The organism is Actinocrinis sp. (assembly GCF_035605935.1).
Taxonomy (GTDB): domain Bacteria; phylum Actinomycetota; class Actinomycetes; order Streptomycetales; family Catenulisporaceae; genus Actinocrinis.
The window spans coordinates 1-96,640 of record NZ_DATNGK010000051.1; the positions used below are offsets into that span (position 1 = coordinate 1).

Below are 96,640 nucleotides of genomic sequence, written 5' to 3' on the forward strand. Positions count from 1 at the left end.
CAGCGCCACGGCCGCTGTGGCGGCCAGCGCCGCCACCCGCGTGAGTCGAGACAATACCCTCATAATTTGAATCAGTTCCCCTCGTCCGCCCATGCCACAAGATGGCGATCCGTTACTGGATGAGCACGGAGGGGTAACAAAGTGCTTCCCCCGTCAGGCATCGCACGGTACTGTCATCGGGTCCGCCAGGGGGCCTCCGGTCTCACCCTGCAATAGGCATCGACCGGTCCGGCGGACTGCATCGACTTTCCGGGGGTTTGGCTGTGGGGACGACAGATGGGGACATTTCCGCCGAGTTCACTGAGTACGCACTCAAGGCGAGATCGCGACTGCAGCGGACCGCCTACCTGATGTGCGGGGACTGGCACCTCGCGGACGACCTGACGCAGGAAACGCTGATCACGCTTTACCGGCGGTGGGGAGCGCTCGACCCTGACATCGGCCCGGCCGCCTACGCGACACGGATCTTGGTCAACAAAGTGCGCAGATCCGCTAAGCGCGCGTGGCGGTCACGCGAGATCATGACGCCCCCACCCGACCTACCCGCACCGACATCGCAGGGCACCGAGAACCGTCAGGTGATCGTCAAGGCACTCTCCCGCCTCGGGCCCCGGCAACGCGCGATCGTCGTCCTGCGGTACTGGGAGGACATGAGCGTCGAGGAGACTGCGCGGTTGGTCGGGTGCACACGCGGCACGGTCACAAGTCAATCGCATCGAGCGCTGGCTACACTGCGGGCGCTTCTCGGCCCTATCGTGGGCTGACGGAACGATGACCATTCCATCCAACGCGGAAGGAGCCAGCGGTGGACGAGGAAGTTCGCCGGCTGCTCCGCCTGGTGGCAGAGGACGATACCCTTCCGCCCTCGGCCGTCAGCGACGCCGAACTGACCGGCAAGTGTCAAGCGGCACGCCGTCCCAGCCGTCGCGCACGCTCTTGGCGCACGGGCACCGCCGCGCTGCGGACCGCGATCACCGCCGTCAGAGCCGCGCGTCACCGCATCCTGTCCCAGGGCACCGGTCGTAGCAGCCAACGATAGATCGGGACACTCGCAATCTGCTTCCGACAGCAGCCGTTTCCCGAGTTGGTGGCTGCACCGGCATCGCCGATGTCGTTCGCCCGATACATGTCAGCCGGTGGATCAGGGTCTGGGCGACGTCGCGCACGAGGGCGAGCGTGGGAGACTCACGCCGCCAGGGCCTACCCCGCTCTCAGCGCTGAGTAAGCGCCCGGCTGCTGACCCAACTTTGGCCCGAACGGCTTGTTTTCGTCACGTCGACACGAACCATTGACGGGCACGGTCGTTACGATTCGACTAGGGCTTGCATCAAGTCTCTCGACAGGACGACTGGGTCTAGCCCACCATCAAACCCGAGGGATCTACCCCGGGGGGTGAAGGCGACCATGAGTACTGACGACCTGAGCATTCACGCCGTTGGCGCCTCTGTCGACGACGGCGCATTGTCGCTCGCCGAGCTCGCTCGCATCGCCGGCGGCATCCAGGCCGCCCTCGACAGAATCGCGATCGCCATGGGCGGCCGCACCGTCAGGCCCGGGCCGCGGTCAGCCGAGCTCGTAGGAGCAGTCCAGCTGGCCATCACCGGGCTGCGCAGCGGATCCGTCACCTTGGACCTGGCCAGGACTGGGCAGGCGACGATAGAAGGTGACCGCATCCTCGACGACGCGCTCGACGCGCTGGGCGACGGAGTGCGGCGCATCTCCACGAACACACCGGTCATGCCGGACCACTTCACCATGCCCCTGGTCAACGGTCTGAGAGATTTGGCCGGAGGGATCGCCCCGGGCAAGCTAAAGCGCATCGACCTGGTGCGGTCCGGCAAAGTGCTGTTCTCGATCGACGAACGCTTCCGTCGCGCCGTCCGCGAATTCGCGCAGGACGTGACCACCGAACCCGCGACCGTGGTCGGGCGCCTGCACATGGGCGACTTCTCTCCCGCCTCTCTACGCTGCCGCATCGACACCTACGCGGGCAGCATCCTGTGCGACTTCGACGACGAACTGAAAAACGCAGTCCTGGGCGGCATGGACGACATGGTGATGGCATCGGGAATGGCACAGCTGCAGCCGGACGGTTCTACGATCCGCACGCTGCACCTGACCAAGCTCGAAACTCTGCCCAGCGCGACGCCCAAGACGCTGGAACAACTGGCCCGCGAACAGGGGATCGGCCCGGTGCATTCTCTCGACGAACTCTCCGGCGAGCCGATCCCGCCGGATGAGTTCGAAGCGTTCCTAGCCGCCCTCGGCCGGAGCCGGGAGGGGTGACCAGTGACCAACGAGGTCGTGGTCGACACCGATGCATTCTCGAACCTCTGGCAGAAGACGGGCAATCATCAGGCGTACGCGCAGGCGATCGTCGGCCACATCCCCGTGCTCAGTTTCGCCACAGTCGCAGAAGCACGGTTCGGCGCCGCGAAAAAGGGCTGGGGTGCGCGCCGAGTCGCCGATTTAGGGGAAGCGATCCGACGCTACGTCATCGCGCCATACGACGCGTCGATGCCCGTCCTCTGGGGGACACTGCGCGCGCAGGCCCAGACGCTTGGGCATCCCCTGGGACAGGACAGCCAGATCAACGACCTGTGGATCGCGGCCACAGCGATCTACTATCAAGCGCCGCTACTGACCGGAAACCGGCGCCACTTCGAGAACTTCCCAGGCCTAAGCCTGCTCACGCCCTAGCCGCCCTACGCCGCGATGACGAGCGTCGTACACCGGGCAACTGCGATGCACCCTGGGTTCCGTCGGCGGCTGAAGGCTTGATCCACCTAGACCGACGCTTTCGCTGGGCCTGGTTCTGGATGTTCACCATCGGCCAGATCGGAGCACTGCTCTACTTGTGGAGCGAGCCCGAGCCCCTGTTCATGCCGCTCGGCCGCTCACCCGCGCGCGTGCGCGCTCATCGACCCACCGCCGGGGGCACGGGCTGCCTGTTCTCGATCGCCTCGACGCTCCTCGCCAGCGTGGCCGGCCCGCTGATACTGCACCTCATGAACTGAAGCCCAGACCGGGACCCTGAGGGTGCCGGGAATGTCGTCCGGGCAGGTCGGAGATGGTTCTTTCCGCTGCGCACTGAACCGTGGCGGTGCCGCGATTCTCTGCGTGCCGCGGTCATCACTGCGGCAGGATGACCGTTCGTGCTGGTGCGCCTGGCCTATCTCGCGGTGAGCAACGCCTTCTCGGCCCTTCGGCTGCTGCCAAAGGGCGACCGCGAGAAGGACATCGAGATCCTGTCATTGCGCCAGCAGATCACGGTCCTACAGCGCCAGCTCGCCGGTACCAGACCAGCGCTCGATCCGGCTGACCGAGCATTTCTTGCCGCGCTGCTGGCACCACTGCCACGCGAGTCGCTGCGACGCCTTCGGCTGATCGTGCACCCGGATACCGTGCTGCGCTGGCACCGTGATCTGGTCAGGCGGCGCCATGCCGAGCGAAGCAGGCCAAAACGTCCCGGCCGGCCGCGCACCGTTGCCTCGATCCGGCGGCTGGTGCTGCGCTTGGTGCACGAGAACCCCGCCTGGGGCTACAGGCGCGTTCACGGCGAGCTGGCGATGCTGGGCATCAAGATAGCGGCCTCGACGGTGTGGCAGATCCTCAAGGACGCCGGGATCGATCCGGCACCCGAACGAGCGGCCACCACCTGGGGCGCGTTCCTGCGCAGCCAAGCCGAAGGCATCCTTGCCTGCGACTTCCTCGAGACCTTCACACTCAGTGGGCAGCGCCAGTGCGTGCTGGCCGTGATCGAGCACGCCACCCGGCGCGTTCGCATCCTGGGCGCGACCGCGCACCCCACCGCCGCGTGGGTCACCCAGGCCGCGCGCAATCTGGTGATGGACCTACAGGATGCGGGCATCACAGTCAGGTATCTGATCCGCGATCACGACGCGAAGTTCCCCGCCCGCTTCGACGAAGTCCTCGCCGACGCGGGCATCGCGGTCGTGCTCACCGGGATCCGGATGCCGCGGATGAACGCCGTGATGGAGCGCTGGGTGCGCACCTGCCGACGCGAACTGGTGGACCGCACGTTGATCTGGAACCAGGCTCACCTATTGCGCGCCCTGCGCGAGTTCGAGAGTCATTACAACGAGCATCGTCCGCACCGAACGCTGCGTCAGTCCGCGCCGCTGCATACCGCGCCCGAACCGATCACCGACCAGGCTCGGATCATCGAACTCGACGTCCGAAGACACGACCGTGTTGGCGGAGTACTCCACGAGTACGAACATGCCGCCTGACCAGCACGGACGAATAGTCGGCACCTACAGGGGCTCACTGCCCGGCAGGCGGCTGATCAGCTCGGTCATGCGAAGGTGCCGATGACCCAAGATCGCTATTTCGGTCGGGGCGTGGCCAAGACCGGGGCAGCAGGGGTCTTGGAGGGCTTCGGCACGCCGAAACTAGTCGCGACCAAAACTGGGGGAAAACTGGGGGCGGCGGCCGGTTGCCGTAGGGCTTTAGGCCGATGACCTGGGGCTATGGTGGGGCGCGTGGGACTCGAACCCACAACCTACGGATTAAAAGTCCGCTACTCTGCCATTGAGCTAGCGCCCCTTGCCGCCAAGCGTAGCCAACTCGGCGGGTCGTTGGGTAACGAGTTGCGGACGGCGCGGCAACGTCGTAAGGGTGACGTAAGGCGTCACACAGGTCACGCCTGCGGGAGGCGCGGGCATCGCAACGGCAGTCAGCGCACCCCGCCGCGAGAGAGCGGTGGGCGCACGCCGGGCGTGGTCCGCCCAGGTGGTCACCGTGCGATCCCAGTCGCGCAATCGTTTTGCCGAGGCTGCCACCCGTCCCGTATGCTCTACGAGTCCCCAACGGACGGACGTCCGGGGGAAACCGGGTCTCCTTCGAGGACTCGGCCCCATCGTCTAGCGGCCTAGGACACCGCCCTTTCAAGGCGGCGGCGCGGGTTCGAATCCCGTTGGGGCTACGACCGGAGACGGTTGGATCGGCAGATCATGGCAGCCGCAGGTGGCGTGCTAGGATCGCCGGGCCGAACAAGCAAGGTCCTGTGGAGCAGCTAGGAGTGCTCGTCACCCTGTCAAGGTGAAGGTCGCGGGTTCGAATCCCGTCAGGACCGCTCGGAGCAGCCGGGCGTTGCGGATGATTTCCGTGGCGCCCGTCGGCATCCGGGGCCAGGTAGCTCAGTTGGTACGAGCGACCGCCTGAAAAGCGGTAGGTCGGCGGTTCGACCCCGCCCCTGGCCACAACAGCGCACAGCAACGCAAGTCACTCGTTTCGAGCGGTTGCGCCGCGTGTGACGCAACACAGGAGTCCGGGACAGGTACCCGGGCTCCTTTCGTATTTCTTGGGCTGGAGTGCCGTGGCGGCGAGTGCTGCGCGGTCCGTGCGCGTTGGCCGGACGCGGTCGCGTCGGTGTCGTTCGGTGCGCTCGATCTCGGCCGCAGAGTGTTGGTCTCTGTCTCAGGATCTTGAGTGCTAGTCAGACTTGTTAGTACACATGGGTTGCATTGCGTGACGTGGCGACGCCTCGGCGGTTGCTCAGTGCGAGTCCGGTCGCGTCTTCCGAATCGCGGGGACCGGGCCCGTTCACACCGTTCATTCTGGAGGAACCCCCATGCGCAAGCTGTTCGCGTTCGCGACGATCACCGGGGTCGCGCTCGCCACCCCGCTGATGGCCTCTGCCCCGGCGATGGCCGACGACGACGGTCCGCTCATCACCGTTGGCGAGGGCGCGTGCGTGGCCCCGTGGCACTGGGACGGCCCCCTCAACGTCCTGACCCACGACACCGACTACTCGGCGTGCAACGCCCAGTCCGTCCACGAGCACAAGGCCGGCCAGATCGCCGGCGTGCTGGACGACTCGTGCATCGCGCCGTGGTACTGGACCGGCCCGGGCGATGTCCTGACCGGCTTTTTCGACGGGCCGGACGCGGGCCAGTACACCGCTTGCAACGGCAGCAACATGCCGTAAGGCAGGCGGAACCAGGGCACACGCCCACCCGACGACCTTGGATTGCGGCCCGGCCGTTAATCCAAGGTCGTTTCCGTTTTGGGCACCTATGCTTGACGGGTTATGGCAAGCGCGCGTTCCCTCCCTTCTCTTCCCTCCTCCGTCGCCGACGTGCAGACAGCGGGTCACGCTCCCGGCTCGGGCTCGGGCTCTGGCTCTGGCTCGGGATCCGGCTCAGCCCCACGCCGAGGTGCCAATGCGTCGGCGGCGCTGGACGATCTGCGTGCGCGGCTCGGCGAGGTCTCGCTGCGGGACGAGGCACGGCTGCGACGTCGCCTTGACGGGGCACGCAAGGCCAGGCGGCCCGAGGCGATAGCCGCGATCCGGACGCAGGTCACAGAGCAGATCGACGCGGCCGCGGCCCGGGTTGAGGCCCGGCGGGCGAACGTGCCGGCGATCAGCTATCCGGAGCAGTTGCCGGTCAGCCAGAAGCGCGATGAGATCCTGGCCGCGATCCGTGACCACCAGGTCGTGATCATCGCGGGAGAGACCGGCTCCGGCAAGACCACTCAGCTGCCGAAGATCTGTCTCGAGCTGGGACGCGGCGTGCGCGGCGTCATCGGACACACTCAGCCGCGGCGACTGGCGGCGCGCACTGTCGCCGAGCGGATCGCCGAGGAGCTAAAGACGCCGCTGGGGTCGGCGGTGGGCTACAAGGTCCGGTTCACGGATCACAGCAGCGACCAGACCAACGTCAAGCTGATGACGGACGGCATTCTGCTGGCCGAGCTGCAACACGACCGCGAGCTGCTGCAGTACGACACGCTGATCATCGACGAGGCGCACGAGCGAAGTCTGAACATTGACTTCATCCTCGGCTACCTCAAGCAACTGCTGCCCCGGCGCCCGGATCTGAAGGTGATCATCACCTCCGCGACGATCGATCCGGCGCGGTTCGCAGAGCACTTCGCCACTACACAGCAAGGTCAGACTGTCAGGGCACCGATCGTCGAGGTATCGGGTCGGACGTACCCGGTCGAGGTTCGATACCGGCCAATCGTGGATCTCGAGGATCCAGACGGGGACGCCGACCGAGACCAGGTCCAGGCGATCTGCGACGCCGTCGACGAGCTGGAGCGCGAGGCGCCGGGAGACGTGCTGGTCTTCCTCAGCGGGGAGCGGGAGATCCGCGATACCGCGGACGCGCTGGGGCGGATGAACTTGAGGAACACCGAGGTGCTGCCGCTGTTCGCGCGGCTCTCCACGGCGGAGCAGCACCGAGTCTTTCAGCCGCACACCGGTCGGCGGATCGTGTTGGCGACGAACGTGGCGGAGACGTCGCTAACCGTCCCAGGCATCAAATACGTCGTTGACCCGGGCACGGCGCGCATCTCCCGCTACAGTCATCGGCTCAAGGTCCAGCGACTGCCGATCGAACCCGTCTCGCAGGCTTCTGCGAACCAGCGTGCCGGGCGATGCGGCCGGACGTCGGATGGCGTGTGTATCCGGCTCTACTCGGAGACGGATTTCGCGGGGCGTCCGCAGTTCACTGAACCCGAGATCCTGCGCACGAACCTGGCTTCCGTGATCCTGCAGATGACCTCGATCGGGCTGGGGGACATCGCGGCGTTCCCCTTCGTCGAGGCACCGGACCGCCGCAATGTGCGCGATGGCATGGATCTGCTGCACGAGCTCGGCGCGATCGAGGCGCCAGAGCCGGGCGGGCAGCCGAAGCTCACGGACGTCGGGCGCAAGCTCGCCCGGCTGCCGGTCGACCCGCGCCTGGCCCGCATGGTGATCGAGGCCGCGAACACCGGCTGCGTCAACGAGGTGCTGGTGATCGCGGCGGCGCTGTCCATTCAGGATCCGCGGGAGCGGCCCGCGGAGAAGCAGCAGGCTGCGACGCAGTCGCACGCCCGCTTCGTGGACAAGGAACAGCAGTCTGACTTCCTGACCTACCTGCGGCTGTGGGATTATCTGCGCGAGAAGCAGCGCGAGCTTTCCTCCAACCAGTTCCGCAAGCTGTGCAAGAACGAGTTCCTGCATTACCTGCGCGTGCGCGAGTGGCAGGACCTGCATTCGCAACTGCGGCAGGTAGCGAAGGATCTCGGGGCCACGACGAACTCGGCGGCAGCCGATGCGGAGCTGGTGCACAAGGCTGTACTAAGCGGCTTGCTCTCACACATCGGGACGTATGAGCCGGAGAAGCGAGAGTACGTCGGGGCGCGTAACGCACACTTCGCGGTCTTTCCCGGCTCCTCGCTGTTCAAGAAGTCGCCGCGCTGGCTCATGGCGGCCGAACTCGTCGAGACCTCGCGGCTGTGGGCCCGCGTCGCCGCCCGCATCGAACCGGAGTGGGCCGAAGACCTGGCCGCGCACCTGGTCAAGCGCAGCTACAGCGAGCCGCACTGGTCACGCGATCAAGGCGCGGTGCTCGCCTACGAGAAGGTCACGCTGTACGGCCTGCCGATCGTCGCTCAACGCCGCGTCAACTACGGCCGCATCGATCCGGAGCTGAGCCGCGAGCTGTTCATCCGGCACGCCCTCGTGCAGGGCGAGTGGCGTACCCACCACGAGTTCTTCGCGCGCAACCGCAAGCTGCTCGAAGAAGTCGAGGAGCTGGAGAACCGGGCGCGACGCCGCGACATCGCCGTGCACGACGACACCATCTTCGCGTTCTACGACCAGCGGGTCGGTGAGGACGTGGTCTCGGCCGCGCACTTCGACCGCTGGTGGAAGGAGATCAAGCGGGAGAAGCCGGAACTGCTCAACTTCGACCGGGCAATGCTGGTCAACCAGAACGCCGGGGCGGTGCTCGAGGACGACTACCCGGACCACTGGCGGCAGGGACGGCTGCGGTTCCAGCTGACCTATCAGTTCGAGCCGGGCGCGGACGCGGACGGCGTTACCGTGCACATCCCGCTCACTGTGCTCAATCAGGTCGAGCCGGACGGCTTCGACTGGCAGATTCCAGGTCTGCGCGAGGAGCTGGTCACCGAGCTGATCCGCTCCCTGCCCAAACCGATCAGGCGCAGTTTCGTGCCGGCGCCGAACTATGCGAAGGCGCTGCTCGAGCGGCTGCCGGCGCGTGAGGGCTCGCTACTGGACGGCCTTGAGCGGGAGATGCGCCGGATGGGCGCGCCGGGTCTGGAGCGTTCGGACTGGGATCTGGACCGGGTACCGGACCATCTGAAGATGACCTTCCGGATTCTGGACGAGCGCGGGAAGAGGCTCGCCGAGGACAAGGACCTGGAAGCGCTCAAGTTGCGGCTGAAGGCGAAGGTGCGCGAGTCGATCTCGGCCGCCGCCGACGACCTCGAGCGCACCGGCCTGCGGACCTGGGAGTTCGGCACACTCGCGCGCACCTTCGAGGAGCGGCGCCATGGTGTGTCGATGAAGGCGTATCCGGCGCTGGTCGACGAAGGTGGCTCGGTCGGCGTGAAGCTGCTGGACACGCCCGAGGAGCAGGAGGCGGCGATGCGGCTCGGGACGCGTCGGCTGCTCCTGCTGAACGTCGTCTCGCCGACCCGCTCGATGCTCGCGGTGCTGGACAACCGGGAGAAGCTGGCGCTGGGCACGAACCCGTATGGCCCGGTACCGAAGCTGTTTGAGGATTGCGTCGCATGCGCGGCCGACTACCTGATCGATCGTCACGGCGGACCGGCCTGGGACACCGAGTCCTTCGCACAGCTGCGCGACAAGGTGCGTGCGGAGCTGGCGGAGACCGCGGAGAGGGTCGTGAAGCTCGTCGCGGAGATCCTGGCCGCGGCCCACGAGCTGGACCGACGGTTGCGCGGTACGGCGAGCCTGTCGTTGCTTCAGTCGCTCAACGATGCCCGTATGCAGCTGGGGCGATTGGTGCAGCCGGGATTCATCTCGGACACCGGTTACGAACAGCTCGCGCAGTTACCGCGCTACTTGCGTGCCCTGGGCTATCGGCTCGACAAGATGATCGACGATCCATACCGCGATCAAGCCAATCTGGCGAAGATCCAGCAACTGGACGAGGAGTACGAAGCGGCACTGGCGCGGGTACCGCGTGGACGCCGTCCAGACCCTCAGTTGCGGCAGGCGCGCTGGATGCTTGAGGAGCTACGGGTCAGCCTGTTCGCACAACAGTTGGGGACGGCTTACCCCGTGTCAGAAAAGCGCGTGCGCAAGGCGCTTGGCTCCTGACCGGAGGCAGCACGAAGCCGATCCGCGCGGGGCTTCCCACGCGGACCGGCTCAGTGTGACTCCGTGTGTTGCCGGTGTTCCCGTTGTGGCGGTTAGGCCTCGGTGCGCTGTGCCGGAATCCCGGCCAGCAGCGCCCGCACCTCAGCCTCGCGGTATCGGCGGTGCCCGCCGAGGGTGCGAATCGAGGTGAGCTTGCCGGCCTTGGCCCAGCGGGTCACCGTCTTCGGGTCCACCCGGAACATCGTCGCGACCTCAGCCGGGGTCAGCAGCGGCTCCGCCTCAGGCGTACGCGCGGTCATGAACGGCCTCCTCCAAGTGAACGGGACGCCCCGCGCCCCGATTCGGTTGGATCCTCCCCGATGGCCCGTCATGCCCGTGCTGTCTGCTTTTGGGCGTGTCGGTGATCGGACGAACGTCTTGTCGTTCAAGAACTAGAACTACACCATCCGGAGCGGTTTGGCGGCGAAGTCTATGAAATCGATACACAGGACCCACAACTTCGCCGAAACACCCGAGCCCGTCATTTGCGGACAGTAGCGACACGGTGACGGCTCGTCACGCGCAGTACTCCCCGCAGGAATCCCGGTAGCGAACCGGACAAGTCGTGACAGGATATGGATCCGCACTGGCTGGGGGAAGCCCCGGTGCGCGCTGAACGGCTCGGGCGGTTCTACGCTGGGCGCAGGCTTGACTGCGCACTCGAAAAGGAGTCCCGAGCAGTGACCAACACCGTCGCCACAAGCGCCCCGGTACCCACGCCTTCCCCGTCCCCCTTCCAGACCGACGGTCCCGAACAGGTTGTCTACTGCCACGACGAACCGAGCGGGCTGCGGGCGATCATCGCGATCCACTCGACCGCGCTCGGCCCGGCTCTCGGCGGAACCCGCTTCTATCCCTACCCGAACGAGGCCGAGGCCCTGGCCGACGTGCTGAACCTGGCCCGCGGCATGGCGTACAAGAACGCCCTGGCCGGGCTCGATCTCGGCGGCGGCAAGGCGGTGATCATCGGCGACCCCGCCACCGACAAGAGCGAGGCGCTGCTGCGCGCCTACGGCCGGTTCGTGCAGTCCCTGGGCGGCCGCTACTACACCGCCTGCGACGTGGGCACCTACGTTCCGGACATGGACATGGTGGCCCGCGAGTGCGAGTTCGTTACCGGCCGCTCGCCGGAGAACGGCGGGGCCGGCGACTCGTCGATCCTGACCGCGGCCGGAGTCTTCCACGGCATGCGCGCCTGCGCCCAGGCCACCTGGGGCGAGCCGACCCTGGCTGACCGCCGGGTCGGAATCGCCGGAGTGGGCAAGGTCGGACGACACCTGATCACTCATCTGCTCGAGGACGGTGCACGGATCACGGTCACCGACGTGAACTCGGCCGCGCTCGACTGGGTGCGCCGCAACCACCCCGAGGTCAAGATCGCCGACTCGACCGAGGCGCTGATCACGTCCGGGCTCGATGTCTACGCGCCGTGCGCGCTCGGCGGAGCGCTGGACGACGAGACGGTCGCCACCTTGTCTGCCTCGATCGTCTGCGGCGCAGCCAACAACCAGCTCGCGCACCCCGGCATCGACAAGGCACTGGCCGATCGCGGCGTGCTGTACGCCCCTGACTACCTGGTGAACGCCGGGGGCGTCATCCAGGTCGGCGACGAGGCGGCGCACTTGCACCGCGGCGGCTTCTCCTTCGAGCGGGCACGCAAGCGGGCCGAGGGGATCTTCGACACGATGCTGAGCATCCTGAAGCTCTCCGGCGAGGAGGGTGTGCCGCCGGCGGCGGCCGCGGACCGGCTCGCGGAGAACCGGATGCGGAACGTGTCACGGCTGCGCGGCATCCTCCTGCCGGACGCCACACACGCCCGCGGAAACTAGCCAGAACTAGCGGAATACAGCTGGAACTAGCCGGAATGGGCGGTTTCCACGCGGCAGCCTGCGACACACGTCCCGCAGACCTTCCGACCGCTGTGTTACCGCTAAGGCACTGACTGTGGCTGGCGTCGGACCGGGCGATCCTCGGAACCGGCGCCGCCACGGCCGTCCGGATCGTTCTTCGACGCCGCCGTGTCCGTGTGCCAAATCGACCTGGTACGCCGCCGCACTGTATCCTCGTGCGAGGTGTCCCTATCCCCGCTGAATCAAATCGCGCCTCGCGTGGCGTACCGATCCGGCGGGGAACCAGGTACCTTTAACTTTGTGACCGGTCCCGCGATCCCCACCGAGGCGCCGGTCGCAGAAGTGACTGCTGTCATTGATCATGTGTCGAGACCCGGGGCCGATAGCGCCCCGTCGTTGAGGGGGTCGAGCCAATGGGGCGCGGCCGGGCCAAGGCCAAGCAGACGAGGGTCGCCCGCCAGCTGAAGTACAGCGGCGGTGCGACTGATCTAGATCGTCTGCGGTCTGAACTGGGCGTCGGGGATTCGCGGACGAACGGCGCCGAGGACCACGACCTCGACGAGCGCTACGCGACCTGGGCGGACCAGGACGACGAAGACGACGACGAGGAAGAAGAAGAGGACGAGGAGGACGAAAGTCCTTATCGGCCACATCAGGGGAGCAACGGCAGCCGTCATCGCGCCGGGTAGTTCTCAAGGGCGCTCGACTCCGAGTCGAGCGCCTGCTTTTTGTTCGGACTTCGGCGGACGTTGTGCTGCCGGAGTCTGGTTACCGCGGCGAGAGTCGGCGTTACAGCGCCGTCGGCGCGTCGCGCTACTGCGTTAGATCAGTCACACCGCGAACGGATCTGAGCCGGGCTCAGCTCGGGTACACACCGTCTAGGGTGGCGGCGCCTGGCGCGTCGGCACCAGCTCCCCGCTCTATAGCACCCAGCAGCCAGGCGTCCTGCTCCAGCTCGCGCAGCGCCGCGAGCGTCGCGTCCACAGCGTCGGCCGGCACGACCGCCACCATGCCGACACCCATGTTCAAGGTGCGCTCCAGTTCCACCCCGGCCACCTGCCCGACCGCGCCGACCAGTTCGAACACCGGCGCTGGGCGCCAGGTCGAACGGTCGAGCCGGGCGTGCAGGCCGGTCGGGATCACCCGGGCCAGGTTGGCGGCCAGGCCGCCGCCGGTGATGTGCGCGTAGGCGTGCACATCGACCCGCCGGGCCAGCTCCAGGCACGTCAGCGCGTAGATCCGGGTGGGTTCCAGCAGTTCTTCGCCGAGGGTGCGGCCGAGGTCCGGGACCTGACGATCCAGCGACCAGCCAGCCTGGTTCAGCAGCACGTGCCGGACCAGCGAGTACCCGTTCGAGTGCAGTCCGGAGGAGGCCAGCGCGATCACCGCGTCGCCCTCCCGGATGCGGTCCGGGCCAAGCAGGGCGTCCGCCTCGACGACGCCGGTCGCGGCGCCCGCGACGTCGTACTCGTCGGGGTCGAGCAGACCGGGGTGTTCCGCCGTCTCGCCGCCGATCAGCGCGCAACCTGCCTGCACGCACGCCTCCGCGATGCCACGCACGATGGCCGCGATCCGCTCGGGCACGACCTTGCCGGTAGCCACGTAGTCGGTCATGAACAGCGGCTCGGCGCCACACACGACCAGGTCGTCTACGACCATGCCGACCAGATCGAAGCCGATGGTGTGGTGTACGTCCATGCGCTGCGCGATGGCCACCTTGGTGCCGACGCCGTCGGTGGACGTGGCCAGCAGCGGCCGCCGGTACGCGGTCAGCTTCGAGGCGTCGAACAGGCCGGCGAAGCCGCCGAGCCCGCCGAGGACCTCGGGCCGGGTAGCCTTGGCGACCCACTGCTTCATCAGCTCGACCGCGCGGTCGCCGGCCTCGATGTCGACGCCGGCCGCCGCGTAGGTCGCGCCGCCGGGACGGGGGGTGTCGGTCACAGTCGTTCCTTCGTCGGCCGCGAGCGGCGGGGTGACGGTCAGGGCCGGGCGAGGGCGGAGGCCGCGGCGGCGGGCACTTCCAGCAGGTGTTTGCCGCGCTGTTCCGCATCCGGCAGCTGGACCGGGTAGACCCCGTCGAAGCAGGCACGGCACAGCCGATCGGCCGGGATCGTGGTGGACTCGATCATGCCATCGAGGGAGATGTAGCCGAGCGAGTCGGCGCCCAGGGAGGCGGCGATCTCCTCGGTGCTCAGGCCGTTGGCGATCAGCTCGGCGCGGGTGGCGAAGTCGATGCCGTAGAAGCACGGCCACTTCACCGGCGGAGAGGAGATCCGGATGTGCACCTCTAGTGCGCCCGCCTCACGCAGCATCCGTACGAGAGCGCGCTGCGTGTTACCGCGCACGATCGAGTCATCTACCACGACGAGCCGTTTGCCCTCGATGACCTCACGCAGCGGGTTGAGCTTGAGGCGGATGCCGAGCTGACGGATCGTCTGACTCGGCTGGATGAAGGTGCGGCCGACGTAGGCGTTCTTGACCAGGCCTTGGCCGTAAGGGATGCCGGATTGCTCGGCGTATCCGATCGCGGCAGGAGTCCCGGATTCGGGGGTCGGGATGACCAGGTCGGCCTCGACCGGGTACTCCCGGGCCAGCCGTCGGCCCATCTCGACGCGCGAGGCGTTGACGGAGCGTCCGGCGATGGTCGTGTCGGGGCGGGCGAGGTAGACGTACTCGAAAACGCAGCCCTTGGGCTCGGGCACGGCAAAGCGGCGGCTGCGCAGGCCGTTTTCGTCGACGGCGATCAGCTCACCGGGCTCGACTTCACGGACATACGAGGCGCCGACGATGTCGAGCGCAGCGGTCTCGCTGGCCACGACATAGCCGCGTTCCAGCCGGCCGAGCACCAGCGGTCGGATGCCCTGCGGGTCGCGGGCGGCGTAGAGGGTGCTCTCATCCATGAAGACCAGCGAGAACGCGCCGCGCACGCGGGGCAGGATGTCCGCGGCGGCGTCCTCGATCGACTGGCCGGTCTGGCTGGCCAGCAGTTCGGTCATCAGGTCGCTGTCCGAGGTGGCGCCGCGGTCCTTGCCGATCAGCTCGCCGTTGGCCCGGGCCGCGGAGACCAGGCGGGCCAGTTCGGCGGTGTTGGTCAGGTTGCCGTTGTGGCCGAGCGCCAGCGCGCCGTGCTCGGTGGCGCGGAAGGTCGGCTGGGCGTTCTCCCAGACCGAGGAGCCGGTGGTGGAGTAGCGGGTGTGGCCGATCGCCAGGTGGCCCTGCAGCGAGCCGAGCGTGGCCTCGTCGAAGACCTGGGAGACCAGGCCCATGTCCTTGTAGACCAGGATCTGGGTGCCGTTGGACACGGCGATGCCAGCCGACTCCTGGCCGCGGTGCTGGAGGGCGTAGAGACCGAAGTACGAGAGCTTGGCGACTTCCTCTCCCGGTGCCCACACTCCGAAGACTCCGCAGGCGTCCTGCGGGCCTTTTTCGTCGGGGAAGATTTCGTGAGAGAGACGTCCATCAGGGCGAGTCACGCTTCCAGCTTACGTGATCGTCGGACGCTTTCGGACCGTCGGTTTGTATCGCCGCCAGATCGTCGGTTGATATCACCGCGTCAACCAGATGTGACACCCAGCGAGACGGGACCTGCTCTCATCCGATCGTGTCGGACTGTGTTCGGCCGTTCACGGGAACGGTAGGTACGCGGACAGGTCACTGCGCGGCCCGCTGGCGTTGATCCGGCCGGTGGCCACGCCCTGCGTCCAGTCGAGCTCGCCGAGCGCGAGATCGAGCCAGGCGGTCGCGTCGAGTTCGACCACGTTCGGCGGCGTGCCGCGAGTGTGCCGCGGTCCCTCGACACACTGCACGGCGACAAACGGGGGCACCCGCAACTCGACGCTGTGCCCCGGCGTCTGCTCCGCGAAGGCCCGGACGCTGGCCTTGATCAGCGCACCGAGCGCCGCCCGGTCACCAGGGGTGAGCCCGGCGCGGGCGGCGCTCAATTCCTCACGGTTCATCGGCTTCTGATCGTGGCTCAGCCGAAGAGGGCCGGGAATGTGCGGGTGTGCGCGCGGCGCAGTTCGTCCAGGGGGAGGGAGAAGTGGCCCTGCACTTCGACCGCGTCGCCGTCGACCACGCCGATCCGCGCGACCGGCAGCCCGCGGAACCGGCACATGTCGGTGAACCGCAATTCCTCGCTGCGCGGCACAGCGACGATGGCCCGGCCCGCCGATTCGGAGAAGAGGGCGACGAACGGATCGCCATTCACCTGATCGAGCACTGTTTCCGGCAACACGACGCGGGCGCCGCGTCCGCCCCGGAGCGCTGACTCGACGATCGCCTGGATCAGTCCGCCGTCGGACAGGTCGTGCGCGGCCGAGAGCATCCCGTCGCGGGAACCCGCGATCAGCACTTCGGCGAGCAGCCGCTCCCGTTCCAGGTCGACCTTGGGCGGCAAGCCACCGAGGTGACCGTGCACGACGTGCGCCCACTCCGAGCCGCCGAACTCGTCGCGGGTGTCACCGAGCAGCAGCAGGATGTCGCCGTCCTGCTCGAAGGCGAGGCGGATGCGTCGGGTGACGTCGTCGATCACGCCGAGGACGCCGACGATCGGCGTCGGGTGGATCGCTTGCGATCCAGGCCCGCCGGCGCTTGAGGCAGAACGCTGTGTCTGGTTGTAGAACGAGACATTGCCGCCGGTGACCGGGGTGCCGAGCACCAGGCAAGCGTCGGCCAGGCCGCGGGTCGCCTCGGCGAACTGCCACATGACCTCGGGGTCCTCGGGGGAGCCGAAGTTGAGGCAGTCGGTGACGGCGAGCGGGCGGGCACCGGTGGCGGCGACGTTGCGGTACGCCTCGGCGAGCGCAAGCTGGGCGCCGGTATACGGGTCGAGCTTGGTGTAGCGGCCGTTTCCATCGGTGGCCAGCGCGATGCCGAGGTTGGATTCCTCGTCGAGGCGCAGCATCCCGGAGTCCTCGCCGTGCGCTAGGACCGTGTTACCGCGCACTCGGTGGTCGTACTGTTCGAGCACCCAGCGCTTGTCCGCGAGGTTCGGGCTGGCTAGCAGCCGCAGCACCGTCTCGCGCAGCTCTTCGCCGGTCTTCGGCCGGCTGAGCGAGTCGGGTGTGTCGGCTTGGAGCCCGTCCTGCCAGTCCGGCCGGTGATACGGGCGGTGGTAGACCGGGCCCTGGTGCGCGAGGGTCCGTGGGTCGACGTCGACGATCGTCGCGCCATGCCAGGTCATCCGCAGCCGACCGGTGTCGGTGACTGTGCCGATGACGGTCGCGGTGACGTCCCACTTCTCGCAGAGTTCGAAGAAGCGCTCGACGTTGGCGGGGGTGACCACCGCCATCATCCGCTCCTGCGACTCGCTCATCAGGATCTCTTCGGGCACCAGCGTCGCGTCTCGCAGCGGGGCGAGGTCGAGTTGGACGTCCATGCCGCCCACGCCCGCGCTCACCATGCCCGCGGCCGCGAGTTCAGTGGTCGCGCAAGACAGGCCGGCCGCGCCGAGGTCCTGGATGCCGACCACCAGGTCCTCGGCGAAGATCTCCAGGCAGCACTCGATCAGCACCTTCTCCATGAAGGGGTCGCCGACCTGGACCGAGGGGCGCTTGGAGGGGCGGCCGTCGTCGAAGGTGGCCGAGGCGAGCACCGAGGCGCCGCCGATCCCGTCGCCGCCGGTGCGAGCGCCGAACAGCACCACCTTGTTGCCGGGGCCGTGCGCCTGGGCGAGCTTGATCTCGCTCTTCTTCATCACGCCGACCGCGAGCGCGTTCACCAGCGGATTGCCCGCGTAGCAGGGGTCGAAGACGACTTCGCCGCCGATATTGGGCAGGCCGAGCGAGTTGCCGTACCCGCCGATGCCGCGCACCACGCCCGGAAGCACGCGATGCGTGTCCGGGGCGTCGGCCGCGCCGAATCGCAACGGGTCCATGACCGCGATCGGCCGGGCGCCCATGGTCAGGATGTCGCGGACGATGCCGCCGACGCCGGTGGCCGCACCCTGATACGGCTCGACGTAGGACGGGTGGTTGTGCGACTCGATCTTGAAGGTGACGGCGAGGTCGCCGCCGACATCCACGACTCCGGCGTTCTCCCCCGGTCCGACGAGCAGGAAGTCGACCTCGGGGGCCTTCTCGCCGAACTGCTTGAGGTGCACCTTCGAGGATTTGTAGGAGCAGTGCTCGGACCACATGACCGAGTACATCGCCAGCTCGGAAGAGGTGGGCCGGCGGCCGAGGATCTCCCGGATGCGGTCATACTCGTCGGGCTTTACGCCAAGTGCCGCGTAAGGCTGCTCGGTCTCTGGCGTCGCGGCGGCGTTCTCGACGGTGTCCGCCGTGTACTGGTGCGCGGTCGAGGTGTTCTGCGCAGGACTGGGCTGAGTAGTCATCAGGCGGCCACCAGCTGCTTGAGGATCGAGGTGAAGAAGGGCAGCCCGTCGGTCGCGGGGCCGGGATAGGGACCGGTCAGTTCTTCAACCGCGTGCTCCGGATGCGGCATGAGGCCGACGACGTTGCCTGCCGCGTTGGCGATCCCGGCGATGTCCCGAGCCGAACCGTTCGGATTGTCCAGATACCGCGCGACGATCCGGCCCTCGGCGGCCAGCTCGTCGAGCGTGTGCTCGTCGGCGGTGAAGCGGCCTTCGCCGTTCTTGATTGGGATCAGGATCTCTTGACCGACCGCGTAGTCGGCTGTCCACGCAGTGGTCGTGGATTCGATGCGCAGTCGCTCATCGCGGTTGATGAAGAGCAGCCCGCCATTGCGGATCAGCGCACCGGGCAGCAGGTGTGACTCGCAGAGCACTTGGAAGCCGTTGCAGATGCCGAGCACGGGCAGACCTTCCCGCGCCCCGGTGATGACCGCTTCCATCACCGGCGAGAAGCGGGCGATGGCTCCGGCCCGCAGGTAGTCGCCGTAGGAGAAGCCGCCCGGAAGGATGACCGCGTCGACCTGGTGCAGGTCGGCGTCGCGGTGCCAGAGTGCGACCGGCTCTGCGCCGACGAGGGCGACGGCCCGCAGCGCGTCCTGATCGTCCTGGCTACCTGGGAAGGTAACCACACCGATGCGCGCGGACATCAGCTGGCCGCCTGCTCGGTCACGGCTGCAGAGGGCGCGGTGCCATGTGCCGTAGCGGCGGAAGCCGGGGAGGCGGCTGACGCCGAGTCCAAAGCGGTGTCGAACCGCACGTCGAACTGCTCGATGACCGTGTTCGCGAGCAGCCTTTCGGCGATCTCGCGAGCCCGAGCCAGCGCGGCGTCGTCCGCCGGGCCGGCCAGTTCGATCTCGAAGCGCTTGCCTTGGCGCACGTCCACGATGCCGTCGAAGCCCAGCCGGGGCAGTGCCCGCTGCACGGCCTGTCCTTGAGGATCGAGGATTTCCGGCTTAAGCATGACGTCGACCACGACACGTGCCATGTGCACTCCCACTTGTGTCTGCAACGGCTCTCGGCAGCCCACGGCCGCGGGCTGTCCTGCTGTTGGCGGTAGGACAAAGCCTACCTGGGCGCGACCAATGGACCTGCCGCGCTGATCCCGGTCGGCTGCGTACAGCCGACCGGGGGCTCAACCGCGCCAGCCCGCTGTGGCCCGCGGCTACTGGAAGCGGCGGCCGGTGAGCCGCTCGTACGCCTCCACGTACCGATCGCGGGTCCGCTCCACCACCTGATCAGGCAACGGAGGCGGCGGCTGATCGGATTTCGGGTCCCAACCAGACTCGGGCGAGGTCAGCCAATCGCGGACGAACTGCTTGTCGAACGACTGCTGCGAGCGTCCGGGCTGCCACCGGTCGGCGGGCCAGAACCGGGACGAGTCCGGAGTGAGCACCTCGTCGGCGAGCACGATCGTGCCGTCTGGCCGCCTGCCGAACTCGAACTTCGTGTCCGCCAGGATGATGCCGCGGTCCAGCGCGATGTCCCGAGCCGCCGCGTACACACTCAGGGTGAGACGGCGCAGTTCCTCGGCGACGGCCGCGCCCGTGCGGCTGGCGACCTCACCGAAGGAGATGTTCTCGTCATGCTCGCCAAGCTCGGCTTTGGCCGCAGGGGTGAACACTGGCTCGTCCAGGCGCGAGCCGTCCACCAGCCCTTCGGGGAGCGGGAGTCCGCACACGGTGCCGGACACCCGGTACTCGGCGAGCCCCGAACCGGTCAGGTAACCGCGGGCCACGCACTCGATCAGCAGCATGTCGAGCCGTTCGCAGAGCATCGAGCGTCCGCGTAGCGCCTCGACGTCGCCGGCCAGTTCTGCCGGGTACTGCTCGGGATCAGCCGAGATCACGTGATTGGGAACCAGATCCGCCAGCCGCTCGAACCACCAGAGCGAGAGCTGGGTCAGGATCCGGCCCTTGTCCGGGATCGGGGTGTCCAGGACGTGATCGAAGGCTGAGATCCGGTCGGAGGCGACCAGGAGCAGCCGGTCGCCGACGGCGTAGAGTTCGCGGATCTTCCCGGATCCCAGGTGCACCGCGCCGGTGACCGGCGCGCCACTGCTCGCCGGACCGCCGCTCAGCGCGCCACCAGTCGCCGCGTTGGTAGTCGCCGCGTTGCTAGTAACCGTGCTGCTGGTTGTTTCCTGGGTCGTTGTCGCTTGCGTCGTCTGCCCTGACGCCGGATCGGACGCTGCGGAGTGCGGAGTCGCCGTCATCTCAGGTCAGCTCCGCCAGCCGGTCGAACATGCCGGAGAGATTCGCCACGAAGCGCTCCGGGCGGCACGCTTCGTCGAGCCGGGCCTCGTCGATCTTCAGGCCCGCCGTCGCCGCTTCTTCGCGCAGCGTTTCCCGGAACGGGCGCCCGGTCTCCCAGGTCTTCATCGCGGCACGCTGGGTGAGCGGGTACGCCTCGGTGTCGCGGGCCAGCCCCATCTCGATCAGCTCCAGCAGCACGGTGGAGGTGTAGATCAGGCCGCCGGTCGATTCGAGGTTCACCTTCATCCGGTCGGCGTCCACGACCAGTCCGCTCATCAGGCGGATCGTCAGATTGAGCATGTAATCCAAGCCGGCGGCGGCGTCCGGCAGCGCCACTCGCTCGGTGGAGGAGTGCGAGATGTCCCGCTCGTGCCACAGCGGGATGCCCTCCATGACCGGCACGACCTGGGCGCGCACGATGCGCGCGAGGCCGGCCAGCCGCTCCGACATGATCGGGTTCTTCTTGTGCGGCATCGCGGAGGAGCCCTTCTGGCCCTTACCAAAGGGTTCCCAAAGCTCCCGCACTTCGGTGCGCTGCCCGTGCCGCACTTCCAGGGCGATGGCCTCGAGCACGGTGGCCATCACGGCCAGCGCGCAGACCCACTCGGAGATCCCGTCCCGGATGACCACCTGGGTCGAGACCTCCGCCGCCTTGAGCCCGAGCTTTTCCGCTACGTAGCGCTCCACGGCCGGATCGATATTCGAGTACGTACCGACCGCTCCGGAGATCGCCATGACGCCTACCGCTGCGCGCGCGGTGCGGATCCGGTCGCGCGACCGCGCGACCGCATAGGCGAAGTCCGCTACCCGATGGCCCCACACGTCCGGCTCGCCGTGGATGCCGTGCGTACGCCCGACGCGCAGCGTGCCGCGGTGCGCGAGGGCATGGTCCCGGAGCACCGCCACGAGCCGATCCGACTTAGCCAGGATCAGATCGGTCGCCTCCACCAGCTGGAGCGCGAGGGCCGTGTCGAGCAGGTCCGAGGAAGTCATCCCGAAGTGCACGTAGGCGGCGGCCTCGCGCGGTTCGGTGTTGTCTGCCCAGGCGGACAGGAACGCGATCACGTCGTGCTGGGTGACCGCCTCGATCTCGGCGACCGCCTCCGGCGTCGGGGCGGGTGCTTTGCGCACGGCTTCCAGCGCGTCGGCCGGCACCGTTCCGGCGGCGGCGTGCGCTTCCATGACCAGGGTCTCGACCTGGCACCACAGCTCGTATTTGTGGGCCTCGCTCCACACGCGGCCCATTTCCGGGAGGGTGTACCGTCCGATCACGGCGGACTGCTCCTTATCAACAGGTTCAGCGGGACAGACCTGGCCCGCCGAACTCCATTCTCCATGAGCGCAAGTGGCCGCGCGGATTTCATCGTGAACCTGTGCATAAAGGCTGTGGATAACTGGTGCCCTAAGCAGATTTCCGCAGGTCGAGATGATCGCCGCCGCAAAGGATAGTTCAGGCCCGCAATCCACCGGCGTGTGCGATCCAGTCCCGCAGCGCGGCGAAATCGGCATTGTCCAACAGGCCATGGACAAGCTCGTCGACCGGCACGACGTGCCCGGCACGGTCGCGCAGGATGACCCCGTCCAGCCAGTCCACATCCCAGCAGGCGAGTCTGAGGTCCACCAAGCCGCACTGCACCACGGCACGCAGGCCGGCGGCCAGTTCGCCGGAGCCGTGCGGCCTGGCGTCGGCTTCGAGCAGCGCGCGGACCTTGGCGATCAAGGGATGATCCGGAGCGTCCGCGGCCTCCGCTCGCAGCGCCGGCTCGGCGACGGTGGCCACATAGCGCGACCACGGCAGTTGTTGATCGATCCGCTGTCCCTCGTAGACGAGCGGCGCGAGCGCCGAGACTGCGCGGTCCACATCACCCGGCTCGTCGAGCAGGTCGCAGGCCGGGCGCTCGGTCAGCCGGTCCGCGAGCCCGACCCCGACCCGGTCGCGCTGGCCGAGTTCGGTGAGCGCGGCCACGAGCGCGGCATTCAACGTCTCCGGCGCTTGCCCACGGCGCCAGGCCGGCATGGCGAGCCTGGTCAGCAGGCGATCCCAGCCGACGGCGACCAACCCGGCCTGTTCGTGCGCGTACACACGGCTCGCCGGCTCGACGATGCGGGCCCGTTCCGCCGCCGCGGCACCGATCGCTCGCTCCATGGCCTCGGCGCGAATCCGGCAGGCCTCGGCGACCGCGACGATGACGGTACGCGGCCAAGGCGGGAAGCCGTGCACTTCGGCGATATCGAGTCTGCGCACGAGCTTGCGGGCTCGGCCTATGAGGGTGTCGTGCGCGGCGTCCATACCGGCGAGCACTGGAGCGAGCAACCCGCGCAACTCACTGACGCGCAGCCACCACAGGAACGGCGCACCGATGACCAGAACTGGGCCCTCCGGTCGCGGCTCGAGCCAGGCGTCGCAGTCTGGAGACAGCTCAAGGCCGACCGGTTCGCTCACACCGAGAGCCGCGGTCACTTGACGTACCGCAAGCATCAGTTCGCCGTAGCCGCCCTCCGTCGGAGCGACCGTGGGTGAAAGCGGCGGCACGATGCGATGGAAGCGAAGCAGTGGCCAAACGCAGAGCGCAGCTATCAGCACCGTGACGGTTAGGCCGATCGGGAGGGGCAGCACGGCAAGAGCGGCGGCCGACGCGGCTCCGGCGGCAGCGATCCAGCAACCCACGGCCAGCCGGCAGATCCGCGTGATGGCGCGGGCCTGGCGGACGGCGCTGGTCGAGGCCGCAGTCAAGCGTGCTCACCCCGAATCCTGAACGCAGGATCGCCGGACCGCCGGGCGTGCCTCCGCGGCCCGACCGACAGGTCCTGGCTGCTCAGTTCGCCGGTCGCGCCGCCGATCGGCCATCGCGATCCGCGGTGGCCGAGCGTGTGAAACGCTTCCTTCCTTCGCAGCGTAGCGCCGGGCGGGAACTGTGGGCATGCGGGCCGCCGGCTTTTCCGCTCGTTCGGGTGAGGTTCTTAATCCGGGTGAACCGCGTGGTCAGAGCCTTAACCGTGCCATATCTACGGACGGTCGCAGATCCGTCACGGAACGCTGATCAGCCCCGAGATCGCCTTAGCCGCGATGTCCGTGCGGTGGTGTCCACCGGGCAGCTCGATTCGGCCAAGTGCCGCGTAGGCCAGGTCACGCGCGCTCGCCAGATCGGCGGCCCGACCCGTCACCGCGAGCACACGGCCGCCGGATGCGACGAGTTCTCCCGCGTCGTTCGTTGCGGTGCCGGCTTGGTACACCGTTACCGCATCGGTCATCTCTGCTTCGTCGATGCCGGTGATCCGATCGCCACCGCGCGGCGTGCCCGGGTAGCCGGATGCGGCGAGCACGACGGTGACCGCGGCACCGTCGTGCCACTGAAGCGGTTCTACTGCGCCGAGCGTTCCAGTGGCCGCGTGGAGCAGCAGTTGCGCTAGCGGACTCTTCAACAGCGGCAGGACCACCTGAGTCTCAGGATCGCCGAATCGAGCGTTGAACTCGATGACTCGCACACCACGCTTGGTGAGCGCGAGTCCGGCGTACAGCAGGCCGACGAACGGGGTGCCCTGGCGACGCAGTTCGTCGACGGTCGGCTGAAGCACGCGCTCTAGAACGTCAGCGACCAGATTCTCGGGCGCCCAAGGCAGCGGCGAGTAGGCCCCCATGCCGCCGGTGTTCGGACCGGCATCCTCGTCGCCGACCCGCTTGAAGTCCTGCGCGGGTTGCAGCGGCAGGACAGTGGTGCCGTCGCTCAACGCGAAGAGCGAGACCTCCGGCCCGTCGAGGTACTCCTCGATCACGACGCGGCCACACGCGTTCGCGTGGGCGAGCGCATCGTCCCGATCCTCGGTCACCACAACGCCCTTACCGGCCGCGAGCGCATCGTCCTTGACGACGTAGGGCGGACCGAAGGCGTCCAACGCACGCGCGGCTTCCTCAGGCGTCGAACACACGAAAGCTTCGGCGGTAGGCACGCCGGCTGCGGCCATAACGTCCTTCGCGAACGCTTTTGACCCCTCTAGGCGCGCGGCCGCCTTTGACGGGCCGAACACCGCGATACCCGCCGCACGTACGGCATCTGCGACCCCCGCGACAAGCGGCGCTTCCGGACCGACGATGACGAGGTCCGCGCCCAGTTCAGCGGCGAGTTTCGCGACCGCGTCGGGATCGAGCGCGTCCACTGCGCGTAGTTCGGCCACCCCGGCGATGCCGGGATTGCCGGGCGCGCAATAGAGCGCGGTCACGGACTCGTCGAGACTAAGCGCGTGGCAGATGGCGTGCTCGCGCCCGCCGCCGCCGATGACCAGGATCTTCACGCGCACTACCCTATAAGCCACCGGGCTTGACGCGGGCCGTCCGGGCGCGCATAAGGTCAACGGCATGGAGCTTCAGGACGCGATCCGCAAGCGAAGGATGGTCCGCACCTTCGACACCAGTCGCCCGGTGCCCGAGGAGTCGCTGGAGCGAATCCTGCGCAACGGAACGCATGCGCCCTCAGCGGGTTTCTCACAGGGACAGGCGTGGTTGGTACTGCGTGACGCGGACCTGGAAAAGTTCTGGCAGTTCGGCTCGGACGCAGTGGGCGACACGGTACGTACTGCGCCGCTAGTGATCGTGCCGTTCTCATGCAAGCGCGTATACCTTGACCGCTACGCACAGCCGGATAAGGGTTGGACGGACCGCGACGAGTCGCGGTGGCCGGTTCCGTTCTGGCATATCGACACTGGAATGGCGGCAATGCTGCAACTGCTCACCGCGGTCGACGAAGGTCTGGGTGCGCTCTATTTCGGGATCGTGCCCGAGCAGGTCCAGCCGTTCCGCGACGCGTTCGGGGTACCGGACGACTACGAGCCGATCGGCGCCATCGCAATCGGCTACGACGCGGAAACCGAGAAACGCGATCTACGCGCGCGGCGCAAGCCGATCGAGAGCGTCGTGCACTACGGGACGTGGTCGCGATGAGTGGCGCGGCGTCCAAGACGACGGCACCCAAATTCGCGTTCTTCGACCTCGACAACACGCTGGTCGACCAGAGCGGCGCGCTGCGCGAATGGGCCGAGCACTTCGTCGCGGATCGAGGACTGGACCCGGCCGCGGTGGACTTCCTGGCGGTCAAAAGCTCGAATGCGGTCACGTGGACGGAGTACGCAGCGGACTTCAAGCGTCACTTCCAACTGGCCGACAGCGTCGAGCAACTGGTCCGGGACGTGACCGACACGTACCCGCGGTACTTCGTACTGGATGATGCGGTAGCGGACGGGCTGCGGCTTCTGCGTGCGGAAGGCTGGCGGCTCGGCATCGTCACCAACGGCGCGACGACGATGCAGAGCGCGAAGATCGATCAGGTGGGGCTGCGTGACCTGGTCGATGGCGTGTACATCTCCGAGGCGGAAGGCTCCCGCAAGCCAGAGCGGCGGATTTTCGAGCAGGCCGCAGCGAAGTTGGGTGTTCAGCTTGGGCAACGCAACGGTTGGATGGTGGGCGACACGTTGGATGCCGATATCGCGGGAGGGCTGAGCGCCGGCCTACGCACGGTGTGGCTGCAAGGCGACTACGCGTTATCCGCGGTGGATCCCGAACCGCACCACATCTGTACGTCCATCGCCGACGCACTCAAGCTCCTCGCTGACGCCTAGTCGGTCGGCAGTGCCGACGCTGCCACCAGCGATCCGAGCCCAATCAGCCTCAACCGGCATCGCGACCGCAATCGCGACCGCCCGGATGTCGGTACCACAGGCGAGACTGTCTACATGGCTACCTGGGAGCAGTTCGCGCAGGCGGAACCGGAATTCGCGGCGGCCGTGTTGGCGCGTTTCGCCGCGACGAAGCACCATGTCCTGGCCACGGTGCGCCGCGACGGCTCGCCGCGAGTCAGCGGCACGGAGGTACGCGTTGTCGGTCCGAACCTCACGATCGGATCGATGCTCAACGCGATGAAGGCCGTCGATCTGCGCCGCGACAGCCGCTTCGCCCTGCACGCCAACCCGGGCGACGGCTCGATGGCCGGCGGCGACGCGAAGCTCGCGGGGACGGCAACGGAGATCACCGATCCGCAACTCAAGACAGCCATGGTTGACGACATGGAGGGCGACCCCGGGCCGTTCCACCTCTTCCATCTCGACATCACCGAGGCCGTACTCACCTCGCTCGCCCCGACGAACGACTACCTGCGCATCCAGACCTGGCGCCCTGGCGAAGCGATCCGCGAGCAGCGCCGCTGAAACCTGCAGGTCGCTCTTCGCCCCGCATCGCGCCATCCGCACAGAAGCGCAGCGAAACCCGTAGGCCGCGAACACCGGTTCCGCATCAGAGTTCTGCCGGACTGCAGAATTCCGGACAGTCAGTGTTGATCCGACCCTTCGGTGGGTAACCAGGGCAAGAAGGAGGAGCCCTGGCTCATCGAGCCATGTCAGCACTGCGCGATGCGGCCGGCGCCTCACCGTCGAGACGCGACTCCTTCCACATCTTCGGCGCAACGATGCCGCCGAGTGGTGCGCATCCGCTTAACCACCGCGTATGGGGGCGCGGCCTGGCGACGAAGGGGTTGGGTGTGGTAGCCGAACGGCTGCGACCGGAGTCGTCCAGCGCGACGCAACCGTCATTGCACGACACCGTGATCTGCGTGAGGGCTCCGCTCATGGCGGTGTCCGCCCGCGACGGCCAAATCCGAAGCAGCGGCGCCCAGGGCTATTACCTCGGAGATCACCGTTCGTTGAGCCGGTTGGTGCTCACCATCGACGGACACGAACCGGTGATGCTGTCCGGATTGCTGCGGAACGCGAACAGAGCCTTGTTCGTGGGCCATTGGGCGCCGGACGGTTCCTCGGGCACCACAGAGCCGCAGTTCGTCGTGCGCCGCAGCCGCGAACTCACCGACGAGATCCGCGAGCAGATCGAGATCAAGAATTGCGACCGCGATACCTGGCAGTTGCGCGTGTCCGTCGAGATCGCCTGCGAATACGCCGACATCGCCGAGGTGAAGGCTGGCACTCGCGGCTTGCCAGGGACGGTGCACGAGGTACACGACGACGTGCTCGGCTGGTATTCCTATCGAGAAGCGATCGACAGGGACGAACACGAGACCCCGCGCACGCTCGTGCACACAATGCCGAGGGCGGACAGCGTTTCCGTCGACGGGCAAGCCGACGGCGCGGCCGCCGTAGTCGGGCGCTTCACGTGGAACGTCCAGCTGAAACCAGCGGAATCGTGGACGGCGATTCTCACCACGCAGCAGCCGGAGCCGCCGAAGCAGTTCCCTTTCCAGCGCCCACGCGGAGCAGCCTCCTGGCTTCGCGCGCCACTTGTTCCCCGGGGTGACTCCAGCGCGCTGGATCGGCTCGTCGAGAACAGCTTGGCGGACCTGGACGCGCTCAGACTGACCACGTCACGCCGCGAGGAACCGGCCGTTCCCGGACTCAGCGAGGGAGAGTTCGCCGCGGCAGGAGCACCGTGGTTCCTCACCCTCTTCGGACGCGACAGTCTGTGGACAGCGCGCATGCTGCTTCCGATCGACCGCGGCCTCGCGCTCGGGACGCTCGCGACGCTCAGCCGCTACCAGGGCGACAAGCACGATGGACACAATGAGGAACGCCCAGGCAAGATCCCACACGAGCTTCGCGCGGGAGAGACGAACCACGGCGACACCCTGAGCCTGCCGCCGGTCTACTACGGCTCGGTCGACTCGACCTTGCTGTTCATCATCTTGATGGTCGAGTCCTGGCGGCAGGACAAGGACGATGAGGCGATCAAAGCACTGTTGCCGGCCTTGCACAGCGCGCTCAATTGGCTGGAATGGCAGTCCGCCGATCATGAACTCGGCTTTGTGACGTACCAGCCGAAACCCGGCCAGCTCTCGCATCAGGGCTGGAAGGATTCGCCCGAGGCGGTCACCTTCGCCTCTGGCCAGCCCGCCGACGGGCCAATCGCACTGTGCGAAGTCCAGGCCTACGCTTATGAGGCCGCGATGGGCGCGGCGGACTTGCTTGAGTACGTCGAGGGTCCGGCCGCCGCGGCGCGCGCGAGCGGCTGGAGGGAGTGGGCCGCGCGGCTAAAGAGCCGCTTCCGAGAGGCCTTCTGGGTCGAGGATGCTTACGGTCACTATCCGGCGATCGCGCTCGATCGGGATTCGATCAAGGTCGACGGCCCGTCGTCCAACATCGGGCACCTGTTGTCCGGAGGTCTGCTCGACGACGACGAAGCACAGGAAGTGATCGAGCTGCTGTTCGCGGACGGGCTGAATTCGCAGTGGGGCGTGCGTACCCGCAGCGAGGAACTGGTCAGCTACAACCCGTTCGGCTACCACTGTGGGTCGGTCTGGCCGCACGACACGGCGATCACCATTTCTGGCTTGCTCGGGCGGGATCGGCAGCGGGCTGAGACGCTCGCGCGCGGCCTGCTTGACGCGTCCGCGGCGTTCGGCTTCCGGCTGCCGGAACTCTTCGCCGGCATCAGTCGCAAGGAATCTCCCCAACCGGTGCCCGTGCGCGCGGCCTGCATGCCGCAGGCTTGGGCTAGCGCGTCGGCGATCGTTATCGCACAGGCGCTCGGTGCACTCGACGATAACAACTCGCGAGGGGGCATGCGGGAGCGTGGCTGACGCGGCGGTCCTCGGTCAGGCGACCGCAAGCTGTCTTATCTGCGCGGCTCTGGCACGCAGGGTGTTAGCGGTTACGCGATCATCGTGTGCCTGGGAGATCTCCGCTAGGGACTGGAGAATCCAGACCAGCGCAGGATGGTCGCAGCCATAACGCTCTTCCAGAATGCGCTGCGCCTGCAGGAGTGCCCCCATCGCCTTTTCCTCTTCCCCCAGTGCCATATAGACCGGCGCTAGTCGGCTCAGAGCCTTCGCCAGGTACGGGTGTCCGTCAGGGTACTTCTCGCGATAGATCCGATATGCCCGCTCTAGGGTTTCCTTCGCTCTGGCCTTCTCGCCGAGCGCCAGCTGGATGGACCCGAGTTTGGCCAGGCACGAGGCCAGTTTGTGTTCCTCGTCGCGCTGCCGCGCCTCGTGGATCTCAGTAACCTGCGTGAGCAACCGGTGCGCCGCCGCGAGTTCACCGGTTCGGCGGTAGATGTCTCCCAGATACTTTCGAGCCTGGGCGACTTCGAGATGGCCGGCTGGCAAGGCGGGCTCCATGATGGCGATCGCGGTCTCCAGCTCATCCCTGGCTTCGTCCCACTGGCCGAGATCGCGGTGGACGACTCCGATGTTGACATGGTTCACCGCGGCCTCGATGGCGGACGGCCCCTTGGCGCGCACGCGCTCGTTCAATGCGAGGGCTTGCCGCTGAGCGCGCAGCGCCTCGCCGAGCCGTCCGGCATTGCGCAGGATGGTGCCCCGGATCAGCAGCGCGTCCGCGATCCCGTCCTCATTAGCGCCGACCTCGCGCAGGATGCGCTCTGCCCGCCGCGTGCAGGCCACTGCCTCTTCGTTCCGATCGGCGAACTCCCGCAGGATCTCGGCGAGGCGAATCAGCGCTCTGGCGATCAGCGGATGCATCGGATCAAGCAACCGCTCCCTGATGGCGAGGGCCCGCTCGGCGCTGTCCCGCGCCTGCTGCAGCTGAGCGAGCGGGAACTGGGACTGCCCCAGGTGGTACAGACACTCAGCCACGCGCAGGTCGTTGGCGCCATACAGCTCCTCACGAATAGTCAGCGCCCCACGCAGGTAATCCTGAGCCTGCCGCCACTCGCAGCGACCATGCAGATAGATCCCGGCCAACAGCAGCAGGCGGGCGGTTTGCTCGTCTTTGATCCGGAGCCGATGCAGGACATCCGTCGCTTCCTGCACGTGCGGCATGAGGAACGCGCAGGCACTCCACGCGCTGGGCTCCTCGGGATGCCGCGGGAAGGCTCGCAGCAGCAGCCGGATCGCGGTTGCTCGCCAGAGTTGCTGTTCCTCTGGGCTCAGCGCATTGCGCACGGCGGACTGAACCTGGGAGTGCACGTCGAACCGGTCGGACATCGCCTCGATCAGCGAGAACCTGCGCAATTGACTGATCATCTGACCCCAGGCGCGCTCGTCCGTCATCACCGCGCTCAGCTGCGCGGGCAGGACGTCGGCATGGTCCGTGATGATCTGCCGCGGGATGTTCTCCGAATCGAACATGCTCAGGAAGGCAAGCATCTCCCGGGCCGCGGGCGCGCCCTGCCGCGCATGCATGATGAGCAGCAGCGAATAGCCGCCGGCGACCTCGCTGCTGTTGAGCTGACTTGCCGCAATGACCTCGTCAGGATGGTCGCGTAGCCGCTCGCAGAACGCGCTGAGCGTGGTCCCGGTCTCTCGGATGAGCGTCGTCACTTGGACAAGACTGATTGGCAGCCGCCCGAGCCGCTCAACCAGCCATCTGAGCGTCTGCGGATCCCCGGCCGCTTCGGGAATCCGCTGGGTGACGAACTCCTCGGCCTCCTCGGCGGTGAGCGGATCGAGGCGCAGCGTGTGCGAGGCGCGGCTGTCCCAGCCGGTGGCGACCCGCGAGGTGATAAGCACATGACCGCGCTTCGTCGCCGGCCAGTAGGAAGACGCTCGGATCGACTTGGGATCGTCGACATCGTCGAAGACGAGCAGCCATCTGTCCCGCTGGCGCAACGTGGACCAGAGATGGTTGACCGTCTCGTCGTGGTTGGCCTTTTCCTCGAGACCGAGCGCTTTCGCCAACTCGATCAAGTCGTTAATCGCACTGACCGGGGTGCTCGCGCCGACCCACCAAACGAGGTCGTACTCGCTCGCGTAATCCCACGCATACTGCAGAGCGAGCTTGCTCTTGCCGACCCCGCCGAGTCCGTGGATCACGACCGCGTTCAGTTCCGCGGACCGAGTCGCCCGCAAGTCCTGAGCGGGATGCAGAAGCCGGTGGAGCTCGTCGATCTGTCCGCGCCTGCCGACGAAGTCGGCGTCCGCGGCGCGCAGCTTGGCGATCGCGGGACCGCGGCTCGGCAGCGGAGAACCGACCGCGATCGCGTTCGGGCGCGGCGCGGGAAGTTGCTCCCTGCGCAAGCGATCAAGCAATGCCTCCCGCCACTCCTCGGCATCGGGATTGGTCAGGTTGATGGCGACGAGACTGCGAGTGTCGGCATCCATATCGAATGACTCGACGAGCACGGGCAGTATGACGGGCAGTGAATCGTCCGCGGCCAGCTCGTTCGCGAGTTGCGGAAGGGCGGTCTGCCACGAATGGCCCTCCCGTCTCGCGGCCACGTAGGCGCGGGAAATCAGCACGAGAACGCAGTCGATTCCCCGCAACTGTTCTTTCGCCACACGCGTCAAATCGTCATCAGAGTCCTCTGACGCCGCGTCAGGCAACCCGTAACTCTCGGCCGCGGTGGATCGTTCCTCCCATCGGCCCCGATGCGCCAGGTAGCCCCAAGCGTCGAGCTGATCAACGATCCAACGAGCCCAGTCCCGGTTGCTGGGATGGAAGCTGACCAGAACCGAGGGCGGCGTTTTGACGTGTGGTGGGAGGAGCTGGCCGGCGCCCAGAAGCCCAGCCCTGGTGGCGTCATCAGATCTCGACGAGTCGACCTGGAACACGGTGCTGAAACCGATCAAGAAAACGGCGATCACGCTGACCGTGATCAAAACCGGCCGTGATCCCACGCGGCCGGCCAATATGGCAGCCAGCGTGCCGATACCGCTGATCATGCCGATGACGTTCGGCCAACTGCGCCAGCGCCGCTTCGTCTCCCCCTCAGCCATACTCCTTCGCCTTGACCTCAGCCACCCACCCCCAGTCACTCTCATGGAAGCGCTACTCAGGGTGCTGCGCAAGCGAGCGTCGAGGCACCTTTTAGTCCGTAGGACGCCAATTGCCGCAGCGAATTTCGGGAAAACACCTCGCGCGGCCGCCAGGGGTGGTAATCCATGAGTGTCACTCCCACCCCACCGGGCGGCTCGGCGAACCCAGCGCGACACGCTGCACCAGGCAGGCGCCTACCGGCCCACCTTGCCCCGAAAATGATCGCGGGCAATCAGGCCAAATACCGGCAAACCGCGCCGGTGACCGCAGTCCATCCAGAGGAACGGTGCAGGGATGTGGAAGTTTCGAGCCGCGGGCGGCGGGCTCACGGTCGGCCTGGTTCATTGGGCGCTGCCACCGACCATCGGCGGCGTGGAATCACATCTCGCGGACTACATCCGGCTGCTCACCCAGCGCGGCGTCAAGGTCGTGGTGTTGACCGGCGAGCGCAAGCCGCTCCAGCAGCTGGCTGATCTTGCGGAAATCCACAGCAATCCGCTGCTTCGCCTCGCCGGCGGCGGCGAGGTGCCGGATGACGGCCCGGAATGCATCGACGAGCTGACGACTTGGTTCGGACAGGTGCTGGCCGGCAGCGGGGTGGACGTCGTGCACGCTCACAACCTGCACTACTTCTCCTCTGCCCCGGCGACCGCGCTCAACGAGGTGTGTTGGAAGCTGGACATCGCCCGTCATCACACCTTCCACAATTACTGGGCGGACGGCGCCCAGTTGGCTGGCTTGATCGAGAACTGGGAGGGCCGGTGGGCGAACTCCGAGTTCGTGGCGGGACTCTGCGACGACGGCTACCTCGGATCGCGCCCACGGACCCGCTATATGGGCATCGACCCAGACCGTTTCATTCGGCGGCGTAAGCCCTTTGAGGGGCGCGACCCGACTACAGACAATCCGGCTCTCGCCCCGCTGATCCTGCAACCGGCCCGGCTGCTGCGCTGGAAGGGCCCGATGACCTCGGTGCGGATGCTCCGCCTTCTGCACGACAACGACTATCGCGCGCGACTTCTCATCACCGACACCAGCCAGTTCATCGACTGGGACGACGAGCGCAAGGCACTCAGGGCCGAGCTCAACGACCAGATCGATGAACTCAAGCTGTCGCGTTGGGTCGAATTCAGCGATGACGTCTTCTACGCGGGGATGCCAGAGCTGTACGACGAGGCTGACATCGTGATCAATCCGTCTCACGGCGAACCGCTCGGGCTGGTCGCGCTGGAAGCGATGGCCGCGGCACGCCCTGTCGTCGTCACGGACTCCGGCGGCATGACCGAGACCTTCGACCAACGGACGGGCGCCGTCGTCGCCGACGACAGGAGCCTGGCGGAAAACCTCTTCGAGGCTGTGCGCGGCTTCCTCGATGACCCGCGCAGCGCGGTCAGGTCGGGACGCCGCGGGCGCAGGCATGTGGTCAAGAACTTCCACATGAACGTGTATGTGGACGCGATGCTCGATGCGTATCGAGCCACCCTGAAGCCGCAGAAGGCTCGGCTCGCGGCGGAAAGCGTCAGCACATCGGCGCCCCATGAGGAGGCATCCATGTCACCTGTCGGCGCGTCAAGCGGTGCCCAATAGGCGATCTCAAGTAAGAGGCCAGGCGGTCGCGGTCCGATAGTGGACCTGCCTGGCCTCTTGCTGTGGAGCGGGTGACGGGAATCGAACCCGCGCTGTCAGCTTGGGAAGCTGATGTTCTACCATTGAACTACACCCGCAGGATGCCTGCTGCGGCCTGTCCTTTGGGGGGCGGGCCGAGGGTTAGGTTACCAGACGGCGACGCGGGGTGGCGGCGTGGCGGGCTCGGGGTGGCGCGGGGGGATGGGACCTGTTGGTCGCGCCGTGGGTGGCGCGATACGGTCGGTGGGTGTTGCTCTCAGACAAGGATCTGCGCTCGGAGATCGGCGCAGGGCGGGTGCGGGTCGAGCCGTTCGATGACTCGATGGTGCAGCCGTCGTCCATCGACGTGCGGTTGGACCGGTACTTCCGGGTATTCGAGAACCACCGGTACCCGCACATCGACCCGGCGGAGGAGCAGCCGGATCTGACGCGGCTGGTCGAGCCCGAGGGCGATGAGCCGTTCATCCTGCACCCGGGGGAGTTCGTGCTGGGGTCGACCTACGAGGTGATCTCGCTGCCGGACGACATCGCCTCGCGGCTTGAGGGCAAGTCGAGCTTGGGGCGGCTGGGGCTGCTGACGCATTCGACGGCCGGGTTCATCGACCCGGGGTTCTCGGGGCACGTGACCTTGGAGCTGTCGAACGTCGCCACGCTGCCGATCAAGTTGTGGCCGGGCATGAAGATCGGGCAACTGTGTATGTTCCGGCTCTCCTCCCCTGCCGAGCACCCATACGGGTCGGCGGTCTACGGCTCGCGGTACCAGGGCCAGCGGGGGCCGACGCCGTCGCGGTCGTACATGAACTTTCATCGCACGAAGGTGTCTGACTGACCGTGCCGGGCGGCGCTGAGACTGAGCGTGTGACAGGGATGCGGGGGTGGCAGCGATGCGCTGGCCGATGGGGACTGCTGACGCGGACGTAGTGACGGTGTACGCGCAGCGGCTTGCGGATCCGGACAAGGTGTTGGCCGCGGTGAGTGCTCTAGGCACTGGCGATACGTTTTGCGCGACCGTGCCTGACGGCGCCGACGGGCTTGATGCCGGTACGCCGGGGTACAGCGCGACGATTTCGGACACCGTGGCGACGTTCGTCGTCGAGGTGACGCAGGATCCGTTGTTCGGGGAGGCGCCTGCCGCGCTGTCGGATTCCGGGTGGGAGCCTTCGTCGCTGACGAGCTATCAGATCTCGGTCGCCTCGCTTGGACCCGGGTCGGATCGGCTGCGCTACCGGCTGGCGAAATCGCTGCTAGAGGCGACCGGCGGCGTGCTGATCGGATCGGATGGCGCGCGGATGGGCGTGGAGTCTTTGGCGGATGCGACCTGGGGCTCGCTCTGGTAGCGCAACAGGTGAGCCGATACGGGTGATTTATCGGCCTGCGCTCCGCGTTCCCACTCGTGCCGCTGCGAAAGTGTGGCCATGGAGCGTTGGAGCCAGAGCCTGTCCCGCGTCACCGGGCCGCTACACGTGCGCACGGTTCCGGGTCTGCGGCGGCACGAGGAGCGCTGGGCCGACCCGGAGCGGCTGCTGAGCGACAATCCGGTTTTACTGCTGGCCGGGCCGCGCACTGCCGCGTCGATCGAGGCGTTGGTGCGTACGTGGAACCCGACGCCTACGCGCGATGAGCATGGCGTGTTGCATGTCGCGGACGGCGTGCGGTGGCATGGGCCGTTCCATCTGGATCCGACGCTGGCCGCGCAGGCCGACCTGCCCGGCGGTTGGTCGACGGCGTACGTGGCGGAGGCTCCGCGTCGCCGGGTGCGTATCCCGGACGGCCGCAACGCGGAGGCATTGCGCCGGCGTTATCCGCGCGACATTCCGACCGGGCCGGAGGCACTGGCCTGGTCACTGGTGACCGGGCTCGCTCGGCTGCTTGGGGGCGCGGCACGTCTGCCCGGTTGTCCAACTTACGTCGCGGAGCCGAGCGAGACGGTGTTCTGCGTATACGGGCACGAAGCGCTGCCCTGGCAGGTGCTGCGTTCGGTACTCGGTCTAGCGATTCCGGACCTGGGACGCAATGGCGCGTTGGCGGCTAACGACTACTGCCTTGACCGGCCCGGAGTACTCGAGATCCGCGTGCAGCCGTTCGGCGCTGACGAGTTCCTGCCCTACGCACTGCGCTCGCGATCGGACGATGGATGGCCGCACACGGTATACCGCTTCAGCTTGGTAAAGCAGGCGACTGCGGCGGAAACGGCTTCACTGATCGAGCGGGTGCGTAACACGGCGGTGCTGCTGGCCGAGGTGATCGGCGGGGTGCTGCTGGATGAGGATGGGTTTCCGGTGAGTACCTGACCACGTGACTGCGTGACCGCCGACGGACGACAGCTAACGCGGGACCTGGACGATACAAACGGCTGGGACACCGCACGTGAGCGACCCGGCGATCATGCCGGTGACGAGCGAACTGGAGTTCTTGATGGTGACGTTCGCCGGCCAAGCCGACAGATCGACCGGTCCGGTCAGGTTGCTGACTTCGACGGTGGCCTTACCGAGTCGCAACGCGTTACCGACTCGTATGTTGAGCCGCGTGTCAGGGGGCGTGCTTAACGAAAGGTTCGCTGTGCACAGCGAGTCCGGACAACGTACAGACACGAACAACGTTCCTGCGATCACACTCACCGCGCGTTGCGGATGGTCGAAGATGGTTGACCTGTCGGTCTCGTCCAATGCCACTTCGCGTTGAGCGCTCGGCGATCCCGTCACAGCCACGGATCCGTCGCCGTCGACCACAACATCGACCTCGTATATGTGCGCGTACATGGCGTTTGAACTGCTGGTGTGCGTGACTCGATGCAGCGCGACGTCGGCGGCGTAGCCGAGTGCGGCGAGGACCGCGAGCGTCAGCACGATGATGAACAGGGCACGGAAGAGCGCTGCGAACCACAGCCGTACGCCGCCACGCTCGGTGGCCGCTTCAGGCGCCACGGACTCGGGCGCTTGCGACTCAACCGACATGACCGGACCTCCGCACACGGGAACTCACAAGGCAACTGCGGAGCCTAGCGAATCTGACGCCTTATGACAGCGGGACCGCAAGGAAGTGCGGTCGCGTTGACGACCGGGATGCGTGTGTGAGAGCTCTGGATTAGGCGGAGTCGTCCCCGGAGGAGGCGCCGACCGAGGCAAAAGCGACGGCACCGGCGCTGGCGTCGTCCGCGGTCGGCTGCTTGACCGAGCGCAGCAGCAGTTGCGAGACGTCGACCACTTCCATGGACTCGGGCACCTCGCCGGACTGCTTGCGTGCCGTGATCGAGTCGCCGAGCATCACCAGGCAGTACGGACAGGCGGTGGAGATCACGTCCGGGTTAGTGGATAGCGCCTCGTCCACCCGCTCGGTGTTGATCCGCTTGCCGATCCGCTCCTCCATCCACATCCGCGCGCCGCCCGCGCCGCAGCAGAAGCCCCGCTCCTTGCAGCGGTGCATCTCGGTGTTGCGCAGGCCGGGCACCTTGGCGATGATCTCGCGCGGCGGGGTGTAGACCTTGTTGTGCCGGCCGAGGTAGCAGGGATCGTGGTAGGTGATGTTCTGGTCGACGGGGGTGACCGGAGTCAGCCGGCCCTCGGTGACCAGGTGGTCGAGCAGCTGCGTGTGGTGAATGACCTCGAACTCGCCGCCGAGTTGCGGGTACTCGTTGGCCAGCGAGTTGAAGCAGTGCGGGCAGGTGGCCACGATCTTCTTCGCCGGGCCGTCTTTTCCGGTCGCCACAGCACCGAAGGCCTCGTTCAGCACCTCGACGTTCTGCTGCGCGAGCATCTGGAACAGGAACTCATTGCCCAGGCGCCGGGCCGGATCCCCGGTGCAGCTTTCGCCGCTGCCGAGCACGGCGAACTTCACCCCGGCGATGTGCAGCAGTTCGGCGAACGCCTTGGTGGTCTTCTTGGCGCGGTCCTCCAGGGCGCCCGCGCAGCCCACCCAGTACAGGTACTCGGTCTCGGCCAGGTCCTCGATCGTCTCACCGAGGACCGGGACCTCGAAGTCGACCTCGGAGATCCAGTCGAGCCGCTTCTTCGCGGGCATGCCCCACGGGTTGCCCTTGTTCTCCAGGTTCTTGAGCATCGTGCCCGCTTCGGACGGGAATGCGGATTCGATCATCACCTGGTAGCGGCGCATGTCGACGATATGGTCCACGTGCTCGATGTCGACAGGGCACTGTTCGACGCACGCGCCACAGGTCGTGCAGGACCACAAGGCTTCGGCAGCAATGACTGCGTTGTCCTCGGGCGATCCGACGAAAGGCCGCTCGGCCTCTGCGAGAGCGGAGGCAGGTACCGCAGCGAGCTGATCGGCGCTCGCCTTCTCGATGCCCTCTGCATCCTTACCTCCGCCGGCCAGCAGATAAGGCGCCTTGGCGTGTGCGTTATCGCGCAACGAGAGCACGACTAGCTTCGGTGAGAGGGGCTTGCCGGTGTTCCACGCGGGGCACTGATCCTGGCAGCGGCCGCATTCGGTACAGGTGGAGAAGTCCAGCAGGCCCTTCCACGTGAAGTCCTCGACCTTGCCGACGCCGAAAATGTCGTCATCCTGCGGGTCCTCGAAGTCGATCGGCAGCCCGTTGGAGAGCATGGGATTCAGCGCGCCGAGCGCGGTGCCGCCGTCCGCCTTCTTCTTGAACCAGATGTTGGGGAAGGCCAGGAAGCGGTGCCAGGCCACGCCCATGTTCGCGTTGAGCGCAATGGTAATCATCCAGGCGAAGGAGATCACGATCTTGAGCATGGCGAACAGATAGACCAGGTTCTCCAGCGTGCCAGCCGACATCTCAGCGAACAGCCGGGAGAGCGGGTAGGAGAAGAAGAAGTGGATCGAGAACCGGCCGCCGTCCTCCAGCACGTTTTCCACGCCGCGCAGCGCGAAGATGCACAGCAGCACGCCGAGGATCGTGTATTCGACGTAGTACGCCTGCCACATCACCGAGCCGTAGAACCGTGACGTGCGCGCGTCGACCTTGCGGCTCGGCCGGATGGCCAGCCGGACGATCATCAGCGCCACGATGCCGGCCAGCCCGAGGAAGCTGAACAGCTCGGTGACGAACTCGTACGGCCACCAGCGGCCCACCAGGGGGAGCTGGAAGCGGGCGTCGAAGAGCTGGCCGAACGCGGTCACCAGCGTGAAGAACAGCAGCCCGAAGGAGACCATCACGGCCCAGTGCGCCGCACCGATCCACCGCTTGCCGCGCCGGGCCAGCCTGGTGTGGCCCAGGAACTCGCGCACCAGGTTCTTCGTGCGGGCGACCGGATCGCCGGTGCGGCCGGGGGCTGGCTGCCCAGCCGTGATCAGCCGATACATCCGGGAGATCACCCGCGCGAACAGCGCGAAGCCGACCATGGCTATGCCCAGGGAGATGATGATCGCGGCGATGTGCATAGTTGAGCCGAGCTCCTGTTTCGGTGCCGGGTGGTGCTTAGGCGCAGTCCTGAGCGCGCGAGGCGTCGCTCGGAGATCGTCTGCAACTCTACTCGCCAGTAACTTATGGCGTGAACCCGGCCGTACGTGCCGTTGGTCACCTTCGAGCGCCTAGGCGCTAGCGATAGAAACCGTGCGACTCACTGAGCGATTCGTGCGCTTCGAGGCGGGCCTGGGTGCGCTCGGGTGCCGCGTCTGCTATCGCCTGGACCAGCAGTGATGCGAGCACCATCGGCGCGGCGTGCGAGTCGAAGACCAGGCGGGAGCCCACACCGGCCGGCAGTAGCACATCGGCCGAACCGGCGAAGGGCACCAGGGGGTTGTCCGTGACCAGCGCGACCTTGAGTCCGAGTTCGCGCGCGTGGTCGATCGCGGTCAGCGCTTCCTGCGCGTAGCGCGGCAGCAGGAAGGCGACCATCCACGTGGCGCCTGCCTGGCGGGCCTGAAGCAGCGCATCGTCCGCGGTCGTGCCCGCGGAGGAGATCAGCCGTACGTCCGGGTGGATTCGTTGCGCGCTGTATGCGAAGTAGTGCGCGACCGAGAGGGAGAGGCGCAGACCGAGGACCACGAGCGGATTCGAGGCGGCGAGCAGCCGGCCCGTCTCGATCAGGCGGTCGGGCGTCGTGGCGAGGCGTTGCAGGGCTTCCAGGTTGGCCTGTTCGGCTGCGATCGCGGCCTGGAACTCGTTGCGGCGCACCTCTTCCGGAGACTCGCCGACCGATCCGAGCACAATGCCCTTGAGCGCGTCACGCAGCGCTGGATAGCCGGAGAAGCCGAGCGCGGTGGCGAAGCGGGTAACCGAGGGCTGACTCACGCCGACCCGGTCGGCCAGATCGACGCTCGACATGAACACGACCTCGGCCAGATGGTCAATCAGGAACTGGCCGATCCGGCGCTGGGCAGGGGAGAGGCGACGGCCGTCGAGCAGCCCGAGTACCTGCTCGGTCGAGCTGCCAGCGGCACCTACCGCCGCGTCGGGAAAACCGGCCTGATCGGGCATCACCGCTGCCACGTCCGTCACCTCCGTTCGCGACCGCCTTGGCTATTGGGTGCTTTTCCTGGTGCGCGGCACGAGTCTTGCGCCGAACTATGGATTGGCCGACCAGGATAAGCCAGCCGTCGCTGTGCAGGCGCTGGGTTTATCCCTGCGTCGTATGCCTCGGTTCTATCGCAGAGCACCGACAGCTTCTTCGACCGCTGCGAGCACGGCGCCGTCGCGTACCGCATCCTCGGCGGCCCGCAGCTCGATGGAGAGGTACCGGTCCGGCCCTGGACCGCTGACACCGCGCTGCCTGAGCAGGGCGATCGCGGCTGCGGTAGCCGGCGCCGGCTTGAGTGGTGCCCGCAGGTCTAGCGCCCGGGCCGCGGTAACCAGCTCGATCGTGAGGATGCGGGTGAGGTTGTCCAGCGCGGTGCGCAACTTGCGGGCCGCGGACCAGCCCATCGATACGTGATCCTCCTGCATCGCAGAGGACGGGATCGAGTCGACGCTGGCCGGGTTGGCGAGGCGCTTGTTCTCGGAGACCAGGGCGGCCTGGGTGTACTGAGCGATCATCAGACCGGAGTCAACGCCGGGGTCGTCGGCCAGGAACGGCGGCAGACCATGCGAGCGCGCCACGTCGAGCATCCGATCCGTGCGCCGCTCGGCGATCGAGCCGACCTCCGCGGCGGCGATGGCAAGGAAGTCCAGGACAAAGGCCACTGGGGCGCCGTGGAAATTCCCGTTGGACTCCACCCTGCCCTCGCCGAGCAGTACGACCGGGTTGTCGATGATCGAGGCAAGTTCGCGTTCGGCGACGAGGGTCGCGTGCGCGAGCGTGTCACGGGCGGCGCCAGCTACCTGAGGAGCGCAGCGCAGCGAATACGCGTCCTGCACACGGTTACAGTCGGGGCCGCGGTGCGATGCGACGACGCCTGAATCCTTAAGCAGCATCAGCAGATTCGCGGCCGACGCTGCCTGACCGGGATGCGGACGAATCGCGTGCAGTTCGGGCAGGAAGACGCGGTCGGTGCCGAGTTGCGCCTCGACGCTCATGGCGGCGGTGATGTCGGCGAGCTTGAGCAGCCGGCCGAAGTCGTGCAGGGCGAGGACGAGCATGCCGAGCATCCCGTCGGTGCCGTTGATCAGCGCCAGACCTTCCTTCGGCTCCAGCACGAGCGGCGCGATGTCGTGTTCGGCGAGTACGGGAGCGGCGTCTGTCGGCTTACCGTCCTCGCCGATGACTTCCCCCTCGCCCATCAGTACCAACGCGACATGCGCGAGGGGAGCGAGGTCGCCAGAACAGCCGAGCGAGCCGTATTCACGTACCGCGGGCGTGACGCCGTTGTTCAGCAGCGCGGCCATGGTCTCGGCGACGACAGGGCGCACTCCGGTGTGTCCGGTGACAAGCGTCTTGAGGCGCAGCAGCATCAGCGCACGCACGACCTCAGGCTCGACGAGAGCGCCCATGCCGGCGGCGTGCGAGCGGATCAGCGAGCGCTGGAGCGCGGCACGTGACTCCGGGTCGATGTGGCGGGTGGCCAACGCGCCGAACCCGGTCGAGATTCCGTACGCGGGCGTGGGCGCGGCGGCGAGCTTGTCCACGGTGGCGCGGCCTTGGCCGAGGGCGGCCAGGGCGGCGGGCGACAACTCGACCCGCGCCCCGCGCCGGGCTACCGCCTCGATCTCGGCGAAGGACAGGTCGGTGTGGCCGATGGCGCCCGGGCCGAGCTGGACCGTCGTGGTCATGGGCTACTCCTGCGACTGTGGCTCTGATTGGGGCTGTGGCTGTGAAGTTGAACGCTGCGCCGGTTGAACGCTGTGGCAGCGGTGACACTCCACCACAGTGAATGAAGTCATACGGTTGACCGCAGCTATGAATGATTGCATAACATACCTCGGGGTTCACCGGCGGCAGCGGCGGGCACGAGTACTGCGTGACGCCTCGGCGACGCCCCGGCCGGCTCCGCTACCCGACCTGATCCACTTCACCGCAAGAGAGGGAGCTCGCGCATGACCGGTCCGCGTACGGTGCGCGCCCCGCACGGCACCAGCCTGAACACGCTCGGCTGGCCGCAGGAGGCCGCCTACCGGATGCTCCAGAACAACCTCGACCCCGAGGTCGCCGAGCACCCGGAAGAGCTGGTCGTCTACGGCGGCACCGGCAAGGCGGCGCGCAACTGGGCTTCCTTCGATGCATTGCTGCGCACCCTGACCACGCTGCGCGATGACGAGACGATGCTGGTGCAGTCCGGCAAGCCGGTCGGCGTCATGCGCACGCACGAGTGGGCGCCGCGCGTCCTGCTCGCCAACTCCAACCTGGTCGGCGACTGGGCGAACTGGGATGAGTTCCGCCGCCTCGACGCGCTCGGCCTGATGATGTACGGCCAGATGACCGCGGGCTCCTGGATCTACATCGGCACTCAGGGCATTCTCCAAGGCACCTACGAGACCTTTGCGGCAGTGGCGGAGAGCCGGTTCGGCGGTTCGCTCGCGGGAACCATCACGCTCACGGCCGGGCTCGGCGGGATGGGCGGCGCGCAGCCATTGGCCGTGACCATGAACGACGGTGTCGTGATCTGCATCGATTGCGACCCTCGCGCCATCACCCGCCGGATTGAGCACCGGTACCTCGACGTTAAGGCGGACTCGCTCGACCACGCGCTTCAGTTGGCGGTCGACGCCCGTGACGCGCGCCGTCCGCTGTCCATCGGTGTGTTGGGCAACGCGGCGGAGTTGGTACCGGAACTGCTGGCGCGTAACGCACCAATCGATATCGTCACGGACCAGACCTCAGCGCATGACCCGCTTGCGTACCTGCCGCTCGGTATCGACTTCGACGACATGAGGTCTTTCGCGGCGGATAAACCAGACGACTTCGTGCAGCGGGCGCGAGAGTCGATGGCCAAGCACGTCGAGGCGATGGTCGGCTTCCAGGACGCCGGGGCCGAGGTGTTCGACTACGGCAACTCGATCCGCGGCGAGGCGAAGCTGGCCGGATACCAGCGCGCCTTCGACTTCGCCGGCTTCGTGCCGAAGTACATCAGGCCGCTGTTCTGCGAGGGCAAGGGTCCGTTCCGCTGGGCGGCGCTCTCGGGCGACCCGGCCGACATCGCGGTGACCGACCGCGCGGTGCTGGATCTGTTCCCGCAGAACGATTCGCTGGCGCGCTGGATCCGGTTGGCCGGGGAGCGGGTGCACTACCAGGGCTTGCCCGCGCGGATCTGCTGGCTGGGCTATGGCGAGCGGCACCAGGCGGGACTGCGCTTCAACGAACTGGTCGCCTCTGGTGAGATCAAGGCGCCAATCGTGATCGGCCGCGACCACCTCGACTGCGGCTCGGTCGCGTCGCCATACCGAGAGACCGAGGCGATGCTGGACGGTTCGGACGCGATCGCGGACTGGCCGCTGCTCAACGCGATGGTGAACGTAGCCTCAGGCGCCTCCTGGGTATCGATCCACCACGGCGGCGGGGTCGGCATGGGCCGCTCGATCCATGCGGGTCAGGTCTCTGTCGCCGATGGCACACCGCTGGCCGCCGCGAAGCTGGAGCGGGTCCTGACCAACGATCCGGGCATGGGCGTGATCCGGCACGTGGACGCCGGGTACGACCGCGCGGTCGAGGTCGCCGAGGAGCGGTCTGTACGCATCCCAATGCGTGAGGGCAGCTCGGATAACAAGGACACCTCCGGGGACGGCGCGTGAACGAGGTCGCGGACGCGACCCGCTTCGCAGAACTCTGGTCCTCGCTGGCGGACGTCGGCCGCGACCGCGTCACCGGCGGTTATCGGCGCTTCGCCTGGACAAGCGCGGATCTGGCCTGCCGGGACTGGTTTGCGTCGCAGGCGGCTGATCGAGGGCTGACAGTCGAGATCGACCGCAACGGCAATCAGTGGGCTTGGTGGCTGCCGGAATCCGGAGCATTAGGCGCAGCCGCGAACGCAGACGAACGACGTAACGCACTCGCGATCGGCTCGCATCTGGACTCGGTGCCGGACGGCGGCGCGTTCGACGGTCCACTCGGCGTCATTAGCGCGCTCGCAGCCATCGACCTGCTGCGGGCGCGCGACTGGCGGCCGCAGCGGCCGATCGTGATCGCGAACTTCGCCGATGAGGAGGGGGCACGCTTCGGCATCGCCTGCGCCGGTTCCAGGCTGCTGACCGGGCAGCTGGACGCGGCAAAGGCCCGCGCCTTGCGGGATGGCGACGGTGTGCGGCTCGCCGACGCGATGGAGTCCGCGGGCCAGGACCCTGACGCGCTCGGCCGCGACGACGAGTGGCTGGCGAGCATTTCAGAGTTCGTGGAACTGCACATCGAGCAAGGTCGAGGACTGATCGACCAGGACGCGCCAGTCGGCGTCGCCTCGTCGATCTGGCCGCACGGCCGCTGGCGCTTCGACTTCGCCGGTGAGGCCAACCACGCCGGAACCACCGCTCTCGACGACCGCCGCGACCCCATGCTCACCTACGCGAACACCGTACTTTCCGCGCGCAAGAAGGCCAGGCTCGGCGGCGCACTGGCAACTTTCGGCAAAGTCAGCGTCGAACCGAACGGCACCAACGCCATCCCGTCGCGGGTCAGCGCCTGGCTGGACAGCCGCGCCCCAGATGAGGCGGCACTGGACGCAGTCGTCGAGCAGATCTCAGAGGCTGCGCGGGAACGCGGCGCGCGCGACGGAACCGCAGTAGAGGTTGTCAACGAGTCACGCACGGCTATCGTCGAGTTCGACCACGGATTGCGCGACAAGATCCGCAAGACGCTTACGGACGTCTTCGGCCCGGTTCCACAGCTGCCCACGGGCGCCGGGCATGACGCGGGAATCCTGGCCGCCGAGCTGCCGACCGCGATGCTCTTCGTGCGCAACCCCAGCGGGCTGTCCCACACCCCTGCCGAGCACGCGGAGGCCGCGGACTGTCTGACCGGCGTCGCCGCGCTGGCCGAGGTGGTCGCGCAGCTCGCCGGAGCGCAACCTGGGAAAAACCGGGGATCAGGGGCTTGAGGCGGTGACTGCGGGATGACCACGGCGGCAACGCAGAACAGGAACACCCAGGGCGCTGATAAGCAGCGCTGGCACGCTGAGGCCGCATACGTGGCCGGCATGGTGGAAACCGACGTGCTCATTGAGACAGATGGCGACCGCATCACGGCTGTCACGCCTGGCGCCAAGGCACCCACCGATGCGGTACGCCTTCCAGGATTGACTCTTCCGGGCCTCGCGAACGCGCACTCGCACGCATTCCACCGAGCGCTGCGCGGCCGTACACAGGTAGGCGAGGGCACGTTCTGGACCTGGCGCGAGCAGATGTACGAGGCCGTTGCCGGGCTGAATCCGGACACGTACTTCGAGCTCGCGGTCGGAGTGTTCGCGGAGATGGCACTAGCCGGGATCACGTCCGTCGGCGAGTTTCACTACGCGCACCACGACCGCGGCGGCGCTCAGTACTCTGACCCGAATGCCATGGGGCACGCCCTGATCCGAGCCGCACGCACCGCCGGTATCCGGATCACGCTGCTGGACACCTGCTACCTGACCGGTGGCCTGCACGCGACCGTGAACAGGACAGCGCTCAACAGCACTCAAAAGCGCTTCTCGGACGGTGACGCCGAGAAGTGGGCCGCGCGCGTAGATAGCTTGCGCGCCGCGTATGCAAGCGAATCAGACGTCATCATCGGCGCGGCGATCCACTCGGTGCGCGCGGTACCCAAGGAACAGCTCGGTACCGTCGCGGCGGCGGCTGCCAAGCATGACGCGCCGCTACACGTGCACCTGTCCGAGCAGCGCGCCGAGAACGATGCCTGCCTTGCGCGTTACCGACTGACTCCCGCGCAGCTGCTCGAATCCTCCGGCGCGCTAGGCCCGAAGACGACCGCCGTGCACGCGACACACCTGTCTCAAGCCGACATAGAGGTGCTCGGCGATTCAGAGACCTGTGTCTGCATGTGTCCGACGACGGAACGGGATCTTGCCGACGGCGTCGGCACGGCGCGGACCCTGTTCGAGGCCGGCTCGCCGATCTCACTCGGCTCGGACAGCCAGGCCGTCATCGACCTCTTCGAAGAGGCGCGGGCGATGGAGCTCGACGAGCGGCTGCGCACCGAGCGGCGCGGACACTGGCCGAGCACCGATCTGATCGACGCGGCGACCGCGGCCGGCCAGGAATCCCTCGGCTGGAGCTCAGCGGGGCGGCTGCATTCCGGCGAACTCGCCGACTTCACCACCGTCGGGCTCGACTCGATTCGGTTGACTGGGACGGCGCTTGACGTGGCCGCCGAATCGGTGATCTACGCGGCGACGGCGGCGGATGTCCGGCATGTCGTCGTCGGCGGCCAGGTGATCGTGCGGGACGGTATCCACAGGCTCGTGGATGAGCCCGCACGCCGGTTAGGCGCCGCTATCAGTGCTCTGTACCGGAGAAACGCTCGTGTCTGATTCGACCCTTGTCACGGGAATCGTCGAGTTAGCCACAGGCCATCCACAGCCTGTGGAAAACAGTTCCCTGAAAGAGGGAGCGCAAGACGGCTCGCTGTCGGTGACGCGTAACGCGGCGTTCATCGTGGAAAGCGGACGGATCGCGTGGATGGGATCAGCGCAGCAGGCTCCGGCCGCGGACGCGCGCGTCGACCTCGGTGACCGGGCGGTCATCCCGGGGTTCGTCGACAGCCACGCACACTTGGTCTTCGCGGGCGACCGCGCGACCGAGTTCGAGGCACGGATGACCGGAACGCCGTACAGCGCAGGAGGAATCCGCACGACGGTCGCCGCAACGCGCGCCGCCGATGACGAGTTGCTTCGTGGCAACGTGCGCAGGCTCGTGGATGAGATGGCGCGGCAGGGAACGACGACCGTCGAGTGCAAGACAGGGTACGGACTCACTGTCGCGGATGAAGCGCGCGCCATCCGCATCGCACGCGAGGAGTGCGATACCGCAACGTTCCTTGGCGCACATGTCGTGCCAGCGGAGTTCGCCGAGCGGCGCGACGAGTACGTGGACCTAGTACGCGGCCCGATGCTTGAAGCATGTGCGCCATATGCCGATTATGTGGACGTCTTCTGCGAACGCGGCGCATTCGACGAGACAGAGACGCGCCTGATTCTCGACGCGGCGAAGGGGCACGGACTCGCAGTCCGACTGCACGCGAACCAACTCGGGCACGGACCTGGCGTTCAGCTCGCGGTCGAGTACGGCGCCGCGTCCGCCGATCACTGCACCTACCTCGCCGACGCGGACATCGACGCGCTCTCCGGATCGTCGACGGTCGCGACGCTGCTTCCCGGGGTCGAGTTCTCGACCCGCTCGCCTTACCCGGGCGCACGACGCCTGATCGACGCGGGTGCGACCGTAGCCATCGCGACCGACTGCAATCCGGGCTCCTGTTACACGTCCTCGATGCCGTTCTGCATCGCGCTCGCTGTCCGTGAGATGCGCATGTCACCGGCCGAGGGCTTGCTCGCGGCCACACTCGGCGGTGCTCGCGCGCTCGGCCGAACCGACATCGGGTACCTCGCCGTCGGTGCCCGCGCCGACTTCGCGGTTCTCGACGCGCCGTCGTATCTGCACCTGGCCTACCGACCCGGTGTACCGCTCGTGAGCAGCACCTTTAAAGCCGGAATACGGCAATAGTGCAGCGAAGTTGAGTCCAGTAGCCTCAACCCTTATCGTTGAGTCGGCTGGACTCAAGCGGGCCGTGGCGTTGATCGCGCGGCTGCCGGGCCCGGCCCAGGCAGAAGCAGCGACGAGCTAACCCTAAGGAAGCCACGATGGCACGTCCGGTCGGCATCGACCTTGGAACGACCAACTCGGTCGTCTCCGTCCTCGAAGGTGGCGAGCCCACCGTCATCACCAACGCCGAGGGCGCCCGGACCACCCCGTCGGTGGTCGCGTTCGCCCGCAACGCCGAGGTGCTGGTCGGCGAGGTGGCCAAGCGGCAGGCGGTGACCAACGTCGACCGCACCATCCGCTCGGTCAAGCGGCACATGGGCACCGACTGGAAGATCCAGATCGACGACAAGTCCTTCACCGCCCAGCAGATCAGCGCGTTCATCCTGCAGAAGCTCAAGCGCGACGCCGAGGCCTACCTGGGCGAGAAGGTGACCGACGCGGTCATCACCGTCCCGGCCTACTTCTCCGACGCCGAGCGGCAGGCCACCAAGGAGGCCGGTGAGATCGCCGGCTTCAACGTGCTGCGCATCATCAACGAGCCCACCTCCGCGGCGCTGGCCTACGGCCTCGACAAGGGCGAGGGCGACCAGATGATCCTGGTCTTCGACCTCGGCGGCGGCACCTTCGACGTCTCCCTGCTCGAGGTGGGCAAGGACGAGGACGGCTTCTCCACCATCGAGGTGAAGGCCACCAACGGCGACAACCACCTCGGCGGCGACGACTGGGACCAGTCGGTGGTCAACTACCTGGTCAACCAGTTCAAGAACGCGCACGGGGTGGACCTGTCCAAGGACAAGATGGCCATGCAGCGCCTGCGCGAGGCGGGCGAGAAGGCCAAGATCGAGCTGTCCTCCTCCACCGAGACCACGGTCAACCTGCCCTACATCACCGCCTCCGCCGAAGGCCCGCTGCACCTGGACGAGCGCCTGACCCGCGCCCAGTTCCAGCAGCTGACCGCGGACCTGCTCGAGCGGTGCAAGGCCCCGTTCCACAACGTGATCAAGGATGCGGGCATTTCGGTGCGCGACATCGACCACGTGGTGCTGGTCGGCGGCTCCACCCGGATGCCGGCCGTGGCCGAGCTGGTGCGCGAGCTGACCGGCGGCAAGGAGCCGAACAAGGGCGTCAACCCGGACGAGGTCGTCGCGATCGGCGCCTCGCTGCAGGCGGGTGTCCTGAAGGGTGAGGTCAAGGACGTCCTGCTGCTCGACGTCACCCCGCTGTCCCTGGGCATCGAGACCAAGGGCGGCATCATGACCAAGCTGATCGAGCGCAACACCACGATCCCGACCAAGCGCTCGGAGATCTTCACCACCGCCGAGGACAACCAGCCCTCCGTGCAGATCCAGGTCTACCAGGGCGAGCGGGAGATCGCGGCGTACAACAAGCGCCTGGGCATGTTCGAGCTGACCGGCCTGCCGCCGGCCCCGCGCGGCCTGCCGCAGATCGAGGTCACCTTCGACATCGACGCCAACGGCATCGTGAACGTCTCGGCGAAGGACCTGGGCACCGGTAAGGAGCAGTCGATGGTCATCACCGGCGGCTCGGCGCTGCCCAAGGACGACATCGACCGGATGATGCGCGAGGCCGAGGAATACGCGGCGGAGGACCACCGCCGCCGCGAGGAGGCCGAGACGCGCAACCAGGCCGAGGGTCTGGTCTACCAGACCGAGAAGTTCATGCGGGACAACGCGGACAAGGTTCCGGCCGACGTCAAGGGCGAGGTCGAGACGGCGATCGCGGACACCAAGAGCGCGCTCGAAGGCACCGACGTCGAGGCGATCAAGAACGCCGCGGAGAAGCTGGCCACCACCAGCCAGAAGCTGGGCACCGCGCTCTACGAGCAGGCGCAGGCTTCGCAGGCCGCGAGCGGCGCGGCGGGCGGTCCTGAAGAGGGCGGCGCGCAGCAGGAGTCGGACGACGTGGTCGACGCCGAGATCGTCGACGAGGGCAAGAACGGCTGAACGGCGCCGGCTGATTGAACCCGGTGCGCCGCGTGGCACGTGGCGGCGCCCGACGACGTTCGACAGTTTGACGGTTGGACAGCTTGAGCGTTCGACGGCAGCGGGTCGCGGGCCGGGGCCGGGGCGAGAGCCTCACCCGACCCGGACCCGCGCCCGGCCCCGATCGATCCACTCCAGGAGAAGAGAAGAAGTGAGCGACGACCTCTACCGCCCCGGCCGGGACGCCGCAGAGGAGGCCCGGCAGTACGGCGACGACGAGGGCTTCGAGGCCGCCCCTGACGCCCAGCAGGACGAGCAGGAGTTCGCCGGGCGGGTGAACGAGGCGATCGGCGGGGAGCACGGCGACCCGTCCGCGAACCTCGCCGTCGCCGAACTGCTGGCCAAGCTGGCCGAGCGCACCAACGAACTGCAGAGCGCGCAGGCCGAGCTCGGTGAGCGCACCACGGATCTGCAGCGGCTCCAAGCCGAGTACGTCAACTATCGGCGCAGGGTCGAGCGGGACCGGATCGCGATGGCCGAGATGGCCCTCGGCAAGGTGCTGACCGGGCTGCTGCCGGTGCTCGACGACATCGGACGGGCCCGCGATCACGGCGAGCTCGAGGGCGGATTTCGCCAGGTGGCCGAATCGCTGGAGAACTCGCTGGCCAAGCTGGGTCTCGAGCAGTTCGGCACGGCCGGCGAGCTGTTCGACCCGAACGTGCACGAGGCGCTGATGCACACGGTCTCCCCGGATGTCGAGGAGGACACCTGCGTGGAGATCCTGCAGCCCGGGTACCGCCTCGGTGACAGGATCCTGCGGGTCGCCCGGGTCACCGTGGCCCAGCCCGGAGAGCCCGACGAGTAGCCGGACGGCGGCCCGCGCCGCCCGGCAGCCAAGCGATCTTCGAGCACCGCAAGGAGCAGAGGCGAACCCGAGATGAGCACCAAGGACTACTTGGAGAAGGACTACTACAAGGTGCTCGGCGTCCCCAAGGACGCTGCCGCGGCCGACATCAAGAAGGCGTACCGCAAGCTGGCCCGGCAGTACCACCCGGACGCCAACAAGGGGGACGCCGCCGCGGAGGAGAAGTTCAAGGAGATCTCAGAAGCCTACGACGTCTTGTCCGACGACAAGCGGCGCAAGGAGTACGACGAGGCCAGGTCGCTGTTCGGCGGCGGGTTCCGCGGCGCCGGGGCGGGCAACGGCTTCCCGTTCGACCTCGGCGACCTGCTCGGCAACGCCGGCGGCGGCACCGCGGGCGGCGGACTCGGCGACATCCTGGGCGGGATCTTCAACCGCGGCCGTACCGGCGGCACCACGACGCAGACCGCCCCCGGGCGGCGCGGCGCGGACGTCGAGACCGAGGCCACGATCACCTTCATGCAGTCCATCGACGGCGTGACCATCCCGCTGCGGATGACCAGCGAGCACCCGTGCCGGGCCTGTTCCGGCACCGGCGCGAAGGCCGGCACCACGCCGCGGGTATGCCCGACCTGCGCCGGGACCGGCCAGGTGAGCCGGAATCAGGGTGGCTTCGCGTTCTCGGAGCCGTGCCGGGACTGCAAGGGCCGCGGCCTGGTGGTCGACGAACCGTGCCCGGTCTGCCACGGCTCCGGTCGCGCCGCCTCGACGCGCACTCTTCAGGCACGCATCCCCTCAGGCGTGCGCGACGGGATGCGGATCAGGCTTAAGGGCAAGGGCGCTCCGGGTGAGCGCGGCGGACCGGCGGGAGATCTGTACGTGGTGGTGCATGTGAAGCCGCACAAGGTCTTCGGGCGGGACGGCGACAACCTGACGGTGACCGTGCCGGTGACGTACCCGGAAGCGGTGCTCGGCTCTGACATCAAGGTGCCGGTGCTCGGCGGCGTGCCGGTCACCGTCAAGTTGCCGGCCGGCAGCGCGAACGGCAGGACCCTGCGGGTGCGCGGTAAGGGCGCCCCGCGCAAGGACGGCAGCCGCGGCGACCTGCTGGTCACCTTCGAGGTGGCCGTGCCGACCAAGCTAAGCGAGACCGCGAACGCGGCGCTGGAGAAGTACCGCGACGCCACCGCGGACCACGATGTGCGAGCCGAACTGCTCGACGCGGCGAAGGGAGAGGACTGAGATGGTGCCGGAGAACGGTAACCCGGGCGGACGCAGGTCTGCCGAGGAGGCGGCGATGTACGTGATCTCCGTCGCCGCGGAGCTTTCCGGCCTGCACCCGCAGACCCTGCGGCAGTACGACCGGCTCGGCCTGGTGAGCCCGGATCGGGCGCCCGGGCGCGGCCGCCGCTACTCCCTCCGCGATATCGAGCTGCTGCGCGAAGTGCAACGGCTCTCGCAGGACGAGGGCGTGAATCTGGCTGGGATCAAGCGGATCCGCGAGCTTCAGGACCAGGTCGAGCTGCTCAGCGCCCGGGTGGCCGAGCTGGAGGAGAGCCTGGCGATGGCGCGGGCGACCACAATCCCGCTGGCCGTTCCGGCCCAGCAGGCCGACTATCCGGTGGCGAGCGCACAGGCGCAGATCGCAGCGAACCCCTTGTACCGCCCGGACCTGCTTCCCGCGGTGCCGGCGTTCGGCACGTCGACCGCGCTGGTGGTCTGGAAGCCGCAGCAACACTAGGGCGTGTTTTGAAACTAGCGGCGGATAGGGCCGCGGTGTCTGGCGCGTGCGATCGCAAGGCGGAAGGGCGTCCTCGAACCGGGTCGTCTGTGGACGCGCCTCCAACGCAGCGAGCGTGCGTGGCAGGCGTCGCGGCCCCGGCGATCGTTTCAAAACATGCCCCAGATCGGTCGACGGCACTTGAGTGGCCAAGTGAATACAGCGCACTGAGTTCCGTCGGCAAGGCAACAGAGGATAACGGGACGAGGAGCACCTGATGGAGCCTTACAAGCTGACGACGCGGTCGCAGGAGGCGCTGTCCGTGGCGGTGCGGTCGGCTGCCGCGGCGGGCAATCCGCATGTGGAGACCGCGCACCTGCTCCTCGCCCTCCTCGCGCAGCAGGACGGCACATCCAGGCCGCTGCTGGAGGCGGTCGGCGTCGACCGGGCCGATCTGACCGCGCGGACCCAGCGGCTCGTCGACTCGCTGCCCAAGGCCGCCGGTTCGACCGTCGCGGCGCCCGAACTCGCGCGCACCACGATCACCGCGATGAACCAGGCCGCCGAGGAAGCGCGCAGGCTCGACGACGATTACGTCTCGACCGAACACATCCTGGTGGGTCTTGCAGCCGGAAACGACCGGACCGCGGACATCCTCAAGGGCACGGGCGCGACGCAGAAGGCGTTGCGTGAGGCGTTCACCAAGGTGCGTGGCAACACCCGGGTCACCTCCCCCGATCCCGAGGCGACGTTCCAGGCGTTGGAGAAGTACAGCCTCGACCTGACCGCGGCCGCCCGCGAAGGCAAGCTCGACCCGGTTATCGGCCGGGACACCGAGATCCGGCGCGTGGTGCAGGTTCTCTCCCGGCGTACGAAGAACAACCCGGTGCTGATCGGCGAACCCGGCGTCGGCAAGACCGCCGTGGTCGAAGGGCTGGCGCAGCGGATCGTGGCCGGCGACGTGCCCGAGTCACTGCGCGGCAAGCGGCTGGTCTCGCTCGATCTCGGCGCGATGGTGGCCGGCGCGAAGTACCGCGGCGAGTTCGAGGAGCGGCTGAAGGCCGTGCTCGGCGAGATTCGCGAGTCAGGCGGCCAGGTGATCACCTTCATCGACGAGCTGCACACCGTGGTCGGGGCCGGCGCGACCGGCGAATCGGCGATGGACGCCGGCAATATGCTCAAGCCGATGCTCGCGCGCGGCGAGCTGCGGATGGTCGGCGCGACGACGCTCGACGAGTACCGCGAGCACATCGAGAAGGATCCCGCGTTGGAGCGCCGCTTCCAGCAGGTGCTGGTCGGCGAGCCCTCCGCCGAGGACACGGTGGCGATCTTGCGCGGACTCAAGGGCCGCTACGAGGCCCACCACCAGGTGCAGATCTCCGATGCCGCGCTGGTCGCCGCGGCGACGCTGTCAGAGCGTTACATCACCGCGCGATTCCTGCCGGACAAGGCGATCGACCTGATCGACGAGGCCGCGTCCCGGCTGCGCATGGAGATCGACTCGCGACCGGTCGAGATCGACCAGCTTCAGCGCGCGGTGGACCGGCTGCGCATGGAGGAACTGGCCCTCGCCAAAGACAGTCACAACGGAGCGCGCCTCCGGCACGACGACCCTGCTTCGAAGGAACGCCTCGAGCGCATCCGCCGCGAACTGGCGGACCGTCAGGAGCAGTTGAATGCCCTCAACGCGCGCTGGGAGCAGGAGAAGAACGGGCTGAACCGGGTCGGTGAGCTGAAGAAGCGGCTCGACGACCTGCGCGGCCAGGCGGACCGGGCGCAGCGCGACGGCGACTTCGAGGCCGCCTCTCGGCTGATGTACGCCGAAATCCCGGCCGCCGAGCGCGAGTTGGCCGAGGCGTCGCAGGCGGCGAATACCCGCGAGACCATGGTCAAGGAGGAGGTCGGGCCGGACGACGTGGCTGAGGTAGTGGCCGCGTGGACCGGGATCCCTGCTGGCCGGCTGTTGGAAGGTGAGACCGCGAAGCTGCTGCGTATGGAGCAGGAGCTGGGCAAGCGGCTGATCGGACAGCTCGATGCGGTACGCGCGGTATCAGATGCGGTACGCCGTGCCCGCGCCGGTATCTCCGACCCGGACCGGCCGACTGGCTCCTTCCTCTTCCTCGGCCCGACCGGCGTCGGCAAGACCGAATTGGCCAAGGCGCTCGCCGATTTCCTCTTCGACGACGAGCATGCGATGGTCCGCATCGACATGTCCGAGTACGGCGAGAAGCACTCGGTCGCGCGGCTGGTCGGCGCTCCGCCCGGATACGTGGGCTACGAGGAGGGCGGCCAGCTGACCGAGGCGGTGCGGCGACGTCCGTACACGGTCGTGCTGCTTGACGAGGTGGAGAAGGCGCACCCCGAGGTCTTCGACATTCTGCTTCAGGTGCTCGATGACGGTCGGCTCACCGATGGTCAGGGCCGCACGGTGGACTTCCGCAACACGATCCTGATCCTGACCTCGAACCTGGGCTCGCAGTTCCTGGTGGACCCGGCGCTGCCGGACGACAAGAAGCGCGACCTGGTGCTGAACCTGGTGCGCGCTACGTTCAAGCCGGAGTTCCTGAACCGGCTCGACGACATCGTGCTGTTCGACGCGCTGGGCACCGAGGAGCTGGGCCTGATCGTCGAGCAGCAGGTCGCTCGGCTCCAGCGGCGGCTTGCCGACCGGCGGCTCACGCTGGACGTCACCGCGGCGGCGCGGGACTGGCTGGTGCTCACGGGTTACGACCCGGCGTACGGCGCGCGCCCACTGCGCCGGCTGGTGCAGTCGGCCATCGGCGACGAGTTGGCGAAGGCGATCCTGGCCGGCCGGGTGCGCGACGGTGCGACGGTGCGCGTCGAGGTGGCGGACACGGATGACGGGCTCGCGATCACGACCGTCTGAGGCTGAGTGACCGTCGCTAGGTCGGATCGGCTGCGCTGTTCCTCTCGCGCTCGCCGGGGCGCGAGGGGATAGTGGTGTCATGTCCAGAATCCGAGTTCGAACCGGAAAAGACCGGCCGGCGGCCCGTGCCGGTGCCCTCGGGCTGGTCCTGGTGCTGCTCGCGGGAACCTTTGCGGTCCGGTTGGAACTCGCCGCGCTTTCACGCGACGTGCGCGTTCCCTGACATCCCGGACGTCCAGTCAGCCCGTCACTGCGGTTTTGCCAGCGCCGCCAGGCGATCCAGCGCCGCGCTCAGCACTTGTGGCTTCTTGCAGAAGGTGAATCGGACAAACGGCGCGCCCGCCTGCTTGTCGTCGTAGAAGACTGCGTTGGGGATGGCCACCACACCGCAACGTTCCGGCAGCGCGCGGCAGAACGCCAGGCCGTCTTCTTCGCCGAGCGGCCGGATGTCCGTGGTGATGAAGTACGTGCCCTCGGTCGCCGACACGCCGAATCCGAGGTCTGCCAAGCCGGCCGCGAGCAGATCGCGTCGCGCACGCAGGCTCGCGCTCATCTCTGTGTAGTAATCGCGCGGCAGGCGCAGCGCCTCGGCGATCGCGTACTGAAACGGTCCGCCGCTGACATAGGTGAGGAACTGCTTCGTGGTACGCACCGCGGTGACCAGTTCCGCAGTGCCGGTAACCCAGCCGATCTTCCAGCCGGTGAAGGAGAAAGTCTTGCCAGAGGAGGAGATCGTGATCGTGCGGTCGCGCATGCCAGGCAGCGTGGCCATCGGTACGTGCGCGCCCTCGAACACCAGGTGCTCGTAGACCTCGTCGGTGATGACGATCAGGTCGTGCGTGATCGCGAGCTGCGCAAGCGTTCGCAACTCCGCCTCGGTGAGCACCATCCCGGTCGGGTTGTGTGGTGTGTTGAGCAACAGGACCCTGGTGCGCTCGGTAATCGAAGCGGCGAGCGCGTCGAGATCGGGATGCCAGCGCGGCTGCTGTTCGGTCGGCGGTCGCAGCGTAGCGGGTACGCGCACGCCGCCGGCCATGGCGATGCACGCCGCGTATGAGTCGTAGTAGGGCTCGAACGCGATCACCTCGTCGCCCGGGTTAATCACGGCGAGCAGCGCCGCGGCGATCGCCTCGGTGGCTCCGGCGGTGATCAGCACCTCGGTGTCGGGGTCGTATTCGAGGCCGTACCAGTCGGACTGGTGGTCGGCGACGGCGCGACGCAGTTCGGGGATGCCCAAGCCGGGCGGGTACTGGTTACCGCGGCCCTCGAGGATCGCGCGCGCGGCGGACTCGGCGATCGCGGCCGGGCCGTCGGTGTCCGGAAAACCCTGGCCGAGGTTGATCGACCCGGTGGCCACGGCGAGCGCGGACATCTCGGCGAAGATCGTGGTACCGAGTCCATGCAACCGCGAGGCCAGCACCGGGCGCCGCGAACCCGATAAGTCTTTCGGGTGATCTGCCTCGGGCGTGGCGTGATGACTCACGCGTCCTCCAGTCGTTGACCCAGGGCGAGCCGTTTGTCAGACAGAAAGCCTTTTGGCAGTACGGCCCCCACCGGAGAAGCCTACGGCCTGGGACGGTGCCCACCGATGTTCGTCGAGTTGACCGCGGCCTACTGCGATACCAGCGCCGGAGAGCTGGGCTGGTCGATTGACCTCGAACCACAGCCCGCGCTGGCGAGCCGGCGGCTCGACCTCGCGCCGTTCCACGCGGAGCTGCGGCTGCTCGGCGCCTCGCACCAGATCTGCGTGTGGCTGGGCAGCGGTCCTCGGGGAGGGCCCGAACCGCTCTGTCTGGAAACGGTGGCGTGCATGCCGGAGAGCACAGTGCCGCTGCCCCGGACGGCGGAATGCGAACTGCGCGGTTGGCGGTACACGATCGAGTCCGATGTCCGGACCTGCTCCGAGGCGGAGTTCGGGGTGCGGGTCGCCGGGATCGAGCGGTGTGCGGCGCATGGGCTGGCCGGCCGATACCCCGGATTGCCTGGCGCGCTCACAGCTATCGTGATGCGGCCGTGGCAGGCCGGGCTCTGGTGGACGACCTGGCACACGTATCCGCAGGATCGGCAGATCGCTACGACACTCAGCTTTCTGCGGTTGGAGTGACCTAAGACTGGTTTTCGCTGCAAAACGTCTGATAGCGACCCATGCGATGCTCACGGCCGCGCGGCGGCGTACGCTGGCCTGCGAGCACGGCGGTCCGTCGCCGTTGCGCGGCTGAGCAGTGAGGGTGTCGATGCCGTACGAGGCCACGGTCCCGGTCCACCGACGACTGCTCTGGCCCGCTGTCACCGATGCCGAGCGGCTGATCGGCGCGCTGCCCAACGCCTCGATCGACGCCTCCGGCGCTCAGGGCGTGGCCGGGCGGCTGCGCGTACGCACCCGCGAGCAGACCGTCACCTTTCGCGGCGTCGCGCGCATAGTCAATGTCGTACCCAGTTCGCTGCGCGTTTCGATTGAGGTCGAGGCGGTCTTCGGCCGGACCGGTGGCACCGTGGAAGGTGTCGTGGAGATCTCGTTGCGGCAGTCCGGCTCCGGCACCCGCGTGGTCGTCGGCGGGCAGCTCGACATCGCGCCTGGCGCCGCGCCCCTCTCCGCCGAAGCGCTGGACAGCGCGTTCCAGCGGGTCGTGCAGCGCTGGTTCACCGCGCTGGCGGAGACCTCACCGGCCGCGAAGCCAGCCGCCGCGCAAGAGCATGCCGAGCGACGGGAACTGCCTGACTCGCCCTCGGAACCGCCTGCGACAGAGCCGCGATCCGGATCCGAGACCGACCTTCCGCGGCGGCGCAAATCCGACCGAGCGCCGCTGGCTGTCGTACGCGATGTGCGCGATGTGGCTGCGGATCAGGAGGAGCAGGGCAACGGCAAGGCCGCGCCGGTCCAGGTTCCGCAGCCTGCCGCGCCCGAGGCGCAGGGACCGAACGGCTGGTCCAAGCCGATGCCACACCAGGCTGACGACGACGCGGCAGCTGAGGAGCAGAGCGCTGAATCGGACTCAGCCGCGCCACTTCCGCCTGCGCCGCATTCGCCCGCACCGCTGCGCCTCGTGACGCCTGAGCCGCAGGCCGCGCCGGTCGTGGATGAAGTGGCTGAGCCGGAAGCCGCCGAAACCGACGGCGCGCCTGCGGCTGTGGTGGCCGAGGAGCGGAACGAACCGGTCGAACCGGAGCCGGAGCCGGACGACATCTGGAGCCGGCTGCGCGACCGCAGCCTGCCGCCGTGGATTCCGTTCCTGATCGGCGCCGGTACGGCGACGCTGGCGGCGTTGGCTTTCGTGCTCGGCGCGCTACGCCGCCGCTACCGCCGCTGAATCCGCGCACTTGCCGATTACCTAGGAACACGCCCTAGATTCGCGCTGCGGAGACGCCGCAAAGGCGGCTTCTCCAGAGAGTGAGTCTTGTCATCGGATCGAGTGGTTGTCGGCTGAATCGGCGGCATCACCTCCCCCCGACTCCTACTGTGTGCATCACGTTCTGTGCGCGACCGGACGCGCACTGCAAGTCAGGAGCCGAAGCGTATGTACGTCGAAGGGTGGAACGTCCACCGGGTCGTCCGGCCCAGCCGCCTGGCCAACGCCGTGATCGAACGGCTCCTGCTGCGGATACTGGACGGCGAGTTTCAGCCCGGCGGCGACCTGCCGCCCGAGGCCGCGCTGGCTCAGGAGTTCGCGGTCAGCCGCACCATCCTGCGTGAAGCGCTCAAAGCGCTGGAGGAGAAGCGGGTCCTGCGGATCCGGCACGGCCGCGGCACCACCGTGCGGTCCAAGGCGGATTGGAACATCCTGGACCCGCTAGTCCTCTCGGTGCTGCTGGAGTACGGCGGCTCCGCCACCCTCGCCACTGAGTTGGATGAGGTGCGCACCGCGCTGCACCTGCTCATGGCCGACCTGGCCGCGAAGCGCATCGAGGCCGAACAGCGTGACGCGCTCGATCTGGCGATCAGCCGGATGCGCGCCTGCCTGCCGAGCGACGTCTCCCCCGGCGACGTCCTCGGCTACCGCGAAGCCGCACACCAATTCGGGAAGATCCTCGCCGAGGCGTCGTGTAACGAGGTCGCACGGTGCGTCGTGGAGACCATCGACGTCCCGGCATCCGATGCCGCGCTGGAAGACGAACTGGCTGCGATGGTCAAGACGCAGGAGTTCGCCGAGCGTCTTTACGCCCGCATCGTGCGCGGTACGGAGGCCGGTCGCGGTATCGAGAGCCCTGCGGTACAGAACAGTGCGCCGGTCGTTGACGATCTGACGCGACGTGAGATGGCCGGTGCCGAACCGAACGCATCGGCTACGACCGGTCTGCCTGTGCCGAACCAGTCGCCGCTACGCACGCAGCCGGTGCGTAGGCGACCCGGTGTGGAACTGCGCCCGACGATGGTCGGCGCTGGAAGCAGTGGCCGCTCGCTGCTGTGAGCAGCCCGCCGCACCAGCTTCCCGGTTGGTGTTCCTTCTCCTGTTCTTTCCTCCTCTCCTCCTAGTCGGGGCGTACCGCGCGCTGATCCGCGTTCCAGCTGATCCGTATCCTTTGTGGGACGCCCCGACCGGAAGGAATGCCCCCGATGCCGATCACCTTCGCCCCGGAGAGCCAGCACCGCACCGCACTGCTCGCGCAGATCAAGGCGAAGGCAGTGGTGCACGGCAAGGTGACGCTCAGCTCGGGCCAGGAGGCCGACTTCTACATCGACCTGCGCCGGGTCGGCTTGGATGGCGCGGCGGCCCCGCTGGTCGGCCGGGTCATGCTGGATTTGGTCCGTGACCTGGACTTCGACGCGGTCGGCGGTCTGACTCTCGGCGCCGACCCGGTCGCCTCGGCGATGTTGCACGCGGCGGCCGCCCACCCGGAGCTGGTGGGCGGCCGCAAGCTCGACGCCTTCGTCGTACGCAAAACGGAGAAGGCGCACGGTTTGCAGCGGCGCATCGAGGGTCCGGACATCACTGGACGGCGGGTCATCATCGTTGAGGACACCTCGACGACCGGCGATTCACCGCTCGCGGCGGTCGAAGCCGCGCGCGCCGCGGGTGCGGAAGTAGTCGCGGTCGCAGTGATCGTTGAGCGGGGGGCACAGCCGGCGATCGACAAGGCCGGTCTGCCTTACTACGCCGCGTTCAGCCTTACCGATCTTGGCCTGTAACTTTCCGCACAGCCAACGCCCTAGGCGTTACCGCACTCATCAAGGCCGAACCCGCGGTCGCCGCATAGCGTGCATGAGCGGCGTGATTGTCCCGAATCAGTCCCATCCTCATGCGGCGTAAGGCGAAGGCTCACGTCGAACAGGTAGTCTTCCCCGCGTGAGCTTCCACGCCCTCAGCATCCTCAACCCGGCATCTCTGATCAGCTCGTTCGGCCTGGTCGGCGTCTACGCCATCATCTTCGTCGAGTGCGCGCTGATCATCGGGTTCTTCCTGCCCGGCGACTCGCTGCTGTTCGTGGCCGGCGTGGCCGCATCCAGCGCCGCGGACAAGCTCGTCGGCGCGCACCTGAACTACGCCGCCCTGCTGGTGGGTACGCCGATCGTCGCGATCGTCGGTTCGCAGATCGGCCACTACACCGGGGCCCGTTTCGGCCGCAGGCTGTTCGACAAGCCGGACTCGCGCTTCTTCAAGCGCAAGTATGCGGTGCGCGCCGAGTTCTACTTCAACAAGTACGGCGGCGCGAAGGCCGTACTGGTCAGTCGATTCATCGTCGGTGTGCGCACCTTCGTCAACCCACTGGCCGGGATGCTGGAGATGCCCGGCCGTACGTTCCTGCTGTGGAGCGCAATCGGCAACATCTTCTGGGTGGAGCTGATGCTGGTGCTCGGTCACCAGCTCGGCGCGAAGGTCAAGGGCAACATCGACACCACCATCCTGCCGATCGCGGCCGTGGTCGCGGTGATCACGCTGATCCCGCTGGGTCTAGAGATGCTCAAGGAGCGCCGGGCCGCACAGCGCGGAGAGCTGACCGACCTGCAGCGCTTCGAGCGGGAGCAGGAGGAGCTGTACTACAGCGACTCGGCTCCGCAGGCACCGGTGCCGGTGGCCGGGGCGCGGCACCGCAAGTGACCCGCCACCGGGAGTGACGAGAGCCGCCGAAAAGCGGCCGTGACGTGGGAACCGTCCCACATCACGGCCGCTTTTCCATTCCCTTGGGCGGGTCTGCGAGACTGACCGGTGAGAGACAGGATCGTTTCGAGGAGCCCACATGCCCATCGCAAGCCCTGAGGTCTACGCGGAGATGATCGACCGGGCCAAGGCCGGCCGGTTCGCCTACCCCGCCATCAACGTGACCTCGTCGCAGACGCTCAACGCCGCGCTGCGCGGCTTCGCCGAGGCCGAGAGCGACGGCATCGTCCAGGTCTCCACCGGCGGCGCGGAGTTCCTTTCCGGCAGCACGGTCAAGGACATGGTGATCGGCGCCAGGGCGCTGGCCGAGTACGCGCACGTGGTCGCCGAGAAGTACGACATCAACATCGCGCTGCACACCGACCACTGCCCGAAGGACAAGCTGGACGGCTTCATGAAGCCGCTGGTCGCCGTCTCCCAGGAGCGGGTCGCCAAGGGTCTCGAGCCGCTGTTCCAGTCGCACATGTGGGACGGCTCCGCGGTGCCGCTGGACGAGAACCTGCGGATCGCAGCCGAGCTGCTGGAGCAGACCGCGAAGGCGCGCACCATCCTGGAGATCGAGATCGGCGTGGTCGGCGGCGAGGAGGACGGCGTCGCGAACGAGATCAACGACAAGCTGTACACCACGCCCGAGGACGTGCTCAAGACCGCTGAGGCGCTGGGCATCGGCGAGAAGGGCCGCTACCTGCTGGCCGCCACCTTCGGCAACGTGCACGGCGTGTACAAGCCGGGCAACGTGAAGCTGCGCCCGTCGATCCTCAAGGAGATCCAGGACGCGGTCGGCGCCAAGTACAACAAGGACAAGCCGTTCGACCTGGTCTTCCACGGCGGTTCCGGCTCGCTGCTCTCCGAGATCCGCGAGGCGCTGGACTACGGCGTGGTGAAGATGAACGTGGACACCGACACCCAGTACGCCTTCACCCGGCCGATCGTGGATCACGTGTTCAAGAACTACGACGGCGTGCTGAAGATCGACGGCGAGGTCGGCAACAAGAAGGCCTACGACCCGCGCGCCTACGGCAAGTCGGCTGAGGGCGGCATGGCCCAGCGCGTGGTGACCGCCTGCCAGGACCTGCGCTCCGCGGGCACCAAGATCAAGTAGCCGCCGCGTCGGCAAGCGACGAGGGACGCGGCCCGGACGGCAGCCCGGGCCGCGTCCCTCGGTAGCCGGGAAAGTCCGGCTCAGGTAAGCTCTTGTTGCAAGAGGCCCGGTCGCGCTTGCGCCGGGCTTTGACTATGTCCGGAAGAGGTGTAACCGGAATGCCAGCGCTTGTGCTCGTCGGCGCCCAGTGGGGCGACGAAGGAAAGGGCAAGGCCACCGACCTGCTCGGCGGGTCCGTGGACTACGTCGTGCGCTACCAGGGCGGCAACAACGCGGGGCACACAGTCGTCATCGGCGACCAGTCCTACGCGTTGCATTTGCTGCCGTCCGGCATCCTGACCCCCGGCTGCATCCCGGTGATCGGCAACGGCGTGGTCATCGACCCGGCGGTGCTGCTGCAGGAACTCGACGGGCTGACCGCTCGGGGCGTGGACACCTCGAACCTGATCATCTCCGCCAACGCGCACCTGATCACGCCGTACCACCGCACGATCGACAAGGTCACCGAGCGGTTCCTCGGCGACAGCCGGATCGGCACTACCGGCCGGGGCATCGGACCGACCTACGCGGACAAGATCTCGCGCATCGGCATCCGGGTGCAGGACCTATTCGACCCAGGCATCCTGGCCAAAAAGGTCGAGGCGGCGCTGCGTGACCGCAACCAGATGCTGGTCAAGCTGTACAACCGGCGGGCAATCGCGGCCGAGGCGATCGTCGAGGAGTACCTCGGCTACGCGGAACGGCTACGCCCGCATGTCGCGGACACCTCGCTGCTGCTCAACCAGGCGCTCAACGAGGGCAAGGTAGTGCTTTTGGAGGGATCTCAGGGCACGTTGCTCGACGTCGATCACGGCACGTATCCGTTCGTTACGTCGTCGAACCCGACTACAGGCGGCGCGTGCTCTGGTTCGGGCATCGGGCCTACGAAGATCACCCGCTCGATCGGCATCCTTAAGGCGTACACGACGCGCGTAGGTGCGGGACCATTCCCCACCGAGCTGTTCGACGCGGATGGCGAAGCGTTGCGGACGAAGGGCCACGAGCGTGGCGTCACGACCGGCAGGGACCGGCGCTGCGGCTGGTTCGACGCGGTGATCGCGCGGTACGCGACCCGGGTGAACGGCCTGACCGACTTCTTCCTCACCAAGCTGGACATCCTCACCGGCTGGGAGCGCGTGCCGGTGTGTGTGGCTTATGACGTGGACGGCGTGCGATACGACGAACTGCCGATGACGCAGACCGACTTCCATCACGCCAAGCCGATCTACGAGTTCCTTCCTGGGTGGGACGAGGACATCACCAAGGCCAGGGACTTCTCCGACCTGCCGGCCAACGCGCAGAACTACGTCCACGCGCTGGAGCAGATGTCCGGAGCGCCGATCTCGGCGATCGGCGTCGGCCCGGCCCGTGACGCGACGATCCAGCTGCGCAGCTTCCTGTAGAACCAGTTGAACCAGGCACGGCAGAACCAGTCACGGCGCCCGTTAGCGATCGCGCGCTAGACAACCTGCCCGGATCGGGCCGTCCCGTCGTACAGAGTGGCGATGGAGCGGCCCGATCCGTGTTTCCTACGCTGGGTGCCATGACCGATATCGCGCCAGCCGCCTCTTCCCTCTCCGCGCCCGACTCCGCTGTGTCCGATCGCGCTGCTTCCAATCGCGCTGTGTCCGATCCAGCCGCGGGGAAGGCGGTATCCGAGCGTGACCGCGCGCACGTCTTCCACTCCTGGTCCGCGCAGGATCAGATCGCCCCGCTGCCAATCGCCGGGGCCGCCGGCGCACGGTTCTGGGACTACGAGGGCAACAGTTACCTGGACTTCGCCAGTCAGCTGGTCTTCACCAACATCGGGCATCAGCACCCGAAGGTGGTCGCCGCGATTCAAGAGCAGGCGGCGCGGCTGTGCACGATCGCCCCGGGATTCGGCAACGACAAGCGCGCCGAGGCGGCAGAACTGATCACGTCGTACGCGCCGGAAGGCCTGAACCGGGTCTTCTTCACGAACGCGGGCGCGGACGCGATCGAGAACGCGGTACGCATGGCGCGAATCCATACCGGCCGGCCGAAGGTCCTGACGGCGTACCGGTCCTACCACGGCAACACCGCGACCGCGATCAGCCTGACCGGTGACCCGCGCCGCTGGGCCAACGAGAACGCGGGGCATCACGACGGTAACGTCGCGCACTTCTTCGGGCCGTACCTTTACCGCTCCTCCTTCTACGCGACCACGGAGGCGGAGGAGGCCGAGCGTGCGCTGGACCACCTTGAGCAGACGATCGTGTTCGAGGGTGCGGGCACCGTGGCGGCGATCTTGCTAGAGACCGTGGTCGGCACCAACGGCATCCTCGTTCCGCCGCCGGGCTACCTGGCCGGCGTGCGGGCACTGTGCGATAAGTACGGCATCGTCTACATCGCCGACGAGGTGATGGCCGGCTTCGGCCGCACCGGGGCCTGGTTCGCGGTGGATCACTGGAATGTGCGGCCCGACCTGATCGCCTTCGCGAAGGGCGTCAACTCCGGATACGTGCCGCTCGGCGGCGTGATCATCTCCGACGAGATCCACGACACCTTCCGCAACCAGGTCTTCCCGGGTGGCCTGACCTACTCCGGACATCCGTTGGCCTGTGCAGCCGCCGTCGCGACGATCGAGGCGATGCGTGACGAGCAGATCGTGGAAAACGCGGCGTGGCTCGGGGAGAACGTGTTCGGCCCGACGCTGCGCGAGTTCGCCGAGCGGCATCCCTCCGTCGGCGAGGCGCGCGGCATCGGCGCGTTCTGGGCGCTGGACCTGGTGAAGAACAAGCGAACGCGCGAAATGCTCGTTCCGTACGGCGCGGGCGGCCCGGCCGCGGCACCCATGAACGCGGTGCTCGCCGAGTGCAAGAAGCACGGCACCTGGCCGTTCACCCACTTCAACCGGTTGCAGATCACCCCGCCGCTCAATCTGACCGAGGCTGAGGCGCGCGAGGGCTTGGCGGCGATCGACAAGGCGCTCAGCGTCGCCGACGAGTACACCGAGCAATAGTCGTCAGTCCGCTACGCGGGTCTGGCTATAGGTGCGGCTACACGGGCCACTGCGGCTTGCGCTTCTCGGCGAAGGCGCGGATACCTTCGATCCGATCCGCGGAGAACGCAGTGGCTCGCCAAGCTGAGTCCTCGACATCGAGCCCTGCGGTAAGCGGCAGTTCGATGCCCGTGCGTAGTGCGTGCTTGGCGTTACGCACGCCCACTGGAGAGTTCGAGGCGATCTGCGCCGCTAGTTCCAGGGCAGCTTCGCGAGCGGTGTGCTGACCGGGTACGCGGCGATTCACAATGCCGAGTGCGGTCGCCTCGTCGACGGTAACGCGCCGTCCGGTGTAGATCAGATCGGCAGCAAAGGTGGCCCCGATACGGCGAGCGAGCAACTGCGTTCCGCCGCCGCCCGGTACCAATCCGACGGTGACCTCAGGCAGTCCAAATTGCGCGCCGTCATCCGCGACGATCAAATCGCAACCGAGCGCCAGCTCGAAGCCTCCGCCGAGCGCGAAGCCGCTGACCGCCGCGATTACGGGCACCGGCAGGCCGATGATCGAGCCGAAGGCGCGGCGGAAAACGGGCCGTTGTGCGAGCAGGTCGGCGTCCGTGAATTCGTTGCGCTCCTTGAGATCCGCGCCGACGCAGAACGCCCGCTCGCCGGCGGCGCTCAGCACGACGGCGCGGACGCCGGGATCATCTGCGAGCGCGCAGGCCTTATCGCCTAGCTCGGTGGCTAGCGCGGTACTGATCGCATTGAGCGCGTCGGGGCGGTCGAGGACGATTTCGGCCACGTGGCCATGACGCCGGGCTGCGACGTTCGCGTTGGCGGGCACAGCGCTGTTCGAGGTCATGGACACGCCTTTCCTGGAGACGCCATTCGTGGACACGTCTCTCGTGAACACGTCTCTCGTGAACACAGTGCGAGCGTATCCAGGCTGACTTCGACGTACACCTGCAGGCCGATGCGTGCCCTTCGAAATACACCTAGGCTGATCAAGTGGCCCAGACAACGCCGTCAGGCGCCGGCGGCGGATCCAGTTCCGGCGCGCGCGTCGGCGCCTTGATGCGCGTGCTGCGTATCGTGCTGACCGGGCCGCATCTGCGCTCATTCCGGCTGCTTTTCGCCACCCGGCTCATCGGGCAGCTGTCCGACGGCGCCTTCCAGGTCGCGTTGGCCTCCTACGTGATCTTCTCGCCGGAGAAGCAGGCGACCGCCGCGCAGGTCGCGCAGGCGTTCGCGGTACTGCTGCTGCCGTTCACCATCGTCGGCCCGTTCGCCGGAGTGTTCCTGGACCGCTGGCCGCGCCGGCAGGTGCTGGTCTGGGCGAACCTGCTGCGGGCGGCGCTGGTGGTCGTGGTGGCGGTGCTGGTGGATCTGCAGGTGCCGAACGTGCTGTTCTACATCGGCGCGCTGGCGGTGCTTTCCGCGAACCGGTTCATCCTGGCCGGCCTGTCCGCCTCGCTGCCACACACCGTCCCGGCCGGCCAACTGGTCACCGCCAATTCGGTGCTGCCCACCGCTGGGACCCTGGCCGCGACGGCCGGCGGCGCCGTGAGCCTGATCGTGCACGCGATCCTGGGCACCGGGAACCACGCCACCATCGGCGAACTGGTCTGTGTCGCAGGGCTCTACACGGTCGCGGCGCTGTTCGCGCTCGGCATCGGCCGGGCCAAACTGGGACCGCTGGAACTGCCGCGGGAAAGCACCTGGACCGCCGTGCGCTCGGTGGCTCGCGGGGTCCTTCAGGGCGCACGGCATCTCGCGGCGCGGCCGATCGCCGGGCGCGCGCTGGTCGCGGTGACCGTCTCCAGGTTCTGCTACGGCGTGGTCACCATCATCACGCTGCTGCTCTACCGCAACGCCTTCAACGACCCGAACCAGCCGAACAAGGGCCTGGCCGGATTCGCCCTCGCGGTCGGACTCTCCGGTGCGGGCTTCGGAATCAGTGCCGTGATCACACCGCTGGTCACCCGGCGGATCCGGTTGCCCGCCTGGATCACGCTGTGTCTGCTCGGCGCCGCCGTCGCCGAGCTCTGCTTCGGTCTGCCCTTCCGCCCGGTACCGCTGCTGATCGGCGCTTTCCTGCTCGGCGTGGCGTCGCAGGGCCAGAAGATATGCACCGACACGCTGGTTCAGCGCTCGGTCGACGACGAGTTCCGCGGCCGCGTGTTCGTGTTCTACGACATGGTCTTCAACGGGGCCTTCGTGCTCGCCGCCGCCTTTGCCGCGGCCGCGCTTCCGGCCGACGGCAAGTCATACCTGGTCGTCATCATCGTCGCAGCCTGCTATGCGGTCGTCGGGCTCTGGTACGGCGTCAAGAGTCTGCGTGATCCGGTCAGCATGCCGCCGCCGAGCTCTAATACTCCGGCTGAGTCGTCCACCACTCCCGCAGTGCGCTGACCGCTGCCTCGTGCCCCAGGGGGCCCTGGTCAAGCCGCAGCTCCAGCAGGAACTTGTAGGCGCGGCCGACCACCGGGCCTGGCGGAACGCCCAGCAGTTCCATGATCTGATTGCCATCCAGGTCGGGCCGGATCGAGTCCAGCTCCTCCTGCTCCTTGAGCCGCTCGATCCGGGCCTCGAGTGCATCGTAGGTGGCGGCGAGTGCTGCGGCCTTGCGGCGGTTGCGGGTGGTGCAGTCGGAGCGGGTCAGCTTGTGCAGCCTGGTCAGGAGCGGCCCGGCGTCACGCACGTAACGGCGTACCGCGGAGTCGGTCCACTCGCCGTCACCGTAGCCGTGGAAGCGCAGGTGCAGCTCGACGAGGCGGGCCACGTCGTCAACAAGGTCGTTCGAGAACTTCAGCTCACGCAACCGCTTCTTGGTCATCTTCGCGCCGACCAGCTCGTGATGGTGGAAGGAGACCCCGCCGCCCGGCTCGAAACGGCGGGTGCGCGGCTTGCCGATGTCATGCATCAGGGCAGCCAGACGCAGCACCAGGTCCGGGCCATCCTCCTCCAGCGCGATGGCCTGATCGAGAACGGTGAGCGTGTGCTCGTAGACGTCCTTGTGCCGGTGGTGCTCGTCGACTTCCAGGCGCAGCCGCGGCAATTCGGGCAGCACGTATTCGGCGAGGCCGGTTTCCGTGAGCAGGCCGAGGCCGGTGTGCGCGTTCGGTGCGAGAAGCAGCTTGGTCAGTTCGTCCCGGATGCGTTCCGCGGAAACGATCTTCAATCGGTCGGCCATCTCTTGCATCGCGGCGACGACTTCAGGTGCGACGGCGAAGTCGAGCTGCGCGGCGAAACGTGCGGCGCGCAGCATACGCAGCGGGTCGTCAGAGAAGGACTCCTGCGGGGTGGCAGGGGTACGCAGGGTGCGCTTCGCCAAGTCAAGCAAGCCACCGTGCAGGTCAACGAACTCGCGCTGCGGTAACCGCAATGCCATTGCGTTAACGGTGAAGTCACGACGAATCAGGTCGTCCGCGAGCGTCTCACCATAGGACACTGTGGGCTTGCGCGACGTTCGGTCGTACGCCTCGCTGCGGTACGTCGTGATCTCCAGCTTGTATCCGTCCTTCTGGCAGCCGACCGTGCCGAAGGCGATGCCCACCTCCCAGACCGCGTCAGCCCAGCCCTTGACCAGCTTGAGCACCTGCTGCGGCCGCGCATCGGTGGTGAAGTCGAGATCCTCTCCGAGCCGATCGAGCAAGCCGTCCCGCACCGAGCCGCCGACCAGCGCGAGTTCGTGACCTGCCGCGGCGAAGCGGGTTGCCAGGTCGTCCGCGACCGGGGCGAGATTCAACAGCCGCGCGGCCGCCGCGGCGGAGCGGCTCGACGAGCCGGCACCCGGGCGATCGGGCAGCTCGGCATCCGAAGGAGAGGTAGACACGTCATCCAAGGGTACGTGCTCCGCTCGGGCTACCCGTCCGTCCGGCGCTCCGCCGCACAACTAGGATTCCGCCCGTGAGTTCGCTCCGCGCCTTGCGGCGCCATTCCCGCGACCTGCTCTCGCTGGTCGTGGTTCTGGCGGCCCAGGTCTTGATGTTCGCCGCTCCCGCGCCGTCGTACGCGGCAAGCGGCGGTGCGAACGCGGTCACGGTCGAACTCTCCTCGCTCAGTCCGGCGATAGCGGTGAAGGGCAGCACGCTGCACCTAGCCGGGAACCTCGTTGGCGGTTCCGCCGCGCATACCGACGTGGTGGTTCGGTTGGCGGTCGCTGAGATGCAGGTTCGCTCCGACATGGCCAGCAATGCCGGCTTCGACTCACGCCTCATCTTCGGCCACGACTACACGGCCGGCACGATCGCGGCCAACGCGACGGTGCCGTGGTCGCTCTCCATGCCGATCTCTGCGCTCTCGTTGACCAGCCAGACTGTGTATGCGCTCGACATCGAAGCGTTTGCCGGTGACTTACGCATCGGCGCGGTACGCACGTACCTGCCGTACGCGATGAACGGCGACTCAAGCTTCCATGCGACGCAGATGGTCGTGCTCTGGCCGGTCACCGGAGCACCGAGTCTCGACGGTCAGGTCGACAAGTTCGTGCCCGAGGCCGTTGGCGACGGCCTTTCCGCTCAGTTCGCCGCGGGCGGCCGGCTCGACAAGACGCTGAGCGTTCCCGGCGCGAACAAGAACCTCACCATTTCCTGGGCGGTGGACCCCGACCTGCTGACGACCGCCGACAGCGAGAGCCACGGGTACTCGCTCTACCCGGACGGCGATTCGGGGGCAGGCGCACAGAACGCGTCGGCCTGGCTGACCGAAGCGAAGAGCGCACTGAGCAGCGAGGGCGAGCTGTGGCAGTTGCCGGCGGCCGATCCCGATCTCGGCTCACTGGGCCGTTCGAACCCAACCGCCGCCACGGAGTTGGTCCAGAGCGCGACAACGCGGTCCGGAACCACGCTTCAGGACTTCGTCGGCCGCAGCCCGAAGGGCACGCTGGCCTGGCCAGCCAATGGCCAGGCCGATTCCGGGACACTCAGCCTGGCCAAAGCCGCGGATCCCGGCGCGGTCATCGTGCGCTCGGACTCAATCGGCCTCCACACTCCGCTGGACAGTTACACGCCGACCGGACGGGCGCAGGTCAACGGTCAGGCAGTGGCTGTCAGCGATGCGGCTCTCGACGCGATCTTCGCCGGCGACACGGCCGACTCGGCGTGGAAGGGTTCTAACCAGTCCCTACTGGCCTCTCAGCGCTTCCTCGCGGACAGCGCGCTGATCGCCCACGAGCGGCCGAATCTGTCCACGCCGCGCACGATCATGGTGACCGCTCCGCGCGGCGGCACACCGGATCCGGCTCTGCTCACCGCGGTCAGCGAGGCCGGTTGGATCAAGACCGTCGGCCTTTCCACGCTGCTCAGCGCGAAGCCGGACGCGCACGCGCAGACTTCCGCGCCCAAGCGCGAGGCGGCGACGGCGCAGTCGGATCTGACCAACGCTCAGCTGTCCGCGACCTCCGAGCTGGACGCCTCGGTCCGCGCCCTTACCGCGATCATGGTCGGGCAGCAGGCGCAGCAATCCATCGACAGCTACGTCCCCGCGGTGCTGCGTACGATTTCGACCGCTTGGCGCTCCGCCCCTGCTCAGCAGGTCGCGTTCAGCAGCGCTGTGGACAACCGGCTGGACACCACGATGGGCCTGGTGACCCTGGTGAAGAAGTCGGACCTGACGCTGTCCGGCAAGAGCGGGGTGATCCCGTTCACGGTCGAGAACCGGTTCGACCATCCCGTCCGAATTGGCATCCGGATCACCACCGACCACGCCGGCCTGGCTGTCCAGTCGATCACGGTGCAGACCGTGCAGCAGGGATCGACGCCCATAAACGTGCACGTCAGCTCCAACGTCTCGGGCACGCGCGTTACCGTCACCGCACAGTTGGTGACCCCTGACGGCGCCGACTACGGCGAACCGCAGTCGCTCCAGGTGACGGTGTCTTCTATCGGCTCGATCACTTTGATCATCTTCGGTTTATCAGCCGCGCTCCTGGTCATCGCTGTAGGGTTGCGTATCTACCGGGGCAGACGGACCCGTACCGCACAGGCCGAGCCCGACCAATCCGGCGCGCCCATGGACAACGGCGCCTTAGCCGAGGCGGAACGGGAACAATGACTAGTTGAACGCGGGGCCGCCCGCGCGCGATGAAGGGTACCGAGGACCGCAGCCATGGCACGCTGGGCAGAAGACGATCGACCGCGCGCCGCCGCCCGGACGCAGCCACCGCAGCAAGACCTTTGGTACCCGGCGATACCCGAGGACGAAGCGCCTGAAGAACGCGCCGCTCGCCGTGCCGCCTACGCCGAGGCAGTCGACGCCACCCGCTTCAATCTGCCGGTCTTCGGTACCTCGTTCTTCGATCCGGCGGCGATCCAGCAGCTGATTCCGCCGCGCCGCGGCCAAGTCCAGGGCCCGGCCACCCGGCCCGACGAGCTCGGCCCCTTCGACCCGTGGACTCCCGCGCCGGCCACCGGCACGACCGAGGCGGTGCGCGAACGGCCGGCGGCACCGGCCGGCAGCGTGTCGCGGGCCAGCCGCATCATGGCGCTGGGCACCATCGTCTCCCGCGCCACCGGCATGATCCGCCAACTTCTGCTGGTCGCGGCGCTCGGCACCGCGGCGCTCGGCACCGGCTACAACATCGCCAACAACGTGCCGAACACCATCTACCTGCTGGTGATCGGTGGCGCGGTCAACTCCATCTTCGTGCCGCAGCTGGTGCGCGCGATGAAGGACGACGCGGACGGCGGCCAGGCGTTCATGGACCGGCTGCTGACCCTGACCATCATCATCATGGCCGTGCTCACCCTGGTGTGCGTGCTGTTCGCGCCACAGATCGTCTCGCTGTTCAACCCGAACGCGACGATGGCGAACCGCGAGATCACCATCGTCTTCGCGCGCTACATGCTGCCGCAGATCTTCTTCTACGGCATGTTCGTGATGTTCGGCCAGATCCTGAACGCCAAGGACAAGTTCGGCCCGATGATGTGGACGCCGGTGCTGGCCAACATCGTCCAGATCGCCACCTTCGGCGCCTACCTGTGGATCGCGGGCTATGTGCAGAGCACCGCGAACATCACGCAGAACGAGCTGGCGCTGCTCGGCCTCGGCTCGACGATAAGCATCGCGCTGCAGACGATCACGCTGATCCCCTACCTGCGGCAGGTCGGGATCAGTTTCCGGCCCCGCTTCGACTGGCGCGGGGTCGGCCTCGGCAAGTCGATGACGCTGGCCAAGTGGACCATGGGCATGGTGCTGGTCGGCCAGATCAGTACCACTGTCATCACCCGGCTCAGCAGCTCGATGGACACCAGTGGTCCGCACCAGACCGAGGGCGTCGGCTACACCGCCTACTCCAATGCCCTGACCATCTGGATCCTGCCGCAAGCCATCATCACCGTCTCCATCATCACGGCTCTGCTGCCACGGATGAGCCGGGCCGCCCAGTCGGGGGATCGCAATGCGGTACGCGACTCCATCTCCTACGGTCTGCGCGTGAGTGCCGTCGCGATCGTGCCCTGTGCCTTCCTGTTCCTCGCCTTCGGCCAGCAGATCTCCGCGTTGCTGTTCGAACACGGAGCGACGAACACGACGATGGCCCGCAACCTCGGCTACATGCTGATGGCATTCGGGCTCGGTCTCATCCCGTTCTCGGCGCAGTATCTGATGATGCGTGGGTTCTACGCGTATGAGGACACCAAGACGCCGTTCGTCGTGACCGCGTGGATTTCGTTCTTCAACGGCGGGCTGGCGTACGTCTCCTACGAACTGCTGCACACGACCAAGTGGGCGGTCACGGGCATGTGCGTGGGCTACGTCGTCGCCTACACCATCGGGATGGTGATGACCGGTGCCAAACTCAGCCGCAAGCTGCGCGGCCTGGACACCACGCGGATCGTGCGCACGCACGCCAAGCTCGGCGCGGCTTCGGCCCTTGGTGCGCTGATCGGCGGCCCGATCGGGTTCGAGATCACGCAGGCGCTGCACGGCGGGCTGACCGGGGCCGGAGCCGGAATGATCGTCGGCGGCGGCCTGTTCGGAGTGCTCTTCCTCGCCGCCTCACGCAAGATGCGCATCGAGGAAGTCGACATGCTGCTCGGAACACTGCGCTCCAGGTTCGGCCGCTGAGTCGCGGTACCGCGGCAGCACGGAAGTCGCAGTCACCCCGGACCGCCGCGGCGGAACCACCGCACACGTGAACCGAAAACCGCGTTCGAAGCGTCGTTGGTGCAGTGCCGTCCGCGCGGTGGGGTGTCGTTCTTTCAGGGCGGCGCGCCCCGCGCTTCGGTTCGACGGTTGAGAACCGGGCACTAGCATGAGAGCGAGCGCGCTTTTTCGCGCGCGGGAGCCCCACGACGCCAACGATGCACAAGAGGGAGGGCCGTGGCTTCCCTGGCCGAAAAGCCCGCCGGAGACAGCGAGAACTCCGACCGCGCCCGCTTCGACCAACGGGTCCACGTCGGCGTGAGGCTGGCCGGCCGGTATCGGCTGGAGCGGGAGCTGCACCGGTTTTCCAGCGGGGAAGGACCCGGGCCGCAGGCTTGGGTCGGTTTCGACGAGCTGCTCAATCGCGAGGTGGGCGTCGATCTGATCGCCTCGGGACACCCCCGCGCCGCGGCGATGGCGGAGGCCGCGCGTAACGCCGCGACCGTGCCGGACGTGCGATTCGTCCAGGTGCTCGACGTCGCGGACGAGAACGGCCTGGTCTACGTGGTCACCGAGTGGGTTACCGACGCGTCGGCGCTCACGCAGCGTCTCGCTCGCGGACCGCTGTCCGTGCCGCTCGCCACCCGGATCGCGCGCGAGCTTTCGGTGGCCATGGCGGAGGCGCACGCGTGTGAGATGCGGCACGGTGCGCTGGACCCTGACAAGGTGCTGCTTACCAGTACCAACCAGGTCAAAATCCTCGGTCTGTGCCTGGAGACCGCGATGTCCGGCGCGCAGATGGCCAGTCCGACCGATGACGTCCGCGCGATCGGCGCAATCTGGTACGCCGCGCTTACCGGCCGGTGGCCGGGAGAGGATCCGGCTTTCGGACTTGCCGCCGCGCCGCGTTCACACGGCAAGCCGTTCACCCCGGCCCAGATCCGCGCCGCCATTCCGAAGGCAGTGGACCAGCTCGTAGAGCAAGCCCTCGAGGCCGGCGACAGCGAAGTACCGGTCATCGAGAGCGCGAAGACGCTCACCTCGAGCATCGCCGCCCTGCCCAGGATGCGTGACGAGTCGGAGACCACTGACGTCATTCCCCGGCCGGTCCCCCGCCGCGCTCCGGTCTATCCGGTCGCGGCGCCGACCGCGGTGCAGCAGCTTGCCGCCCCGAGCAGGGGGGGCACCGCCGGCCGAGTGCCGCGGGGCGTACTCGCGGTGATCCTCGGCGTTGTCGTGGTGATCGGCGCGGTGGCGGCCTTCCAACTCGGCGGGCGCAACGGCGGTTCGTCGACCCCACCACCGAACAGTCCGCAGGCTCGCTCTGGCTCGTCCGCTCCGGTGACTCCGCAGCAACTCTCGATCGCGAACGCGTCGATATGGGATTCCGACCACGGCCAGGACGACGTGCAGAGGGTTCAGCAGTCGTACAACGGCTCGTCGGAGGGCTGGATCACCACGACGTTCAAGGACGGACCCGATATAACGTCGTTCCGCAAGGGCACCGGCGTCATCTTCGACCTCGGCTCGGCGCAGAACGTCGGCAAGCTGACATTCACGGTCGGCGTTCCGGGGGCGACAGTCGAGGTGTGGACCGCGGACGCCGGGCTCACCTCGCTTCCGTCGGTGCAGAACTCGGCGCCGCCCGGGTTCGCCAAGCAGGCCACCAAGACCGGCGTGGGTGGCGGTGAGGTGGACGTCGCCTTCACCACCACGGTGAAGACCCGGTATGTGATGGTCTGGTTCACCTCTCTGCCGCATCAGGACGCTGGGCAGTACAACATCGCGGGCTTCCGTGACAGTCTGGCGAACGTCAAAATCTTCTCGTAGCGCTTCGACCTTCGAAGTGCGCACAGGACAGGTGCGGGGGAGGAGCGGATGCGCGCACGGCGTGGCGAGGAACAGCGCGCGCGTGACGACGCCACCGACCGCGCGCTGATCGCCCGGCACATCGACGGCGATCCTGAGGCCTTCAGCGAGCTGTTCAGCCGCCATCGAGATCGGCTGTGGGCCGTGGCGCTGCGAACGACCGGCGATCCGGAAGACGCGGCCGATGCTCTTCAAGACGCGGCGGTCTCGGCGTTTCGCGCGGCGGCGGGCTTCCGGTCTGAGGCTGCGGTGGGGACGTGGCTGTACCGGATCGTGGTGAACGCCTGTGTAGACCGCGCACGACGGCAAGCCGTACGGCCTACCGTCCGCTACCCGGACGAGCAGTCGGCAGCATGGCAGCGCGCGGTGCGCGATCCGTCCGACATGGCTGACAACCGCGAACTGCGCATCGTGCTTGAGGACGCGCTGGCGACGCTCCCCCTCGACCAGCGTGCAGCCATCGTCGCCGTCGACCTTGAAGGGTTGTCTGTGGAGGAGGCTGCGCAGGCGCTCGGGGTTCCGACCGGCACGGTCAAGAGCCGCTGCGCTCGTGGCCGGGGAAAGCTCGCCGTGTTACTCGCGGATCTGCGGAACCGGCCGGCCGCCGCGCCCGTCCAAAAGCAGACAACCGGGCGAAGCAGCGATGACGGCAGCCGGCACGGCAGTGACGGTCCGGGGGTCGGCGACAGCCCGGAACCGATGGAACGAGGTGTGCGGTGACAACGGCACACGAGCCCCATAGGGGACCGGACATCCATCTTTCGGCCGAAGACCTGTCCGCACTCGCGGAAGGCGCACAGCCGACCGCTGAGAGCGCGTCAGAACACCTTGTCGACTGCGCTGCCTGCCGCGGCGAGGTAGCTGCGATCGCGCAACTGCTCGCCGCCTTCGAGACTTTGGAGCCGCCGCAACTGCCGCAAGAGGTGGCGATCCGGATCGACGCCGCTCTCGCACGCGAGGCGGCCGCGCGAGCCAGCGCGCCGCACGCTGCCGCTGAGTCCGCGACCACCGCCGACAAGTCGAGCGGACGTAGGCGCCGGCCGTGGTTGTCACGCCGCGTCGGCTTGGGGCTGGCGTCATTGGCGGCGGTAGTCGGCGGCCTGACGTTGGCGATCAACCTCGTTTCGACGAATACGCAGAGCGGCAGCGCAGCATCCGGTAGCGGGGCGATCAATTCCGACGCCGCTACCGGTGGTCCCCGGCGGGCTGAGGGCCAAATCGAAACGCCCAGCACGCTCGCTCCGACTTCTCCCCTGGCGCTGTGGGTAAAGCAGACTCTCGGCGGCGCGAAGCCCGACTTAGAGATCAACTCACCGTGCCGGGCCAATCCGGCCTTCGCCGGAGAGCAACCGATCCGTGTGGTGAACGGGCCGTTCAACGGCGTGTCAGCGACGCTGGTTGTCTATCCGAACGACGGCGACGCCAGGACGGTCCAGGCCGTCGTGTACGCACAACCGTGCACGGCGACGAGCTATCGGGTGCTCGCGCAAGGGATCGTCGCGAAGTAGACAGTCAGCCTCGAACGGCTCGCTTTCGAGCGGCGATTCGAGTTCAGCCAAAAGCGCTAGGGCCGCCCCGGTTGCGGGGCGGCCCTAAGCCGTGTGTAAGAAGCTTCGCCGCGGCCGCGACGCCTGCCAGGTACTCGGCCGTCTTGCGATCGCACGCGCCAGACGCCGCAGCCTTGATCCGGCGCTACTTCCTACACACGCCCTCACGCTTGCTTACGCCGCTGCCGATGGCAGCGATGCCGCTTAGGCGGAGACGAACTCCTGGAGGTCGTTGAGCAGGGCGCGCTTCGGCTTGGCCCCCACGATGGTCTTGGCGACCTCGCCCTTGACGTAGACATTGAGCATCGGAATGTTCAGCACCCCGTACTTGGCCGCGATCTGCGGATTCTCGTCGATGTTCACCTTGACGATCTCCAGCGACTCACCGTGCTCCGCGGCGATCTGGTCCAGGATCGGCGCGATCATCCGGCAGGGAGCGCACCACGGCGCCCAGAAGTCCACCAGGACCGGCTTGTCGTTGTCGAGCACGTCCTGCTGGAAGGACGCGTCCGTTACCTGCTTGAGGTCTGACATGGTTCCTCGTCTCCCGGTGTTCTCTTCGCTGCTGTTGTTGCCTCGTCCGAAGCGCAGCCTCGGACGGTCCTGCGGTTGGTCGGTGGTCGTCGGTCCGTGTCGTACTTGTTGGCTCCGTCGCGCTGGTCCGGGGATCAGATCGCTGGCGCGCCGTCCTTCAACGCCGCCAGGTACCGCTCGGCATCCAGAGCGGCAGCGCATCCGGTGCCGGCGGCGGTGATCGCTTGTCGGTACACGTGGTCCACCACGTCGCCGCTGGCGAAGACTCCGGGCAGGTTGGTCCTTGTGCTCGGGGCCTCCACGCGGATGTAGCCCTCCGCGTCGATGTCGAGCTGACCGCGGAACAGGTCGCTGCGCGGCTCGTGACCGATCGCGATGAACAGACCGGTGGCCGCCAGAACGCGTTCTTCGCCGGTGACCGTGTCGCGCAGCCGCACCGCGTTTACCCGGTCCTCCCCCTCGATCGCCACTACCTCGCTGTTCCAGGCGAAGGAGATCTTCGGGTTGGCGAACGCCCGGTTCTGCATGATCTTGCTGGCCCGCAACTGGTCGCGCCGGTGCACCACGGTCACCGAGCGAGCGAACCGGGTCAGGAAGGTGGCCTCCTCGATCGCGGTGTCACCGCCGCCGACCACGACGATGTCCTGCTCACGGAAGAAGAAGCCGTCACAGGTGGCGCACCACGACACGCCGTGTCCGGACAGCCGCTTCTCGTCGGGCAAGCCGAGTTCGCGGTATCCGGATCCGGTGGCGATGATGACGGTCTGCGCTAGGTGAACGTCGCCCGCGCCGTCCACGACGCGCTTCAGCTCGCCGGTCAGCTCTACTTCGGTGACGTCGTCCGCGACCAGTTCCGCGCCGAAACGCTCGGCCTGCTTGCGCAGGTTGTCCATCAGGTCCGGTCCCATGACGCCGTCCGGGAAGCCGGGGAAGTTCTCCACGTCGGTGGTGTTCATCAGGGCGCCGCCCGCGGTGACCGAGCCCTCGAAGACGAGCGGCTTGAGTCCGGCCCGCGCGGTGTAGATGGCCGCTGTGTATCCGGCCGGGCCCGAACCGATGACGACGACTTCGCGGACCTCGCTGGTTCGCTCTTCAGGGTTCTGCGGCACGGCTCGGTGACCTTCCCTCTTGGTGTGGCTGCATGGAGACGAACAGATACCGGGTGCCGGCTATTCCGCCGGCGTCCGGGCCGCCCGACAGGGCGAGAGTAGCGGCCCGGCACGGCGATGGTCCCCCTGTTCCACGTGAAACATAGGGGACCATCGTGTGCGTTGTCGGATCGGGTGAGTGCAGGCTTCGGTGTAGCTGTCTTCGATCTAGCGCAGGCTGCTACGCCTCGGCTGCGTTAAGCGTCACGGGATCGCGCCCGTACGCGCTCACCCGGGACAAGCGAGGAGATGATGCGTTCCAGATCCTCGATCGAGGCGAACTCGACCACGATCTTTCCGCGGCGTGCACCGAGGTCCACGCGCACCCGGGTCTCGAGTCGATCGGAGAGACGCCCGGCGAGTTCGGAAAGTTCGGGGGAGACGCGGCTTCCGGCGCGTACCTTGCGTGGCGAGCGGGCCCGTTCGTTCTCCGGGTCGCCGACCGCCACGATCTCTTCCACCGTGCGCACCGAAAGCCCTTCGGCGATGATGCGCTCGGCGAGGCGCTGCTGTTCGTCGGCGGTGTCCAGGCCGAGCAAAGCTCGTGCGTGTCCGGCGCTTAGCAAGCCGCTGGCGACGCGCAACTGTACCTTCGGCGGCAGCTTGAGCAGGCGCAGGGTGTTCGATACCTGCGGCCGGGAGCGGCCGATCCGGTCGGCCAGCTCCTCATGCGTGCAGGAGAAGTCCTTGAGCAGCTGGTCATAGGCGGCAGCCTCTTCCAGCGGGTTGAGCTGAGAGCGGTGCAGGTTCTCCAGGAGCGCGTCGAGCAGCATGCGCTCGTCCTCGGTATCCCGGACGATCGCCGGAATGCGCTCGAGGCCGGCCCGCTGGGCGGCGCGCCACCGGCGCTCGCCCATGATGAGCTCGTACTTGCCGCTGCCGCTCGGCCCTTCCCGGCGCACCACGATCGGCTGGAGCAGACCCACCTCGCGGATCGAGTGGATCAGCTCGTCCATCGCGGTCTCGTCGAAGTAATCGCGAGGCTGCTTGGCGTTCGGCACGATCGCGTCGATCGGCAGTTCGGCGAAGTGCGCCCCGGGGACCTCGTCGGCCACGATCGCGGCGGCCACGAAGACCGGTTCGGTGGATTCCGGCTCGTCGTCGAGGTCGGGCCGGTAGATCTCGCCGAGCGGCAGGCGCCGCTGGGGGACGGACGGCGCGGCCGCCGGAGCGGTCAGCGCCGAGGTTCCCTCGGCTCCCTCCGCGGGCATCGTCGGGATCAGCGCCCCGAGTCCGCGGCCGAGTCCCCGTCGGCGGTCGTTCATCGCTTCACCTCAGCGTCGATCCCAACTTGTGTGCTGCCGTGCTTGCTTTCCTCATCCAACTGCACCGGGATGCCGGCGACCTTTTCCCGCGCCGCCCACCGATCGGCGATTTCACGGGCCGCCTCCCGATAGGCAAGCGCGCCCGTCGAAGCGGGGTCGTACGTCATCACCGTCTGCATGTAGCTCGGTGCCTCGGAGATGCGCACCGAGCGCGGCACCGAGGTACGCAGGACCTGCTCGGGAAAGTGGGTGCGAACCTCGTCGGCGACCTGGGAGGCCAGCCGGGTGCGCGCGTCGTACATGGTCAGCAGGATCGTCGAGACGTGCAGGTTGGGATTCAGGTGGGCACGCACCAGCTCGATGTTGCGCAGCAGCTGGCCGAGCCCTTCCAACGCGTAGTACTCGCATTGGATCGGGATCAGCACCTCGTTGCCCGCCACCATCGCATTGACGGTCAGCAGCCCGAGTGAGGGCGGGCAGTCGATCAGGATGTAGTCGATCGAGCTGTGATAGGCGGACAGGGCACGCTGCAGCCGGCTTTCCCGCGCCACCATCGAGACCAGTTCGATCTCCGCGCCGGCTAGGTCGATAGTGGCCGGGGCGCAGAAGAGCCCTTGGATATCGGCGACCGGCTGGACGATCTCCTCCATCGAGTACCGCTCGATCAGTACGTCGTAGATCGAGGGGATCTCGGAGTGGTGGTCCACGTTCAGCGCCGTCGAGGCGTTGCCCTGCGGGTCGAGATCGACGACGAGCACCTTCGCTCCGCCCTGGGCAAGCGCGGCGGCGATGTTGACCGTCGTGGTGGTCTTGCCCACCCCACCCTTCTGGTTCGCTACCACGAAGGTGCGGGTCTGCCGCGGTCGCGGCAATTCCTGGTTGCTGCGCGAGAGTGCGGCTATGGCCGCCTCGGCCTCGCGGGCGATCGGAGTGTCTTCGGATCGGCCGCGGCCACCGTGCAGCAGATCGGTGTCCACCTCGGGGTGCACCTCAATGATCTCGCGTGCGTTCGCTGCCGGCGGCTGGTCGTAGGGCATCGGCCAACTCTCTTCCTCCGTCGCCGAGACGACGGCTCGTTCGGCGTCCGCGGCCCGCGGGTCGAGCTGCCAGGACCAGCTGAAGCCGTCCGGCGGCGTCGGCAGGTCCCGCGACTCGTCGAGCCGCCATCCGCGCGGAAGCGGCTCCCCGGTCGAATCCGCGCGTCCTAGGTCCGAGGGCGATTCACCGTGATCGGGATCGTCCTGCGAAAAAGCACTGTACTGACCGTGCGCGACCATCATGTCCCCTCGCCGCCTCGGTCGGAGAAACTACAGAGTCAGTCGCGGCGCGTTTCCCCTGGCAACTCACTCGTAGGGGTTACGTTTCACGTGAAACCCTCGCTGCTTAAGCAGAGCGGCTCCGTGAGACGTGCGCGCAGAGAGGCGGTGTCACATTTAACCACGGGTACCGCGGCGAGAGCGCTGTACCGCGGCCCGGAATCCGTTAGGGCCCAGATCGATGCGGATGACGCGTGTCGCGGCGTCGCCGAGCATCGTGCCGACTTCCACCACTCCCCACGTCTGGGCCCCAAGCCCGGCGAGCGTCGGCGCTACCGTAGCGAGTTCCTCGGCGGCAGCTTCGCCTTTCAAGGCAAGCATCCGGCCGTTGGGTCGCAACAGCGGCAGACACCAACCGACGAGCCGCTCCATCGGCGCTACCGCCCGCGCGGTCACGACGTCCGCGCCCATCCTGCGAGCCCAATCCTCAGCCCGCCCGCGCAGCACCTCCGCGTTGTCGAGCCCCAGCGTGTCCAGGCACTCGTCGAGGAAGACGGTCCGGCGAAGCAACGGCTCCAGCAGTGTCACTCGTAGATCGGAGCGAGTGGCCGCGAGTACCACGCCCGGCAACCCGGCTCCGGAGCCGACATCGACGACATGTGCGCCCTGCGGAACCAGGTCCGCCAGCGCAGCGCAGTTCATCAGGTGCCGCTCCCATAGCCGGTCCACCTCCCGCGGGCCGATCAGTCCGCGCTCGACGCCCGGCCCAGCCAAGAGCTCGCCGTATCGCTGAACGACCGGCAGCGCCGGGCCGAACAGATCGACGGCCGCCTGCGGCGGTGCGGGCAGCTTCGCTTCGAGCATCGGGCTTTCCTCAGTTTCACGTGGAACGGCGGCCATCATCATGCCAAGTATGAGACCTGGTCAGCACCGAACCTCAGCTGCCGCAAAACGAACCGGCCCCGCCTCGAGAAGAGGGGGGCCGGCCGCGATCGGTTCCAGAGCGGAACTGAGCTCACCGAATGTTCACACCGGAAGGACGACGACCCGCCGGTTCGGCTCTTCGCCCTCCGACTCACTGCGCAGCCCCGCGGCCGCGACGGCGTCGTGCACCATCTTGCGCTCGAACGGGCTCATCGGCGCCAGCTTCACCGGCTCGCCACTCTCCTTGACCTTGCGGGCCGTGTCGGTGCCGAGCCGCTCCAGGGCCGCGCGCCGCGCCGCCCGGTGTCCGCCGACGTCGAGCATCAGGCGGGTGCGCTCGCCGGTCTCGCGAGTCACCGCGAGCCGGGTCAGCTCCTGCAGCGCCTCGAGCACCTCGCCGCTCGACCCGATCAACTGATCCAGGCTCGTGCCGACGATGGAGACCGAGGCGCGGTCGCCCTCCACATCCATGTCGATGTCCCCGTCGAGGTCCGCGATGTCGAGCAGCCCCTCGAGGTAGTCGGCCGCGATCTCGCCTTCCTCTTCAAGCCGGCTGATCTCGTCCTCATCCGGCTTCGCGGACGCCTCTTGCGCCGACTCCGACTGCGTCGCCTCGACGGCTGATTCCGTCACCGTGCACTCCCTCTACGTCTCTCTTCGCCCGCGTCGCCGGGCGCCACCCTCGGGGATCCCCCGAAAAGCTATTTCTTCCGCCCACTGCGTGTGGTGCGAACCGGCTGATTGCGCTGCGGCTTCGGCGGGGCGTCCGCGATCTCCTTGGTACCGGTGGCGTTGCCCGCGCCGGCGCCCTTGGCCTTCGCCGCGCCCGTGCTCTTGGCTCCGTTGACCGGCTTGGTGCCAATCGTGCCCCCCGTCTTCTCGCCGGCCCGCGGCGGAACGGCGTCGACCGGCTCGTCGCCCGTGCCCGCCTTCTTCGCGGCCTTCGCCGCCTGCCGCGCCAGGTGCGCCTCATGCGCCTTGGAACCGGGCAGTGGGCTGTTGTGCAGCACGTAGAACTGCTGGCCCATGGTCCAGAAGTTGGTCGTCAACAGGTAGATGAGCACGCCCACCGGGGCGATGAAGCAGAAGAAGGCCATGAAGACCGGCATGATGTACATCATTGCCTTCTGCTGCTGGACCATCGGGTTGTCCGGCGCGCTGTTCTTCAGGATCATCTGCCGCTGCGTAATGAACTGCGTCGCCACGTAGACGATCGTCATGCCGATGATGACGCCCTTGACCGTGGTGGGGCTCGACCCGTTCAGCGTCTTGGCGGTGGCGTTGAAGTGTGCTGAGATCGGCGCGCCGAAGATGTGCGCCTGATTCGCGCTGGCGACCAGCACGGTGCTCATGAAGAAGATCGGGTGCAGGTTGGCCACGTTGTAGAGCAGCCGGTACAGCGCGGTGAAGAACGGCATCTGCACGATCAACGGCAGGCAGCTGGCGAACGGGTTGGTCCCGTGCTCCTTGTAGAGCGCCATCATCTCGCGCTGCTGCCGCGCCTGGACCTCGCGCTTGCGCGCCGGATCGAACTTCGCCCGCTCGAGCTCCTTCTTGTACTTCTCCTGGAGCTTCTTCACCTCGGGCTGCACGACCTGCATCGCGCGCATCGACTTGATCTGCTTGACGAACAGCGGGATCAGCGCGGCGCGGATGACCAGCGTCAGGAAGACGATCGAAAGCCCCCAGGCCCAACCGCTGGTCGGCGCGAAGACCGTGCCGAACAGCTTGTGGAACTGGACGATTATCCAGCTGACTCCCCAGATCAGCGGACTCAATAGCTGGTCATACCACTGCACGGTCAGGCTCCTCGGCTCGACTCACACCCACGAAATCACACGGAACGGCGCGCCGAAGCAGCGTCCCCATCCACATCCACTATCCGCCACGCGCCGCGTGGAGGCACCGGATCGACGCCGCCGGCGCTCCACGGATTGCATCGCAGGATCCGCCACGCCGTCAGAATCGAGCCTTTCACCGATCCGTGTACCGCTATGGCCTCGTACCCATAGTGCGAGCAGCTCGGGTAGTAGCGACACACCGGTCCCAGCATCCGCGAGATTGTCAGCTGGTATAGCCGGATCAACCCCATCAGCACATACTTCATCGGCGTCCCCCGAGCCGTCCGAGCGCCGAGTCCAGGTCTCTGGCCAATTCCCGGCCAGCAGCCCCGGCGGCCGCAGGCAACGCCCGGACCACCAGCACCGCGCCCTCAGGTAGCCGATCGAGCCGTTCCGCGACCAGATGCCGCAGCCGGCGCTTGACCCGGTTGCGAGTGACCGCAGGACCCACCGCCTTGCTCACGACGAAGCCCGCACGGGCAGGACCCGTACGGGCTTCGGCAACGCTCGGGTCCGACACGTCCAGCTCAGCCCGCCACAGGTGTGCGACGAGGGTCGGCCGCCCCGCCCGGCGCCCGCCGCGGATCGCGCGGGCGAACTCGTCGCCCCGCTTCACTCGGCGGTCTGCGGGCAGCACCTGAAACTAGGCGGAAAGGTTGCGTCGGCCCTTGGTCCGGCGCGACGAGAGGATGGCCCGGCCGGCGCGCGTGCGCATGCGCAGCCGGAAGCCGTGGGTCTTGGCACGACGCCGGTTGTTCGGCTGGAAGGTGCGCTTGGTCACTGGGGCTCCAGACAGGTGCTGATTCGGTCCGCTACGCCTCGATGCCTAAAAGATGTTGTGTGGAGCGCTTGCTGCTCCGCGGCCCGCACTCGTCGCACTGAAGGCGCCTAATCCGCAGGCATGGCACAACGCCGGTCGGCATCTCGACCTGCTTACGGTACGCGGACGATCGGCGACGGGTCAAACCGCCCGTTGCGATCACGCACTGGCACTGCTACTAAGCCGATCGCGACTGTCGTAACGCCTGGCGGCCGTCCTTACGCATCGGGACCCGACGTTAAGCACAGACCTGTGGACAACAAGTTGAACAGGGGGCGTCGGATGACTACCGTCATCCGAGTCGCTATTGCCGGTCGAGTCGCCCGAATCCAGGTCCGCACCATGTCTGAGCTGCATACTTCGCGGCCGCGGCGGATGCGGGCCAACCCGTGCGGCCGCCCCGGGGGAAACACCGGCGACCCCGCGCAGTCAGACGCCAGGTTTTCCACAGGGCTTGTGGAAAACTTGTGGACGGGCGCGACCCCTGCCCAGACCCGACCCGTGAGTGGTAGCCGTGCCTGACGATCCTTCCCGTTCCGTTCCCACGGACGGCGGTCCGCTGGACTTCACGTCAGTGTGGGCTGCGTTCCTTTCCAGCGTCGACGCGGCCGACTCGGTCAGTCCGGGGGACCGGGCGTTCCTTCGTGTGATCGTGCCGATGGCGCTTGTCGGCGACACCGCGTTGCTGAGTGTGGGCGACGAGTTCTCCAAGGGTGTGCTGGAGACCAAGCTGCGGGATCTGATTACCTCTGGGCTCGGCCGCATCCTCGGCCAGGAAATGCGGATCGCGGTCACGGTCGCGGCGGCCAAGCCGGCGCCGGCTCAAACCGCGCCGCGCCTTCCCTTCGCGCCTGCCCACGAGGACCGCCTTACCGCCGACCCCGAGGGCTCAGAGCAGCCGATCTCCGGGCAGCCTCCGATCCCGCCGCCCACGCGGAGCCCCGAGTTCGCTGACGGCGCGCGAGCCGATGAGGACTCCGCGAACCATGCCGCTCCGCGGCCCTCGCTGGCGAGTCACGGAAAGCAGCAGGGGACGAAGGAGGGGGAGAACGCCAGGCTCAACCCGAAGTATCTCTTCGAGACCTTCGTTATCGGTTCGAGCAACCGGTTCGCGCACGCGGCCGCGGTGGCTGTGGCCGAGGCGCCGGCGAAGGCGTACAACCCCCTGTTCATCTACGGCGACTCCGGGCTGGGCAAGACCCACCTGCTGCACGCGATCGGCCACTACACCCGCTCGCTGTACCCGGGCACAAAGGTGCGGTACGTCAGCACCGAGGAGTTCACCAACGACTTCATCAACGCGATCCGCGACGGCAAACAGGACCTGCTGCGCCGCCGCTACCGCGACATCGACATCTTGATGATCGACGACATCCAGTTCCTGGAGAACAAGGAAGGCACCCAGGAGGAGTTCTTCCACACCTTCAACGCGCTACATAACTCCAACAAGCAGATCGTCATCTCGAGTGACCGGCCGCCCAAGCAGCTGACCACCCTCGAGGATCGGCTGCGGTCCCGGTTCGAGTGGGGCCTGATCACGGATGTGCAGCCGCCGGAGCTGGAGACCCGCATCGCGATCCTGCGCAAAAAGGCCGCGCAAGAGGGGTTGAACGCGCCGCCCGAGGTGCTTGAGTTCATCGCCAGCAAGATCTCCACCAACATCCGCGAGCTCGAGGGCGCACTGATCCGGGTGACCGCGTTCGCCTCGCTCAACCGCGCGCCAGTGGACTTTCCGCTCGCCGAGGCGGTGCTGCGCGACCTGATCCCGGACAGCGGCGGGTCCGAGATCACCAGCGCGACGATCATGGCGCAGACCGCCGCCTACTTCGGTCTGTCGATGGAGGACCTCTGCGGCACCTCACGCAGCCGCGTACTGGTGACGGCCCGTCAGATCGCGATGTATCTGTGCCGGGAGCTGACCGACCTGTCGCTGCCGAAGATCGGCCAGCAGTTCGGTGGCCGGGACCACACCACAGTCATGCACGCCGACCGGAAGATCCGTCTACTCATGGCCGAGCGCCGTTCGATCTACAACCAGGTCACCGAGCTGACGAACCGCATCAAGTCGATGCGCGGCTGACTGCGTCTCTTACCGCACTCACTCTGCACCTAACGCATCGGTGTATCCACAGGCATGTGGAAAAGTCATCGCGCTATCCACAGCTCTGTGTGGATAACTACGCGCGCGACGCTACTGCCTTATCGGATACCGCTCTCGGATTATGCACATTGTCCACAGGCTATCCACAAAGCCGTCCACAGCCCCGTACCGCAAGCACACGAGCGAGTTCTTTTCGTCCGGAACCGGGCGTGTCATCTCACACCGCCCTGAATTAGTCGACTAATGTCCCCATCAACGCAGCGACGTGAAGCTCTCTGCGAAAAACGACATAACGGACACCAGTCGAGCCCTAACCGCCGGTTTCCCACACCCTGTGGATGCCTGGGGATAACTTCTGTGCATAAACCACGCAGGTCGTGGCTGCTTCACTCATCTGAGTGAACGCGTTATCCCCAGCCCTGGTGATCAACTTGGGGACAGGCTGTGTAAAACCCGGCCTCGGCTGTGGAAACCGTGGGGATAACTTTTCTTCATCCACAGGTCACCCTGGATTATCCCCAGGTTGTGCACATGCCCCTGTGCACAAGAATTCTAAGCTGAGCTGCGAAAACGGCCGTTTTCCACATATCCACAGCGCCTACTACTACGACTACAGAGATATAGAATGGGATCCCGAAACACAGTCGCCTCGGCGCGAATCTGTGGAAAACTCTCGTCGGTCGTCTGAGGTCCAACCTCTGCGAGCCCCGATAAGCTGGCGCCCACTGCAGCGCCGAGCCCCTCATTCGCCTTTCTTCCATCCACCGCCTGTGGAAAAACCTCCGGCCCTCCGCAACCGCTCCGGCGGCGGACGACCGGACTCCGTAACCGACTCGCACCGGTTCCATCGGCGGCGCACCTGATGTCGGCGGAAGGCGGCATGATGGTGGCCGGCGCGGCCGCCCGACCCGGCGCGACCAAGCCAGCGCCGCGCGTCAGAATCCATACCCAGCCGTATCCGGCCGTCGAGGCCGGCGGCGCCCCCCACTGCCAGGAGGCGGATACCGGTGAAGTTCCGAGTGGAACGCGACGTACTTGCCGACGCGGTCGCCTGGACCGCCCGTTCGCTGCCGGCCAGGCCGCCCGCCCCGGTGCTCGCTGGTCTGCTGCTGCGCGCCGAGGGCGGCCTGCTCACCGTCTCCGGCTTCGACTACGAGGTCTCGGCACGCTCCGAGGTGTCCACCGAGGTCGAGGAGGAGGGCACCGCGCTGGTCTCCGGCAAGCTGCTGGCCGAGATCACCCGCTCACTGCCGAACCGGCCGGTGGAGATCGCCACCGAGGGCTCGAAGGTGACCCTCATCTGCGGTACCTCCCGGTTCACCCTGCAGACCATGCCGGTGGACGACTACCCGGCGCTGCCGCAGATGCCGGGAGCCAGCGGCGCCATCGCAGGCGCCACCTTCGCCGCCGCCGTGGCGCAGGTCGCCGTCGCCGCCGGCAAGGATGACACGCTGCCGTTCCTTACCGGCGTGCGCGTGGAGATCAACGGCGACACCCTTCGCCTCGCCGCCACCGACCGCTACCGCCTGGCCGTGCGCGAGATCCTGTGGAAGCCGGAGCGCGCCGATGCCGAGGCGGTCGCACTCGTCCCGGCCAAGACGCTCTACGACATCGCCAAGTCGCTCACCTCTGGCGAGTGGGTCACCATCGCGCTCTCCGGCGAGGACGGCTCGGCAGGCGAGGGCCTGATCGGATTCGAGGCTGGCGGCCGCCGCACCACCACCCGGCTGCTCGAGGGCGAGTTCATCAAGTACAACGCGCTCTTCCCGGCCGAATACACCGGCGCCGCCGTCATCGAGACCGCCCAGTTGATCGAGGGGGTCAAGCGCGTCGCCCTGGTCGCCGAGCGCAACACGCCGATCCGGCTCAACTTCTCGGCCGGCCAGGTCACCCTGGAGGCCGGCTCCGGCGACGAGGCGCAGGCCTCGGAGACGATGGACGCAGTCTTCGACGAAGAAGACATCTCCGTTGCCTTCAACCCGGGTTACCTACTCGAAGGCCTCGGCGCGATCGATGCCCCCTACGCGCAGCTGTCCTACACGACCTCCACGAAGCCGGCCGTGCTCACCGGCCGCCCTGCCGTGGACGCCGATCACGACCCGGCTTATCGCTACCTGATCATGCCGATCCGCCTCTCCGGCTGAGCCCGGCTCCGGACGGCTCAACAGCCTCCGGCCGACCCTGCTCGCGCAGAGCGCTCGCCGGATCGTCTGTCGTCTCTATCCAGGCGACGAAGCGGCGCGGGTACCGGCCGCAGGCGAAGTGTGCGGCAACCGGGCGCGGGCGATACGGTCGATCCCGGAAGCAACAGCGTCGTTGGGCGGCAGGGTCGGACGGACCCGCGGAGCGGTCACAGCCTCGGCTCCGGGACAGCAGAGAGAAGGCGTCATGGAACTCGGACTCATCGGTCTGGGCAAGATGGGCGGGAACATGCGCGAGCGCATCCGCCAGGCCGGGCACACCGTGGTCGGATACGACCGCAGCCCGGACCTGTCGGACGTCGGCTCGCTCAAGGATCTGGTCGGCTCGCTCTCCGCGCCGCGGGTGGTGTGGGTGATGGTCCCGGCCGGCGGCCCGACCCACTCGACCGTCGAAGAACTCGGCGAACTGCTGTCCGAGGGCGACGTCGTGGTGGACGGCGGCAACTCGCGGTGGACCGATGACCAGAAGCACGCCGAGCAACTGGCGACCAAGGGCATCGGCTTCGTGGACGCCGGAGTGTCCGGGGGAGTCTGGGGTCTGCAGAACGGCTATGGGCTGATGGTCGGCGGCGACGCGGCGAACGTCGCGAAGGTGCAGCCGATCTTCGACGCGCTCAAGCCAGAAGGCGAGTTCGGGTTCGTGCACTCCGGCGGCGTCGGCGCCGGGCACTTCTCCAAGATGGTGCACAACGGCATCGAGTACGCGATCATGCAGGCCTATGCCGAGGGCTGGGAACTGCTCGAGGCCGTGCCTGAAGTCACCGACGTGCGCGAGGTCTTCCGGTCCTGGAAGGAGGGCACCGTCATCCGGTCCTGGCTGCTTGACCTGGCGGTCGCCGCGCTGGACCAGGACGAGCACCTGGAGAAGCTGCGCGGGTACGCCGAGGATTCCGGCGAGGGCCGCTGGACGGTCGAGGCGGCCATCGATCACGCCGTGCCGCTACCGGCGATCACCGCCGCGCTGTTCGCCCGGTTCTCCTCCCGCCAGGAGGACTCACCCTCGATGAAGATGGTCGCCGCGCTGCGCAACCAGTTCGGCGGACACGCGGTCACCGGCGTCGACGGCAAATCCGCCGCCGAACACCGAACCCCCGGAGCCTGACGGTTCGCCGCGCGCCGGTTCTCGGCCGGCGCGCCCGGCGAACCTCGGCGGAATCTCAGCTCACTTGTTACTTCTACGGCGCAGCAGTGCGTTAACGCCGCGCCAAACCAGCAGCGTGACCTCAGGGCAGCGTCGTAGTAGAGCAGCGTCATATTAGGAACGTGGGCAGTGCGTCTCAGCCATCTGTCGTTGGCCGACTTCCGGTCGTATGCCGGTCTTGAGCTTCCGCTCGAGGCCGGCGTCGGCGTGTTCGTCGGCCGCAACGGGCAGGGCAAGACGAACGTGATCGAGGCGATCGGGTACCTGGCCAACCAGGGCAGTCACCGGGTCGCCCAGGATGCTCCGCTGGTGCGCGCCGGGGCCGAGCGAGCCGTGGTGCGTGGCGCGGTGCGGCATGAGGATCGCACTGCGCTGGTCGAACTGGAGATCAACCCTGGCCGGTCGAACCGTGCCCGGCTCAACCGCGCGCCGGTGAACCGGCCTCGCGACGTGCTCGGCTACCTGCGCACCGTGCTCTTCGCGCCGGAGGATCTGGCGCTGGTTAAGGGCGATCCCTCGGAACGGCGCCGGTTCATTGACGAACTCCTCGTCGCCCGCGCTCCGCGGTACGCGGCCGTGCGCGCGGACTACGAAAGGGCACTCAAGCAACGCAACGCACTGCTGCGCTCCGCGTCGATGATGCGCCGCGCAGCACGCGGAGGTCAGGCGCCTGATCTGAGCACCCTCGATGTCTGGGACGCACACCTGGCCAAGGCCGGCGCGCAGCTGTTGGCCGCAAGACTCAGACTGCTGCGCGCGTTGACGCCCTTAGTCGACAAGGCATACGGAACCATCGCGGGTCACCCAGGCGCGACGATGGAGTACCGGCCGTCCTGTCCGCTGGACCCTGACACGAGCGTTGAAGATCAGCAGTCGACGGCTGACTCCGCGAGCGCGTCAAACGCGACCACATCCGGCGCAACTGTCGCGAACCGTCCGCCGGACGCCTCCGAGCTCGAAGCCGCGCTCGCCGCGGCCCTCGCCCGCTCCCGCCCTGACGAAGTGGACCGCGGCATCACCCTCGTCGGGCCGCACCGCGATGACGTCCTGTTCGCCATCGACTACGGCAGTGGACCCCTTGCCGCGAAGGCCTACGCCAGCCACGGCGAGTCCTGGTCGTTCGCGCTCGCTGTGAAACTGGCCTCTTATGAACTGCTCCGGTCTGATGGCATCGAACCGGTATTACTGCTCGACGACGTCTTCGCCGAGCTGGATTCTTCGCGCAGGGCACACCTGGTCGCGGTCGCCGCATCCGCCGAACAGGTTCTGATCACCGCCGCCGTCGATGCGGACGTTCCGGCCGAACTGGGTGGTGTTCGCTACGACGTCACCAAGGGGGCGGTAACGCGTCGAGACGCGCAAGATGAGAGCGAGCCGGCCGCCGAGGGCGAAGCCACTGTGAGCGCTTCGGAGCCGTCTGCATGACCGAATCCGAGAACGTCTCAGGCCTGCGCGGCGCTGACCTGGCCCGCGCCGCGCTCACCGCGGCGCGCAAGCGGGCACGCGAGATCGAGGAAGGCAGGGCGCTGCGACGCGGCTCCGCGGAGGCCAATGCCCGGCGATCCAGCGCACGTCCCGACGAGCGCGATCCCCAGCCGCTGGAAGCCACGCTCTCCCGCCTGCTCGCTGAGGCCGGTTGGGAGGCCCCGGCCGCCGTGGGCGGGATCATCCACGGTTGGGCAGACATCGTCGGCCCGCGAATCGCCGCGCACTGTGCTCCGGTCTCGTACGAGGACGGCGTGCTCACGGTGCAGACCGACTCGTCGGCTTGGGCCACTGAGCTGCGTCACCTGTCATCCACGCTGCTCTCCCGCCTCAACGCTGCGGTACCGCGCCGAACCGTACCCGGAGGCACACCGCGCGATGCGATAGAGCGCATCTCCGTGCTCGGGCCGAACCCGCCGACCTGGCGCCGCGGTCGGCTGTCCGCAAACGGCGGTGCTCGAACCCGACGCGTGCCCTGACCGTGTAGTTCTCCGAACGCGCGTGTAGTTCTACGAACGCGGTAGAACCGGCAACCACGCACTTCAGGGGCTAAGTAGCCGCCAAACGCCCATACGGATCACGCGTTGTGCAGCCGACTATTCTGCGACAATCGGGTGTTATGGCTCGGCGCCGCAAACGACGCCGTCATCGCGCCGAGCGTTTATCGACCCCCCGGCGCGTGGGGGGACACTTAACTAAGGGTGGATCAGCTCAGAAGCGCTGTCAGGGCGCGTGTGCCGCATCTTGTCCCCGCGAACCGGTAGAATGGAACAGGTTCCAGGCGATCGAGGACTTCCGGCTGGCGGCGACCCCGTCGCTGCTCCTTCCCGTCCTTCGTCCGCCTGCCGCTGGTGCCGCGATGGCGCGCTCCAGTTCCTCGCCTTGTGGCCCCGGCGTCTTCCCCAGCCGGCCGGTGCCGCTGACGTTGAGAAAGGGTTTCGCGTCCGTGGTCGCTTCAGAGCAGTCCGTCCAGTCCGCCCCGGCGGTTGACCAGAACACCGCTGCGCCCGCGGCCGCCAAGAGCGGAAACGGCGACTACGACGCCAGTGCGATCAGCGTCCTCGAAGGCCTCGAGGCGGTCCGCAAGCGGCCCGGTATGTACATCGGGTCGACCGGCGAGCGCGGCCTGCACCACCTGGTCTACGAGGTGGTCGACAACGCCGTGGACGAGGCGCTGGCCGGCTACTGCGACGCCATCGAGGTCACGCTGCTGGCCGATGGTGGCGTGAGCGTCGTCGACAACGGCCGCGGCATCCCGGTCGGCATCGTGCCCGGCCAGGACAAGCCCGCCGTCGAGGTGGTGCTCACCGTGCTGCACGCGGGCGGCAAGTTCGGCGGCGGCGGATACCAGGTTTCCGGCGGCCTGCACGGCGTCGGCGTCTCCGTGGTCAACGCGTTGTCCACCCGGTTGACCGTCGCGGTCAAGACCGAGGGCGCGTTGTGGACACAGGAGTACCTGCGCGGCGCTCCCACCGCCGACCTGCACAAGGGCGAGGCCACCACCGACACCGGCACGACGGTCTCCTTCTGGGCCGACGACGAGGTCTTCGAGACCACCACCTACAACTTCGAGACGCTCTCCCGCCGGTTCCAGGAGATGGCGTTCCTCAACCGCGGCCTGACCATCTCGCTGACCGACGAGCGCCCCGAGTTCAAAGACGAAGAGGGCAACGGGCGGTCGGTGACCTTCCGCTACGACGGCGGCATCGCCGACTTCGTCCGGCACATCAACTCCGCCAAGGGCGAACTGGTGCACCCGCAGGTCATCGAGTTCCAGGCCGAGGACACCGACCGCAAGATCTCCGCCGAGATCGCGATGCAATGGAACACCCAGTACTCCGAGGGGGTGTACACCTTTGCGAACACGATCAACACGCCGGACGGCGGCACGCACGAAGAGGGCTTCCGCTCCGCACTGACGAACATCGTCAACCGGTACGCCAAAGACCAGAAGCTGCTGAAGGACAAGGACGACAACCTCGCCGGCGAGGACATCCGCGAAGGCCTGACCGCGATCATCTCGGTCAAGCTCGGCGAGCCGCAATTCGAGGGCCAGACCAAGGCCAAGCTCGGCAACACCGAGGCGCGCACCTTCGTCCAGAAGATCACCTACGAGCAGCTGGCCGACTGGTTCGATCGCAACCCGAACGAGGCCCGGGACATCGTGCGCAAGTCGATTCAGGCGGCCACCGCCCGGATCGCCGCCCGCAAGGCCCGCGAGCTGACCCGGCGCAAGGGCCTGCTGGAGAGCATGGCGCTGCCGGGCAAGCTGGCGGACTGTCAGTCCACCAATCCCGGCGAGTGCGAGATCTTCGTGGTCGAGGGGGACAGCGCCGGCGGCTCGGCCAAGTCCGGCCGCGACCCCAGGGTGCAGGCCATCCTGCCCATCCGAGGCAAGATCCTGAACGTGGAGAAGGCCCGGATCGACCGGGTGCTGCAGAACAACGAGGTCCAGGCGCTGATCTCGGCGCTGGGCACCGGCGTGCACGACGACTTCGACGTCTCCCGGCTGCGGTACTACAAGATCATCCTGATGGCGGACGCCGACGTGGACGGTCAGCACATCACCACGCTGCTGCTCACGCTGCTGTTCCGCTTCATGCGCCCGCTGATCGAGGCCGGCCACGTGTACCTGGCCGCCCCGCCGCTCTACAAGGTGAAGTGGACCAAGGATGACTTCTCGTACGCCTACTCGGATCGCGAGCGTGACGCGCTGCTCGCGGCCGGCTCCGCGGCCGGGCGCCGGCTGAAGGACGACACCGTGCAGCGGTTCAAGGGTCTGGGCGAGATGAACGCCGAAGAGCTGCGCATCACCACGATGGACCGCGAATCGCGCATCCTGCGCCAGGTCACGCTGGACGACGCGGCGCAGGCCGACGAGCTGTTCTCGACCTTGATGGGCGAGGACGTCGAGGCACGCCGCTCGTTCATCCAGCGCAACGCCAAGGATGTGCGGTTCTTGGATATCTGACGCTGGCTCGACGCCTGACGCCCCGTCCGGCGCGCGCTTGCCTTCCTTGCAGGCCCTCGCCGCGCGCCGCGATCGGACAGACGGCCAGCACTGAGTCTTCTAGACAGTGTCTTCAAAAAACCGCCCTTCGTAGAGCAGAAGGAAAGACCCTCCGTGGCAGACGAGATCAACCCGGCCGGCCCCGCCGAGCCCGCCGCCCCCGTGACCGAAGGCGCCGTCGCCGCTCCCGCGATCGAGGACACTGGCGATCGCATCGAGATGGTCGACCTGCTGACCGAGATGCAGCGGTCTTACCTCGACTACTCGATGGCGGTGATCGTCGGCCGGGCGCTGCCCGAAGTCCGCGACGGCCTCAAGCCGGTACACCGCCGCGTGCTCTACGCGATGTACGACGGCGGCTACCGGCCCGACCGCGGCTACTTCAAGTGCGCGCGCGTCGTCGGTGAAGTCATGGGTGTCTACCACCCGCACGGCGACTCCGCGATCTACGACACCCTCGTCCGCCTCGCCCAGCCGTGGGCGATGCGGATGCCGCTGGTGGACGGTAACGGAAACTTCGGCTCGCCGGGCAACGACCCCGCGGCCGCGATGCGGTACACCGAGTGCAAGCTCGCCCCGCTCGCGATGGAGATGCTGCGGGAGATCGACGAGGACACCGTCGACTTCAACCCGAACTACGACGGGCGCTCAAGCGAACCCGTCGTGCTGCCGGCCCGCTTCCCCAACCTGCTGGTCAACGGCTCCTCCGGGATCGCGGTCGGTATGGCCACCAACATCCCGATGCACAACCTGCGCGAGATCAACGACGGCGTGCAGTGGTACCTCGCGCATCCCGAGGCCGCCCCGGCCGAGCTGCTCGAAGCGCTCATCGAACGGATCAAGGGCCCGGACTTCCCGACCGGCGCGAAGATCGTCGGTCGTCGCGGCATCGAGGACGCGTACCGCACCGGCCGCGGATCGATCATCATGCGCGCCGTGGTCGAGGTCGAGGAGATCAACGGCCGCGCCTGCCTGGTGGTCACCGAGCTGCCGTACCAGGTGAACCCGGACAACCTGGCCTCCAAGATCGCCGAGCTGGTCAAGGACGGCAAGATCCAGGGCATCGCCGACGTGCGCGACGAATCCTCGTCCCGCACCGGCCAGCGGCTGGTCATCGTGCTGCGTCGCGACGCGGTGGCCAAGGTCGTGCTGAACAACCTCTACAAGCACACCCAGCTGCAGGACACCTTCGGCGCCAACATGCTGGCCATGGTGGACGGCGTGCCGCGCACCCTCTCGCTGGACGCGTTCATCCGCTACTGGGTCGAGCACCAGGTCGAGGTCGTCGTCCGGCGCACCCGTTACCGGTTGCGCAAGGCTCAGGAACGCGACCACATCCTGCTGGCCCTCCTCAAGGCCCTCGACGCCATCGACGAGGTCATCGCGCTGATCCGGGCCAGCCAGACGGTGGACGCCGCCCGGACCGGCTTGATGAACCTGCTGGAGATCGACGAGATCCAGGCCAACGCGATCCTGGAGATGCAGCTGCGCCGGCTGGCCGCCCTCGAGCGGCAGCGGATCGTGGACGAGCACGAGGATCTGCTCGTCAAGATCGCCGAGTACCGGGCGATCCTGGAGTCCCCGGAGCGGCAGCGGCAGATCGTCTCCGAGGAGCTTCAGACGATCGTCGACAAGTACGGCGACGAGCGGCGCTCGCAGCTGGTGCCCTACGAGGGCGACATGTCCATCGAGGACCTGATCCCCGAAGAAGACATCGTCATCACCATCACCCGCGGCGGCTACGCCAAGCGCACCAAGACCGACCTGTACCGCTCGCAGAAGCGCGGCGGCAAGGGCGTGCGCGG

Annotated in this window: 75 protein-coding genes, 5 tRNA genes and 2 pseudogenes; 51 read left to right on the forward strand and 31 right to left on the reverse strand. The window is 67.5% G+C overall.

Annotated elements, in window-relative coordinates:
• Window positions 1-263: 263 nt before the first annotated feature.
• The 5 genes from VN779_RS03850 (at window position 264) to VN779_RS03870 (ending at window position 4,253) form a co-directional block, all read left to right on the forward strand.
• A complete protein-coding gene (locus tag VN779_RS03850; RefSeq protein ID WP_325720187.1) occupies window positions 264-764 on the forward strand; it encodes a SigE family RNA polymerase sigma factor in 501 nt (166 codons plus the stop codon).
• Window positions 765-1,404: 640 nt separating this feature from the next.
• A complete protein-coding gene (locus VN779_RS03855) occupies window positions 1,405-2,286 on the forward strand; it encodes a hypothetical protein (RefSeq protein ID WP_325720189.1) in 882 nt (293 codons plus the stop codon).
• A gap of 3 nt (window positions 2,287-2,289) precedes the next feature.
• Entirely contained in the window at window positions 2,290-2,700 is a 411-nt protein-coding gene (locus VN779_RS03860) for a type II toxin-antitoxin system VapC family toxin (RefSeq protein ID WP_325720191.1), read from the forward strand.
• A gap of 77 nt (window positions 2,701-2,777) precedes the next feature.
• Window positions 2,778-3,017, forward strand: coding sequence for a hypothetical protein (locus tag VN779_RS03865; RefSeq protein ID WP_325720193.1), 240 nt, complete (start codon window positions 2,778-2,780; stop codon window positions 3,015-3,017).
• Window positions 3,018-3,155: 138 nt separating this feature from the next.
• Entirely contained in the window at window positions 3,156-4,253 is a 1,098-nt protein-coding gene (locus VN779_RS03870; RefSeq protein ID WP_325720194.1) for an integrase core domain-containing protein, read from the forward strand.
• Window positions 4,254-4,494: 241 nt separating this feature from the next.
• Here the strand turns inward: VN779_RS03870 and VN779_RS03875 are convergent.
• A tRNA-Lys gene (locus VN779_RS03875) sits at window positions 4,495-4,569 on the reverse strand.
• A 306-nt stretch (window positions 4,570-4,875) separates the two neighbouring features.
• Between VN779_RS03875 and VN779_RS03880 the strand changes: the two genes are divergently transcribed.
• The 5 genes from VN779_RS03880 (at window position 4,876) to hrpA (ending at window position 10,108) form a co-directional block, all read left to right on the forward strand.
• Window positions 4,876-4,948, forward strand: a tRNA-Glu gene (locus VN779_RS03880).
• Between the two features lie 75 nt (window positions 4,949-5,023).
• Window positions 5,024-5,098, forward strand: a tRNA-Asp gene (locus VN779_RS03885).
• 53 nt (window positions 5,099-5,151) lie between these two features.
• A tRNA-Phe gene (locus VN779_RS03890) sits at window positions 5,152-5,225 on the forward strand.
• 371 nt (window positions 5,226-5,596) lie between these two features.
• A complete protein-coding gene (locus VN779_RS03895; RefSeq protein WP_325720196.1) occupies window positions 5,597-5,953 on the forward strand; it encodes a hypothetical protein in 357 nt (118 codons plus the stop codon).
• 102 nt (window positions 5,954-6,055) lie between these two features.
• Window positions 6,056-10,108, forward strand: a complete 4,053-nt coding sequence (hrpA, locus tag VN779_RS03900; protein WP_325720198.1) for an ATP-dependent RNA helicase HrpA — start codon at window positions 6,056-6,058, stop codon at window positions 10,106-10,108.
• Between the two features lie 92 nt (window positions 10,109-10,200).
• Here the strand turns inward: hrpA and bldC are convergent, their stop codons facing one another.
• Entirely contained in the window at window positions 10,201-10,407 is a 207-nt protein-coding gene (gene bldC / locus VN779_RS03905) for a developmental transcriptional regulator BldC (RefSeq protein WP_325720199.1), read from the reverse strand.
• A gap of 420 nt (window positions 10,408-10,827) precedes the next feature.
• On the opposite strand from bldC, the gene VN779_RS03910 reads away from it, so the two are divergent.
• Entirely contained in the window at window positions 10,828-11,976 is a 1,149-nt protein-coding gene (locus tag VN779_RS03910; RefSeq protein ID WP_325720200.1) for a Glu/Leu/Phe/Val dehydrogenase, read from the forward strand.
• Between the two features lie 434 nt (window positions 11,977-12,410).
• Complete coding sequence (locus tag VN779_RS03915) at window positions 12,411-12,686, forward strand: DUF3073 domain-containing protein (RefSeq protein ID WP_325720202.1); 276 nt, start codon at window positions 12,411-12,413, stop codon at window positions 12,684-12,686.
• A gap of 169 nt (window positions 12,687-12,855) precedes the next feature.
• Here VN779_RS03915 and purM read toward each other — a convergent pair whose 3' ends face one another.
• The 10 genes and pseudogenes from purM to purD form a co-directional block, all read right to left on the reverse strand.
• Complete coding sequence (purM, locus tag VN779_RS03920; protein ID WP_325720204.1) at window positions 12,856-13,938, reverse strand: phosphoribosylformylglycinamidine cyclo-ligase; 1,083 nt, start codon at window positions 13,936-13,938, stop codon at window positions 12,856-12,858.
• 38 nt (window positions 13,939-13,976) lie between these two features.
• Window positions 13,977-15,470 carry an amidophosphoribosyltransferase gene (purF, locus tag VN779_RS03925; RefSeq protein ID WP_325720206.1) on the reverse strand — a complete coding sequence of 498 codons (1,494 nt, stop codon included), beginning with the start codon at window positions 15,468-15,470 and terminating at the stop codon, window positions 13,977-13,979.
• 150 nt (window positions 15,471-15,620) lie between these two features.
• The gene (locus tag VN779_RS03930) at window positions 15,621-15,953 is read right to left on the reverse strand and encodes a sterol carrier family protein (RefSeq protein ID WP_325720207.1); all 333 of its coding nucleotides are present in this window, start codon (window positions 15,951-15,953) and stop codon (window positions 15,621-15,623) included.
• A 17-nt stretch (window positions 15,954-15,970) separates the two neighbouring features.
• Complete coding sequence (gene purL / locus VN779_RS03935) at window positions 15,971-18,331, reverse strand: phosphoribosylformylglycinamidine synthase subunit PurL (RefSeq protein ID WP_325720208.1); 2,361 nt, start codon at window positions 18,329-18,331, stop codon at window positions 15,971-15,973.
• Window positions 18,331-19,017 (reverse strand): phosphoribosylformylglycinamidine synthase subunit PurQ, encoded by a 687-nt coding sequence (gene purQ, locus VN779_RS03940; protein ID WP_325720209.1) that lies wholly within the window; start codon window positions 19,015-19,017, stop codon window positions 18,331-18,333. The genes purL and purQ overlap by 1 nt, the downstream gene beginning before the upstream one ends.
• 92 nt (window positions 19,018-19,109) lie before the next feature.
• Window positions 19,110-19,355: pseudogene (gene purS / locus VN779_RS03945) on the reverse strand (phosphoribosylformylglycinamidine synthase subunit PurS); the annotation flags it as partial.
• Between the two features lie 177 nt (window positions 19,356-19,532).
• Window positions 19,533-20,582: a phosphoribosylaminoimidazolesuccinocarboxamide synthase gene (locus VN779_RS03950; RefSeq protein WP_325720213.1), complete on the reverse strand. Its 1,050-nt coding sequence runs from the start codon at window positions 20,580-20,582 to the stop codon at window positions 19,533-19,535.
• 1 nt (window position 20,583) lies between these two features.
• A complete protein-coding gene (gene purB / locus VN779_RS03955; RefSeq protein WP_325720215.1) occupies window positions 20,584-21,894 on the reverse strand; it encodes an adenylosuccinate lyase in 1,311 nt (436 codons plus the stop codon).
• 178 nt (window positions 21,895-22,072) lie between these two features.
• Window positions 22,073-23,356 (reverse strand): hypothetical protein, encoded by a 1,284-nt coding sequence (locus tag VN779_RS03960; RefSeq protein WP_325720217.1) that lies wholly within the window; start codon window positions 23,354-23,356, stop codon window positions 22,073-22,075.
• A gap of 293 nt (window positions 23,357-23,649) precedes the next feature.
• A complete protein-coding gene (gene purD / locus VN779_RS03965) occupies window positions 23,650-24,912 on the reverse strand; it encodes a phosphoribosylamine--glycine ligase (RefSeq protein ID WP_325720218.1) in 1,263 nt (420 codons plus the stop codon).
• Window positions 24,913-24,976: 64 nt separating this feature from the next.
• Here purD and VN779_RS03970 point away from each other — a divergent pair, with 64 nt between their 5' ends.
• The 4 genes from VN779_RS03970 (at window position 24,977) to VN779_RS03985 (ending at window position 29,192) form a co-directional block, all read left to right on the forward strand.
• Window positions 24,977-25,558 carry a nitroreductase family protein gene (locus VN779_RS03970; protein WP_325720220.1) on the forward strand — a complete coding sequence of 194 codons (582 nt, stop codon included), beginning with the start codon at window positions 24,977-24,979 and terminating at the stop codon, window positions 25,556-25,558.
• Entirely contained in the window at window positions 25,555-26,232 is a 678-nt protein-coding gene (locus VN779_RS03975; RefSeq protein WP_325720320.1) for an HAD family hydrolase, read from the forward strand. The genes VN779_RS03970 and VN779_RS03975 overlap by 4 nt, the downstream gene beginning before the upstream one ends.
• A gap of 114 nt (window positions 26,233-26,346) precedes the next feature.
• A complete protein-coding gene (locus tag VN779_RS03980) occupies window positions 26,347-26,817 on the forward strand; it encodes a pyridoxamine 5'-phosphate oxidase family protein (RefSeq protein ID WP_325720222.1) in 471 nt (156 codons plus the stop codon).
• Window positions 26,818-27,218: 401 nt separating this feature from the next.
• The gene (locus VN779_RS03985) at window positions 27,219-29,192 is read left to right on the forward strand and encodes a glycogen debranching N-terminal domain-containing protein (protein WP_325720224.1); all 1,974 of its coding nucleotides are present in this window, start codon (window positions 27,219-27,221) and stop codon (window positions 29,190-29,192) included.
• A 15-nt stretch (window positions 29,193-29,207) separates the two neighbouring features.
• On the opposite strand, the gene fxsT is transcribed toward VN779_RS03985, so the two are convergent.
• Window positions 29,208-32,237 carry an FxSxx-COOH system tetratricopeptide repeat protein gene (gene fxsT / locus VN779_RS03990; RefSeq protein ID WP_325720226.1) on the reverse strand — a complete coding sequence of 1,010 codons (3,030 nt, stop codon included), beginning with the start codon at window positions 32,235-32,237 and terminating at the stop codon, window positions 29,208-29,210.
• A 388-nt stretch (window positions 32,238-32,625) separates the two neighbouring features.
• On the opposite strand from fxsT, the gene VN779_RS03995 reads away from it, so the two are divergent.
• Window positions 32,626-33,918 carry a glycosyltransferase family 4 protein gene (locus VN779_RS03995; protein ID WP_325720228.1) on the forward strand — a complete coding sequence of 431 codons (1,293 nt, stop codon included), beginning with the start codon at window positions 32,626-32,628 and terminating at the stop codon, window positions 33,916-33,918.
• A gap of 63 nt (window positions 33,919-33,981) precedes the next feature.
• Here the strand turns inward: VN779_RS03995 and VN779_RS04000 are convergent.
• Window positions 33,982-34,055: transfer RNA gene (locus VN779_RS04000), tRNA-Gly, on the reverse strand.
• Window positions 34,056-34,204: 149 nt separating this feature from the next.
• On the opposite strand from VN779_RS04000, the gene dcd reads away from it, so the two are divergent.
• From dcd to VN779_RS04015, 3 genes are all read left to right on the forward strand, one after another.
• Window positions 34,205-34,786 carry a dCTP deaminase gene (dcd, locus tag VN779_RS04005; RefSeq protein ID WP_325720231.1) on the forward strand — a complete coding sequence of 194 codons (582 nt, stop codon included), beginning with the start codon at window positions 34,205-34,207 and terminating at the stop codon, window positions 34,784-34,786.
• A 46-nt stretch (window positions 34,787-34,832) separates the two neighbouring features.
• The gene (locus VN779_RS04010; RefSeq protein WP_325720233.1) at window positions 34,833-35,294 is read left to right on the forward strand and encodes a hypothetical protein; all 462 of its coding nucleotides are present in this window, start codon (window positions 34,833-34,835) and stop codon (window positions 35,292-35,294) included.
• A gap of 78 nt (window positions 35,295-35,372) precedes the next feature.
• Window positions 35,373-36,248, forward strand: a complete 876-nt coding sequence (locus VN779_RS04015) for a hypothetical protein (protein WP_325720235.1) — start codon at window positions 35,373-35,375, stop codon at window positions 36,246-36,248.
• Window positions 36,249-36,281: 33 nt separating this feature from the next.
• Here the strand turns inward: VN779_RS04015 and VN779_RS04020 are convergent, their stop codons facing one another.
• From VN779_RS04020 to hutH, 4 genes are all read right to left on the reverse strand, one after another.
• Window positions 36,282-36,911 carry a hypothetical protein gene (locus tag VN779_RS04020; protein ID WP_325720237.1) on the reverse strand — a complete coding sequence of 210 codons (630 nt, stop codon included), beginning with the start codon at window positions 36,909-36,911 and terminating at the stop codon, window positions 36,282-36,284.
• A gap of 130 nt (window positions 36,912-37,041) precedes the next feature.
• Complete coding sequence (locus VN779_RS04025; RefSeq protein ID WP_325720239.1) at window positions 37,042-39,318, reverse strand: (Fe-S)-binding protein; 2,277 nt, start codon at window positions 39,316-39,318, stop codon at window positions 37,042-37,044.
• Window positions 39,319-39,475: 157 nt separating this feature from the next.
• Window positions 39,476-40,357: a MurR/RpiR family transcriptional regulator gene (locus tag VN779_RS04030; protein WP_349260633.1), complete on the reverse strand. Its 882-nt coding sequence runs from the start codon at window positions 40,355-40,357 to the stop codon at window positions 39,476-39,478.
• A 165-nt stretch (window positions 40,358-40,522) separates the two neighbouring features.
• Window positions 40,523-42,085 carry a histidine ammonia-lyase gene (gene hutH / locus VN779_RS04035; protein ID WP_325720243.1) on the reverse strand — a complete coding sequence of 521 codons (1,563 nt, stop codon included), beginning with the start codon at window positions 42,083-42,085 and terminating at the stop codon, window positions 40,523-40,525.
• Between the two features lie 264 nt (window positions 42,086-42,349).
• Between hutH and hutU the strand changes: the two genes are divergently transcribed.
• The 10 genes from hutU to VN779_RS04085 all read left to right on the forward strand — a co-directional run bounded on the left by hutU (window position 42,350) and on the right by VN779_RS04085 (window position 55,633).
• On the forward strand, window positions 42,350-44,041 hold the full coding sequence (gene hutU, locus VN779_RS04040; protein WP_325720245.1) for a urocanate hydratase: 1,692 nt from the start codon (window positions 42,350-42,352) through the stop codon (window positions 44,039-44,041).
• On the forward strand, window positions 44,038-45,336 hold the full coding sequence (locus VN779_RS04045; protein WP_325720247.1) for an allantoate amidohydrolase: 1,299 nt from the start codon (window positions 44,038-44,040) through the stop codon (window positions 45,334-45,336). The genes hutU and VN779_RS04045 overlap by 4 nt, the downstream gene beginning before the upstream one ends.
• Window positions 45,337-45,351: 15 nt before the next feature.
• On the forward strand, window positions 45,352-46,767 hold the full coding sequence (locus tag VN779_RS04050; protein WP_325720249.1) for a formimidoylglutamate deiminase: 1,416 nt from the start codon (window positions 45,352-45,354) through the stop codon (window positions 46,765-46,767).
• A 52-nt stretch (window positions 46,768-46,819) separates the two neighbouring features.
• On the forward strand, window positions 46,820-47,959 hold the full coding sequence (gene hutI, locus VN779_RS04055; RefSeq protein ID WP_325720251.1) for an imidazolonepropionase: 1,140 nt from the start codon (window positions 46,820-46,822) through the stop codon (window positions 47,957-47,959).
• A gap of 137 nt (window positions 47,960-48,096) precedes the next feature.
• Window positions 48,097-49,962, forward strand: coding sequence for a molecular chaperone DnaK (gene dnaK / locus VN779_RS04060; RefSeq protein ID WP_325720252.1), 1,866 nt, complete (start codon window positions 48,097-48,099; stop codon window positions 49,960-49,962).
• 190 nt (window positions 49,963-50,152) lie between these two features.
• A complete protein-coding gene (grpE, locus tag VN779_RS04065) occupies window positions 50,153-50,806 on the forward strand; it encodes a nucleotide exchange factor GrpE (protein WP_325720254.1) in 654 nt (217 codons plus the stop codon).
• 72 nt (window positions 50,807-50,878) lie between these two features.
• The gene (dnaJ, locus tag VN779_RS04070) at window positions 50,879-52,045 is read left to right on the forward strand and encodes a molecular chaperone DnaJ (protein ID WP_325720256.1); all 1,167 of its coding nucleotides are present in this window, start codon (window positions 50,879-50,881) and stop codon (window positions 52,043-52,045) included.
• A gap of 1 nt (window position 52,046) precedes the next feature.
• Window positions 52,047-52,544, forward strand: coding sequence for a heat shock protein transcriptional repressor HspR (locus VN779_RS04075; RefSeq protein ID WP_325720257.1), 498 nt, complete (start codon window positions 52,047-52,049; stop codon window positions 52,542-52,544).
• A gap of 256 nt (window positions 52,545-52,800) precedes the next feature.
• Window positions 52,801-55,410, forward strand: coding sequence for an ATP-dependent chaperone ClpB (gene clpB / locus VN779_RS04080; protein ID WP_325720259.1), 2,610 nt, complete (start codon window positions 52,801-52,803; stop codon window positions 55,408-55,410).
• Between the two features lie 79 nt (window positions 55,411-55,489).
• The gene (locus VN779_RS04085) at window positions 55,490-55,633 is read left to right on the forward strand and encodes a hypothetical protein (RefSeq protein WP_325720261.1); all 144 of its coding nucleotides are present in this window, start codon (window positions 55,490-55,492) and stop codon (window positions 55,631-55,633) included.
• 24 nt (window positions 55,634-55,657) lie between these two features.
• Here VN779_RS04085 and VN779_RS04090 read toward each other — a convergent pair whose 3' ends face one another.
• A complete protein-coding gene (locus VN779_RS04090; RefSeq protein WP_325720263.1) occupies window positions 55,658-56,893 on the reverse strand; it encodes a pyridoxal phosphate-dependent aminotransferase in 1,236 nt (411 codons plus the stop codon).
• Window positions 56,894-56,998: 105 nt separating this feature from the next.
• On the opposite strand from VN779_RS04090, the gene VN779_RS04095 reads away from it, so the two are divergent.
• From VN779_RS04095 to VN779_RS04130, 8 genes are all read left to right on the forward strand, one after another.
• On the forward strand, window positions 56,999-57,514 hold the full coding sequence (locus VN779_RS04095) for a DUF2617 family protein (RefSeq protein WP_325720265.1): 516 nt from the start codon (window positions 56,999-57,001) through the stop codon (window positions 57,512-57,514).
• A 130-nt stretch (window positions 57,515-57,644) separates the two neighbouring features.
• Window positions 57,645-58,718: a hypothetical protein gene (locus VN779_RS04100; RefSeq protein WP_325720267.1), complete on the forward strand. Its 1,074-nt coding sequence runs from the start codon at window positions 57,645-57,647 to the stop codon at window positions 58,716-58,718.
• A 207-nt stretch (window positions 58,719-58,925) separates the two neighbouring features.
• A complete protein-coding gene (locus VN779_RS04105) occupies window positions 58,926-59,816 on the forward strand; it encodes a FadR/GntR family transcriptional regulator (RefSeq protein ID WP_325720269.1) in 891 nt (296 codons plus the stop codon).
• A gap of 146 nt (window positions 59,817-59,962) precedes the next feature.
• On the forward strand, window positions 59,963-60,535 hold the full coding sequence (gene pyrE, locus VN779_RS04110) for an orotate phosphoribosyltransferase (protein WP_325720271.1): 573 nt from the start codon (window positions 59,963-59,965) through the stop codon (window positions 60,533-60,535).
• Window positions 60,536-60,692: 157 nt separating this feature from the next.
• Window positions 60,693-61,445: a DedA family protein gene (locus VN779_RS04115; RefSeq protein WP_325720273.1), complete on the forward strand. Its 753-nt coding sequence runs from the start codon at window positions 60,693-60,695 to the stop codon at window positions 61,443-61,445.
• A 139-nt stretch (window positions 61,446-61,584) separates the two neighbouring features.
• Window positions 61,585-62,607, forward strand: coding sequence for a class II fructose-bisphosphate aldolase (fbaA, locus tag VN779_RS04120; protein WP_325720275.1), 1,023 nt, complete (start codon window positions 61,585-61,587; stop codon window positions 62,605-62,607).
• A 158-nt stretch (window positions 62,608-62,765) separates the two neighbouring features.
• The gene (locus tag VN779_RS04125) at window positions 62,766-64,049 is read left to right on the forward strand and encodes an adenylosuccinate synthase (protein WP_325720276.1); all 1,284 of its coding nucleotides are present in this window, start codon (window positions 62,766-62,768) and stop codon (window positions 64,047-64,049) included.
• A gap of 221 nt (window positions 64,050-64,270) precedes the next feature.
• Window positions 64,271-65,629 (forward strand): aspartate aminotransferase family protein, encoded by a 1,359-nt coding sequence (locus VN779_RS04130; protein ID WP_325720278.1) that lies wholly within the window; start codon window positions 64,271-64,273, stop codon window positions 65,627-65,629.
• 37 nt (window positions 65,630-65,666) lie between these two features.
• On the opposite strand, the gene VN779_RS04135 is transcribed toward VN779_RS04130, so the two are convergent.
• Entirely contained in the window at window positions 65,667-66,470 is an 804-nt protein-coding gene (locus tag VN779_RS04135; RefSeq protein ID WP_325720280.1) for an enoyl-CoA hydratase/isomerase family protein, read from the reverse strand.
• A gap of 146 nt (window positions 66,471-66,616) precedes the next feature.
• Between VN779_RS04135 and VN779_RS04140 the strand changes: the two genes are divergently transcribed.
• Window positions 66,617-68,020, forward strand: a complete 1,404-nt coding sequence (locus tag VN779_RS04140; RefSeq protein WP_325720282.1) for an MFS transporter — start codon at window positions 66,617-66,619, stop codon at window positions 68,018-68,020.
• Here the strand turns inward: VN779_RS04140 and VN779_RS04145 are convergent.
• The gene (locus tag VN779_RS04145; protein ID WP_349260634.1) at window positions 67,977-69,416 is read right to left on the reverse strand and encodes a CCA tRNA nucleotidyltransferase; all 1,440 of its coding nucleotides are present in this window, start codon (window positions 69,414-69,416) and stop codon (window positions 67,977-67,979) included. The genes VN779_RS04140 and VN779_RS04145 overlap by 44 nt on opposite strands.
• Before the next feature lie 101 nt (window positions 69,417-69,517).
• On the opposite strand from VN779_RS04145, the gene VN779_RS04150 reads away from it, so the two are divergent.
• The 5 genes from VN779_RS04150 to VN779_RS04170 all read left to right on the forward strand — a co-directional run bounded on the left by VN779_RS04150 (window position 69,518) and on the right by VN779_RS04170 (window position 77,070).
• Window positions 69,518-71,662, forward strand: a complete 2,145-nt coding sequence (locus VN779_RS04150; RefSeq protein WP_325720286.1) for a DUF6049 family protein — start codon at window positions 69,518-69,520, stop codon at window positions 71,660-71,662.
• Window positions 71,663-71,716: 54 nt separating this feature from the next.
• Window positions 71,717-73,675: a murein biosynthesis integral membrane protein MurJ gene (gene murJ, locus VN779_RS04155; RefSeq protein ID WP_325720288.1), complete on the forward strand. Its 1,959-nt coding sequence runs from the start codon at window positions 71,717-71,719 to the stop codon at window positions 73,673-73,675.
• A gap of 255 nt (window positions 73,676-73,930) precedes the next feature.
• A complete protein-coding gene (locus tag VN779_RS04160; protein WP_325720290.1) occupies window positions 73,931-75,523 on the forward strand; it encodes a protein kinase family protein in 1,593 nt (530 codons plus the stop codon).
• A 48-nt stretch (window positions 75,524-75,571) separates the two neighbouring features.
• A complete protein-coding gene (sigM, locus tag VN779_RS04165; protein ID WP_325720291.1) occupies window positions 75,572-76,282 on the forward strand; it encodes an RNA polymerase sigma factor SigM in 711 nt (236 codons plus the stop codon).
• Window positions 76,279-77,070, forward strand: a complete 792-nt coding sequence (locus tag VN779_RS04170) for a hypothetical protein (RefSeq protein WP_325720293.1) — start codon at window positions 76,279-76,281, stop codon at window positions 77,068-77,070. The genes sigM and VN779_RS04170 overlap by 4 nt, the downstream gene beginning before the upstream one ends.
• Window positions 77,071-77,313: 243 nt before the next feature.
• Here the strand turns inward: VN779_RS04170 and trxA are convergent, their stop codons facing one another.
• The 10 genes from trxA to rpmH all read right to left on the reverse strand — a co-directional run bounded on the left by trxA (window position 77,314) and on the right by rpmH (window position 84,858).
• Complete coding sequence (gene trxA, locus VN779_RS04175) at window positions 77,314-77,643, reverse strand: thioredoxin (RefSeq protein ID WP_325720294.1); 330 nt, start codon at window positions 77,641-77,643, stop codon at window positions 77,314-77,316.
• 134 nt (window positions 77,644-77,777) lie between these two features.
• Window positions 77,778-78,752, reverse strand: coding sequence for a thioredoxin-disulfide reductase (gene trxB / locus VN779_RS04180; RefSeq protein WP_325720296.1), 975 nt, complete (start codon window positions 78,750-78,752; stop codon window positions 77,778-77,780).
• A 236-nt stretch (window positions 78,753-78,988) separates the two neighbouring features.
• Window positions 78,989-80,056 carry a ParB/RepB/Spo0J family partition protein gene (locus tag VN779_RS04185; protein WP_325720297.1) on the reverse strand — a complete coding sequence of 356 codons (1,068 nt, stop codon included), beginning with the start codon at window positions 80,054-80,056 and terminating at the stop codon, window positions 78,989-78,991.
• A complete protein-coding gene (locus tag VN779_RS04190; RefSeq protein ID WP_414639572.1) occupies window positions 80,053-81,018 on the reverse strand; it encodes a ParA family protein in 966 nt (321 codons plus the stop codon). Before VN779_RS04190 ends, VN779_RS04185 begins: the two co-directional genes overlap by 4 nt.
• A 471-nt stretch (window positions 81,019-81,489) precedes the next feature.
• Window positions 81,490-82,176, reverse strand: a complete 687-nt coding sequence (gene rsmG, locus VN779_RS04195; RefSeq protein WP_325720300.1) for a 16S rRNA (guanine(527)-N(7))-methyltransferase RsmG — start codon at window positions 82,174-82,176, stop codon at window positions 81,490-81,492.
• Window positions 82,177-82,338: 162 nt separating this feature from the next.
• A complete protein-coding gene (locus VN779_RS04200) occupies window positions 82,339-82,869 on the reverse strand; it encodes a protein jag (RefSeq protein ID WP_325720302.1) in 531 nt (176 codons plus the stop codon).
• Between the two features lie 68 nt (window positions 82,870-82,937).
• On the reverse strand, window positions 82,938-84,035 hold the full coding sequence (yidC, locus tag VN779_RS04205; protein ID WP_325720304.1) for a membrane protein insertase YidC: 1,098 nt from the start codon (window positions 84,033-84,035) through the stop codon (window positions 82,938-82,940).
• Window positions 84,036-84,070: 35 nt separating this feature from the next.
• Complete coding sequence (gene yidD, locus VN779_RS04210; protein ID WP_325720305.1) at window positions 84,071-84,343, reverse strand: membrane protein insertion efficiency factor YidD; 273 nt, start codon at window positions 84,341-84,343, stop codon at window positions 84,071-84,073.
• Entirely contained in the window at window positions 84,340-84,714 is a 375-nt protein-coding gene (gene rnpA, locus VN779_RS04215; RefSeq protein ID WP_325720306.1) for a ribonuclease P protein component, read from the reverse strand. The genes yidD and rnpA overlap by 4 nt, the downstream gene beginning before the upstream one ends.
• A gap of 6 nt (window positions 84,715-84,720) precedes the next feature.
• The gene (gene rpmH / locus VN779_RS04220) at window positions 84,721-84,858 is read right to left on the reverse strand and encodes a 50S ribosomal protein L34 (protein WP_325720308.1); all 138 of its coding nucleotides are present in this window, start codon (window positions 84,856-84,858) and stop codon (window positions 84,721-84,723) included.
• A gap of 553 nt (window positions 84,859-85,411) precedes the next feature.
• On the opposite strand from rpmH, the gene dnaA reads away from it, so the two are divergent.
• The 7 genes and pseudogenes from dnaA to VN779_RS04255 form a co-directional block, all read left to right on the forward strand.
• Window positions 85,412-86,977 carry a chromosomal replication initiator protein DnaA gene (gene dnaA, locus VN779_RS04225; RefSeq protein ID WP_325720310.1) on the forward strand — a complete coding sequence of 522 codons (1,566 nt, stop codon included), beginning with the start codon at window positions 85,412-85,414 and terminating at the stop codon, window positions 86,975-86,977.
• 1,028 nt (window positions 86,978-88,005) lie between these two features.
• Window positions 88,006-89,142, forward strand: a complete 1,137-nt coding sequence (dnaN, locus tag VN779_RS04230; RefSeq protein ID WP_325720312.1) for a DNA polymerase III subunit beta — start codon at window positions 88,006-88,008, stop codon at window positions 89,140-89,142.
• Window positions 89,143-89,386: 244 nt separating this feature from the next.
• Complete coding sequence (gnd, locus tag VN779_RS04235) at window positions 89,387-90,301, forward strand: phosphogluconate dehydrogenase (NAD(+)-dependent, decarboxylating) (RefSeq protein WP_325720314.1); 915 nt, start codon at window positions 89,387-89,389, stop codon at window positions 90,299-90,301.
• A 168-nt stretch (window positions 90,302-90,469) separates the two neighbouring features.
• A pseudogene (gene recF / locus VN779_RS04240) lies at window positions 90,470-91,690 on the forward strand (DNA replication/repair protein RecF); the annotation flags it as partial.
• Window positions 91,691-91,761: 71 nt separating this feature from the next.
• Window positions 91,762-92,304, forward strand: a complete 543-nt coding sequence (locus VN779_RS04245) for a DUF721 domain-containing protein (protein ID WP_325720317.1) — start codon at window positions 91,762-91,764, stop codon at window positions 92,302-92,304.
• Between the two features lie 380 nt (window positions 92,305-92,684).
• Complete coding sequence (gene gyrB, locus VN779_RS04250; RefSeq protein ID WP_414639571.1) at window positions 92,685-94,796, forward strand: DNA topoisomerase (ATP-hydrolyzing) subunit B; 2,112 nt, start codon at window positions 92,685-92,687, stop codon at window positions 94,794-94,796.
• A 153-nt stretch (window positions 94,797-94,949) separates the two neighbouring features.
• Window positions 94,950-96,640 (forward strand): DNA topoisomerase (ATP-hydrolyzing) (locus VN779_RS04255; protein ID WP_325720319.1); only part of this gene is annotated, 1,691 nt, incomplete at its 3' end.

Bases quoted from the DNA above. Each gene is read 5' to 3' on its own strand.
- VN779_RS03855 (WP_325720189.1), top strand. From the start codon at position 1,405: ATGAGTACTGACGACCTGAGCATTCACGCCGTTGGCGCCTCTGTCGAC.
- VN779_RS03895 (WP_325720196.1), top strand. From the start codon at position 5,597: ATGCGCAAGCTGTTCGCGTTCGCGACGATCACCGGGGTCGCGCTCGCC.
- hrpA (WP_325720198.1), top strand. From the start codon at position 6,056: ATGGCAAGCGCGCGTTCCCTCCCTTCTCTTCCCTCCTCCGTCGCCGAC.
- bldC (WP_325720199.1), bottom strand. From the start codon at position 10,407: ATGACCGCGCGTACGCCTGAGGCGGAGCCGCTGCTGACCCCGGCTGAG.
- VN779_RS03915 (WP_325720202.1), top strand. From the start codon at position 12,411: ATGGGGCGCGGCCGGGCCAAGGCCAAGCAGACGAGGGTCGCCCGCCAG.
- VN779_RS03930 (WP_325720207.1), bottom strand. From the start codon at position 15,953: ATGAACCGTGAGGAATTGAGCGCCGCCCGCGCCGGGCTCACCCCTGGT.
- purL (WP_325720208.1), bottom strand. From the start codon at position 18,331: ATGACTACTCAGCCCAGTCCTGCGCAGAACACCTCGACCGCGCACCAG.
- purQ (WP_325720209.1), bottom strand. From the start codon at position 19,017: ATGTCCGCGCGCATCGGTGTGGTTACCTTCCCAGGTAGCCAGGACGAT.
- VN779_RS03950 (WP_325720213.1), bottom strand. From the start codon at position 20,582: ATGACGGCGACTCCGCACTCCGCAGCGTCCGATCCGGCGTCAGGGCAG.
- VN779_RS03970 (WP_325720220.1), top strand. From the start codon at position 24,977: ATGGAGCTTCAGGACGCGATCCGCAAGCGAAGGATGGTCCGCACCTTC.
- VN779_RS03975 (WP_325720320.1), top strand. From the start codon at position 25,555: ATGAGTGGCGCGGCGTCCAAGACGACGGCACCCAAATTCGCGTTCTTC.
- VN779_RS03980 (WP_325720222.1), top strand. From the start codon at position 26,347: ATGGCTACCTGGGAGCAGTTCGCGCAGGCGGAACCGGAATTCGCGGCG.
- fxsT (WP_325720226.1), bottom strand. From the start codon at position 32,237: ATGATCAGCGGTATCGGCACGCTGGCTGCCATATTGGCCGGCCGCGTG.
- VN779_RS03995 (WP_325720228.1), top strand. From the start codon at position 32,626: ATGTGGAAGTTTCGAGCCGCGGGCGGCGGGCTCACGGTCGGCCTGGTT.
- VN779_RS04015 (WP_325720235.1), top strand. From the start codon at position 35,373: ATGGAGCGTTGGAGCCAGAGCCTGTCCCGCGTCACCGGGCCGCTACAC.
- VN779_RS04020 (WP_325720237.1), bottom strand. From the start codon at position 36,911: ATGTCGGTTGAGTCGCAAGCGCCCGAGTCCGTGGCGCCTGAAGCGGCC.
- VN779_RS04025 (WP_325720239.1), bottom strand. From the start codon at position 39,318: ATGCACATCGCCGCGATCATCATCTCCCTGGGCATAGCCATGGTCGGC.
- VN779_RS04030 (WP_349260633.1), bottom strand. From the start codon at position 40,357: ATGCCCGATCAGGCCGGTTTTCCCGACGCGGCGGTAGGTGCCGCTGGC.
- hutH (WP_325720243.1), bottom strand. From the start codon at position 42,085: ATGACCACGACGGTCCAGCTCGGCCCGGGCGCCATCGGCCACACCGAC.
- hutU (WP_325720245.1), top strand. From the start codon at position 42,350: ATGACCGGTCCGCGTACGGTGCGCGCCCCGCACGGCACCAGCCTGAAC.
- VN779_RS04050 (WP_325720249.1), top strand. From the start codon at position 45,352: ATGACCACGGCGGCAACGCAGAACAGGAACACCCAGGGCGCTGATAAG.
- dnaK (WP_325720252.1), top strand. From the start codon at position 48,097: ATGGCACGTCCGGTCGGCATCGACCTTGGAACGACCAACTCGGTCGTC.
- dnaJ (WP_325720256.1), top strand. From the start codon at position 50,879: ATGAGCACCAAGGACTACTTGGAGAAGGACTACTACAAGGTGCTCGGC.
- VN779_RS04075 (WP_325720257.1), top strand. From the start codon at position 52,047: ATGGTGCCGGAGAACGGTAACCCGGGCGGACGCAGGTCTGCCGAGGAG.
- clpB (WP_325720259.1), top strand. From the start codon at position 52,801: ATGGAGCCTTACAAGCTGACGACGCGGTCGCAGGAGGCGCTGTCCGTG.
- VN779_RS04085 (WP_325720261.1), top strand. From the start codon at position 55,490: ATGTCCAGAATCCGAGTTCGAACCGGAAAAGACCGGCCGGCGGCCCGT.
- VN779_RS04095 (WP_325720265.1), top strand. From the start codon at position 56,999: ATGTTCGTCGAGTTGACCGCGGCCTACTGCGATACCAGCGCCGGAGAG.
- VN779_RS04100 (WP_325720267.1), top strand. From the start codon at position 57,645: ATGCCGTACGAGGCCACGGTCCCGGTCCACCGACGACTGCTCTGGCCC.
- VN779_RS04105 (WP_325720269.1), top strand. From the start codon at position 58,926: ATGTACGTCGAAGGGTGGAACGTCCACCGGGTCGTCCGGCCCAGCCGC.
- pyrE (WP_325720271.1), top strand. From the start codon at position 59,963: ATGCCGATCACCTTCGCCCCGGAGAGCCAGCACCGCACCGCACTGCTC.
- fbaA (WP_325720275.1), top strand. From the start codon at position 61,585: ATGCCCATCGCAAGCCCTGAGGTCTACGCGGAGATGATCGACCGGGCC.
- VN779_RS04125 (WP_325720276.1), top strand. From the start codon at position 62,766: ATGCCAGCGCTTGTGCTCGTCGGCGCCCAGTGGGGCGACGAAGGAAAG.
- VN779_RS04135 (WP_325720280.1), bottom strand. From the start codon at position 66,470: ATGACCTCGAACAGCGCTGTGCCCGCCAACGCGAACGTCGCAGCCCGG.
- murJ (WP_325720288.1), top strand. From the start codon at position 71,717: ATGGCACGCTGGGCAGAAGACGATCGACCGCGCGCCGCCGCCCGGACG.
- sigM (WP_325720291.1), top strand. From the start codon at position 75,572: ATGCGCGCACGGCGTGGCGAGGAACAGCGCGCGCGTGACGACGCCACC.
- trxA (WP_325720294.1), bottom strand. From the start codon at position 77,643: ATGTCAGACCTCAAGCAGGTAACGGACGCGTCCTTCCAGCAGGACGTG.
- VN779_RS04185 (WP_325720297.1), bottom strand. From the start codon at position 80,056: ATGAACGACCGCCGACGGGGACTCGGCCGCGGACTCGGGGCGCTGATC.
- rsmG (WP_325720300.1), bottom strand. From the start codon at position 82,176: ATGCTCGAAGCGAAGCTGCCCGCACCGCCGCAGGCGGCCGTCGATCTG.
- yidD (WP_325720305.1), bottom strand. From the start codon at position 84,343: ATGAAGTATGTGCTGATGGGGTTGATCCGGCTATACCAGCTGACAATC.
- gnd (WP_325720314.1), top strand. From the start codon at position 89,387: ATGGAACTCGGACTCATCGGTCTGGGCAAGATGGGCGGGAACATGCGC.
- VN779_RS04245 (WP_325720317.1), top strand. From the start codon at position 91,762: ATGACCGAATCCGAGAACGTCTCAGGCCTGCGCGGCGCTGACCTGGCC.
- gyrB (WP_414639571.1), top strand. From the start codon at position 92,685: ATGGCGCGCTCCAGTTCCTCGCCTTGTGGCCCCGGCGTCTTCCCCAGC.